The 115343-nt window shown below is 63.0% G+C and carries 102 protein-coding genes and 1 tRNA gene (2 of these 103 cut by a window edge); 48 read left to right on the forward strand and 55 right to left on the reverse strand.

All coding sequences use genetic code 11. The annotated features are described in order from the left end of the window. Positions 1-414 carry the 3' end of an OprD family porin gene (locus D906_RS22015; RefSeq protein ID WP_027609708.1) on the forward strand. The gene continues 924 nt to the left of window position 1, outside the view, so the window shows 414 of its 1338 coding nt (coding positions 925-1338); the start codon falls outside the window, past its left edge; its stop codon occupies positions 412-414. A 46-nt stretch (positions 415-460) separates the two neighbouring features. Here the strand turns inward: D906_RS22015 and D906_RS22020 are convergent, their stop codons facing one another. Both D906_RS22020 and D906_RS22025 read right to left on the reverse strand, forming a co-directional pair. Next, positions 461-784 carry a hypothetical protein gene (locus tag D906_RS22020; RefSeq protein ID WP_016714665.1) on the reverse strand — a complete coding sequence of 108 codons (324 nt, stop codon included), beginning with the start codon at positions 782-784 and terminating at the stop codon, positions 461-463. A gap of 121 nt (positions 785-905) precedes the next feature. Continuing rightward, a complete protein-coding gene (locus D906_RS22025; protein WP_019098425.1) occupies positions 906-1403 on the reverse strand; it encodes a GNAT family N-acetyltransferase in 498 nt (165 codons plus the stop codon). A 135-nt stretch (positions 1404-1538) separates the two neighbouring features. Between D906_RS22025 and D906_RS22030 the strand changes: the two genes are divergently transcribed. From D906_RS22030 to D906_RS22050, 5 genes are all read left to right on the forward strand, one after another. Continuing rightward, positions 1539-2018: a hypothetical protein gene (locus D906_RS22030; RefSeq protein ID WP_016714667.1), complete on the forward strand. Its 480-nt coding sequence runs from the start codon at positions 1539-1541 to the stop codon at positions 2016-2018. A 75-nt stretch (positions 2019-2093) separates the two neighbouring features. Continuing rightward, positions 2094-3665: a sensor domain-containing diguanylate cyclase gene (locus tag D906_RS22035; protein WP_027609709.1), complete on the forward strand. Its 1572-nt coding sequence runs from the start codon at positions 2094-2096 to the stop codon at positions 3663-3665. Positions 3666-3835: 170 nt separating this feature from the next. After that, a complete protein-coding gene (locus tag D906_RS22040) occupies positions 3836-4231 on the forward strand; it encodes a DUF2946 domain-containing protein (RefSeq protein ID WP_019098423.1) in 396 nt (131 codons plus the stop codon). Between the two features lie 82 nt (positions 4232-4313). Further along, positions 4314-6464, forward strand: coding sequence for a TonB-dependent siderophore receptor (locus tag D906_RS22045; RefSeq protein ID WP_027615718.1), 2151 nt, complete (start codon positions 4314-4316; stop codon positions 6462-6464). Positions 6465-6675: 211 nt separating this feature from the next. Continuing rightward, complete coding sequence (locus D906_RS22050; protein WP_019098421.1) at positions 6676-8013, forward strand: MFS transporter; 1338 nt, start codon at positions 6676-6678, stop codon at positions 8011-8013. A gap of 32 nt (positions 8014-8045) precedes the next feature. Here D906_RS22050 and D906_RS22055 read toward each other — a convergent pair whose 3' ends face one another. Genes D906_RS22055 through D906_RS22065 form a run of 3 tightly spaced genes read right to left on the reverse strand, consistent with a single transcriptional unit; the run spans position 8046 to position 13669 of the window. Beyond that, positions 8046-11192, reverse strand: coding sequence for an efflux RND transporter permease subunit (locus D906_RS22055; RefSeq protein WP_027615719.1), 3147 nt, complete (start codon positions 11190-11192; stop codon positions 8046-8048). 16 nt (positions 11193-11208) lie between these two features. Further along, positions 11209-12423, reverse strand: coding sequence for an efflux RND transporter periplasmic adaptor subunit (locus tag D906_RS22060; RefSeq protein ID WP_016714673.1), 1215 nt, complete (start codon positions 12421-12423; stop codon positions 11209-11211). Then, positions 12416-13669, reverse strand: coding sequence for a TolC family protein (locus D906_RS22065; RefSeq protein WP_019098419.1), 1254 nt, complete (start codon positions 13667-13669; stop codon positions 12416-12418). The genes D906_RS22060 and D906_RS22065 overlap by 8 nt, the downstream gene beginning before the upstream one ends. Positions 13670-13874: 205 nt before the next feature. On the opposite strand from D906_RS22065, the gene aroQ reads away from it, so the two are divergent. Both aroQ and D906_RS22075 read left to right on the forward strand, forming a co-directional pair. Continuing rightward, on the forward strand, positions 13875-14324 hold the full coding sequence (gene aroQ, locus D906_RS22070) for a type II 3-dehydroquinate dehydratase (RefSeq protein WP_016714675.1): 450 nt from the start codon (positions 13875-13877) through the stop codon (positions 14322-14324). Continuing rightward, positions 14321-15169 carry a shikimate dehydrogenase gene (locus tag D906_RS22075; protein WP_019098418.1) on the forward strand — a complete coding sequence of 283 codons (849 nt, stop codon included), beginning with the start codon at positions 14321-14323 and terminating at the stop codon, positions 15167-15169. Before aroQ ends, D906_RS22075 begins: the two co-directional genes overlap by 4 nt. A 56-nt stretch (positions 15170-15225) precedes the next feature. Here D906_RS22075 and D906_RS22080 read toward each other — a convergent pair whose 3' ends face one another. Both D906_RS22080 and D906_RS22085 read right to left on the reverse strand, forming a co-directional pair. Then, positions 15226-15741, reverse strand: a complete 516-nt coding sequence (locus tag D906_RS22080; protein ID WP_025754372.1) for a thioredoxin family protein — start codon at positions 15739-15741, stop codon at positions 15226-15228. A gap of 10 nt (positions 15742-15751) precedes the next feature. Continuing rightward, positions 15752-16027: a DUF2790 domain-containing protein gene (locus tag D906_RS22085; RefSeq protein ID WP_019098416.1), complete on the reverse strand. Its 276-nt coding sequence runs from the start codon at positions 16025-16027 to the stop codon at positions 15752-15754. A 221-nt stretch (positions 16028-16248) separates the two neighbouring features. Between D906_RS22085 and D906_RS22090 the strand changes: the two genes are divergently transcribed. The 4 genes from D906_RS22090 (at position 16249) to D906_RS22105 (ending at position 19540) form a co-directional block, all read left to right on the forward strand. Continuing rightward, positions 16249-16989 (forward strand): response regulator, encoded by a 741-nt coding sequence (locus D906_RS22090; RefSeq protein ID WP_003250463.1) that lies wholly within the window; start codon positions 16249-16251, stop codon positions 16987-16989. Continuing rightward, positions 16986-18272 (forward strand): HAMP domain-containing sensor histidine kinase, encoded by a 1287-nt coding sequence (locus D906_RS22095; protein ID WP_027615721.1) that lies wholly within the window; start codon positions 16986-16988, stop codon positions 18270-18272. Before D906_RS22090 ends, D906_RS22095 begins: the two co-directional genes overlap by 4 nt. Positions 18273-18405: 133 nt before the next feature. After that, complete coding sequence (locus D906_RS22100) at positions 18406-19023, forward strand: ferric reductase-like transmembrane domain-containing protein (RefSeq protein ID WP_027615722.1); 618 nt, start codon at positions 18406-18408, stop codon at positions 19021-19023. A gap of 28 nt (positions 19024-19051) precedes the next feature. Further along, on the forward strand, positions 19052-19540 hold the full coding sequence (locus D906_RS22105) for a DoxX family protein (RefSeq protein WP_019098413.1): 489 nt from the start codon (positions 19052-19054) through the stop codon (positions 19538-19540). An 87-nt stretch (positions 19541-19627) separates the two neighbouring features. On the opposite strand, the gene D906_RS22110 is transcribed toward D906_RS22105, so the two are convergent. The 7 genes from D906_RS22110 to D906_RS22140 all read right to left on the reverse strand — a co-directional run bounded on the left by D906_RS22110 (position 19628) and on the right by D906_RS22140 (position 30833). Next, positions 19628-20326, reverse strand: a complete 699-nt coding sequence (locus tag D906_RS22110; protein ID WP_019098412.1) for a DUF2063 domain-containing protein — start codon at positions 20324-20326, stop codon at positions 19628-19630. Beyond that, on the reverse strand, positions 20319-21152 hold the full coding sequence (locus D906_RS22115) for a DUF692 domain-containing protein (RefSeq protein WP_025754374.1): 834 nt from the start codon (positions 21150-21152) through the stop codon (positions 20319-20321). Before D906_RS22115 ends, D906_RS22110 begins: the two co-directional genes overlap by 8 nt. 74 nt (positions 21153-21226) lie before the next feature. Next, positions 21227-21718, reverse strand: a complete 492-nt coding sequence (locus D906_RS22120; RefSeq protein ID WP_019098410.1) for a hypothetical protein — start codon at positions 21716-21718, stop codon at positions 21227-21229. A gap of 174 nt (positions 21719-21892) precedes the next feature. After that, positions 21893-22444: a DUF4174 domain-containing protein gene (locus tag D906_RS22125; RefSeq protein WP_019098409.1), complete on the reverse strand. Its 552-nt coding sequence runs from the start codon at positions 22442-22444 to the stop codon at positions 21893-21895. Positions 22445-22671: 227 nt separating this feature from the next. Further along, positions 22672-27168: an NEL-type E3 ubiquitin ligase domain-containing protein gene (locus D906_RS22130; protein ID WP_027615723.1), complete on the reverse strand. Its 4497-nt coding sequence runs from the start codon at positions 27166-27168 to the stop codon at positions 22672-22674. Positions 27169-27247: 79 nt separating this feature from the next. Next, complete coding sequence (locus D906_RS22135) at positions 27248-29608, reverse strand: DNA polymerase II (RefSeq protein WP_027615724.1); 2361 nt, start codon at positions 29606-29608, stop codon at positions 27248-27250. A gap of 34 nt (positions 29609-29642) precedes the next feature. After that, positions 29643-30833, reverse strand: coding sequence for an MFS transporter (locus D906_RS22140; protein WP_025754377.1), 1191 nt, complete (start codon positions 30831-30833; stop codon positions 29643-29645). 117 nt (positions 30834-30950) lie between these two features. On the opposite strand from D906_RS22140, the gene D906_RS22145 reads away from it, so the two are divergent. Beyond that, positions 30951-31847, forward strand: coding sequence for a LysR family transcriptional regulator (locus D906_RS22145; protein WP_027615725.1), 897 nt, complete (start codon positions 30951-30953; stop codon positions 31845-31847). On the opposite strand, the gene D906_RS22150 is transcribed toward D906_RS22145, so the two are convergent. Further along, a complete protein-coding gene (locus tag D906_RS22150) occupies positions 31828-32748 on the reverse strand; it encodes a LysR substrate-binding domain-containing protein (protein WP_025754379.1) in 921 nt (306 codons plus the stop codon). The two genes, D906_RS22145 and D906_RS22150, sit on opposite strands and share 20 nt — an antisense overlap. Positions 32749-32907: 159 nt before the next feature. Between D906_RS22150 and D906_RS22155 the strand changes: the two genes are divergently transcribed. From D906_RS22155 to D906_RS22185, 7 genes are all read left to right on the forward strand, one after another. After that, positions 32908-33696, forward strand: a complete 789-nt coding sequence (locus D906_RS22155; protein ID WP_025754380.1) for a YqcI/YcgG family protein — start codon at positions 32908-32910, stop codon at positions 33694-33696. Positions 33697-33698: 2 nt separating this feature from the next. Continuing rightward, entirely contained in the window at positions 33699-34325 is a 627-nt protein-coding gene (locus D906_RS22160) for a LysE family translocator (RefSeq protein WP_019099674.1), read from the forward strand. A gap of 39 nt (positions 34326-34364) precedes the next feature. Then, positions 34365-35447 carry a hypothetical protein gene (locus D906_RS22165; RefSeq protein WP_019099675.1) on the forward strand — a complete coding sequence of 361 codons (1083 nt, stop codon included), beginning with the start codon at positions 34365-34367 and terminating at the stop codon, positions 35445-35447. A gap of 137 nt (positions 35448-35584) precedes the next feature. Further along, entirely contained in the window at positions 35585-36280 is a 696-nt protein-coding gene (locus D906_RS22170; RefSeq protein ID WP_019099676.1) for a sel1 repeat family protein, read from the forward strand. 100 nt (positions 36281-36380) lie between these two features. Further along, entirely contained in the window at positions 36381-37073 is a 693-nt protein-coding gene (locus tag D906_RS22175; RefSeq protein ID WP_025754381.1) for an AzlC family ABC transporter permease, read from the forward strand. Next, positions 37070-37384 carry an AzlD domain-containing protein gene (locus D906_RS22180; protein WP_016714697.1) on the forward strand — a complete coding sequence of 105 codons (315 nt, stop codon included), beginning with the start codon at positions 37070-37072 and terminating at the stop codon, positions 37382-37384. The genes D906_RS22175 and D906_RS22180 overlap by 4 nt, the downstream gene beginning before the upstream one ends. Next, the gene (locus D906_RS22185) at positions 37381-38226 is read left to right on the forward strand and encodes an AraC family transcriptional regulator (protein WP_019099677.1); all 846 of its coding nucleotides are present in this window, start codon (positions 37381-37383) and stop codon (positions 38224-38226) included. Before D906_RS22180 ends, D906_RS22185 begins: the two co-directional genes overlap by 4 nt. A gap of 54 nt (positions 38227-38280) precedes the next feature. Here D906_RS22185 and D906_RS22190 read toward each other — a convergent pair whose 3' ends face one another. After that, entirely contained in the window at positions 38281-39498 is a 1218-nt protein-coding gene (locus tag D906_RS22190; protein WP_025754382.1) for an MFS transporter, read from the reverse strand. Between the two features lie 402 nt (positions 39499-39900). Here D906_RS22190 and D906_RS22195 point away from each other — a divergent pair, with 402 nt between their 5' ends. Next, positions 39901-40128, forward strand: a complete 228-nt coding sequence (locus D906_RS22195; RefSeq protein ID WP_003250422.1) for a hypothetical protein — start codon at positions 39901-39903, stop codon at positions 40126-40128. Between the two features lie 49 nt (positions 40129-40177). On the opposite strand, the gene D906_RS22200 is transcribed toward D906_RS22195, so the two are convergent. From D906_RS22200 to D906_RS22220, 5 genes are all read right to left on the reverse strand, one after another. After that, entirely contained in the window at positions 40178-40660 is a 483-nt protein-coding gene (locus D906_RS22200) for a copper chaperone PCu(A)C (protein WP_027615726.1), read from the reverse strand. Beyond that, positions 40661-41269: an SCO family protein gene (locus tag D906_RS22205; protein ID WP_016714700.1), complete on the reverse strand. Its 609-nt coding sequence runs from the start codon at positions 41267-41269 to the stop codon at positions 40661-40663. It lies immediately after the preceding gene. Positions 41270-41464: 195 nt separating this feature from the next. Continuing rightward, the gene (gene nfuA / locus D906_RS22210) at positions 41465-42049 is read right to left on the reverse strand and encodes a Fe-S biogenesis protein NfuA (RefSeq protein ID WP_016714701.1); all 585 of its coding nucleotides are present in this window, start codon (positions 42047-42049) and stop codon (positions 41465-41467) included. A 58-nt stretch (positions 42050-42107) separates the two neighbouring features. Beyond that, the gene (locus D906_RS22215; protein WP_019099680.1) at positions 42108-43142 is read right to left on the reverse strand and encodes an acyltransferase; all 1035 of its coding nucleotides are present in this window, start codon (positions 43140-43142) and stop codon (positions 42108-42110) included. 108 nt (positions 43143-43250) lie between these two features. Beyond that, on the reverse strand, positions 43251-45551 hold the full coding sequence (locus D906_RS22220; protein ID WP_027615727.1) for a fatty acid cis/trans isomerase: 2301 nt from the start codon (positions 45549-45551) through the stop codon (positions 43251-43253). A gap of 175 nt (positions 45552-45726) precedes the next feature. Between D906_RS22220 and metH the strand changes: the two genes are divergently transcribed. Continuing rightward, positions 45727-49434: a methionine synthase gene (gene metH / locus D906_RS22225; protein ID WP_028614376.1), complete on the forward strand. Its 3708-nt coding sequence runs from the start codon at positions 45727-45729 to the stop codon at positions 49432-49434. A 108-nt stretch (positions 49435-49542) separates the two neighbouring features. Then, the gene (locus D906_RS22230; protein ID WP_027609720.1) at positions 49543-49761 is read left to right on the forward strand and encodes a DUF2970 domain-containing protein; all 219 of its coding nucleotides are present in this window, start codon (positions 49543-49545) and stop codon (positions 49759-49761) included. Positions 49762-50070: 309 nt separating this feature from the next. Here the strand turns inward: D906_RS22230 and D906_RS22235 are convergent, their stop codons facing one another. From D906_RS22235 to D906_RS22245, 3 genes are all read right to left on the reverse strand, one after another. After that, positions 50071-50271, reverse strand: coding sequence for a hypothetical protein (locus D906_RS22235; RefSeq protein ID WP_019099684.1), 201 nt, complete (start codon positions 50269-50271; stop codon positions 50071-50073). Between the two features lie 10 nt (positions 50272-50281). Continuing rightward, a complete protein-coding gene (locus D906_RS22240; protein ID WP_027615729.1) occupies positions 50282-51235 on the reverse strand; it encodes a hypothetical protein in 954 nt (317 codons plus the stop codon). A 96-nt stretch (positions 51236-51331) separates the two neighbouring features. Beyond that, on the reverse strand, positions 51332-52405 hold the full coding sequence (locus D906_RS22245) for an ABC transporter substrate-binding protein (protein ID WP_019099686.1): 1074 nt from the start codon (positions 52403-52405) through the stop codon (positions 51332-51334). Positions 52406-52618: 213 nt separating this feature from the next. Here D906_RS22245 and D906_RS22250 point away from each other — a divergent pair, with 213 nt between their 5' ends. Continuing rightward, positions 52619-54271 (forward strand): nitrite/sulfite reductase, encoded by a 1653-nt coding sequence (locus tag D906_RS22250; protein WP_016714707.1) that lies wholly within the window; start codon positions 52619-52621, stop codon positions 54269-54271. Further along, positions 54255-54749: a DUF934 domain-containing protein gene (locus tag D906_RS22255; RefSeq protein WP_016714708.1), complete on the forward strand. Its 495-nt coding sequence runs from the start codon at positions 54255-54257 to the stop codon at positions 54747-54749. Before D906_RS22250 ends, D906_RS22255 begins: the two co-directional genes overlap by 17 nt. A 42-nt stretch (positions 54750-54791) precedes the next feature. Here the strand turns inward: D906_RS22255 and D906_RS22260 are convergent, their stop codons facing one another. Further along, complete coding sequence (locus tag D906_RS22260) at positions 54792-60275, reverse strand: dermonecrotic toxin domain-containing protein (RefSeq protein ID WP_371257971.1); 5484 nt, start codon at positions 60273-60275, stop codon at positions 54792-54794. A 201-nt stretch (positions 60276-60476) separates the two neighbouring features. On the opposite strand from D906_RS22260, the gene dkgB reads away from it, so the two are divergent. Then, a complete protein-coding gene (gene dkgB / locus D906_RS22265) occupies positions 60477-61280 on the forward strand; it encodes a 2,5-didehydrogluconate reductase DkgB (protein WP_027609722.1) in 804 nt (267 codons plus the stop codon). Between the two features lie 163 nt (positions 61281-61443). Continuing rightward, on the forward strand, positions 61444-61908 hold the full coding sequence (locus D906_RS22270; protein ID WP_027615731.1) for a nuclear transport factor 2 family protein: 465 nt from the start codon (positions 61444-61446) through the stop codon (positions 61906-61908). Here D906_RS22270 and D906_RS22275 read toward each other — a convergent pair whose 3' ends face one another. Together D906_RS22275 and D906_RS22280 are read right to left on the reverse strand one after the other, a co-directional pair. Next, on the reverse strand, positions 61909-63264 hold the full coding sequence (locus tag D906_RS22275) for an ATP-binding protein (RefSeq protein WP_027609723.1): 1356 nt from the start codon (positions 63262-63264) through the stop codon (positions 61909-61911). After that, positions 63261-63977: a response regulator gene (locus D906_RS22280; RefSeq protein ID WP_016714713.1), complete on the reverse strand. Its 717-nt coding sequence runs from the start codon at positions 63975-63977 to the stop codon at positions 63261-63263. Before D906_RS22280 ends, D906_RS22275 begins: the two co-directional genes overlap by 4 nt. 167 nt (positions 63978-64144) lie before the next feature. Here D906_RS22280 and D906_RS22285 point away from each other — a divergent pair, with 167 nt between their 5' ends. From D906_RS22285 to D906_RS22305, 5 genes are all read left to right on the forward strand, one after another. Continuing rightward, the gene (locus tag D906_RS22285) at positions 64145-64927 is read left to right on the forward strand and encodes a VacJ family lipoprotein (RefSeq protein WP_027609724.1); all 783 of its coding nucleotides are present in this window, start codon (positions 64145-64147) and stop codon (positions 64925-64927) included. Further along, positions 64920-65150 carry a hypothetical protein gene (locus D906_RS22290; RefSeq protein WP_019099692.1) on the forward strand — a complete coding sequence of 77 codons (231 nt, stop codon included), beginning with the start codon at positions 64920-64922 and terminating at the stop codon, positions 65148-65150. The genes D906_RS22285 and D906_RS22290 overlap by 8 nt, the downstream gene beginning before the upstream one ends. A gap of 129 nt (positions 65151-65279) precedes the next feature. Beyond that, positions 65280-66512, forward strand: a complete 1233-nt coding sequence (locus tag D906_RS22295; protein WP_019099693.1) for an MFS transporter — start codon at positions 65280-65282, stop codon at positions 66510-66512. Positions 66513-66548: 36 nt separating this feature from the next. Then, on the forward strand, positions 66549-67322 hold the full coding sequence (locus tag D906_RS22300; RefSeq protein ID WP_019099694.1) for a helix-turn-helix domain-containing protein: 774 nt from the start codon (positions 66549-66551) through the stop codon (positions 67320-67322). Positions 67323-67407: 85 nt separating this feature from the next. Further along, the gene (locus D906_RS22305; protein ID WP_027615732.1) at positions 67408-68556 is read left to right on the forward strand and encodes a M14-type cytosolic carboxypeptidase; all 1149 of its coding nucleotides are present in this window, start codon (positions 67408-67410) and stop codon (positions 68554-68556) included. Between the two features lie 124 nt (positions 68557-68680). Here D906_RS22305 and D906_RS22310 read toward each other — a convergent pair whose 3' ends face one another. From D906_RS22310 to D906_RS22340, 7 genes are all read right to left on the reverse strand, one after another. Beyond that, the gene (locus D906_RS22310) at positions 68681-69652 is read right to left on the reverse strand and encodes a spore coat U domain-containing protein (protein WP_019098007.1); all 972 of its coding nucleotides are present in this window, start codon (positions 69650-69652) and stop codon (positions 68681-68683) included. Then, positions 69649-71946, reverse strand: a complete 2298-nt coding sequence (locus D906_RS22315) for a fimbria/pilus outer membrane usher protein (RefSeq protein ID WP_027615733.1) — start codon at positions 71944-71946, stop codon at positions 69649-69651. Before D906_RS22315 ends, D906_RS22310 begins: the two co-directional genes overlap by 4 nt. A gap of 108 nt (positions 71947-72054) precedes the next feature. Continuing rightward, positions 72055-72831: a molecular chaperone gene (locus D906_RS22320; protein ID WP_025754391.1), complete on the reverse strand. Its 777-nt coding sequence runs from the start codon at positions 72829-72831 to the stop codon at positions 72055-72057. Between the two features lie 40 nt (positions 72832-72871). After that, the gene (locus D906_RS22325) at positions 72872-73375 is read right to left on the reverse strand and encodes a spore coat U domain-containing protein (RefSeq protein ID WP_027615734.1); all 504 of its coding nucleotides are present in this window, start codon (positions 73373-73375) and stop codon (positions 72872-72874) included. Positions 73376-73378: 3 nt separating this feature from the next. After that, on the reverse strand, positions 73379-73912 hold the full coding sequence (locus D906_RS22330) for a spore coat U domain-containing protein (RefSeq protein WP_019098004.1): 534 nt from the start codon (positions 73910-73912) through the stop codon (positions 73379-73381). 18 nt (positions 73913-73930) lie between these two features. Further along, positions 73931-74467 carry a spore coat U domain-containing protein gene (locus D906_RS22335; RefSeq protein WP_019098003.1) on the reverse strand — a complete coding sequence of 179 codons (537 nt, stop codon included), beginning with the start codon at positions 74465-74467 and terminating at the stop codon, positions 73931-73933. A 30-nt stretch (positions 74468-74497) separates the two neighbouring features. After that, positions 74498-75025, reverse strand: coding sequence for a spore coat U domain-containing protein (locus tag D906_RS22340; protein WP_019098002.1), 528 nt, complete (start codon positions 75023-75025; stop codon positions 74498-74500). Positions 75026-75278: 253 nt separating this feature from the next. Here D906_RS22340 and D906_RS22345 point away from each other — a divergent pair, with 253 nt between their 5' ends. From D906_RS22345 to D906_RS22355, 3 genes are read left to right on the forward strand one after another with little or no spacing between them, the layout of a single operon-like run. Next, positions 75279-77528 (forward strand): ATP-binding protein, encoded by a 2250-nt coding sequence (locus tag D906_RS22345; protein ID WP_019098001.1) that lies wholly within the window; start codon positions 75279-75281, stop codon positions 77526-77528. A gap of 15 nt (positions 77529-77543) precedes the next feature. Continuing rightward, a complete protein-coding gene (locus D906_RS22350; RefSeq protein ID WP_019098000.1) occupies positions 77544-78005 on the forward strand; it encodes a response regulator in 462 nt (153 codons plus the stop codon). Between the two features lie 13 nt (positions 78006-78018). After that, on the forward strand, positions 78019-80406 hold the full coding sequence (locus D906_RS22355; RefSeq protein ID WP_019097999.1) for a response regulator: 2388 nt from the start codon (positions 78019-78021) through the stop codon (positions 80404-80406). A 111-nt stretch (positions 80407-80517) separates the two neighbouring features. On the opposite strand, the gene D906_RS22360 is transcribed toward D906_RS22355, so the two are convergent. Next, positions 80518-80592 (reverse strand) — tRNA-Gln (locus D906_RS22360). A 275-nt stretch (positions 80593-80867) separates the two neighbouring features. Between D906_RS22360 and zapE the strand changes: the two genes are divergently transcribed. Continuing rightward, positions 80868-81938: a cell division protein ZapE gene (gene zapE, locus D906_RS22365; protein WP_027615735.1), complete on the forward strand. Its 1071-nt coding sequence runs from the start codon at positions 80868-80870 to the stop codon at positions 81936-81938. A 65-nt stretch (positions 81939-82003) separates the two neighbouring features. Here zapE and D906_RS22370 read toward each other — a convergent pair whose 3' ends face one another. Then, positions 82004-83893, reverse strand: coding sequence for a propionyl-CoA synthetase (locus D906_RS22370; protein ID WP_019097997.1), 1890 nt, complete (start codon positions 83891-83893; stop codon positions 82004-82006). A gap of 179 nt (positions 83894-84072) precedes the next feature. On the opposite strand from D906_RS22370, the gene D906_RS22375 reads away from it, so the two are divergent. Further along, positions 84073-84939, forward strand: a complete 867-nt coding sequence (locus D906_RS22375; RefSeq protein ID WP_025754393.1) for a LysR family transcriptional regulator — start codon at positions 84073-84075, stop codon at positions 84937-84939. On the opposite strand, the gene D906_RS22380 is transcribed toward D906_RS22375, so the two are convergent. From D906_RS22380 to D906_RS22400, 5 genes are all read right to left on the reverse strand, one after another. Continuing rightward, on the reverse strand, positions 84913-86067 hold the full coding sequence (locus tag D906_RS22380; RefSeq protein WP_019097602.1) for an HPP family protein: 1155 nt from the start codon (positions 86065-86067) through the stop codon (positions 84913-84915). The genes D906_RS22375 and D906_RS22380 overlap by 27 nt on opposite strands. A gap of 243 nt (positions 86068-86310) precedes the next feature. Then, positions 86311-87630 carry a sensor histidine kinase gene (locus tag D906_RS22385; RefSeq protein WP_019097601.1) on the reverse strand — a complete coding sequence of 440 codons (1320 nt, stop codon included), beginning with the start codon at positions 87628-87630 and terminating at the stop codon, positions 86311-86313. Beyond that, complete coding sequence (locus tag D906_RS22390) at positions 87627-88295, reverse strand: response regulator transcription factor (protein WP_019097600.1); 669 nt, start codon at positions 88293-88295, stop codon at positions 87627-87629. The genes D906_RS22385 and D906_RS22390 overlap by 4 nt, the downstream gene beginning before the upstream one ends. Then, the gene (locus tag D906_RS22395; RefSeq protein WP_019097599.1) at positions 88296-88610 is read right to left on the reverse strand and encodes a PepSY domain-containing protein; all 315 of its coding nucleotides are present in this window, start codon (positions 88608-88610) and stop codon (positions 88296-88298) included. Beyond that, positions 88610-88918 (reverse strand): PepSY domain-containing protein, encoded by a 309-nt coding sequence (locus D906_RS22400; protein ID WP_019097598.1) that lies wholly within the window; start codon positions 88916-88918, stop codon positions 88610-88612. Before D906_RS22400 ends, D906_RS22395 begins: the two co-directional genes overlap by 1 nt. 203 nt (positions 88919-89121) lie before the next feature. Between D906_RS22400 and queD the strand changes: the two genes are divergently transcribed. Then, positions 89122-89478, forward strand: coding sequence for a 6-carboxytetrahydropterin synthase QueD (gene queD, locus D906_RS22405; RefSeq protein WP_019097597.1), 357 nt, complete (start codon positions 89122-89124; stop codon positions 89476-89478). 10 nt (positions 89479-89488) lie between these two features. Here the strand turns inward: queD and D906_RS22410 are convergent, their stop codons facing one another. Then, positions 89489-89971 (reverse strand): DUF1289 domain-containing protein, encoded by a 483-nt coding sequence (locus tag D906_RS22410; protein ID WP_161751678.1) that lies wholly within the window; start codon positions 89969-89971, stop codon positions 89489-89491. A 405-nt stretch (positions 89972-90376) separates the two neighbouring features. On the opposite strand from D906_RS22410, the gene acnB reads away from it, so the two are divergent. After that, the gene (gene acnB, locus D906_RS22415) at positions 90377-92986 is read left to right on the forward strand and encodes a bifunctional aconitate hydratase 2/2-methylisocitrate dehydratase (RefSeq protein ID WP_019097595.1); all 2610 of its coding nucleotides are present in this window, start codon (positions 90377-90379) and stop codon (positions 92984-92986) included. Between the two features lie 72 nt (positions 92987-93058). On the opposite strand, the gene prpD is transcribed toward acnB, so the two are convergent. From prpD to D906_RS22445, 6 genes are all read right to left on the reverse strand, one after another. Continuing rightward, the gene (gene prpD, locus D906_RS22420) at positions 93059-94543 is read right to left on the reverse strand and encodes a 2-methylcitrate dehydratase (protein WP_019097594.1); all 1485 of its coding nucleotides are present in this window, start codon (positions 94541-94543) and stop codon (positions 93059-93061) included. Positions 94544-94615: 72 nt separating this feature from the next. Further along, a complete protein-coding gene (gene prpF / locus D906_RS22425) occupies positions 94616-95806 on the reverse strand; it encodes a 2-methylaconitate cis-trans isomerase PrpF (protein WP_016714740.1) in 1191 nt (396 codons plus the stop codon). A gap of 13 nt (positions 95807-95819) precedes the next feature. After that, positions 95820-98408: a Fe/S-dependent 2-methylisocitrate dehydratase AcnD gene (acnD, locus tag D906_RS22430; RefSeq protein ID WP_025754396.1), complete on the reverse strand. Its 2589-nt coding sequence runs from the start codon at positions 98406-98408 to the stop codon at positions 95820-95822. A 163-nt stretch (positions 98409-98571) separates the two neighbouring features. Continuing rightward, positions 98572-99699 carry a 2-methylcitrate synthase gene (gene prpC / locus D906_RS22435; protein WP_016714742.1) on the reverse strand — a complete coding sequence of 376 codons (1128 nt, stop codon included), beginning with the start codon at positions 99697-99699 and terminating at the stop codon, positions 98572-98574. Between the two features lie 58 nt (positions 99700-99757). Beyond that, positions 99758-100648, reverse strand: a complete 891-nt coding sequence (prpB, locus tag D906_RS22440; protein WP_016714743.1) for a methylisocitrate lyase — start codon at positions 100646-100648, stop codon at positions 99758-99760. Continuing rightward, positions 100645-101361 carry a GntR family transcriptional regulator gene (locus tag D906_RS22445; RefSeq protein WP_016714744.1) on the reverse strand — a complete coding sequence of 239 codons (717 nt, stop codon included), beginning with the start codon at positions 101359-101361 and terminating at the stop codon, positions 100645-100647. The genes prpB and D906_RS22445 overlap by 4 nt, the downstream gene beginning before the upstream one ends. A 305-nt stretch (positions 101362-101666) precedes the next feature. Here D906_RS22445 and D906_RS22450 point away from each other — a divergent pair, with 305 nt between their 5' ends. The 5 genes from D906_RS22450 to D906_RS22470 all read left to right on the forward strand — a co-directional run bounded on the left by D906_RS22450 (position 101667) and on the right by D906_RS22470 (position 107006). Further along, entirely contained in the window at positions 101667-102203 is a 537-nt protein-coding gene (locus D906_RS22450; protein WP_016485910.1) for an ATP-dependent zinc protease, read from the forward strand. Positions 102204-102208: 5 nt separating this feature from the next. Continuing rightward, on the forward strand, positions 102209-103744 hold the full coding sequence (locus D906_RS22455; protein ID WP_016714745.1) for an inactive transglutaminase family protein: 1536 nt from the start codon (positions 102209-102211) through the stop codon (positions 103742-103744). Next, positions 103744-104724 (forward strand): alpha-L-glutamate ligase-like protein, encoded by a 981-nt coding sequence (locus tag D906_RS22460; protein ID WP_016714746.1) that lies wholly within the window; start codon positions 103744-103746, stop codon positions 104722-104724. The genes D906_RS22455 and D906_RS22460 overlap by 1 nt, the downstream gene beginning before the upstream one ends. A gap of 124 nt (positions 104725-104848) precedes the next feature. Next, positions 104849-106192: an aminodeoxychorismate synthase component I gene (gene pabB / locus D906_RS22465; RefSeq protein WP_019097592.1), complete on the forward strand. Its 1344-nt coding sequence runs from the start codon at positions 104849-104851 to the stop codon at positions 106190-106192. Between the two features lie 79 nt (positions 106193-106271). Next, the gene (locus D906_RS22470; protein WP_019097591.1) at positions 106272-107006 is read left to right on the forward strand and encodes a phosphoadenylyl-sulfate reductase; all 735 of its coding nucleotides are present in this window, start codon (positions 106272-106274) and stop codon (positions 107004-107006) included. Positions 107007-107044: 38 nt separating this feature from the next. Here the strand turns inward: D906_RS22470 and cysB are convergent, their stop codons facing one another. The 3 genes from cysB to D906_RS22485 all read right to left on the reverse strand — a co-directional run bounded on the left by cysB (position 107045) and on the right by D906_RS22485 (position 109717). Then, positions 107045-108019 (reverse strand): HTH-type transcriptional regulator CysB, encoded by a 975-nt coding sequence (gene cysB, locus D906_RS22475; protein WP_010953293.1) that lies wholly within the window; start codon positions 108017-108019, stop codon positions 107045-107047. Between the two features lie 128 nt (positions 108020-108147). Then, positions 108148-108645, reverse strand: coding sequence for a universal stress protein (locus tag D906_RS22480; RefSeq protein ID WP_016714749.1), 498 nt, complete (start codon positions 108643-108645; stop codon positions 108148-108150). 124 nt (positions 108646-108769) lie between these two features. Further along, the gene (locus D906_RS22485) at positions 108770-109717 is read right to left on the reverse strand and encodes a putative 2-dehydropantoate 2-reductase (protein ID WP_019097590.1); all 948 of its coding nucleotides are present in this window, start codon (positions 109715-109717) and stop codon (positions 108770-108772) included. 232 nt (positions 109718-109949) lie between these two features. On the opposite strand from D906_RS22485, the gene D906_RS22490 reads away from it, so the two are divergent. After that, positions 109950-111026 (forward strand): 3-deoxy-7-phosphoheptulonate synthase, encoded by a 1077-nt coding sequence (locus D906_RS22490; RefSeq protein WP_019097589.1) that lies wholly within the window; start codon positions 109950-109952, stop codon positions 111024-111026. Between the two features lie 64 nt (positions 111027-111090). Here the strand turns inward: D906_RS22490 and D906_RS22495 are convergent, their stop codons facing one another. Beyond that, positions 111091-111372 carry a GNAT family N-acetyltransferase gene (locus tag D906_RS22495; RefSeq protein WP_016714752.1) on the reverse strand — a complete coding sequence of 94 codons (282 nt, stop codon included), beginning with the start codon at positions 111370-111372 and terminating at the stop codon, positions 111091-111093. A gap of 508 nt (positions 111373-111880) precedes the next feature. On the opposite strand from D906_RS22495, the gene oprI reads away from it, so the two are divergent. After that, the gene (gene oprI / locus D906_RS22500) at positions 111881-112132 is read left to right on the forward strand and encodes an outer membrane lipoprotei OprI (RefSeq protein WP_003259780.1); all 252 of its coding nucleotides are present in this window, start codon (positions 111881-111883) and stop codon (positions 112130-112132) included. Between the two features lie 132 nt (positions 112133-112264). Here the strand turns inward: oprI and D906_RS22505 are convergent, their stop codons facing one another. The 3 genes from D906_RS22505 to D906_RS22515 form a co-directional block, all read right to left on the reverse strand. After that, complete coding sequence (locus D906_RS22505; protein WP_016714753.1) at positions 112265-113242, reverse strand: L,D-transpeptidase family protein; 978 nt, start codon at positions 113240-113242, stop codon at positions 112265-112267. Between the two features lie 114 nt (positions 113243-113356). Next, positions 113357-113647 (reverse strand): hypothetical protein, encoded by a 291-nt coding sequence (locus D906_RS22510; protein WP_016714754.1) that lies wholly within the window; start codon positions 113645-113647, stop codon positions 113357-113359. 58 nt (positions 113648-113705) lie between these two features. Beyond that, on the reverse strand, positions 113706-114311 hold the full coding sequence (locus tag D906_RS22515) for an arylesterase (RefSeq protein WP_019097588.1): 606 nt from the start codon (positions 114309-114311) through the stop codon (positions 113706-113708). A 10-nt stretch (positions 114312-114321) separates the two neighbouring features. Between D906_RS22515 and D906_RS22520 the strand changes: the two genes are divergently transcribed. Together D906_RS22520 and D906_RS22525 are read left to right on the forward strand one after the other, a co-directional pair. Further along, positions 114322-115005 (forward strand): ABC transporter ATP-binding protein, encoded by a 684-nt coding sequence (locus tag D906_RS22520; RefSeq protein WP_025754398.1) that lies wholly within the window; start codon positions 114322-114324, stop codon positions 115003-115005. Beyond that, positions 115005-115343 carry the beginning of an ABC transporter permease gene (locus D906_RS22525; RefSeq protein WP_027615736.1) on the forward strand. The gene runs 2169 nt beyond the window's last position, so only the first 339 of its 2508 coding nucleotides appear in the window; the start codon lies at positions 115005-115007; its stop codon lies beyond the right edge, outside the window. Before D906_RS22520 ends, D906_RS22525 begins: the two co-directional genes overlap by 1 nt.

Below are 115343 nucleotides of genomic sequence, written 5' to 3' on the forward strand. Positions count from 1 at the left end.
GACGGAAATACGCCCTTCGACTACGTCACGCGGGGTGCGATCTTCATTGCCAACGCGGTGCAGATGTCGGACTTCAACGCACCGAACGAGAAGTCATGGCAGGCACGCTATGACCTGAACTTGGGGGCCTATGGGGTGCCAGGGCTGAACCTGACGGCGCTGTACGTGCGCGGGTTCGATATCGACGGCACGCATGTCGACCCGACTGGCGGGTATGCGTACCTGGGATATGGCAAGGGTGGCAAACATTGGGAACGCGACCTGGAGGCGCGGTATGTGGTGCAGAGTGGCAAGGCCAAGGGCACCACGTTCTCGCTGCGACATAACGTGCACCGGGGGAACACGGCGCAGGCCGAGCTGGATGGTGACCAGATACGCCTCGCGGTGGAGTGGCCGTTGTCGGGTGGGTTCTGATGGCTGCATTGCCTGAATCGGGGCTGCCGGGCAGCCCCAGGTTCTGTCAGGCAACCGTGCCGGCAGCAGGCAGCAAGCCCCACTCCGCCCGTTCTTGCACACTCATCGTCGCCAATACCTCGGCAAACGTCTGCTCAAGCTCCGAACTGACATTGCCAAATACCCGGTAATTGGTCAGCAGGTAGCGCTTCACCGTCCTCGGCCAGCGCCGTTCCTTGTGCGCCGCATTGATGATGCCTTTGGCATCATGCCGCGTCGCGCCACGCCACAAGTCCATCAACCTGTTCTCGAAATCGCCGAAGGTCCACAAGTCGCTGCGGTCCTCGAACTCGTCCAGCAGTTTAAGTTTGTACAGGGCCATGTGTGGCATCGTGAGTCTCCCTCAGTGCAGTGAAAAAGCCTTGCATGAGGGAAGGTAAGCAAGCCGGGCAGCCCTGAAAATGAACGCGTCGATCACGCCGAAAAGGCCGTTGTAGGCGCTTTCCCACAAATCAGCGCAGCCGCAGCTGCATGTGCGTGGTCTGCCAGACCGGGTCTTGCTCCACGTCCACCACCGCAAACCCATGCCGCTCCCAGAACGCAATCGCCCCCGGGAGAAACGGATGCGTATGCAGGTACAGGCAGTCGATACCTGCCTGCACCGCCTGCTCGCGCAATGCACTGAACAACGCGCCCGCCAGACCCTGCCTGCGATAGGCCGGCAGCACGAACAGGCGCACCACCTCCACTACTCGCTCAGCGTGATAGTCAAGCTGGGCAAAACGATGGTCATAGGGCACATAGCCGATCACGGCGACCAGCCGACCGTCATCGCGGGCTTCAAGAAAGCAGCCCGCGCCGTCCAGGTAGGTTTCGGCAAAGTGCGCAAGGTCGTGCGGCAAGGGTGCCGCGACAAGCATCGGGAACAGCTCGCGGCGAGCGCTTTCGACAAACGCCACGACTTCGGCAATGGCGACGCGCGCGACAGGTTGCAGGGTCCGGTTTGGCATGGGGCTGCTGGCAATGGTTGGAGGGCTGGGTTCTACACCAGCGTGCCGATCAAGGCAAATAACGGGGCTCGTCGCGGCTATGCGGACATCGGTATAATCGGCAGTCTTCACTGCCAGACCAGACCAGGCCATGCCATGCCTCGCTTCCAGAAGTTGCTGTTGCCCCTGCTGCTGACTGCCGCCCTTACCGCCTGCGACCAGAAGCCAACCCGTGAAGAACAGATCCTCGCCCAGCTACCGCTGCAGGATGCCTACACGCACAATATCGAGCGCATGGCCACGCTGCTCGGTCGCACTCACCCGCAGCTGTCGCAAGCCACTATCCAGGGTGTACTGCGCAAGTACCTCACCGTCGAGGACCAGCACCAGGACCTGTTCCGCCTCTACAGCGAGAAGAATTTCAGCGATGCCGAGTTCGCCACCATCGTCGAAGCCACCCAGGACCCGGCCAAGGCCCGCGCGCTGGAAGACACCGAAGCCGGCAGGCGTCTGAGCGAAAAGCTCACTGCCCTGATGCGCGAAACCGCCCGCGATGTGAAGGTGCAGGCGCTGGTGGAGCGACGCATGCAACAGGTGGAAGACGAGCTGAATGCGCTGGACAGGGCAGGTTCCTGAATGCAACACCCGTCCACCCGCTAGCGCGTAAGGCTGTTTCCATTTCTTAGCTATTTTCAAAGCCCGAGGTCAGGATTGCCACACGCCAAGCACGGATTGCGCCTGGATCTACGAACACTCATTCTGGTGCTCTGCGCCCTTACAGCCCTGGTCATGCTGTGCGCCAGCTATTTCGCCAGCTACCGGGTGCAGCGCCAGCTGCTGATCGACCACGCCCTGGAAGCCAACCGGGTGTATGCGACGAAACTGGCAACCATCACCGAGACCTTCATCGGCAACGCCTTGCAGCAGCTTTCATTCAGCGCCGGCGTGCAGGGCCACCAGTTGAGCGACGCGGCAGCACTGCAGGTGGAGACCGACCGTGTACTGGGCCAGAGCATGGCCTTCAACTCCACGTTCGTGATCGATGCCAACGGCGTGCTGCTGGCGATTTCTCCAGCCTCGCTACGCCACTTTGTCGGCACCCGCATGCAATCGCCGGGTGCTCAGGAAGCACTGCACGAACGCCGCCCTCTGGTTTCCACGCCCTACCTGTCGGCGGCCAACAACCTAGTGGTGGTGTTGTCGCACCCCATTTTCGACGACAACGGCCGTTACCTCGGGTACGTGGGGGGCAGCCTGTACCTGCGAGAACGCAACATCCTCAACAGCCTGCTGGGCGAACACTTCTACAAGGACGGCTCGTACCTGTATGTGGTCGACCGCAACCGCCGACTGCTGTATCACCCCAACAGCCAACGAGTAGGCACCGTGGTGGAAGGCAACGCGCTGGTCGACCAACTGGCGACACTGGACAGCGGTACTCGGCAACTGACCAACAGCCAGGGCGTGGAAATGCTGGCCGGGTACGCCACCGTGCCCAGCGCCGGCTGGGGCGTGGTGGCGCAGCAGCCGTTGGCACAGACCGTAACGCCGCTGAGCCACCTGATTCTCAACGTGATCGGCACCTCCGCGCCCTTCGCGCTGGTGGGCAGCGTGCTGCTGTGGTGGCTGGCCCTGACCATTGCCCGGCCACTCTGGCAACTGGCCGCCGGCGCCCGTTCGATGGACCGCGCCGGTACAGCCGAACGCTTGCACCGGGTGCCCGCCTGGTACTTCGAGGCGGCCGAGCTCAAGCGCGCACTGTTATTCGGGCTGAACCTGCTGCACGAGCGCATCGGCAGGCTTGACCGTGATGCCCAGACCGACCCGCTGACCGGCCTGGGCAACCGCCGCAGCCTGGAACTCAGCCTGTCGTTGCTGGAAGCCGAAGGACGGGCATTTGCGGCCATCGTGCTGGACATCGACCATTTCAAGCGGGTCAATGACAGCCATGGGCACGAGGTCGGCGACCAGGCGCTGCGCCAGCTGGCCGAGCTGATGCGCCGTTGTTGCCGTGAAGGGGACCTGCTCTGCCGCACCGGCGGCGAAGAGTTCCTGATGATGCTGCCGGGGGCCAGCCTGGAGGTGGCCGCGGTGGTGGCTGAACGGTTGCGGGTTACAGTACAGGATACGCCGCTGGAACCTGTGGGGGCGGTGACAATTTCACTGGGGGTAGCGCGCTGGGATGGCGAGGCAGGCAGTGAGCCTGTGGAAACACTGAGCGAGGCTGACCGCGCGCTTTACCGGGCCAAGCAGGAGGGGCGCAATCGGGTAGTCATCGCCTGACCTGTGGGGCGGTAACCTGGCGCCACGGCATAAACTGGCGCTGGCGTTTGTCGATTTGCTGGATGTGCTGGAGCGGGCAGCCTGACAGTTTTTGGGGGCGCAAAGCAGCCCCGTGAATCTTGCAGCAAAAGAGCTACCCGACCGTTCATCCGGATGGTAGATTCGCCGCCATGAAAACCACCCGGCACACTCGCACGCTGACTGCCTGGACGCTCTACGCCAGCGTCCTGTTCAGCCTGTTGCTGTGCGGCCTGCACCATGGCCAGATGGGCGGGCTGCGCCTGGCCGGGCTGGAGGGCGGCTTCTGCTCGGTGAACAGCGAACACGGCGTGGCCATCGACCTGGACGGCGCCGGCGGTGACCAGCACATGGCCCAGCTGGACTGCCCGGTGTGCTCTTCGTTCGGCCTGGCCGTACCGCTCAGCAGCGGCGGCTGGTCGTTCACCCCGGCGCAAGCCGTGGCCACCTCGCCCATCGTCGTACGCAGCTGGGCACAACCGCCACCGCGCTATCAACGCCCCGCCCTCAACCCCCGCGCCTCCCCCACCGCCTTCCCCGTCGTGTAATGCCTTTCGCCTGACGTCAGCCGGGCACGCCTGCGTGCGCGCTCGCCGTCAGCCATGACCTTTGCGTGGAAGACACACCAACATGCTTCGTAACACCTCCCTGGTGCTCCTGATGGGCACCTGCAGCTTCGCCTGCGCCGAAATCGCTCCCGTTGAACTGGGCGCCACCACCATCGACGGCGAACGCGATGCCGCCAGCGGTGTGCAACTGGACGAACCGATCCGCACCGGCTCGCGCCTGGGCCTCACGGCGCGGGAAACACCCGCCTCGGTCAGCGTCTCGGACCGCCGCCTGATCGAAGAACGCGGCGCCAAGGACAGCCAGGACGTGATCAACGCCATGACCGGCGTGAACGCCTCGGCCAACCCAGGCTTTGGCGGCTTCGTTGCCTACCGTGGCTTTACCCAGAACCAGGTCACCCAGTTGTACAACGGCATCAACCTGGGCTACAGCAGCGCCACCCGGCCAGTGGATGCCTGGGTGCTCGACCGCGTCGAGCTGATTGGCGGGCCGTCTTCGTTCCTGCATGGTGCCGGTGCCGTGGGCGGTTCGATCAACTACATCACCAAACTCGCCAGCCGCGACCAGCAGACCATTGACGGGCGTATCCGCTATGGCAGTTTCGACGACAGCGAGGTGGCGTTCGGAATCAACCAGGCGCTGGCCAGCAACCCCGCTGACGCCCGCCATTTCATGCGCCTGGACTTCAGCCGCGTGCAGGGCAACGGTTACGTCGACCGCAACGAACGGCACACCGACAGCCTGGCCTTTTCGCTGCTCAGCGACCTGGCCCCCAACCTCACCCACACCCTGGCGCTGGAGTATCAGGAAGACCGCGAAGACAGCCCCTACTGGGGCTCGCCGATCCTGCCCGGGCGCAGCACGATGAAGATCGACAACAGCCGCCGCTTCGAAAACTACAACGTTGCTGACGGTCGCTATGAGCAGCGCGTACGCTGGCTGCGCTCGATACTCGACTACCAGGTCAGCGACAGCACCAGCGTGCAAAACACGCTGTACCATTACAACGCCCAACGCGACTACCGCAACCTTGAACGCTACGCCTACACCCCGACTGGCCAGGTGCAACGCAGCAGCCCTTACCTGCAGCGCCACGACCAGAACCTGCTGGGCGACCGCATCGAGCTGCGCCACGACAACCAGCTGTTCGGCCTGGCCAGCCAGTGGTCATTGGGGCTGGAATACTCACGCATGCGCCAGACCCTCTACCCCTCCTCGGGCAGCTGGAGCGACGTGGTCGATGCCGAGCACTTCAACCCTGGCAGTTTCGATGACATCCCCGGGGTGAATGCCGGCCTGACCAAACAACGTCGCCACGAGGTGATCAACCGTGCGGTGTTTGCCGAAAACCGCCTGCAACTCACCGAGCGCCTGGCCCTGCTGACCGCCTTGCGCTACGACTACCTGGACATGGAAGTCACCAACTACGGCGCCGTGACGCCCACCTCGCCGGCCTATTTCGAACGGCGCTGGGAGCCGCTGTCCGGGCGTATCGGCCTGACCTATGCACTGACACCTTCGGCCAGCCTGTATGCGCAATACAGCACCTCGGCCGACCTGCCCGCCGGCTCGCTGGCAGCCGCGACCTACTCCAATGTGGGGTTGTTCGACCTGTCCAAGGGTGAGCAATGGGAAGTGGGCAGCAAGTTCGACTTCCTCGACGGGCGCGGTGCGGCCACCCTGGCGCTGTATCAGATCGTGCGCAAGGACTTTGCCGTGCGCGACTCGAACGACGCCAACCTCACGGTCCAGGCGGGGCAGCAGACTTCACGCGGCGTGGAGCTGTCCGGGCGCCTGCAGGTAACGCCAAAACTGCTGGCCGAAGCCAACTATGCCTACGTCGATGCGCAGTACGACGAATTCAACGAGGCCGTCAACGGGGTATCGGTCTCGCGTAAGGGCAATGCACCGACCAACGTACCGGCCAATGTCGCCAACCTGTGGCTGACCTACAGCCTGTCGTCGGTGTGGTCGGTGGGCGCGGACGGGCGCTACGTGGGTTCGGTGTATGCCGACAACGCCAACAGCCTCAAGGCCCCCGCCTACACGCTGTTTGGCGCGTTCGCCCGCTACCGGCTGGACGAGCACACCACGCTGACCGGGCGGGTGCGCAACCTGACCGACGAGGTGTATGCCAAGCAGGCCTACAACAGCCAGTACTACATGGGGCCGCCGCGCACCTTCGAGCTGGCGCTGGACATGCGTTTCTGAGCCAATGGCCTGTCTTGCATGAACATCCCGGCCTGAATTGGCTCTTGTGTGCGGCCTTGCGAACAACTCGCGGTTGATTCAGGTATCCCGAGGTCGCCCTCGACAAAGCACGCTCCAGCGCCCGGCGATCTACTGGCAAGCATAACAATGATGGCGCGGCCCGACTGCGCCACGTTCATCATGCCTGCCAATGGAACCGGAGAGCACTCGCATGTCCGCACCTCATGAGGTATCCCCCGCCACCCTGCGCAGGGTGATCGCCGCCTCGGCCATCGGCAATTTCGTCGAGTGGTTCGACTTCGCCGTCTATGGCTTTCTCGCCACCTTGATCGCCAGCCAGTTCTTTGCCAGCGAAGACGCCAGCGTGGCCTTGCTCAAGACCTTTGCAGTATTTGCCGTGGCCTTTGCCCTGCGCCCGCTGGGCGGGATCGTGTTCGGCGCGCTGGGCGACCGCCTTGGGCGCAAGCGCATCCTGTCGCTGACCATTCTGCTGATGGCAGGCTCCACCACCCTGATCGGCCTGCTGCCGACCTACGCCAGCATCGGCTTGGCCGCACCTGCGTTGCTGACCTTGGCGCGCTGCCTGCAGGGTTTTTCGGCCGGCGGCGAATATGCCGGGGCCTGCGCCTACCTGATGGAGCACGCGCCCAATGACAAGCGCGCCTTCTATGGCAGCTTCGTGCCGGTCTCGACCTTTTCTGCCTTTGCCTGTGCAGCGGTCATTGCCTATGGCCTGGAGGCCAGCCTATCGAGCGAAGCGATGAATGCCTGGGGCTGGCGCATTCCGTTCCTGATCGCTGCACCGCTGGGGCTGGTCGGCCTGTACCTGCGCTGGCGCATGGAAGAAACCCCGGCATTCCGTGAAGCCATCGCGCAGGGCAAAGAGCACGAGCATTCGCCGCTCAAGGAAACTCTGCGCAATCATGGCCGGGCCATTCGCAACCTGGGGGCGTTCATTTCGTTGACCGCACTGTCGTTCTACATGTTCACCACCTACTTTGCCACCTACCTGCAACTGGTGGGCAACCTGACCCGCGCGCAATCGCTGCTGGTGACCACCGTGGCGTTGCTGTTCGCCGCCATCGGCTGCCCACTGGCCGGGGCGTTCTCGGACCGGGTGGGGCGGCGCAAGACCATCGCTTTTACCTGCCTGTGGGTGATGCTGTGCGTGTTCCCGGCGTACTGGCTGGCCAGCTCGGGCTCGATGTCCGGCGCGCTGATCGGCGTGATTTTGCTGGCGGTGGGGGCGTTGTGCAGTGGTGTAGTTACCGCAGCGTTGCTGTCGGAAAGCTTCCCTACCCGCACCCGCTATACCGCTTCGGCGATTACCTACAATGTGGCCTATACGCTGTTTGGCGGCACCGCGCCGTTGGTGGCGACCTGGCTGATCGGGCAGACCGGCAGCAGCCTGGCACCGGCGTTTTACCTGGTGGTGATTGCGCTGGTGGCATTGGTGGGGGGGTTGGCGTTGCCGGAGACTTCGCGGATTTCGTTGCATGATGAAGTTGGGGTAGACGGCGTGCGGCCGGGGGTTCGTAGTACCGTCTGAGATTTTTGGGGCTGCTTTGCAGCCCCAGGGTCTCAGCCCTCCTGCACCTCTTCGCGCCGATACGCCCACTGATACAACGCCGGCAACACCAGCAACGTCAGCGCCGTAGACGACAGAATCCCGCCAATCACCACCGTCGCCAGCGGCCGCTGAACCTCCGCCCCGGTACCCGTTGCCAAGGCCATCGGAATGAACCCCAGCGACGCCACCAGCGCGGTCATCAGGACTGGCCGCAAGCGCGTCAGCGCGCCCTCTTCCACGGCCGCTCGCAGGGTGCGCCCTTCTTCGCGCAACCCACGGATGAAGGCAATCATCACCAACCCGTTGAGCACCGCCACGCCTGACAGCGCAATGAACCCCACGCCCGCCGAGATGGACAGCGGAATGTCCCGCAACCACAGCGCCAGCACTCCACCGGTCAAGGCAAACGGGATGCCGGTGAACACCAGCAGGCCATCCCGGAGGTTGTTGAACATCATCAGCAACAATGCCATGACCAGCAGCAATGCCACCGGCACCACCACCTGCAAGCGCTCGGCCGCCGACTGCAGCTGCTCGAACTGGCCACCCCAGCGCGTCCAGTAGCCCGGCGGGATCTGAACCTGGCCAATGAGCGTCTGTTCAGCCTCTTCGACAAACGAGCCCAGGTCACGCCCACGCACGTTGGCACTGACCACCACCACGCGCTTGCCATCCTCGCGGCTGACCTGGTTCGGCCCCAGCTGCAGGTTCAGCGTGGCCACCTGCGACAGCGGAATAAAGCCGATCTGCGCAGCGCCGGCTGTGGCACTGGCCGGCACCGGAATCAGCAGGCTGCCCAACCCGTCCACATCGGTACGCAAGGTTTCGGGCAGGCGCACCACCATGTCGAAGCGGCGGTCACCTTCATACAGCGTGCCTGCCGTGCGCCCCCCTACGGCGATGGCGATGGCGTCCTGCACGTCACCCACGTTCAGGCCATGGCGGGCAGCCTTGTCACGGTCGATGTCGATGGTCAGCACGGGCAGCCCGGTGGTCTGCTCAACCTTCACCTCAGACGCACCCGGCACGCGCTGCAGGCTGCTGGCGATTTGCGCGGCGGTGCGGTTGAGCACGTCCATGTCGTCCCCGAACAGCTTTACCGCCACATCGCTGCGCACCCCGGAAATCAGCTCGTTGAAGCGCAACTGGATCGGCTGCGACAGCTCGTAGTTGCTGCCCGGTACGCTGGCCGCCGCACGTTGTACTTCGGCAATCAGCTCGTTACGCGGCTTGCCCGGGTCTGCCCATTGCTCGCGTGGGCGCAACATCACGTAGGCGTCGGAAATGTTCGGCGGCATCGGATCGGAGGCGATCTCGGCGGTGCCGGTGCGGGCGAATACCCGCTCCACTTCCGGCACCTGGGCGATGATCGCCTGCTCCAGGCGCTGTTGCATGTCCACCGACTGCGACAGGCTGGTGCCCGGCACGCGCAGGGCCTGCAAGGCAAAGTCGCCCTCGCTGAGGCTGGGGATGAACTCGCTGCCCATGCGGCTGGCCATTACGCCGGAAAGCAGCACCAAAGTGCCAGCCGCCGCGAACGCCAGCTTGCGCCGGCCCAGCACCCAGGCCAGCACCGGGGCATAGCGCTGGCGCGCCGTGCGCATCAGCAGGCCTTCCTCCTCCTTGACCTTGCCGGTGACGAACAGGGCAATGGCTGCCGGCACGAAGGTAACCGAGAGGATCATCGCACCCAGCAGGGCCATGACCACGGTAAACGCCATGGGGTGGAACATCTTGCCCTCGACCCCGGTCAGGGCAAAGATCGGCAAGTAAACCACCATGATGATCAGTTGCCCGTAAATCAGCGGCCGGCGCGCTTCGCGGGCGGCGGCAAACACCTCATGGAAGCGCTCGCTGCGGGTCAGCATGCGGCCATGGCGTTGCTGGGCGTGGGCCAGGCGGCGGATGGCGTTTTCCACGATCACCACGGCGCCATCGACGATGATGCCGAAATCCAGCGCGCCCAGGCTCATCAGGTTGGCGCTGACCTTGTTGCTGAACATGCCGGTGAAGGTGAACAGCATCGACAGCGGGATGACCATGGCGGTGATCAGCGCAGCGCGGATATTGCCCAGGAACAGGAACAGCACGGCGATGACCAGAATGGCGCCTTCAATCAGGTTTTTCTTCACCGTGGCGATGGCTTTTTCGACCAGGTTGGTGCGGTCGTACACTGTTACCGCCACCACGCCCTTGGGCAGGTTGCGGTTGATCTCGACCAGTTTGGCGGCCACCGCCTGAGACACCGTGCGGCTGTTTTCGCCGATCAACATGAACACCGTGCCCAACACCACTTCACGGCCGTTCTCGGTGGCGGCGCCCGAACGCAGCTCTTCACCCAGGCCAACCTCGGCCACATGGCTGACGCGGATCGGCGTGCCGTCCACGCTGGATATGACGATGTTGGCGATGTCTTCGGCCGAGGCCACCTGGCCCGGCGCCCGGATCAGCAGCTGCTCGCCATTGCGCTCGATGTAACCGGCACCCACGTTGGCGTTGTTGCGTTCCAGCGCGCCGATCAGGTCGTTGAGGGTGAGCTTGTAGGCCGCCAGCCGCTTGGGTTCCGGTGCAATCAGGTACTGCTTGGCATGGCCGCCGATGCTGTTCACTTCGGCCACCCCCGGCACATTGCGCAGCTGCGGCTTGATGATCCAGTCCTGGATCACCCGCAGGTCGGTGGGTGTGTAGGGCGTGCCATCCTCCTTCAGGGCGCCCTGTTCGGCTTCCACGGTCCACAGGAAAATCTCGCCCAGGCCGGTGGAAATCGGCCCCATGCCCGCCTCGATACCCTCGGGCAACTGCTCGCGGGCCACTTGCAGGCGCTCGTTGACCAGCTGGCGGGCGAAGAACAGGTCGGTACCGTCATCGAAAATCACCGTGACCTGCGACAGGCCCGAGCGCGACAGCGAGCGGGTCTGTTTCAGCCCTGGCAGGCCAGCCATGGCCGTCTCGATGGCAAAGGTAATGCGCTGCTCGGTTTCCAGCGGGGAGTAGCCGGGGGCGGCGGTGTTGATCTGCACCTGGACGTTGGTGATGTCCGGTACAGCGTCGATCGGCAGTTTCTGGTAGCTGTGGATACCCACCGCGGCCATCAGGACCACGGCCAGCATCACCACCAGGCGCTGCTCGATGGCGAATTGGATCAGGCGTTCGAACATGCAGGCGTCCCCGTGATCAGTGGCTGTGCTCGGCCGAGCCTTTGCCCAGTTCCGACTTGAGGACAAAGCTGCCGGCGGCGGCCACCTGGGTACCGGCGGCAAGACCGTCAGTGATTTCTACCTGGCCAGCGTCGCGGCGGCCGGTTTTCACCGGGCGAGCCTCGAAACCTTCTTCAGTGCGGGCAAACACGACGGTTTGCTCTTCCCAGGTTTGCAGGGCGTTTTCCGGCACCGCGACAGCGGCATTGAAGCGCTCGACGCTGACAGCCACATTGACGAACAGCCCGGGGCGCCAGGCGCCGTTGGGGTTGGCCAGGGTGGCACGCACGGTGGCGGCACGGTTCTGCTCGCCAAGCAGGCTGCCAACGTAGTTGACCTTGCCCTCGACCTGGGCACCCAGGTCCGGTGCGCTGACCGTGACATCACGGCCGGTCATCACCTTGTCCAGGTCACGCGGGGCCACGGCGAAGGTTGCCCACACCCGGCTCAGGTCAGACAACGTGAACGCATTGCTGGTCTCGTCGACCACTTCGCCCACGGTCAGGTGCTTTTCCACCACCACCGCATCGAACGGGGCGCGCAGCTCATAGCGGTTGCCAGCGCCAGCCGGGCCCACGGCGGCGACCTTCTGCCGGGCATTGGCCAAGGCGATCTCGGCCTCCTGCAACGCCTGGCGTGCCTGCAGGTAATCCTGTTCGGCACTGATACGTTCCTGCCACAGCTGCTGTTCGCGCTGGAAGGTCAGGCGCGCCAGTTCCAGCCGGCGCTGGGCGGCCTGCTGCTCGCTGCGCAGGTCTGAAATCTGCTGGCTGGCAATCACCGCCAATACCTGGCCGCGCTTGACCGCCTGGCCCAGCTCGGCTTGCACCGCCTCGACCACGCCGGGTACACGCGGCACCACGTGAGCCGTACGGTCTTCGTCGAAGCGGATTTCCCCCGGAAAACCGATAGCGGTACCCAGTGCCCGAGGGCCGGCGGTAGCCAACTGCACACCGGCGGCCTCGATCTGGGCGATGGACAGGTGCAACTGGCCCTCTTCTTCGCCGTGGCCCTCCTCTTCGTGGCCTTCGGCGGCTTTCTCGGTGCCATGGCCGTGGCCGTCTTCGCCGTGGTCATCGTGCCGGGCTTCTGTTTTCGACGCCGGGCCGAGGTTGCCGGTCCAGGCCAGGCCACCCAGGCCGAGCGCGGCCATGGCGGCAACCAGAAGGGCTATCTTGCGTGGGTTAGTCATTGTTGCTCCTGCTGTTCAAGGGGGTGCTAAGGCCATCGAGGTCGCCATAGATCCGCTCGACCTGCGCCCGTGCATCGGTCGCCGAGGCCAGCGCTTCGAGGTACAGCCCGCGTGCCTCGATCAGCGTGCGCTGGGCGTCAAGCACATCGAGGAAGGCGAACTTGCCCATCTCGAAGCCACGGGTGGCGGTGTCCACGGCCTGCTGCGCAGCCGGCAGAATGGTGCGGTCGTAGGCGTCCACCTCCTGCATCGCCGTGTGCCACTGGCTGACAGCGCTGCGGGTGTCACTGCGCAGGCGCAGCTCCACGGCGTTACGCATGTCACGCGCCTGGTCGGCACGGCGCGCGGCTGACATCACGTTGCCCTGGTTGCGGTCGAACAATGGCAAGGGCATCGACAGACCGACCACGTTGACGCGTTCGCGGTCCTCGCGGCTGTACTGGCTGCCTAGGCTGACGGTGAGGTTGGGAATGCGCTGGGCCTTTTCCGATCCCAAGGAGGCTTCACCACGCTCGACCTGGGCGGCGGCCAGGCGCCATTCGACCGTTTGCTCGACCCGGTCGAGCAAGGTGTCTGCCCTGGGCGCAACGCCAGGTGAAAGGTTGGCGGCCTGCAAGTGGTCGAAACCTGCCAGCGGGCTGCCGATCAGGCGTGCCAAGGCTTGGTAGGCCACGCCGCGCTGGGTTTGCGCACGCCGCACTTCGGCCTGGGCCTGGGCCAGTTGCACCTGGGCACGGGTGACCTCTACGGGTGATGACTGGCCAGCGGTGACCCGCCCCTGTACCACCCGCAGCCCGCGCTCGGTCAATGCCTGTGACTGCTGCGCCAGTTCCAGCGCGGTCTGCGCCCGCAAGGCTGCATGGAAGGCCTGCACCACATCAGCCCGCAGGCCATTGCGCTGGCGCTCCAGGTCGAGTTGGGCAATGGCCTGGCCGGCACCGGCCACTGCGATACGTGCGCCGCGTTTGCCGCCCAGTTCCAGCGGCTGGCTGAGGGTGACGGTGGTGGTGCTGGTGTCGCGGCGAGTGTCCTCGACCTCCCAGGACAACTCAGGGTTGGGGATCAACCCTGCCTGGCGCCGCTCGCCGTCGGCAATACCGACTTCGCGGCCGGCGGCGGCCAGTTCCGGGTTCTGGGCAAAGGCGGCGGCAAGCGCCTGGGGCAGGCTCAGGCTCTGGCTGGCCTGGGCGCTGGTGGCGCTGGCCAGCAACAGGCAGAGCAAGGCGATCTTGCGGGGGTTGGGCACGAACAAGTCCTCGTCGACGCGTGTAGGCGAGGGACTGTAAAAAGCCGTGCTTATCGGGGCGGTGTCGGGAGCATTACAATTTTGTAAGGTTTGGCTGCGTTCGATAATCGCCCACTTTCCCGGTGCGGCGGCCTCGTCCAATTGACGGAACTAACCAGTCAGTACAAAACTACGCGGATCCAACAACAACAAAGCGATGCCCGTCATGAAGCCCCTTATTCTTGTGCTCAACGGCCCTAACCTGAACATGCTGGGCACCCGCGAGCCTGCCCAATATGGCCACGAAACCCTTGCGGACCTGGCGCAAAGCTGTGCCGATACTGCCCATGCCCACGGCCTGGAACTCGAATTCCGGCAAACCAACCACGAAGGCGAACTGATCGACTGGATTCACGCCGCCCGCAACCGCTGCGCCGGTATCGTGATCAACCCCGGCGCCTGGACCCACACCTCGGTGGCCATCCGCGACGCCCTGGTGGCCAGCGAACTGCCGGTCATCGAAGTGCACTTGTCCAACGTGCACAAGCGCGAGCCGTTCCGTCACCTGTCGTTCGTATCGTCCATCGCCGTCGGTGTCATCTGCGGCCTGGGCAGCCATGGCTACCGCATGGCCCTCAGCCACTTCGCCGAACTGTTCCAGGAGCGCACGGCATGAGCCAGCACGCCATCCTCGCCGGCCTGATCGGCCGTGGCATCCAGCTGTCGCGTACCCCTGCCCTGCACGAACACGAAGGGGATGCCCAGGCTTTACGCTATTTGTACCGGCTGATCGACGCCGACCAGCTGCAGCTGGACGACAGTGCCCTGCCCGGCCTGCTCGACGCCGCGCAGCACACCGGCTTCACCGGGCTCAACATCACCTACCCGTTCAAACAGGCGATTCTGCCACTGCTCGACGAGCTGTCGGACGAAGCCCGTGGTATCGGCGCGGTGAATACCGTGGTGCTCAAGGACGGCAAACGGGTCGGCCATAACACCGACTGCCTGGGCTTTGCCGAAGGTTTGCGCCGTGGCCTGCCCGACGTGGCACGCCGCCAAGTGGTGCAGATGGGTGCCGGCGGCGCCGGTTCGGCGGTAGCCCATGCCCTGCTGGGTGAAGGGGTCGAGCGGCTGGTGCTGTTCGAAGTGGACGCGGCCCGTGCGCAGGCATTGGTGGACAACCTGAATGCCCATTTCGGCGAAGGGCGCGCCGTGGTTGGCAGCGACCTGGCCACGGCTTTGGCCGAGGCAGACGGACTGGTCAATACCACGCCAGTGGGCATGGCCAAACTGCCGGGTACACCACTGCCGGTCGAGCTGCTGCATGCACGCTTGTGGGTGGCGGAGATCATCTACTTCCCGCTGGAGACCGAACTGCTGCGCGCGGCCCGGGCGCTGGGTTGCCGCACGCTGGATGGCAGCAACATGGCGGTGTTCCAGGCGGTGAAGGCGTTCGAGCTGTTCAGCGGGCGCCAGGCGGATGCGGCACGGATGCAGGCGCACTTTGCCAGTTTTTCCTGACTGACCGGTGTTGGCTGCTTCGCGGGCAAGCCCGCGAAGAGGCCGGCACAGGCCAGTCACCCTTTCTCATCCAGCAAAGCCTGTATCACCTGTTCCTGCCCCCCATAATCCCCTTCGCCAAAGTGCACATGCCGCACCTGCCCCTTGCGGTCGACAAAGTAATGCGCCGGCCAGAACTGGTTGCCCCAGGCATTCCACACCTTGTAATCGTTGTCCACCGCCACCGGGTAACCGATCCCCAGCCCGGCCACCTTGTCCCGCAAGGTGCCCACATCATGCTCGTAGTCGTACTCCGGCGTATGCACCCCCACCACCACCAGCCCCTGGTCGGCATACCGCCGCGCCCAGTCGTTCACATGCGGCAGGCTGCGCTGGCAGTTGATGCAGTCCCAGGTCCAGAAGTCCACCAGCACCACCTTGCCCTTGAGCGCCGGGCCATCCAGCGGTGTCGAGTTGATCCACTGGCTGGCCCCCGCCAGCGACGGCATCGCGCCGTAGCTGTCGCGGGCCATCAGGTGCCCCGCCAGGCCAAGCCCCGTCAGTGCCAGGGCAATCCCCCCCACCTTCAGCATCAGGCGGCGATCAATTCTCATGGCAACCGCCGGTGGCGTAGGTGCGGTACTGCACGCTTTGCTGCTGGCCCTGGGAGTCGAGGTAGTCCATGCGGGTGTTCACCAGGCCGCAGGCGTTGCTCTGGTCATCCTGCACCGACAGCACTTTCTTCACATCCAGGTGGTCACCGTAGCGGTACTGCATGACACCGGCATCGCCCATGGGCGCGGTGCCGGCCTGGGCGGCGATAGCGCCGAAGCTGAGCACGGCGAACAGGCTGGCGCTGGCGAAGGTTTTGACGTTCATGGCATCTCTCCTGAGTAACACTTTGGGTATGGGAAGTTGTGCTTCCCGGTCGAGAGCCATTTCACGCCTGCCAGGTATCCCGTATGTGTCGCCCGAGGCTGTGATGTGCTTCCTGCTGTATCTCTACCAGTGCCAGATACACTGCAATACAAAACCCGGCAGGCAAGCGCGAACGCGCTCGGTACACTGCGCCCATCCCCCTTTACACAGGAACGCTGAGCATGGAACACGTCGATCACATCCTGATCGTCGACGACGACCGCGAGATCCGCGAACTGGTCGGCAACTATCTGAAGAAGAACGGCCTGCGCACCAGCATCGTTGCCGACGGCCGGCAGATGCGCGCTTTTCTGGAAGCCAACAGCGTCGACCTGATCGTGCTCGACATCATGATGCCCGGCGACGACGGGCTGCTGCTGTGCCGCGAGTTGCGCGCCGGCAAGCACCGCAACACCCCGGTATTGATGCTCACCGCACGCAACGACGAAACCGACCGCATCATCGGCCTGGAAATGGGCGCCGACGACTACCTGACCAAACCGTTCTCCGCCCGCGAACTGCTCGCCCGCATCAACGCCGTGCTGCGCCGCACACGCATGCTGCCGCCCAACCTCACCATCAGCGAAAGCAGCCGCCTGCTGGGTTTCGGCCAGTGGCGCCTGGACACCACCGCGCGCCACCTGCTCGACAGCGAAGGCACCCTGGTGGCCCTTAGCGGCGCCGAGTACCGCCTGCTGCGGGTGTTTCTCGACCACCCACAGCGGGTACTCAGCCGCGAACAGCTGCTCAACCTGACCCAAGGCCGCGAGGCCGACATCTTCGACCGCTCCATCGACCTGCTGGTCAGCCGCCTGCGCCAGCGCCTGGGCGACGACGCCCGCGAGCCCAGCTGCATCAAGACCGTGCGCAGCGAGGGCTATGTGTTCTCGTTGCCCGTGCAACTGCTCGAGTCGCCGTCATGAAGTGGCCACGCACCCTGGCATCGCGCCTGGCGCTGATCTTCTTCACCGGCCTGGTGCTGGCGTACAGCCTGTCGTTTGGCTTGCAGGCCTACGAGCGCTACATCAGCAGCCGCTCGATGATGCTCAGCACCCTGGAACAGGATGTGGCGACGTCGGTCGCCATCCTCGACCGCCTGCCCGCAGCCGAACGTGCCGCCTGGCTGCCACGTCTGGAGCGGCGTACCTACCGCTACCGCCTGGACCACGGCCTGACAGGCGAGGCGATGCCCAGCAGCGACCCGCCCATGGCCGCCGAGTCGATCGTGAAGGCCATTGGCAGCGACTACCGCCTGACCTTCCAGGAAATACCCGGGCCGAATGCACACTTCCAGGCGCACCTGAGCCTGGCCGACGGTGCGCCCCTGACCATCGACGTGACCCCATCGCCGATCCCGGTGGCCCGCTGGTTGCCGGTGGTATTGCTGATTCAGCTGGCCGTGCTGCTGCTTTGCACCTGGCTGGCAGTGCGCCTGGCCATCGGCCCCCTCACCCGGCTGTCCCACGCCGTGGACAACCTCGACCCGGACAAGCCTGGTGTGCAACTGGATGAAAGCGGCCCGCGCGAGGTGAAGTACGCCGCCGTGGCCTTCAACGCCTTGCAGGCACGCATCGCCGCGCACCTCAAGGAGCGCATGCAATTGCTGGCAGCCATTTCTCACGACCTGCAAACGCCGATCACACGTATGAAACTACGCGTTGAAGTGATGGACGATGGGGTCGAGAAAGACAAGCTGTGGAGCGATCTGGGTGAAATGGAGCACCTGGTGCGCGAAGGCGTGGCCTATGCCCGCAGCATGGACACCAGCACCGAAGCACCCTGCCGGGTCAACCTCGATGCCTTTCTTGATAGCCTGGTGTTCGACTACCAAGACAGCGGCGCCCAGGTCGAGCGCCACGGCAGCACTGGAAGCCTGCTGGAAACCCGCCCGCATGCACTGCGCCGGGTGTTGGTGAACCTGGTGGACAACGCCCTCAAGTTTGCCGGCGCCGCCGAACTGGAAGTGTGCCGCGAGGGCGGCACGACCGTAATCCGTGTGCTCGACAACGGGCCGGGGATTCCCGGCGGCGAACTGGACGAAGTGCTCAAGCCGTTCTACCGGGTAGAGGGTTCACGCAATCGCAGCACGGGTGGTACCGGGCTGGGGTTGGCCATTGCCCACCAGTTGATCCAGGCCATGGGGGGCCGGTTGACCTTGAGCAACCGCGAAAGCGGCGGGCTGTGCGCCCAGATAGAACTGACCTGACAGGCCTTCGTGAGAGCGGGGTAGCCTGATACATCCATACAAACCGATACACAACCCCATCGCCCCCGACACACTGCAGATACCCTACCCCCACACACTCCCGGTGACACAATCACACACCGGGAGCCCCTTGATGAAAGCCCTCACCCTGCCCTCCGGCTGGAAGCTGTTCGCCGCACTCGCCGGCCTGACTCTGGCGATGACCACCGTAGTCCTGGCCAGCCAGCCTGACCCTGATGGCCTGCGCAGCGCCATCCGCGCTACCGCACGCAGTTCCTTCGCGCTGTTTCTGCTGGCCTTCCTGGCTTCCTCACTCGTCACCTTGCTACCCGGCGCTGTCAGCCGCCGCGTGCTGCAGGAACGGCGCTACCTGGGACTGGCCTTCGCTTTCTCCCACACCGTGCACGGCCTGTTGATTTACCGCTACGCCCAACAATTCCCCGAACTGTTCTGGGCCGGCCGCACGCTCACCTCCAGCTTGCCCGGCAGCGTCGGGTACCTGTTCCTGCTGCTGCTCACCGCCACCTCGTTCAAGGCCCCCATGCGGCTATTGGGCGGCCGCGCCTGGCAAGCCCTGCACAGCACCGGCATGTGGGTACTGGCAGCCGTGTTCTGCCTGTCGTTCTACAAACGCATCCCCATGGGCGGCTGGTACCCGCTGGCGTTCGCCCTGATGTTCAGTGCCATCGCCGTCAAGCTCACCGCCAGGCTGGCGCGCCAACAGCGCGGCAGCGCCCGCGCCCTTTCCTGACTAAACCTGCCTTGGAGTACACACTGACATGACCACTTCGATCCGCACACTGACCACCTTCGACCGCGTCGGCACCTGGACCGCCGACCTGCCGCTGCGGCTGTTCCTGGCCTGGGAATTTTTTGAATCCGGCCTTGAGAAGTTCAATGGCAGCAACTGGTTCGCCGACCTGCAAGGCAGCTTTCCGTTTCCCTTCAACCAGCTGCCCGCCGAGCTGAACTGGCAGTTGTCGATGTGGGCGGAACTGGTGCTGCCGATACTGCTGATACTGGGTTTGGGAACCCGGCTGGCCTCACTGGGCCTGATGGTGGTGACCGTGGTGGCGATAGCCGCGGTGCACTGGCCGGCACACTGGTCGAGCCTGGCTGAACTGGGGCAAGGATATGCGATCACCGACCAGGGCTTTGGCAACTTCAAGTTGCCGCTGATCTACCTGGTGGCGTTGTTGCCACTGCTGCTTAAAGGGGCTGGGCGATTGAGCATTGATCATTGGCTGAGGATGCGGTTCAGCAGGTAATGCCAATGGGGCTGCTTTGCAGCCCTTCGCGGCACAAGGCCGCTCCTACAGGGATATGCAATCCCCTGTAGGAGCGGCCTTGTGCCCTCAAACTGTACCAACAATGACACCCTGTTCACGCAACCCCTCCAACAATGCCAGCCCCTGCTGCACATCCCCTCCCAACACCTCCATCCGTGCCCGCCCGGTACCCTGCTCCAGCGCCAGCAACTGATACGCCATCGGCGCCAGGCGCGCAAAGCGCACCGTCAACGCAGCATCGCGATACACCAGCAGCAACGTCGGGGCCTCGGGCGCAACCGTTGGCTGATAATCCACCCCGATGCGCTCCACCGGCCACTCATAAGCCAGCACCCGCGCCACGCAGGACAACAGCGGCGCCCCCTCCAGCAAATCGCCCGCCGGGTCATGGGACGGGTCCTCGGCATCGCTCAAATACAACTGCGCCTCGACCCACTCATAATGCGCCAGTTCCAACTGCCAGGGCGCATCCAGCTCGACGCCTTGCAGATAATCGACAAACGCTTCGGCAATCTCGGTAAACAAGGGCGTCTGACTACGGTAATTGGCATAGAAGTCACGCACTCGCGCATGCCAACGCTGTTCGCCCAAGGCCTGACGCATCACCGGAAAACTGCCTGCCAGCAAGCCCTCGATAGCGCCATAGAACAACTCGCGGTAAACCTTCAGGCGCCGACCCTCTATGCCCGGTGGCGGTGCATTGCGCTGCGGGTCACGCAAGTGACGGGCCAAGGTGTATTGCTGCTCGCGCAACGTCTCATTCATCACGCGGCCCTCCCGAAGCCAGTTGCACGCTGCGGATACGCGCCGTCTCGGCCAACAGTTCGGCCAGCGGGGGATAGTTGAAATCACGTTCGAGCACGGTCGGCTGCACGCCAAAGCGCGCACAAGCGAGGGTGTACAGCGCCCACACATCTTCCTTCACCGGCGCCCCATGAGTGTCGACCTTGAGGTCCGGTGCTTCATCGTAATGGCCGGCTATGTGCATGCCGGTCACCCGGGCCTGGGGCAAGCCTTCAAGAAAGGCCCGGGCTTCGTAGCCGTGGTTGCAGGCATTGACGAAAACGTTGTTGACGTCCAGCAGCAAATCGCAATCGGCTTCATCGAGTACCGCACGGATAAAATCGAGCTCGCTCATCGCCTGATAAGGCGCGGCGTAGTAGCTGATGTTTTCCACGGCAATACGCCGGCCCAATTGCTCCTGCGCCTGGCGAATGCGCGCGGCCACATGGTGCACGGCTTCGTCGGTGAACGGTATGGGCATCAGGTCGTACAGGTGCCCGTCGTCACTGCAATAGCTCAAGTGCTCACTGTACAGGCGCACCTGGTGGCGATCGAGAAAATGGCGGGTCTGGTCGAGAAAATGAAGGTCGAGTGGCTCACTGCCGCCCAGCGACAACGACAACCCGTGGCAAGTCATGGGAAAACGCTCGGCCAACTGGGCCAGGCCCTTGCCGTAGGCACCGCCAACCGCTATCCAGTTTTCCGGCGCGCATTCAAGGAAGTCTACTGCACCAGCGTCCATCGCCAGCAGTTCCGGCAGCAGGCCACGGCGCAAGCCAAGCCCGGTATTCAACGTCGCAGCACGCATAAAAAAGTCTCCAACAGGCACAACGCCCCGCCTGACCAGCAGGAGGGGCGTTGCGTCAGTTCAAAGGGTAAGGGTCAGGATTTGCCAGCCAGGTGGCTGAACAGCCCCTCGGGCATGGCCTTGCCATTGGCCTGATAGATCGCCTTCAGGTGGTCCGCCGCTTCTTGCTCGGAGATGAAACCGTCATGGTTGGTGTCGATCTTGTCGAAGTCGCCGGCACGGTCCTTGGCCACCGCCAGAAACTCATCCCGCGAGACCTTGCCATCGTGGTTGCTGTCGGTTTTGGCGAACGAGGCATCGCCGCACTTCCCTTCGCCGCATTTGCCTTCGGCCCCGGCCTTGGCGCTGGCACCACACTTGCCCTCACCGCATTTGCCTTCGCCCTGGGTGGCTTTGCCGCTGCCGCCGCACTTGCCTTCGCCACATTTGCCCTCGCCGGCCACCTTGGCCGAAGCCAGTTGGTAACCTTGTGCCAGCGGTTCCACGGCAAACGCACTGCTGGTCAATGCCATACTGCCGATCAGGGCGGCGCCGAGCAGGCCGAGGGTGTTTTTTGCATGAGTCATGATGTAGCTCCACTGTGGTTGGAAAGTGGAGCCATTAGGCCGTTGCGGTTTGTCGTGAGTGTATCGGGCAAGGCGCGCTTTTGTATGGGAATGGGTCTGCAGCGCGGTCAGATACAGTGGGATACACAACACCCGGTAACGGGCCCCAAGCTACCTTGGGGCCATGACGCGTGTTCAGTCTTCCAGCGGCTTGGGCGGGGCCGCCGGTTTGGCTGGCTTGGCCGGTTTGCTGTCCTTGGCCTTGGCCTCCGGCGCTGCGGCCACCGGTTCGGGTGCGGTCACCGCCTTTTCGCTGGCGGGCAATTCATCGACCGCCTTGAAAATCGCCTGCGGGTCGATAGGTTCACCGCTTTCGTCATCCTTGAGCATGTGCCGCTCGCCGTCCTTGCCCACCAGGATCACCTTGGTGCCCTTGCTCGCGCCCAGCTTGAGCTCACGGATCAGGGCCATGGTGGTCTGCTGTTCGAGGTTCTTGTCTTCGCGCTTGCCCATCATGTTGGCGACGCTGTAAAGCACCAGGTTGCGCTCCTTGAAGGCGGCCTGGGTAGCCGGGTCTTCCAGGGCCTTGTTCAGCCCGCGCAGGGTCGGGTCGGCAGTGCTCGGAGCAATCACCACCAATGGCCTGGCCTTGCCCAGTTCCTTGGCTAAAGGCGCATCACTGTCTGCGGCAAACAGGGGGCCGGCAACAGCTAGCAAGGTAGCGAGGGTCAGTGACCGGACGAGCATGCGTATCTCCTTATTGTCTCGATATACCAATGACTACAGATCACGGAGAAAAATCCGACAAGGAGCCTAAACCACTTCACTCAGTAACGGGCCGTGGAAAAGTAACTGTCGATTTCCAAGCTTTCTGAAGCCAAGGCGACAGCGCGGGCAAAGCCACTGTCACCTTGACTGAGCATAGCCCAAAGCCGCTTCGCACAGGGGCAGGCAACCCCTGCATTAAGCCGCCATCAGCGCACATGAATGCCTGGGTCTTCTGGCCCCACTTCCATGGCACGAATCGTCAAGTCCAGCATCAGCCCCCTGCGTGCAGCACGTTGGGCGTCACGAATGGCATCTGCCTGCTCGAGCATCTCACCCTCAGGGAGCGCTTCATCGTCAAGGACCGTTTCAAGCTGCCGCCTGAACGGCCGGTCAACTTCGGCGAACCGGTCAGGATGAGTACGCTCCAGGTGCGCCTGCCAAAATTCACGGTCAACCATCGAGCGGGCGAGCTCATCCCTGGTTTCGGCATCTCGCACTGCCGCTTGCGCCGCCGCCAGGTCCGCCTGGAGAACCCCTGAAATAGCATGGAAGCTCATATCACCCACCTGCAGGGGCAAGTCGAGCGGCTCCCTCAGCCCGACCCTGAAGGCCAACCCGACTTCACTTCCCTCTTGCTCCCTGCCATGTTCGAGTGCCCATCGGGTAGCGAACCTGTCGACCGCATCCTGGCGCCATAAACGTCTTCCCAGGCGAAGCAGAGCGCGTTCGTCTTTTCCTTGAGCGGCATGTTGAACCTGCCACACCAGCAAGTTCAGTTCTATATTGCTCAAGCACCAGGTTGCACCATCCTGGCACCCCCATTCATCATTGGCCACGGACAACAGGTTCTCCCGCAATTCCGGCGTGATGGCCATCGCTTGCAACACCGCCATCACCCGATTACCCATCGCCCGCGCATTGACGCGAAAATCCTCGGACAGCAACAGTTGCCTGAGAACGCGGAAAAACCGCTCGGAGCCCGGCCCTGCATCCAGGGAATCCCAGGCTGCGAGCATCAAGCCACGATGCTCAGGGGCCACCGCATCCCCCCATACTTCCCGCGCGTGCTCCAGCCGCAGCAGCGCTTGCTCCTCGTCGACGACAGGATGCTCGCTCCTCAACGAAGCCTGCAAACGTTGTGTCTGTGCTTCGCCCAAGGGGTTGCCGCTCAGGCGGATCCTTCGCCGGCGCCATACGGGTAACTGGTAGTAATGCTCCGGAACCTGCCGGATCCGGTTTTCCCTCAAGTCAACAGCCACCAACTGATCGCGGTCGAAAATGCCCGGGGGAAGCTGCGTAATTTGTGTGTCGCGCAGGCTCAGCCAGCGCAGTTCGGTCAAACCGGCCAACGTGAACCCCCGCCGCAGTGGATTGTGGGACAGGTCGAGGGATTCCAGGCCAGTGCAACAGGCCAGTGTGGCGGTTTGCTGCAGGTTCAGGCCAATGCGGTTGTTGGTAAGGCTCAGGTGCCGTAGCTGCGTGAACTGCAGCAACGGTTGCGGCAGCCGCGTCAGCAGGTTGCCACCCAAGTCAAGGGTTCTGAGGTTAGGGAAGGCCAACAAGAAACTGTCGGGTACTTCCACGAGGTCAAGGTGCAGCAACGACAGGCTGCTCACACCTCTGAAGCTGACCTGCGCCGGCAGGCTGGGCAAACCGCCCGACCTGAAATTGCAAAACATGACATGGAGGTTTTCTTGTGCGTCGATGCGCAGATTGCCGACCTCTACCGACCGTCTCCAGCAATTGAACAGCGTCTGGCGCAAGGCGTCCCGGTCCTCCCGAACATCGCCCTGTTCCTGTGCCACCCAGGTATCCAGCGTGTTGCGAAGCACCCTGAACTCAGTGCTCAGGTCCCTCAGTAGCCCTCTGAGCTGACGCCCTGAACGTCTCACGTCATCGGCCAAGGTGTCAATCTGCTCGTCACTCAACCAAGGGAAGATATCTCGCAATTCCGCCCTCAAGGCATTGCCTCTTGACGCGAAACCGCTCACGCCTGCACCACCCAGCGGGTAACCCAAACGCCCGTCGGCCAAGCGCATCGGCGCTCGAACAGCCCGCGGGCGTACCACGCCTAGCAGACGACTGATCTGGTCACGACGTCGCACCGCCTCGCGCGCAAGCATCACCCGAAGGTTGTGCGAGAACGGATCACCGCCCCCCATCATTTCACGCTGCGCCTCGGTATAAGCTGGCGCGATGACTTCGAACAACTCGCCTGCCTCACCGATGGCCCCACCCTGATCATCAAACAGCTGGAACCCGCCGTTCAGGTGCACCAGGTCAAATGCCTGCCCGCCTTGATCGCACTGCGCCAGCATCGGCCCGCCCAGATAGCCCTCATACAAGCGCCAGCGCACACCTTGTTCGCCCCCAGGCAGCTCCTGCAACAGGCCCAAGGCCACCCGTGCCAGGTCCGCATGCTGCGGCGTGTCCAGGTACAAGGCTTCCAGAACCCGCGTCTGGCGGATACCCGACAGGCTGGCCCTGGCCGCTTCGGCCAGATCGAGTGCGACCCTGCCGCTGGTCAACAAGCGCCTGCGATCAACGCCGCTGGCGGCCGTTACCAACGCTTGCGCGGTGCGAGCATCCAGCCCGGGGAAGACCCGGCGCAGCGCTGCGCTCCCGGGGCTGTCGGTGGGTTGCAACGCATCGTACAGGTACTGCAGCAATGTTCGGCGTTGCGTCCACGCCAGCTCAGCCAGTGCCTGATCCGGCAGGCCATTCGCACCTGGCAACCGCCGTGCGTGATCAAGCACGGTCGTATCTTCTACCGGCTCACCGCTGCGCAAGCGGCCAATCATGCCGCGAATGCGCTGGTCGAGCCTGACCCGCTGCACGCTGTCGAGCATGCCCGGGCTGGGCGCCTGGGCATGCACATGCAAGCCTCGCACGTCATCGCCATCGAGCCCATGGAACAGCAGGACCTGATCGATCTCTTCGTCACCCAGCCTGTTGAAGGGCTCGCCCAGGCGACGGAACATGCGATGTCTATCCCTCCACAGGGCCGGTTGTTCATTCCATAACCGCCAGGCGCCAGCGCCATTGTGACGCAGCATGGGTCCATGGCCGGCAACGGGGCACAGTTGCCATTGACCGTCGCCAGCCGATTCGGTCACGCGATAATGATGAGCGTCCATCTCGATCCAGGCCTGCCCGTCCAGACGCCGGATGCCCAAGGCATCCCGGCTTGCGGCAGCATCGGGGGCCTGGCATTGAAACGGGGTCAGATCTTGTTGCCAGAGTTTGACGGTGCCATCCTCCAGCCGAGCCGGAAACATGGCATCGACCTGCGTGGAGCGCGCCCAAAGCCGTCGGGCCACACCAACCCCCGCCGCTGTGGCCGCAAGCACGGCAAGGTCGGTGGCAACATGGGTCAAATGGTCGAGTGCCTCTCGGCGATCTCCCTCATGCCAGGCTTCAAAACCATGATAAACCTCGCCCAACAGCTCCCAGGCCGTCACAGCAAGAAGCGGCAGGCCAAGGCCCGGCACAAAGAAACTGGCCAGATTGAGCAGCGCCCACCCCTCGGCGGCCAGGCGCTGGTCATGCTGGCGCTGCACCTCACGGTCCAGCCTGGCCACAGGCACCGCGATCATCGCCGCATCCTCCTTGATCTGGCGAATACGTGCCTGTGCCAGACCGTTGAACAACGGTTGCGAATAACCCTGCAAATGCGGTTCGAGATCGCGAAACGCCCAGTCCGCCAGGTCATCGAACAGCGCCGAAACCTGGGCAAAGAAAGCCTGGCTGTCACGTCGTAGCACGAAGCGGCTGAAAAAACGCTGGTAGGCTTTGTCTCGCAGGCGACGACCCAACTCGCGGTTCAGCTTGTCGATGCTCTCGAATGCGCGCCAAGGCGACACAGGGTCACCTGGCACGTAGAGCAACACACGGCGCGAGGTGTTGAAAAGGACACCCTGGTCAATCACCTCGAGCACGATCACCTGCTCAATCCGGCAACCCAGCAACTTCAGTTGCCTGGCCTCCACAAGGTCACCCGCCAGGCGCAGCAGCTTGCCATCCTCGCACATAGCCACCACCAACTTGAGCTCGCTGTCATCCAGCGTTCCTTCCTGCCTGGCTTTGTAGGCGTCTACCAACATGGCGTGGCGGCTGGCATCTACAAGGCAGGACTCCACGCGCCTTGCATCACCTGCGGGCTTTAGAATGGAATCCAGATGACGTTGATAACCCTCACCCAAATCCAGCTCACGGCAAAGCGCGGCAAGCTCGATGCACGTGGGCGGTGCAAGCCTGCCCTGGCGCGGAACCAGCAGCCGATTACCGCGCGGCTGGCCACCGGCCTGGGCCTGCTCGGCAGTGAAGTTGCGCAGTGCCACCTCAAGCAGCGGCTTTTCTTCATAGACCACCTCGGTGAGGTGCGCGCCTACCGGCTGGCTGTTGATCACAGGCTCGCGACGGCCTTCCAGAAACTTGAACGAGCGAGCATTGCCGCCAAGCCCGTAACGTTCGTCAAGGGCCTTGTCCAGGCCCGTCGCAACAAAGCTGTCGATACCTTCGATACCCCGCAGCAGCGCATTGACTTGCTCACGGCTGCGAAGGCTGTTCGCCAATGCCTTGCGGACCTCAGGCAGTTGCCCTGGGGGTATCTGACGCAACCAGAGCGGCAGGCGCTTGCTGATGATGCTGTCCTGGAACGCATCGATGGCTGCCTGTGCGCTTGATGGCGGAGTAGTGTCCATTGCTCGAGGCCTCTTCATAAAAAGAGGCCAGACTAGGGAGCAGGCTCGGCACCGGGTACTAGATAGCTAACGCCTGCGCTCAGAACAGCTGTAACTGGCGGCCAGTCAGCGTGGCGAAATCATCGCCAACGAACGGCAAAATGGCATCGGCTACCGGCTGCAACTGCCGGCTGAGGTAGTGCTCGTAATCGATCGGCGATTGAAGGTTTTCCATCGGCTCGGGACCGGCGGTAGTGATGACGTAACTGATCCAGCCGCCGCGCTGGTACTGGCGAGGGCGACCGAGCCGGCTGTTGTATTCATCGGCCTGGCGCGCAGCACGTACATGGGGTGGCACGTTGCGCTGGTAATCGGCCAACGGCCGACGCAGGCGCTTGCGGTACACCAGCAGGTTGTCGAGCTCGCCCGCCAAGGTCTGCTGCACATAGTGGCGCACATAGTCGCGATACGGCTGGCCGCGAAAGATCCGCCCGTACAGTTCCTGCTGAAACTGCTGCGCCAGTGGTGACCAGTCGGTGCGCACCGACTCCAGGCCCTTGTAAACCACATCCTCGCTGCCGTCGGCGCGCTGCACCATCCCGGCATAACGCTTCTTGCTACCCTCGTCGGTCCCACGGATGGTCGGCATCAGAAAACGCCGGTAATGCACTTCGAACTGCAATTCCAGTGCGCTTTCCAGGTTCATCTGCTGGCGCAGGTGCTCGCGCCACCACTGATTGACGTGGGCGACCAGTTCTCGGCCGATCTGCGCCGCACCCGCTTCACCATGGGCACCCTTGAGCCAGACGAAGGTAGAGTCGGTATCACCATAGATGACCTCATAGCCCTTGGCCTCGATCAACGCCCGGGTCTGGCGCATGATCTGGTGACCGCGCAGGGTGATCGACGAGGCCAGGCGCGGGTCGAAGAAACGGCAACCGCTAGAGCCCAGCACGCCGTAAAAGGCATTCATGATGATCTTCAGCGCCTGCGACAGCGGTGCGTTGCCTTCACGCTTGGCCGCCTCCCGCCCTTGCCAGACGCGCTCGACGATGGCCGGCAAGCAATGCTGGCTGCGCGAGAAACGCCCACCCCGGAAGCCTTCTACCGAGTGCTCATCATCGGGCAAGCGCAGGCCCTCGACCAGCCCTACCGGGTCGATCAGGAAGGTCCGGATGATCGACGGGTAGAGGCTCTTGTAGTCCAGCACCAGCACCGAGTCGTAAAGGCCTGGGCGCGAATCCATCACGAAACCGCCGGGGCTGGCTTCCTCAGGGCGGCTTCCCAGGCTGGGGGCGACGAAGCCCAGGCGGTGCATCTGCGGGATATACAGGTGGCAGAAGGCGGCCACCGAACCCCCACTGCGGTCTACCGCCAACCCAGTGACAGAAGCGCGCTCCAGCAGGAACTCGAGCAGGCGGGTATGGGCGAAGATGCGCGTGACCAGCTCGCAATCCTTGAGGTTGTAGCGTGCCAGTGCGGGTTTGTCTTCGGCGAAACGGCGGTTGATTTCGTCCATGCGCTGGTAGGGGGTGTCGATGGCCTTGCCTTCACCGAGCAAGGTCTGCGCGACATTCTCCAGGCTGAACGACGTAAAGCTCCAGGTTGCCGAGCGCAGCGCCTCGATGCCGTCGATCAACAGCCGCCCCGGCGCGTCGGCGAAGACATGGCCGCCACTGGCGTGGCTGCGCAAGGTCATGGGGGCGCCGTTGCGGCCCAGGGCCAGCGGCACCTGCATCAGCTTGGCGTGCTCGTGCAAAAGGCGTAGGTCGAACTGGATCAGGTTCCAGCCGATGATTGCATCCGGGTCGTGCTCCGCCATCCACTGGTTGAGGCACACGAGCAACCCGGCACGGTCATCGCAATAGTGCAGGTCGAAGTCGAGGCCCTCAGGGTCGCCGTTGGCCGGGCCAAGCATGTAGACCTGACGCTGGCCGCAGCCTTCCAGGGCAATGCTGTACAGCTCGCCACGTTCACTGGTTTCGATATCCAGCGACACCAGGCGCAGCGGTGGGCGATAGCCCGGCAGGGGCTTGAGCTGGGCATCGCAAATCACGCCCTGGTCATCGGGTTGCCCGGTGAACTGCACCGGCGCGGTGACGAAGCGCTCCATCAGGTAGCGTTCGGGTGGGCGGATATCCGCTTCGAACACCTCGATGCCTGCCGTGCGCAGCCGTTGCTCCAGCTGCATCAGTTGCCGGTGCTGCCGGCAATAAAGGCCCATGACCGGGCGCTGGTCGAAATCCTTTAACTGCAAGGGCCGCAGTTCGGCGCCCGGCTCGTTCGCCAGCAACACCTGCGCGTGCGCCGCTTGCGCTTGCGGGATGAACGCCACCGAAACCTGGGGTGCCAGACGTAGCAGCCGTGGCCCCTGATCGGTGGCCAGCCAAAGTTCCACGCAGGTGCCTTCTGGCGTGTCATGCCAATGCCGGGTCAGGACAAAGCCCTGCTGCAACTCCACTGCCTCACCCTCTGCCGAAAAGGATGATTCTACGCTAGCGTGCCCCCGCCACGAAGCCGCTTCTGCGCGCGGCCCAGGCCAACAACCAGGCCACCGCGATCAGCGCGAGCACCACACCACCAAACCCCTCCACCCCTGCCCCGGCCAGTAACAACCCGCCAATGATGCCGCCCAGGGCAATGGCGCTGTTCCACACCGTCACCAGCATCGATTGCGCCACGTCGCCCCCTTCGCCCGCCGCGTCTGCACAGGCCGTCTGCAGCAAGGTCGGCGCGCCGCCGTAGGTCACCCCCCACAAGGCGATACTCAGGTACATCAGCCAGGACGACGCTTGCCCCAAGGCCAGCGTAGCCAGGGCAAAGCCCGCCAGGCTCAAGAGCACCAGCGTGCGCAGATGCCGGTCGACCAGCAGGCCCACCAAACCAATCCCGGCCAGGGCCGACAGGCCGAACACCATCAGCACAGGGCCAATGTCCGCTGCCATGCCGGCCGCCGCCAGCAGTGGCACGATATAGGTGTAGAGAATGTTGTGGCCAAGGATCCAGCTGAGGATCACCAGCAGCACAAGCAACACCCCCGGCGTGCGCAGCACCTGCATGGCGGCCGGGCGCTTGCCAGCGGCCTGTCCGGGGTAGTCCGGCACTGAACGCACCACCCACACCACCAGCAGCAATGCCACTAGGGTGACCACCATGAACGTAGCACGCCAGCCCAACCCCGCACCCAGCCAGGTCGCGATCGGCAAGCCGAGCGATAGGGCAATCGGCTGGCCGAGCATGGCCAGTGCCATGGCCCGCCCCTGCTGCGCCACCGGCACCATGCGCCGGGCGTGGCCGGCTATCAGCCCCCAGGCCAGGCCGGCGGCCGCGCCGGTGAAAAAGCGCAGTACCAGGGTCAGGCTGTTGGAGTCCGACAGGGCCGTCAGCCCGTTGAACAACACAAAACCGACGATGGCCAGCAACAGCGCCCGGCGCCGATACCAGCCCTGAGTCAGGGTTACCAGCGGGATGGCGGTGAGTAATGAGCCCAAGGCATACGCCGTGACCCATTGCCCGGCCATGGCTTGGCTGATGTGCATGCCGTCGGCGATCTGGTCGAGCAAACCGGCCGGCAGGGTTTCACTGAGGATGGCGATGAAGCCGGTCATGGCCAGCGCCAACAGCCCGCTGAGCGGCAAGCGTTCGCTGCTGGCGGACAGCAACGGTGCGGAGGATGTCTGGGACATTGCAGAAGCCTTGAGTAGGAAACGAGGCGAACAGTCTGCAAGGCAAGGCCATTACGGAAAAAGACGGTTACAATGCCGTTCACCCCGGACATCCACGTCCGCAATCAGGAACGCAGCATGGATAGCCTCAGCGGTTTCGTGGTCTTCAATCGGGTGGCCGAAACCCGCAGCTTCGTCGCCGCGGGCCAGTCTTTGGGGATCAGTGCCTCGGCTGTGGGCAAGCGCGTAGCGCGCCTGGAAAGCCGCCTGGGCGTACGCCTGTTCCACCGCAACACCCGCAGCATCACCCTCACCGCCGAGGGCACGCTGTTCCTCGAGCGTAGCCGGCGCATCCTCGCCGAAATAGAGGCCACCGAGCAGGAACTGTCGCAAGCCAGCGAAACCCCACGCGGGCGCCTGCGGGTGAGCATGCCGCAGGTCACCGGGCTGGTAATGCCGGCGCTGGCCGAGTTCATGGCGCTGTACCCGCAAGTGGAGCTGGACCTGGACTTTTCCGACCGCATGGTAGATATCATCGGCGAAGGTTTCGATGTGGTGATGCGCGGTGGGCAGCCGGTGGATTCACGGCTCAATGCCAAGTTCCTGGGGTATTTCCAGCACCGGCTGGTGGCTTCGCCCGGCTACCTGCGCGAACGCGGCACGCCCGTGCACCCGCGCGACCTGGCGGCGCACACCTGCCTGCATTACCGCTTCCCCAGCAACGGCAAGCTGGAAACCTGGCCGCTGCGCCAGGAGCACCCCGAACACGCCTATGACATCCCCATCTCGATGGTGTGCAACCACGTCGAGACACGCGTCTGCTTCGCTTTGAACCACCGCGGCATCACTTGCCTGCCGGACTTCACAGTGGGCCGTGAGCTGGGCAATGGCTCACTGGTGAGCGTGCTCGACGACTTCATGGAGCGGCGCGGCAGCTTCTACCTGCTGTGGCCGTCCGGGCGGCAGATGCCGCCGAAATTGCGGGTGTTCATCGACTTCATGCTCGAACGGGTGTTCAACCGTACAGGTAGTTGATGTCCTTGTAGGCCAGCGGTGGCACCTGGCCGAGCAGGAAGTCACGCAGCTTGTGCATTTGCCGCGCCTTGGGGCTGGCCTTGAGCCAGGTCATGTAGTAGCCGTCGCCGGTGGCCACGGCGTGCTTGAACGGTGTGACCAGGCGCCCGGCCGCCAGGTCGGCGCTGGCCAGCACCAGGTCGACCACCGAAATACCCAGGCCTTGCTGGGCGGCCGAAATGCCCTGGTCGAGGGTATCGAACACTTGCCCCTGATCGATGCTGATATCCAGCGCGTCCATGCGCGCCAGCCAGCGCCGCCAGTCACGGCGGTCCGGGGACGGGTGCAGGAATTCGCATTGGGTCAGGTCGGCCAGGGCCGGCTGCGCTTGCGCCATGTAATCCGGGTGGCACACCGGGATCAACCATTCATCGAACAGCTTGAAGCTCTCGATATCGGCGGGGAAACGCCCGTTGGCCAGGAGAATGGCACAGTCGTAGGGCTCGGAATAGAAGTCCACGCTGTCGATGTCCATCCACACGCTGGACAACTGCACGCTGCAGTTGTCCTCGTGCTTCTTGAAGGCATCCAGTGCCCGCAGCAGCCAGCGCACCGTGAGCGTGGACGGGGCCTTCAGGCGCAAGCCATAGCGGTCCTGGCGCAGCAATGCGCAGGCATTTTCGATGATCTTGAAGCCCACTTTCAGCTCTTGCGCCAGCAGGCGACCGTGCTCGGTCAGGCTGAGCTTGGGGCCACGGCGTTCGAACAGGTCGCAGCCGAACATGGCCTCCAGGGTCTTGATGTGATGGCTGACCGCGCCTTGGGTCAAGGCGAGCTCTTCCGCAGCGCGGGTAAAGGAGCCATAGCGAGAGGCCACCTCGAAGGCACGCAGGGCGTGCAAGGCCTGAATCCGTTCCGACATGGCGACGTCCCGAGCATGAGTAAGACTAATAGTAGGTCATAGTTCCACGCGTTTTACAACGTCAAGAGCGTCTCGGAAAATGCAGGTAAATAATAAACATAACCAAGATCCTGCCTGCATGTGGCTTGAACGCTCACTAAATTTACGCCTGGGGAAATCATGTTTACAGGATATGGAAATTGCTATCGCCTGGATGCGCTAGAGCTAGCCGATGAACATGTCTGGAACACGCAGCACTGGACTTACAAGACCATAGAGCATTTTCGCAGTATTCTCGCCAACCCCAACTTCCCCTGCCTGTTCGGCCGCAAGGCGGTCAACGGCGAAACCTGCCATATTCTTTTCGCGCGCGCCGAGCAGCTCGCCGATGACATCGCCCAAGGCCTGGCCGACTACGTACGCACCGTCACACCGATCAAACCCAAACAGCGCATCGGCAGCCCCCTGGTGGTGTTTCTCGAAACGGCAGCGGGCAGCACCCTGGCCGAACAGCAGGCGCTGGCCTGGAAAGTGTTGCGTGGCGTACATGCGCGCGACCCACACCCGTGGCCGCAAGGCATTCCCACCGACCCCGACGACACCGCCTGGTCGTTCTGCTATGCCGGTATGCCCCTGTTCATCAACATGAATTTCCCCGGCCACCAGCAAATGAAAAGCCGCAACCTGGGGCTGCACATCACCTTCGTCATTAACCCCCGGGAAAACTTCGACGAAGTGGCCAACGCCAATACCGAGAGCGGCAAGAAAATCCGCGAGCGCATTCGCGAGCGCGTGCACCACTACAACGACGGTGTCGTACCTGACACCCTCGGCTTCTTCGGCGATGCCGACAACTACGAGTGGAAGCAGTACCAACTTCAGGAGGCGGGGTCGCTCAACCCGTCGCGCTGCCCGTTCCACGTCCATGCCGCACACCCGGCGGCAACCGACATACTGATCGAGAACTGACCGTGAATACCGCACTTACCGCCACCTATGCCCTCACTGTCCTGCTGCTGATCGCTACCCCCGGCCCGGTGGTGGCACTGATCGTCAACACTGCGGCCGCTTCCGGTTCGCGCAAGGCCATATTTACCGCCGTCGGCACCAACTGGGCGTCACTGGTGCTGATCGGTGCAGCGGCCTGGATCATTCTCACCAGCGCCGCCATCGACAAGGCCTGGCTCAGCACCATGAGCCTGCTGGGCTGCCTTTTCATCGGCTACATCGCGGTGGGCACGTTGAGGGAAGCCCTGAATGCGCCTGCGCCGGAAACGGCGAGCGAAGCCCCCAAGGCCGGGCGTGGCGGGCTGCTGCAAGGGTTCATGGTGGGTATTTCCAACCCGAAAGACATCATTTTCTTCATCGCCTTCTTCCCGCAGTTCATCCAGATCACCGAATCGTTCGGCAAAAGCATGGTGGTCCTGTCGCTGCTGTGGGTGGCCATCGATTTTGCCGTGCTCAGCCTGTACATCTTCGCCATCGGCAAGATCGCCTCGCAGCGGAGCAACCGCATGATAAGCCTGGCTTCCGGGGTGGCCCTGCTGCTGATCGCCGCCGGTGGCCTGCTGTACAACCTCAAGGAACTGGCGGCCTGAACGTGAAGCGCAACACTCGGCGCAACCGAAGGAGCGACCATGACCGCGACTGACATGCGCGCATCTCCTTCGCCGTTGCAGCAGGACTACCAACGCTTTCTGCTGCTGGGCAGCCGGCGTGCCCCGCTCACCGTGCATGTGCACGAAAGTGGCTACCGGTCTGGCACCATCAATACCGATGCGCTCGGCCTGCGCTACAGCCATTGCGCCGGCAAGCGCTTTTCCGCAGCCGAGCGCGGTGGTGCTTCGCGTATCAACCTGCTGGTCGGCGGCTCCACCGCCCTGGGTATCGGCGCCAGCTCCGACGAGCACACGGTGGCCTCACACCTGTCGATGCTCACCGGCGAAGTCTGGCTGAGCCTGGCCGGCTGCGGCCTCAACGCCAGCCAGGAGCTGCTGATGTTCCTGACCCACCAGCACCGCCTTGGCCAGCTCGGCCACGTGGTGGTGCTCAGCGGCCTCAACAGCCTGGCCCACGAAGCCCTCAGTGAAGTCCTCGCCACCCTCAACGGCCCGCAGCACGCCAAGGCCTACCAGGACTTTCTCAACAGTTTCAGCGAAGGCATGCAGCCCGCCGCACCACCCCGTCGGCAGTCGTTGTGGCGGCGTATCCGCCAGGCGTTGGCCACCCCTGCGGTCGCCGCCCCGGTCAGCTGGCCGCTGTCGCCCCCGGAAAAGCGCCTGGCCCGTGCTGCCGATAATATTGGCCGTACCTTGCGCCAGTGGGACCGGCTGCTGGCAGACAGCCACGCCACCCTCACCTTCATTCTGCAGCCGTTGCTGCCCTGGTGCCGGGATACCCTGCCTGCCGGCGAACAGGCCATGCTGACCGCCCTGCAGCAAAAACCGGCGAACTTCGACCGGCTGCTGGAGGGTGCATTCGACAGCCAGTTGCATTCGGCGTTTTTCCGCCGCATCAAGAGCCAGGCCGACCCTGTGCCTTGCTACGACATGAACTGCATGCTCAACAGCTCACCTGTGTTCGGTGCCGACCTGTTCATCGACCGCCTGCACCTGAACGATCTGGGCAACAATGCCCTGGCCAAGGTGATCACCGCCAAACTCGGTCTGGCCCAGGAAAAACACGCCCTGCGCAAGGTCACGCCGATCAAGCTCCTCTGACAGTTGCCGGGTGGTCTTCCGGCCGCTCGCCTGGGTGGCTAGAATACATCGTCGTTCCGATTTGCCCGAGGCGCACGCTTGACCGCCATGAACATCGAAGCCGTCCATCCTTGCCAGGCCGCCCATGGGGCTGGCCTATGAACCGCATGCGACGCCTGCCCCCGCTGTTGATCGCCCTGATGCCACTGGCTGCGCACGCGCTGGAGGTGCGCATCGACCCTCATGCCGACCTGCTCTACCGCCAGGCCCTGCCGTTGCTGGAGCAGGCCGACAACCAGGGCGACGATGCCAATACACTGCGCACAGCCGTTGGCGGCGACCCCGAGCTCAGCCGTCAGGGTCAGGCCCTGGCCCATACCTTGCCGACAGCGGTTGCCCTGCTGAAAAAATCGGTCGAGCTGGGCCACCCGGTCGCGCAGTACCGCCTGGCGCTGTACTACATGACGTATCTGCCCGTCGCGCAAATTCCGGATGCTGCCTGCCCGTTACTCGTGGCCAGCCTCCAGCAGGGTTTCGCCGCACCCGCGCCGGCCATCGCCACCTGGTGCCGGCCCTATAACGTCAGCAACGAGTATCGCGCAGCGCTGGAAGCCATTCCCAGCATGGCCACCGTGTACGCCCCCTACTACCCGCAACCGGCCACCCGCCTGATCTGCAACCGCAGCCGGCCACAAGGCCTGGACATGCTGTGGGGGCGCCAGCGTGACTACCAGGCCGAAGTGTACCGCCTGCTCGGCGACCTCGACCCGCAGCACCGCCTGACCCTGCTGCAGAAGGCCGTGGACATCAATGGCTGCGTGACGGCGCAGCAGCATCTGACCCGCCATCCGTAGTCCCCACCCACAAGGACTCACGTCGACCAGCAAGATCGTTCAAGCCATGCCCCTCCCCCTTCTGGCATGCTGGCCTACCACGTAAAGCATTGCAGCCATCATGCCCCACACCGCCCGCCAAGCCTTTCTCCACGGCGCCATCGCCATTCTCCCCCTGTCCCTGGCCGTCGCCCCCTGGGGGCTGCTGGCCGGTTCCATGGCCATCGAAGCCAACCTCACTGCCTGGGAAGGGCAAGGGCTGTCGGCCATCGTCTTCGCCGGCGCCGCGCAACTGGTGGCCATCGGCATGCTCAAAGGCGGCGCCAACCTGGCGTCGATTCTGCTCACCACCCTGCTGCTGACCTCGCAGCATCTGCTGTACGGCCTGTCGATGCGCCCGGTACTGTCCAGCCAGCCGCTGCGCTGGCGGCTGGGCCTGGGCTTTCTGCTGACCGACGAATTCTTCGCCCTGACCAGCCAGTACGACCAGCAGCAGTTCAACCGCTGGTACGCTCTGGGGGTGGGCCTGACCTTCTACGTGGCCTGGAACCTGTTTACCCTGGCCGGCATCCTGCTGGGCCAGAACATTCCACACCTGGACCAATTGGGTCTGGACTTCTCCATCGTCGCCACCTTCGTCGCCCTGATCGCACCGCTGGTGCGCAACCTGCCCACGGTGGTATGCGTAGCTGTGTCGTTGTTCTGCTCGGTATTGTTCAGCCACTGGCACTGGGAAACCGCCCTGGTGGCCGCAGGCCTGCTGGGCATGAGCGCCGGTTTCATCTGTCAGAAATTTGCCGGAGCCCGAGCATGACCTGGATCCTGATTTTTGCCATGGGCGCCATCGTGTTCCTCAACCGCTATGCGTTCCTGGAGCCACGCCTGCCCTTGCGCCTGAGCTCCAATGCCCGGCAGTTCCTCGGCTTTGCGGTGCCGGGCATGCTCACCGCCATCTGCGGCCCGATCATCTTCATGCCCGATCACCAGCTCAACCTGAGCCTGCTCAACCCCTACCTGCTGGGCTCTCTGGTGGCCATCGCCCTGGTGCTGTTGACCCGCAGCGTATTGCTGAGCATGCTGGTGAGCATGTTGATCTTCTTCTTCCTGCGCAGCTGGCTGGCATGAGCACGCCCCTGCGCGAGCAGACACACCTCTGGCAGGCGCCGGCCCTGGGCGACGTCGAGATGCTGCACGCGCGCTACTTCCAGCAGCGCTTCGCCCCGCATGTGCACGAAGGCTACGTCTTCACCGTGATCGAATCCGGCGCCCAGCGCTTCTGGCACCGCGGCAGCGAGCACCTGGCGCCGGTCGGCAGCATGGTGCTGATCAACCCTGACGAGCTGCATACCGGTGCCACAGCCCATGAAGCGGGCTGGCGTTATCGCGGCTTCTACCCCGAGCACGAGCGGGTAACCGGCGTGCTCGACGAGCTGGAACTGGGCCGTCACGGCATGCCCCGTTTCAAGGACAGCGTCATCCAGGACCCTGCCCTGGCCATCGCCTTCAGCCAGCTGCATCAGCTGTCCGAAAACGGCGCCAGCGCCCTGCAGCAACAGACCGCCTGGCGCCAGGCGGTGCTGGCCCTGGTGCAACGCCACGGGCAATGCGCCGAACCCTCGGCCCCCGGCCACGAACCACTGGCCGTGGCCCGCGCCCGCGAACTGCTGGAAAGCCAACTGGCGGACCCGCCCTCGCTCGAAGCGCTGGCGGCGGCCGTCAACCTGTCGCCATTCCACTTCGCCCGGGTATTCCGCCAGGCCACCGGCCTGCCGCCACATGCCTGGCTGAAACAGCGGCGCCTGGCCCGCGCCCGGGAAATGCTGAAGAGCGGCCTGGTTGCTTCGGAGGTGGCGTTTGACCTGGGGTTTGCTGACCAGAGCCATTTGAGCCGGCAGTTCAAGCAGGCGTATGGGGTGACGCCGGGGGCGTATCGGCAGGCTTGTGCTCAATCTGCAATAACCGCCTGAGGCGCCGCAATACCAGTTCAAGCCTACCTCCAGGTACCAATACCGAGCGGCACATTACGCACTATCGTCGGTATCAAGGGCGCGTCCTTTCAGGTTCCAGCGTACCGGTGCGATGAACAGCATGAGCGTCATCCAGATGAAGGTTGCTGGCCCCGCAAGCACGAAGACCAGGCTGGCAACCAGCCCTGAAACGGCATCCCCAATGACGGCCGTGAAGTAATAAAGGGAAAAGTTCCTGCCAACTTCATGCTCGTTCGACAAGCACTGGATGTTTGTCACGATTGCGATATCGACAAATGCGCCAATGAAGCCAACCAGGAAGAGGATCAGCAGAAACAACCAGGTATTGAACTGCAGCGCCACTGCGGCAGCAAAAAACAGTGCGCCGTAAATTATCCAATAGCGCAGTACCAACCGTGCAGTGGTACGCGGGTTGAAGCGGGTGTAGAGCACGCCACCCAGCACGGTGCCTGCCGCCAGCAGTGAGAATACGTAACCCACCGCTGCCTCAGAGGTAAAGTGCTCCAACACCGAAGCCGGGAGAATGAAGCGAATCACCGACGTGGCGAACATCGCACAAAGCGTGGTACAGCCAATAACGGCAAACAACGGGACATTGCTGCCCTTGAGCTGGTTCACGCTGCGCACCGCATCGCGGACTATGGCTCGCCCATCGAATGCCTGCCGCACGCCTTGCCTTGCTGGCCCCAAGGTAGCAATGGAAATGGCAGACAACACCAGGCATATTGCAAAGAACAAGAAGGTTGCGTCGCGAGATAGCAGCAACACACAGGCCGAAAACACCAACGGTCCAATAATAGAGGCCGTATCTTCGATCACCTGGATACCGCTGTTGACTGAAGCCAGTTGGTCCTTTTCCACGATATCCGGAAAGTATGCGCGAAACGTGGGTACATACAGACATTCAAGCGCGGTCATAACCATCGCGAAGGCCACCAACACGGGCAGTACCGGCGTAAACCAACTGAACAAGGCAAAGAAGGCAAGCGACAGAATGCATTTGGCCAACTCGACCGCAAACAGTGTTCTTTTCTTGTCGGCGTTATCTGCCAGCCAACCACCCAAGGGAGAAAACACCATGCTCGGCAAGTAGCGGAAGAAATAAGCGATGCCAATCAACAACAAATCCGCCTCGACCATGAGTACGATGGTCACGGCAAATGCCGCTTCGAAGGCAAATTCACCGCACTTGGAAAAGCAATAGCCCAATGTAAGTGAGCGCGTTCCGGAGTTAAGACTCAACGCCTGCATAATCGTTGCTTTCCTCAGCCAGCGGTACAGAGCGACTGAATCTAGAGCTCATCCTCGGCTGGACTCAACATGAAAGTTGTAACAACACCCGCACTGTCAGCGCAGCCAACATTGAGACTCCGAATGTTCCTACGTTCAGTAACTATTGGCGAAGTCAGACCAGCCGCCGCCAAACTGTGTGACAGAACGGCTCAGCACATCTCGTCCGCTTGCAAAGGTTCATGCCACCGGCGAGGTAGCGGCATCCACTTTAAACACGATGTTTATTCCTATAGATAAGTAACTCGGTGTTACTCAAGCGACGGAGTACTCCTTTTTGCATCCTCAACACCTCCTGCAAAGCCATCAGGAGCCCCGCCAACCCTCTGCTACACTGACAAGGCTGAATTGGAGGATCCTGCCATGTCCGAAAGAGAGCTCACCACCCTTCTGTCGCTGATGAACCAGCGCCAGGCCTGCCTGAGCAGTGCCTGCAAGGAGATTGCCGACTGGATCGACCGGCAGGGCGATGTGCCCGCCGCTGGCAAGATCCGCGCAAGCCTCAAGGCGCTGGAGGCCGACGAAGCCCAGGTCCGCAAGACGCTGACCTCGCTGACCCTCGACAGGCCGCTGCCGCGCTTTCGTAGCTGAAGGGTACGGCTGAAAAGAAAAGGGCCGCTAAACGCGGCCCTTTGATCGGTCAGTGCTTCATGTGCATGTGGTCATGCCCACCGCCGGCCTCGGCGTTGAGCGCACGCACTTCAGCCTGCACGTCCACGGTTTCCTTGCTGCCCTTGGCATCTTCGATGGTCAGGGTCAGTGGCACTTTCTCGCCTTCCTTCACCTGATCGTTCAGGCCCATCAGCATCACGTGCAGGCCATTCGGGTCCAGGGTCACGGCCTTGCCGGCCGGCAACTCGACGGCCTTGACCTCACGCATGCCCATCACGTCGCCGTTCATGGTCATCTCGTGCACCTGCACGGTCTTGGCCACGGGCGACGCCACGCTTACCAGCTTGCTGTCGCTGCTGGCGGTCAGGGTCATGAAGGCACCGGTGGACTGCTGGTGCGGCACGCTGGCACGGACCCAGGCATCGCTCACAGTGGTCTGGGCCAGGGCCGGCAGGGCCAGGCCCATCAGTGCCAGGGCAGCCAGGCCGCGTTTGATCGGTTGCATCGACATTCAGCAGATCTCCATCAGGGTGACCAGGTCTTCGGCACATTCCTTGGCATTCAGGGAATGGCCCAGGCTCAGGCGCAGGGTGCCACGCGTATCGTAGACGTAGCTGGTGGACGAGTGAGAAATGGTATAGGTGTCACCGGCCGGGACCTTTTCGTAGAACACCTTGAATTCCTTGGCCACTGCGGCAATTTCCTCGGGGGTGCCGGTGAGTGCGGTGAACGTCGGGTCGAAGGCCTTGACGTAGGCATCAAGCACCTCGGGGGTGTCGCGCTCCGGGTCCAGCGTGATGAACACCACCTGGAACAGGTCACGGTCACGGCCCCTCAGCAGCTTGCGGATTTGCGCCGCACGCGCCAGGGTGGTCGGGCAAACGGCCGGGCACTGGGTGAAGCCGAAGAAGACCATCGGCATGCTGCCGTAGAAGCTCGACAGGGTGCGCACGTTACCTTGTGGGTCTTTGAGGCTGAACTTGCGCCCGAGGATTTCGTTGCTCATGTTCTTGCCGTACTTGAACTCGAGCCCCCGGGCCGGGCTGCAGCCTGCCAGCAGGCCGAGCCCGAGAACGCCCATCCCGGCGACAACTGCGCGCCGGGTATACAGATCATTCATGAAACCATCCTTTACAGGGAAGGTGCCGGCCCTCGGGACGGGCCGGCTGAAAAACCGGGGCATTCTGGCATGACACCCCAAGGGGTTCTACCCGACCAAGGCGGGGAAGGCCTGCAACCCTTTGAATACGGGCTGCGGCCTGTTGTCGCAGGGGTTGAAACCGTAACACTTTGTTGCTAGAGAGCCGACCTTGGCTTAGTAGTAGGCGTTCTCTTTCTGGCTGTGGTCGGTCACGTCACGCACGCCCTTCAATTCCGGAACACGCTCGAGCAGGGTGCGCTCGATACCTTCCTTCAGGGTGACATCGGCCTGGCCGCAGCCTTGGCAACCGCCACCGAATTGCAGCACGGCGATGCCGTCGTCGACCACGTCCACCAGGCTGACCTGGCCGCCGTGGCTAGCCAGACCCGGGTTGATCTCGGTCTGCAGGTAGTAGTTGATGCGCTCGTTGATCGGGCTGTCTTCGTTGACCATCGGCACCTTGGCGTTAGGCGCCTTGATGGTCAGCTGGCCACCCATGCGGTCGGTGGCGTAGTCAACCAGTGCGTCTTCCAAGAACGGCACGCTGACCGCATCCAGGTAAGCGGTGAAGCTCTTCAGACCCACGGCGGTGTCGTCAGGCTTCTCTTCGCCCGGCTTGCAGTAGGCAATGCACGTCTCTGCGTACTGGGTGCCCGGCTGGGTGATGAAAATGCGAATGCCGATGCCAGGCGTATTCTGCTTGGAGAGCAGATCGGCCAGGTAGTCATGGGCGGCGTCGGTAATGGTTATAGCGCTCATGTAGGTTCCTCACAGACTTGCCGCCAAGTGTACGCCAACCCGCTCATTGAACAAAGTCCTAGTATTTGACTCGGGAAAGCGCATATTCAGGGGCCGCCCCCCGTGGCGCCGCCAGCCAGGCCTGCATGCGCCGGTACAGCCCGCGCTCCAGCCACTGGTAACTGAACCACGACATTAGTCCAATGGACGGCACGCACAGGGCAAACACCAGATACGGGTTCAACTGCAGGCGCTGGCTGGCGAACCAGCCGGCGTACAGCACCAGCACATGGACCAGGTACACCGAATACGAGCAGTCCCCCAAGGCCTTGAGCAGCCGGTTGCCTTGAAAAAGCGGTTCCAGCGCGATGAAGGCCATCACGATCATGGCGCTCGGCAGGCCCCAATGCAGCAGGCGCTGGGACGCATCCAGGTGATAGATGGCCAGACCCGCCACAACCAGCACGCCCAGCGGCAACCACCGCCCTTGGCGGATCAGCCCACGCCGATACAGCACGCCCAGGCCGATGCCGAGCAAGAACTCGTAGATGATGTCGTTGTTGTAGAAGCGGCTTAGCACACCCAGCCGGCCCAGCACCTCGCTGGCCAGCAACAAGGCCGCGGTAACCAGCAACAGGTGATGACGCCGGCGCACCAGGAAGGCCAGGCCGAACAGCAGGTAGAAGAACATCTCGAAGTTCAGCGTCCAGCCCACGTTCAAGGTCGGGTACAGGCCATAGCCTCCGGGGTTTTCTGCCGGGATGAACAGCATCGACAAGAACAGATGGTGCCAGGTGAACACCTGATGTGGCATCCATTGGCTAAAAGCCAGCAGCAACAGAGCCATCAACACTGTGTAGAACCAGTAGGCCGGCACAATACGCAGTACCCGATTGAGCAGGAACTGGCGCGGTTCGATGGTTTTATCGCGGGTCGACAGGTAGATGACCAGCCCGCTGATGACGAAGAAGATGTCGACGCCTACGGCGCCACGGTCGGTAAGCAGTTGGCCAATGGGGCCGGTGGCGTGGAAGTCGAAGAAGATCTGCATGAAATGGTGGCAGACCACCACCCAGGCGGCGAACGCCCGCAGTGCCTGAAGCGAATACAGCATGAAGTACCCTGCGCTTGCCGGTGCGTTGAGGCCTTGGGAGCCTATGACAGCTCCCAGACCACCCAACCTGTCCGACCGCAGGGTACCCGGAAAGGTCAGCTCACCCGATCAGAGGTTTTCATAGCGGTTCATGTCCAGCACCCCCGCCTCCACCGGCTGGGTCTCCTTGATGAAGCTGTTCAAGTCATGGAAGTAGCGCCAGAACTCAGGGTGACTACGGCGCACGCCCCAGCGCATGACGATGCGCTCGAACTTCACCGGGTCATCTTTGGCATACTCCATGTCCTCGACGAACTCCGCCACATCCTTGGTCGGGATGTTGAAGATGAAGTTCGGGTAGCTGCTGAGCACACCCGGTGCCAACGTCAAGGTATCCAGCCCCGGCTGATAGCGGTACGCCTCACCCAGCAGGAACGCCACGTTGCTGTGCGCACGGTTGCGCAGCAGGCTGTACACCTGGCGCTGGCCGCCCTGCCCTTCGACACGCAGCATGGTTGCCTCGGGCAACTGGTTGATCACCTTCAGCCCCGCAGCCGGGCGCGACACCAGGCGGCTGAGCGACTGCTCGGCATTGCGGAACTCTTCGCTCATCTGCGGCCGTGAGCAGAACGCGCCCTGGCAGCGGTTGATCGGGTCGGGCGTGGCATTCAGGCTGCCGGTGCGCTGCAACAGCTTCAGGCCAAAGTCGCGCTTGGGGTTGCGCGGGTCAAGCTGGATACCACTCGGGGTGTCGGTGTCGATGTCCTCATAGTCCATCCACATCTTCACCTTGCCGCTGTTCTGGTACCAGTCACCCAGGATCGCCTTGCGCTGGTCGGCCGGCATCAGGCGCAAGAAGTTGATCTCGGCACCGTTGCGAATCAGGTCGAAATACAGGCGCGTCTGCAATTGGTGCGAAACATTGCCGAACACGTCAAAGTTGACCGCCAACTGGTAATAGGTGCGCTCGAACAACGGGTAGTCGAACAACCACACGGTCAACGGCACGTCACCGATCAGGCCCTTGCTTACCGACGCGCTGTCGAAATGGCGGAAGATGCTCAGCAACGCGTTGTCGTTACCGGCCCACAAGGTCGACCAGCCCGGTGCCGGCATGTCAGCATAGGCGTCACGGCGCAGCTTTTCGTACTCGTTGCGCTTGTCGCGGTAGGCGTGCCACAGGCTCAGCACACTGCCTACGTCATCGATCTGGCCCGGCATGGCCAGCAACGGCGTGGCCTCGCCACGGTATTTGGCGTCGGTGATGTAACGGTCGAAGGCCGGCTCCTGGAACAGCGCCCAGAAGTTATCGCGGATCACGTCAGTGGCGATCTGCCCACGGCACACAGGGCCCCGGATGAAAGTGCGCACGAAGTATTCGGCGTTATCCAGCATGAACTGATAACGCGCCACTGCCGGGATCGCCTCGAAGGTTTCGAACGGGTTGGCCCGGTGACGCGGGCCGTAGCCCGGCAGTGCGGTGGCGTGCCAGTCGCCGGCATAGAACAGCTGCTTGACCCGTTTAAGTTTCTGCGGCCCCATCGGGTAGGTGATGTGCGTCTTGTGCACGATCACACCCTGCACCGGGATCAACCGATAGTAGAAGTCAGTGCCGGGCGGGTCGTTGGGGCGGCGCGTGGCAATGATATCGACCGGCTTGCCGCTCGGCGTGCGCGAACGCACCCACTGGAAGAAGTGCCCCTGCTCCCCCCCAACGAAGTAGATATGCGCCAGGAACAGGTGTTCGTACAGCCAGCGGCCTACCAGCGCCTCGGTGGAGCCCGGACGGTTGAGCAGCTCTTCCCACTCGGTGATCTGCCGGGCTTCGGCTGCGCTTGGCTTGATCGGCTGGTATTCCACCGGCGCACCCGCTGCCAGCCAGCGGCGCAGGGTGTCGTATTCCTTGTCGGTCAGCCCGGTCACCGCCAACGGCATACCCTCTTTGGGGTGGGCGCCGGCATAGGCGTCGAATTCATGGGGCAGCGGGCACATGTTGTTGCGGTTCAGGCCCAGGACAATGTCCTCGGGCAACTTGGCGTTGGGCGTGAGTGGGGTCTTGTGCCCCAGTTCCAGCATCCGCGCCATCAGTGCGGCCTGGCTGCCCTGGTTGTCGAGCACCGAATAGAAGCCCTTCTTGCGCCATTCCTCTTCGCTGTGAGCGTCGTAGAACAGCCGCGTGGTAGGCACCGCCTTGCTACGCTCGCCCTGGTACACCGGGACCTTGCTGGCCCCGCGCACCGCGCCTTCCGGGCTTTCCAGCTTGAGTTGGCAGGCAGCGTCGTTGCAGGCGTGGCAGGCCACGCACTTCTCGGTGAAGATCGGTTGAATGTCCCGGGTGTAGGAAATAGCCGGGCTCGACTGGGGGGCTTGCCCGAACACCGCGCCGCTGATGAGCAGGGCGAAGGCGCCGGCAAGGATACGATGCACCATGTGCGAAAAGTCCTGGTTCTTGAAAGCCATCACGATTGTGCCTGGTCGTCCTTGGGTGCTGGTAATCGCGCCAACAACATGAGCAGTTTTCATGCAAATGGGCGATGTGCGTAAAAACCGCGCAGCTTTGTTATGATTCCGCACCTTCTGATTTTTGCCCGACCAGGTAGTTCCTATGTCCGACCGCAGCGCTCGTCTCCAAGCACTCCAGAACGCACTCAAAGAGCGCATCCTGATCCTCGACGGCGGCATGGGTACTATGATCCAAAGCTACCGTCTCGAGGAACACGACTATCGTGGCACGCGTTTCGCCGATTGGCCAAGCGATGTCAAAGGCAACAACGACCTGTTGCTGCTCAGCCGCCCGGACGTGATCGCCGCCATCGAGAAAGCCTACCTGGATGCCGGCGCCGATATTCTCGAAACCAACACCTTCAACGCCACGCAGATTTCCCAGGCCGACTACGGCATGGAGTCGCTGGTCTACGAACTGAACGTCGAAGGCGCGCGCATCGCCCGCCAGGTAGCGGATGCCAAGACCCTGGAAACCCCCGACAAACCACGCTTTGTCGCCGGCGTGCTCGGCCCTACCAGCCGCACCTGCTCGATTTCCCCGGACGTCAACGACCCTGGCTACCGCAACGTCACCTTCGATGAGCTGGTCGAAAACTACATCGAGGCCACCCGCGGCCTGATCGAGGGCGGCGCCGACCTGATCCTAATCGAAACCATCTTCGACACCCTCAACGCCAAGGCGGCGATCTTTGCCGTGCAGCAAGTGTTCGAGGAAGACAACGTCGAACTGCCGATCATGATCTCCGGCACCATCACCGACGCCTCCGGCCGTACCCTGTCCGGCCAGACCACCGAAGCGTTCTGGAACTCGGTGCGCCACGCCAAGCCGATTTCCGTGGGCCTGAACTGCGCCCTCGGCGCCAAGGACCTGCGCCCATACCTGGAAGAGCTGGCGACCAAAGCCGACACCCATGTTTCGGCCCACCCCAACGCCGGCCTGCCGAACGCCTTCGGTGAATACGACGAGACTCCGGCGGAAATGGCTGCGGTGGTCGAGGAATTCGCCGCCAGCGGCTTCCTGAACATCATCGGCGGCTGCTGTGGTACCACCCCAGGCCACATCCAGGCCATTGCCGAAGCCGTGGCCAAGTACAAGCCGCGTGAGATCCCGGAAATCGCCAAGGCCTGCCGCCTGTCGGGCCTGGAGCCGTTCACCATCGACCGCCAGTCGCTGTTCGTCAACGTCGGCGAGCGCACCAACATCACCGGCTCCGCCAAGTTCGCCCGGCTGATCCGTGAAGAGAACTATACCGAAGCCCTGGAAGTCGCCCTGCAGCAGGTCGAGGCCGGCGCCCAGGTGATCGACATCAACATGGACGAAGGGATGCTCGACTCCCAGGCCGCCATGGTCCGCTTCCTCAACCTGATCGCCGGTGAGCCGGACATTTCCCGCGTGCCGATCATGATCGACTCCTCCAAGTGGGACGTGATCGAGGCGGGCCTCAAGTGCATCCAGGGCAAGGGCATCGTCAACTCCATTTCCATGAAGGAAGGCGTCGAGCAGTTCAAGCATCACGCCCGCCTGTGCAAGCGCTACGGCGCTGCCGTGGTGGTGATGGCCTTCGACGAGGTCGGCCAGGCCGACACCGCCGCGCGCAAGAAGGAAATCTGCCAGCGCAGCTATGACATTCTGGTCAATGAAGTGGGCTTCCCACCGGAAGACATCATCTTCGACCCGAACATCTTTGCCGTCGCCACCGGTATCGAAGAGCACAACAACTACGCCGTCGATTTCATCGAGGCCTGTGCCTACATCCGCGATCACCTGCCCCATGCGCTGAGTTCGGGCGGTGTGTCCAACGTGTCGTTCTCGTTCCGTGGTAACAACCCGGTGCGTGAAGCGATCCACTCGGTGTTCCTGTACCACGCGATCCAGAACGGCCTGACCATGGGTATCGTCAACGCCGGCCAGCTGGAAATCTACGACGAGATCCCGGCGGCACTGCGCGAAAAAGTCGAGGACGTGGTACTCAACCGCACCCCGCACGGCACCGACGCACTGCTGGCGATCGCTGACGACTACCGGGGCGGCGGCGCCACCAAGGAAGTGGAAAACGAAGAGTGGCGCTCGCTGCCGGTGGAAAAACGCCTGGAGCACGCGCTGGTCAAGGGCATCACCGCGTTCATCGTTGAAGACACCGAAGAATGCCGTCAGCAGTGCGCACGCCCGATCGAAGTGATCGAAGGCCCGCTGATGAACGGCATGAACGTGGTCGGCGACCTGTTCGGCGCGGGCAAGATGTTCCTGCCCCAGGTGGTCAAGTCGGCCCGCGTGATGAAGCAGGCGGTGGCGCACCTGATCCCGTTCATCGAGGCCGAAAAAGGCGACAAGCCGGAAGCCAAGGGCAAGATCCTGATGGCCACGGTCAAAGGCGATGTGCATGACATCGGCAAGAATATCGTCGGCGTGGTACTGGGCTGTAACGGCTACGACATCGTCGACCTCGGCGTGATGGTGCCGGCCGAAAAAATTCTGCAAACCGCCCGCGAACAGAAGTGCGACATCATCGGCCTGTCCGGCCTGATTACCCCGTCGCTGGACGAGATGGTCCACGTTGCCCGCGAAATGCAGCGCCAGGGCTTCGAGCTGCCACTGATGATCGGTGGTGCCACCACCTCCAAGGCGCACACTGCGGTCAAGATCGAGCCCAAGTACAGCAACGATGCCGTGGTCTATGTCACCGACGCCTCCCGCGCGGTGGGCGTGGCGACCCAACTGCTGTCCAAGGAACTCAAGCCGGGCTTCGTCGAGAAAACCCGCCAGGAATACGTGGAAGTCCGCGAGCGCACCGCCAACCGCAGCGCCCGCACCGAGCGCCTGAGCTACAGCCAGGCCATCGCCGCCAAGCCGCAGTACGACTGGGCCGGCTACCAGCCAGCGGTGCCCTCCTTCACCGGCGTCAAGGTGCTGGAAGACATCGACCTGCGCACCCTGGCCGAATACATCGACTGGACCCCGTTCTTCATCTCCTGGGACCTGGCCGGCAAGTTCCCGCGGATCCTCACCGACGAAGTGGTCGGCGAGGCGGCCACGGCGCTGTACAAAGATGCCCGCGAGATGCTCGACAAGCTGATCGACGAGAAGCTGATCAGCGCCCGCGCGGTGTTCGGGTTCTGGCCAGCCAACCAGGTGGCCGATGACGACATCGAGGTGTACGGCGAGGACGGCCAGCCGTTGGCCACCCTGCACCACCTGCGCCAGCAAACCATCAAACCGGATGGCAAGCCCAACTGGTCGCTGGCCGACTTCGTCGCGCCAAAAACCAGCGGCGTCACAGACTATGTGGGCGGGTTCATCACCACCGCCGGCATCGGTGCCGAGGAAGTGGCCAAGGCTTACCAGGACAAAGGCGACGACTACAGCTCGATCATGGTCAAGGCCCTGGCCGACCGCCTGGCCGAAGCCTGCGCCGAGTGGCTGCACGAGCAGGTGCGTAAAGAGCACTGGGGCTATGCCCGCGACGAGCACCTGGACAACGAGGCGCTGATCAAGGAGCAGTACAGCGGTATTCGCCCGGCCCCGGGCTACCCGGCCTGCCCCGACCACACCGAGAAGGAAACCCTGTTCCGCCTACTCGATGGCACCGCCATCGGCGAAACCGGGCCGAGCGGCGTGTTCCTGACCGAGCACTTCGCGATGTTCCCGGCGGCGGCGGTCAGCGGCTGGTACTTTGCCCACCCGCAGGCGCAATACTTTGCCGTGGGCAAGGTGGACAAGGACCAGATCGAAAGTTACAGCGCGCGTAAAGGCCAGGAGGTGAGCGTGAGCGAGCGCTGGCTGGCGCCTAACCTTGGGTACGACAGCTAAAACTGCGCTGGCTTCTTCGCGGGCAAGCCCGCGAAGAGGCCGACACAGACAACCTCATAGCCATTGCCTACACTTTCCCTGATTGCCTCTGATTTCTCAGGAGCCACCATGGACGATTCCAGCCAGGGCAAACCGCCTACCTTCTGGCAGATGCTGCACAGCATTCTCGCCGCCGCCTTCGGCGTGCAAAGCGGCAAGAACCGCGCTCGCGACTTCACCCACGGCAAAGCCAGCCATTTCATCGCATTGGGGACGCTGTTCACCCTGGTGTTCATTGCCGTCTTGATCGGCCTGGTGCAACTGGCCCTGCACCTTAGCGCCCGCTAGAAATGAAAACGCCTGCGGGATTCCCTCCCGCAGGCGCTCTGACGGCTTCATGGTCTTGAGAACAAGTCTACTGGTGGCTGACCCAGTACACGGCAGTGACCACCACCAACACGATCAGGCAGAGGATCGCCCAGGCATCGACGCTGCTGTCAGCTTTGCGGACCTTGGTTGAGTTTCCCATTGCATTGCCTCTTGTAGTGGTTATGGGAATGCACTTCACCACCAGCAGTTAAGACGAGCAATGCCCTTTCCTCAAGCAGGGTCTTTTGCCTGGCGACGGGTGACGCGCCCACCGCCAAGCCAGGCCGTTCAAGCATTGGCAAGGCCCGCATCCCTGGCCACTGCATCATTCATCACCAGCAGAAAACCACTGGCCCTGTTCTCCAGAACGAATACCCGCAACCCCAGTTCGAGGAAAGCGCGCTCCTTGTAAGGGGAATAAGCGTTGGTAATGATGACCCGTCCCCGATTGCGGACAAAGGGCATGACATGGTCCTCGACGTGTTTCATGAATTGCACTTCATGTAGCCCAGAGGTCGCCTCGGAACGCACGGGCAAATACCTGCATCGCCGTTAACCCTTGCGCAGCATCTGCTACGAAAAGCCGCCCCTCGGGCGATGTACCCGCATAAATGTACGTGCCGCTGGCGGTGCTCAATGCGAACACGGGCAGCTCATGCCCTTCCACCCTCAGCATGAAGTTGCCCTTGTGCAGGGCCTGGCCCACTGGGGGCAAGCCATAACTCAAAACCCTCGGCAGGGCGAGGCTGCCACTCGCTTGCAGTTGCAGGTGCTGCGCCGCCGTGATGTCCCCCACCTTCAAGGCATTGAGCAGTGAAATCTCGAAGTTGGCATTCGACTCACGCCTGATCGTCGAGGCTACCTGCTCCTGTGCCAGCCAGGCATCGCACCGGATGGCAATCGATTCACCGATGTCCAGTTCACGCCCCATGCTGACGATCTCATCGACCGTTACCTGGCTGCCATCCTGTTTGCCGAACACAGCGCCATTGAGCGTGAGCCAACTGTTGTCGACAAAATCGTTCGCATCCCTGGTCAGGCGGGGTTGCGCAAGTTGGACAGGGGTACCACGGGAGAGCCAGGCCCAGAGCGGTTCGCTGACCGCAGGTTTTTCCGGTCGGGCGGTGTGAATGCGCACAGCATCCACCTGCACTTCATGCCCACAGCACGCCGTGAGGTGGGCACTGACCTGCGCCTTGACACCCTGAACGATCTTCATGAGTGCATCGGCACCCACCCGGGGCGTGCCATACAAAGCGTCCAGCCTAGCGCGCTGCGCTTTGTTCAACGTCCCGTAGAACGTCTTTGTTACAGCCAGTGCCTTGGCCACCAGATCAGCCGCATTACGTTCCTCCGCGGTCAGCAGAATGGGTTCATGACCAGAGGGGTATAAGGTGATGCCTGGCTCTACCTCAGCCGTGGCTGCATTGCTGGCGACAGACAAATCGGACAAGACAGGCTCCTTGGATTGGAAGCTGCCATCAGATCAAAGCGCCAGTGGCCGGCAGTGGTACTTAACTATGCCCGCGCCCGCAAAACTTCACTTCGCTCAATAGTCCATGGGCGACGTCAGAAACGGGTATTGGTAGTCGGTCGGGCGCCCTTGAGCACTGTAACGCTGAAAATCGACGCCGTAGTCAGCCCGCTCCAGCAGTTTCAGCCAACGTTGCGCTTTGGCCCGGTCGATCGGCTGCAGCACCGGCACGCTGTGCTCGCGCAGGCCATCGCGGTTCAGCTTCAGCCCCAGTGCGTCATCGTGCAGCATCACCATGGCCCAACCACCCAGGGTAAAGTGCCCGCCCATCAACACACTCAGGCGCCCGTCGATCCGCGCGCGCAAGGCCTCGGGCGAACTGTTGACCGCGCTGAACAGCACATCGCGCCCCGGCTTGCGGCCGGCGGCTTCGAACGCCTGCATGGCGCCAAAGGCCATTTCGTCATTGGCCGACCACACCAGACGCGTGGCCGGGTAGCGCTCCAGCAACTGCTGCGCCTGCTCGTAGGCGCGCTGGCGGCTCCAGCCGCCATACACCACCTGGCGCAGGCGCACCTGAGGGAAATCAGCCAGCGCACGGCGCATGCCCTCCTCGCGCAGCTGCGAGGCCGGGGTGGTCTTGACCCCGGCAAAAGCCACGAGGTCTACCGCCCCGACGTCGTGCGGCAGTTGTGCGACCATCTGGTGCAACATCTGGAAGCCCGCCTGCTCGTCGTTGCTCATCAAGGTGCCCAGCGGCTCGGCATACTTGTCGGGCTGGGCCTGAATGCTGCGAACCTGGCTGGCCGTGAGGCCGTTGTTGACCAACAGCAGCTTCACCCCCGTGCCACGCGACAGGCGCAGCACTTCGGGCGCGACGTACTGCTCGTTGACCAGCACCAGGTAATCCGGCCGCTGCGCCCCACTCAGGATCGCCCGGGCCTGGGTCAGCGCCAAGTCGGCGCGGCGCTCACTGTATTCCACCCTGAGGTTCATGCCCAGCTCATCCGCGGCGGCCTGCATGAAGCGGGTGTAGCTGGTCCAGAACGTCTCGGTGGACAGCCCTGGGTTGATGAAAACCACCGATGGCTGCGCACTCGCCGCCAGCGGCAGGGCTAGACACAAGCTTTGGCACAGGGCCTTGAGCATAGGGTCACATCTCTGCGAAGCAAACACCGGATTATAAACGCCCTGCCTCGCCCAAGGCACAAATGGCAGTCAGTCTCACATAGTCCATTTGGTTCTTTTCATATGCTAAAACATCACTTTAGCGCATAACCGCAACCTGATATCGTTCCCCGGCTCCGTACCGGAGTGCGCGGCCGTGCGCGCGAATAGCTGCATGCCTGAGACAGGACTTATATGTACGTATACGACGAGTACGATCAGCGGATCATCGAGGACCGCGTCAAGCAGTTCCGTGATCAGACCCGCCGCTACCTGGCCGGTGAGCTGAGCGAAGAAGAATTCCGCCCTCTGCGCCTGCAGAACGGCCTTTACATCCAACGTTTCGCGCCGATGCTGCGTGTCGCCGTGCCGTACGGCCAGCTGAACGCCACCCAGGTCCGCACCCTGGCCAAGATCGCTCGCGACTACGACAAGGGCTATGCCCACATTTCCACCCGCCAGAACGTGCAGTTCAACTGGCCGGCGCTGGAAGACATCCCGGACATCCTCGCCGAGCTGGCCACCGTGCAAATGCACGCGATCCAGACCAGCGGCAACTGCCTGCGCAACACCACCACCGACCAGTTCGCCGGTGTGGCCGCAGACGAAATCATCGACCCGCGCCCGTGGTGCGAGATCGTCCGTCAGTGGACCACCTTCCACCCGGAATTCGCTTACCTGCCGCGCAAGTTCAAAATCGCCATCAACGGCTCGCAAGAAGACCGCGCCGCCATCGAAGTACACGACATCGGCCTGGAGCCGGTGCGCAACGCTGCCGGCGAGCTGGGCTTCCGTGTGCTGGTCGGCGGTGGCCTGGGCCGTACCCCGGTGGTCGGCTCGTTCATCAACGAATTCCTGCCGTGGCAAGACCTGATCAGCTACCTGGACGCCATCCTGCGCGTGTACAACCGTTACGGTCGCCGTGACAACAAGTACAAGGCGCGGATCAAGATCCTGGTCAAGGCCCTGACCCCGGAAGTGTTCGCCGAGAAGGTCGAGGCCGAAATGGTCCACCTGCGTGGCGGCAGCACCACCCTGACCGAAGCTGAAGTGCAGCGCGTGTCGCGCCATTTCGTCGACCCGGATTACCTGGCCCTCGAGAATTTCGACTACGCCAACCAGGACGCTGAATACCCAGGTTTCGCCCGCTGGCGCTCGCGCAACACCCGCGCCCACAAGCGCCCTGGCTACGTGGCCGTGACCCTGTCGCTCAAGCCGACCGGCGTTGCCCCGGGCGACCTGACCGACAAGCAGTTGGACGCCGTGGCCGACCTGGCCGAGCGCTACAGCTTCGGCTTCTTGCGCACCTCGCACGAGCAGAACATCATCCTCGCCGACGTCGAGCAGCGCCAGCTGCACGCGCTCTGGCTGGAACTGCGCGAAGGCGGCTTCGCCACGCCGAACATCGGCCTGCTGACCGACATCATCTGCTGCCCGGGCGGTGACTACTGCTCGCTGGCCAACGCCAAGTCGATCCCGATTGCCGAATCCATCCAGCGCCGTTTCGACGACCTGGACTACCTGTTCGACATCGGTGAAATCGACCTCAACATTTCTGGCTGCATGAACGCCTGCGGCCACCACCACGTGGGCCACATCGGCATCCTCGGCGTGGACAAGAAGGGTGAGGAGTTCTACCAGGTGTCGCTGGGCGGCAACGCCGCGCGTGGCGCGAGCCTGGGCAAGATCCTCGGCCCGTCCTTCGCCCAGGATGACATGGCCGATGTGATCGAGAAGCTGATCGCCGTGTATGTCGAGCAACGCACCGAGGAAGAGCGTTTCATCGACACCTACCAGCGTATCGGCATCGACCCCTTCAAGGAACGCGTCTATGCAGCGAATCATTAAGAACAACCAGATCGTCGACGAAACCTGGCACCTGTTGCCCAAGGAAACGTCCTTTGACGAGCTGACCAACTGCGACGACTACATCGTCCCGCTGCAGATGTGGCGCGACCATGCCCATGTGCTCAAAGCCCGCGACGGCGGCCTGGGTGTGTGGCTGGACAGCGACCAGGAGGCAGAAGAAATCGGCGAAGACGTGCAGCACTTCCAGGTCATCGCGCTGAACTTCCCGGCCTTCACCGACGGGCGCAGCTACTCAAATGCGCGCCTGCTGCGTGACCGCTACAAGTTCAAGGGCGAACTGCGCGCCATCGGTGACGTGCTGCGTGACCAGCTGTTCTTCATGGCCCGCTGCGGTTTCGATGCATTCGCCATCCGTGCCGACAAGAACCCGGAAGACGCGCTGCAAAGCCTGAAGGACTTCTCGGTGACCTACCAGGCCGCCACCGACGAGCCGCTGCCGCTGTTCCGCCGCCGCTGATGCACCGCAAGCCATGGCCCACCCAGGCCATGGCTTGGCTCATTACCCTCTGCGTGAGGGTGGTTTTCTGATTGCGGTCACCTCCCCCTCTTCTTCTTCCCTGGCCCATTGCAATTGCAAGCGCGCCAAGGCATCGCGTACACGAGCCATGACCTGCTCGCTCAAGTGATTGTCTTCGAGATTGACGGTATGGGGGTTGGCCTCCACCCAACGCAGGGCATCCTCGTCCAAGGCAGTGATGCGATTGCCTCGCAAGTCCACGCTCAAGTCTGGGTGACCTTGCATTAACTGAAGCGGGAACGCCCTCAGGCCGGTAGCACGCAACGACAAATAACGCAGGTGGACGTTGTAGCGCAGCAGTGGCGCACTGACGAGTGGATTGCCCTCAAGGTTGAGCACCTCCAGCCTGGAAAACCACTCCAGTCGCGACTCGCTGACGGCATCAAGAACAATGGTGTTATCGTGCAAGTACAACTGAGTGAGCCTTGCCAGACCATTCAGGTTTTCCGGCACTACGCTCAATTGGTTGCCACCGAGATTGAGAATGTTCAGCCGCGCCAGGTTGCCTATAGTGCGTGGCAAGCCTGTCAACAAGTTACCGCTCAACTGCAAGTTCTCGAGCGCTGGCAGCGCACCCAGCTGTTCCGGCAGCTCACTCAACTGGTTGAAGGCCAGGTCCAGGCTCGTCAGATTCGTCAAACGCTCAATGCCAGCGGGCAATACCTCCAGCCTGCAGCCGCTGAGGTCCAACTCGACCAACTGCCCCAGGTTTTCCAGGCCTGTCACCGTATCAAGCAGGTTACCCCCCAGGTTCAAGCTGCGCAGTTGAGGCAAATGCTCAAGCCCTTCCAGGCGTGAAATTCTGCTACCCGACAGGTTCAACACCTCCAGATTGGGAAAGCGCCGCAAAAAATCACCTGCAATGGCCGTGACCTGCTGGTTGCGTAGCGACAACGTACGCAGCCTGTCAAAACGAATGCCCACCGGCAGCTCCGGCAACGTGCTGACCGACAACCCGTCGATGGTGGGATTGAAGCCTGGGCCTTCAGCGCGAAAGCCCGAATACCAAGCCTGGCGCAGTGTTTGCGCCACGGCAGAGCGAGCATGATATTCGGCATCGGTCGGCAGACCTCGCCAAGTATCCAGGCTTTGCTCCAACTGCCTCGACAGCCGGGTAAACGCTCGAAGGCCAGGCCCATGAGGGAGCTCAAAGCGGAACCACGCCCAGGCATTGCCACGCGCCAGTTTCAGCGTCAGCGCCCTCTCCGATGCCTGACGTTGGGCGACGATCCGATTCACAGCATCCATGGGGGCATGCGCCTCACCGGGTTCAGGCTCCAACGCACCTAACTGCGGAGCGTACTCGTGGCGTATTTCGGCAAATTCATCGGCGTACGCGACACGCACATAGTCCTGCCAGAAGGATTGCCGCGACAGGAACTGGCTCAGCGCTTCAGCCGTTTCGGCCTCGTGCACCGCTGCTTCGGCTTCCGATAGCAGCTCAGGTGTGACGCTGGTTACATGCTGGAGGTTCAGGTAGGTGGGTTGCCCATAAATACCCAAAGCATCTGCCAGGCCCACTCTGAAGGCGAGGTAAACGTCATTTATACGGGCTTCGCCGGGCGGCAGACGCAGACGCTCGATATGCTGCGCGGCAAAACGATTGACTTGCTCCAGCCGGAACAGCTCCCGCGACAGGTCTCGCAACGCGCGCTCCACCCGTCTCCCTCTCACGCCTTCGGTACGCAGCTCGACCTGCAGCCTCACCAACAGTACATCGAGGTCGGCACGCCCGCGCGGCATTGCCGCCTGACGGAACACAGCACTGCGGACAACCGAATTGTGCCACATGGTTTCAAGCAACTCGCCCACACGCCGGCGGGCCTCTGCCGGTTGGCGCGTGAACTGCTCAGCCGCCCGCACCGCTTCCAGATAGGCAAAAAAGTCTTCACTGCCCCGTTCGGCACGCAACGCTTGCCATGCCTCCCTGCGCCGGGCCGCTTCCTGCCCGCTCAAGCCGGCCAGCCAAGGGTCCGACTCATGAGGAGCAGGTTGTGCGGGCAATGGCCGTGAAGGGGGGAGCCACACTCGCTCGTCCACGCGTTCCAGTATGACAGGAGGCAGCGGGTTGCCCTGCAGACGCACCCTGTCGGGATGTGCGTTCAAGAGGGCTAGCTGAGCTTCATCGATGACACCGATACGGTTGCCCCGCAAGTCGATCTGCTCCAGCGCGCCCTGTTGCAGCAGCTGCAAGGGGACAGCTCGCAGCCGATTGCCACGCAAATGCAAGCGTCGAAGCGCAGTCGAAAAGTTCACCCTTGGCTCAACCTCAAGCGCGTTGAAATCAAGGTCCAGCGTGGTCAGATGGTTCAAACCAGCCAGCTGCCGATTGCCCGGCTCGGTTATCACGATCCGGTTATGCGCCAGTCGTAACGTCTCCAGCCAAGGCGTGTGTTCCAGTGTTGGCAGTTCGGTCAACCGGTTCCCCGTCAGGTCAAGCCTGGTCACGCTGGGGAAACGGGACAGAAAGCGCTCATCGACGTTGGCCAGCTCCAGGTTTGTCAGCGTGAGCGTGGTCACATGGTCAAAACTGACGGTATCTGGCAAATCCGGCAATGAGCCCAGCCGTGAGTTTTCCAGAATCAACGCGAAGTTGCCGGCCTCGTCGCGAATACTGCGCCGCCAGGCATTTCGTATTCGCCGTGCCATGCGGGCCCGCCTGAGCAGTTGCACAGGGCCGGATGACTGACGTCGCCATCGGCTCAAAGCCAGGTCAAGTGCACGCAGCTGCCCACTGAGGCGCAGATGATAGTTCCAGGCCGTCAACCCAAGGCTTCGCGCCCTGTCGATGAGGTCGTCAAATGCGTGATCATCCAGTTCCGGAAACAGCCGCTGCATACCCCGGCGCAATGCACGAAGGCTGCTCTCCCCCCGTCCGCTCAACGGGTATCCCACGCGCCCGTCTCCCAGCCTGACTGGAGGCCTGAAACCAGGGGTGATTGGCGCCATACCAAGCACATCGGCCACCCGCTCACGCCGCTGGCTTGCCCAGAGTGACAACGCATCCACCAACGCCTGCGGGCTGTCGGCGGCCTCGCCCAACTGCTTGCGCTGCCAAGGGTCCAGCAGCTGTATCAGCGCTTCGAACAGGCTGCATGGCGACGAAGGGGGCGACAAAGGGTCGCCGGCGCGCGCTATTACTTCATAGCCGTCGGCGGTACGCACCAGCGTACGGAGCTCGTCGGAGGTTTCAGCGCCGACACAGGCCATTCTTTCGCCTTGCGCCGATGCAAGCCGCACTTCAACCCGGGTGCCTCGCCAAGGCGCCTCATCGCCGACCAGGCTCAACGCCAGCTGCTCGGTATCGCGGTTGATGGCTGCGGCCTGGCGCAGCCCGGCACAGGCACGATCCAGTCGCGCATCGTGCAGTTGCCAACGCGCCTGTTCGGCCAAGGCAAGGGGAACACGCTGGTGTATCAGCAATTGCTCGACCTGGTCCTCGCTGGCATGCTCGACGATTTCACGCGCCTCCCTGATTGAAAGCCCAGGGAAGTCTCTTCGCAACACGGCCTGCTCTGGGGTAGCGACGCCTTGTTGGGCCTGCAGATGCTCCTCGAAGCCATCGCCGCGTAGCCATGGCACTTGCGTGTGCATACGATGCCGCTCAGCTGCATCGAGCAGCCGTGCCGGTGGCGGCGCATGATCGAGGTGCAAACGCCTCAGATGGTCTTCATTCAGGCCGGTGGCGAGCAGCACATCGTTGGCCGCTTCAGCATCCAGCTGCGACAGATCGCTGGCGAGGTCTTGCAGCAAATGCACGCGCCCCTGCCACTCATGAGGGCTTTCGAGCTCGTGGCGCCAACCGCCGGCGCCGTTGTTTTCAAGCATTGGCGCATAGGCACTGGTACGCTGCGGATGACGGATTCGCCGTTGTTGCGATTGCGCCTCCAGGTAGGTTTCAAAGCTGCCGACCGGCGTGCGCACCCGCTCACCCGGCCCGCCCAAAGGTCGTGCTCCCGTGCTGCCCACTGGGTCAATCGCATAGCCGGGCAACGCCGGGTCGCATAATTTCAAACTGTGCTCATCGTACTGGACCGGCACCAGCTCATCGACCTGCACTGCCCTGGCCAGCCGCTGCGCTGCCAGCCCGGCGCCAACATTGGCGCCCGTCATGATTACCGTTTCAGCAACCGAATAAAGGTGTTCCAGCGCCGCCTGTCGATCACCCAGTCGCCAATCGGCATAGCCCTCGTATACCTCGCCGGCCACCTGCAACGCGGTGATGCCCAACAATGGCAGCGCCAACGCGGGAAGCCCGAAGCTCGCCAGGCCCAGTAGGTCCAGCGCACTTTCGAGATAGAAGTGCAAGCGCCGGTCACGCACCTGTGCATCCACATCGGCGGTAGGCACCGCCAGGACCCTGGCATTGTCCAACAAGGTATCGATCTGTTGCTTGCGCAGGTACTCGAACAATGGCTGCTCGATCACTTCGTGACGCCCATCGAGACGGACCGGCACATTTTCATCACCTTGCTTCAACGCCTCACCCAGCGCACGGCTATACGCTTCACGATCCCGTTCGCAGATGAAACGCTGGAAGAAATCGACATACCCAGGCAAGCGAAACTGCTTGCCCATCGTCAGGAACAGTTGGTCCCAGGTGGAGTACCAGGTAAGTGCACCATGAGGATCGTCAGGCACCCAGCACAGAAGGCCCTTCTGCGAACTGTCGGATGCTGCAACGTCGAATACCACCACCCCGCGTGCGAGCTTGCCGAATACACGCAGCACATGAGGCTGCAAACCTGTACCTGTCGAGGGTTTGCCAGCTACCTGCGAGGCCAGCGGGATGCACTGATCAAAGCCATGCCTGGAAATTTCGCCGTTGTACAGTGAGAGACGCAGTGCCGCCTCCAGAGCAGCCCGATAGCCCTCCTGCAAAAGGGCCTCCAGCTGCCTCCCAGGCTCTCCGCCTGGCATCAACCGGGTATTCAGATAAGCCTGGTACTGCCCACCCAGGTCGAGGGTTCGGCACAACGTGTAAAATGCCTTTGGCGAAAGACTTGCGTCCTGGCCATTCGAGTCCTGCACGACAGTGCCTTGCAAAATAGCACTGGCAAATGTTTCCCCCTCGGTAAAATTATGCAGCGCAGCAGCCAGCAGGCTCTGCTGATGGACATGCTCTTTCACCCCATCTGGAAGGGTCGCAATGTGTGATGGGAAACGCTGCAATGTACGTCGGCGCAGCATCGCCTTGCGAACATCCAACGTCAAACCATGCCGGGTGTACAACGCCTGCTGCAACAATGGGGCGGCAAATGCATCCAGAGGCAGGATACTTGCCAACCACTCATGCAACTGGTGTTGAACGTGCTGCTGCCATTGCTGGCTCGCATGCAGTGAGTACAAGGTATTCAGCGATGCCCCGGTCAGCCAGGACGGTAAACGGCTGGCAATCAGGGCATCGGTCGAGCCATCGGTAAAGGGTGGCGGGTGCATCGCGGTCTCCGGGCAAGAAAACCGCATTGCATCAGGCCCGACGTGGCCACGGTGGTATCTATGGCAATCCCTTGGCGCCCTGAACATAAGTACCGGGGCGACTGTTGACTTCAAAGCAAAAGATCTTGCCGCCACACTGCATTAATCGTTACACGCAAAACCTGCACACTGGCTTCACTGACGCAGGCCCCCGCCTGGGTCCACCCTGATCTGCCAAGGAGCATTTTCATGAGCATCCCATCTTTTGGTCTAGGCACCTTCCGCCTCACCGGGCAAGCCGTTATCGACTCGGTCAAGTCGGCCCTGGCGCTGGGCTACCGGGTGATCGACACCGCGCAAATCTACAAGAACGAAGCTGACGTCGGCCAGGCGATCGCCGAAAGCGGCGTGCCGCGCAGCGAGCTGTTCGTCACCACCAAGATCTGGGTGGACAACTACGCCGCCGACAAGCTCATCCCCAGCCTGCGCGACAGCCTGAGCAAACTGCGTACCGACTATGTCGACCTGCTGCTGATCCACTGGCCAGCGCCGGGCAACGGGGTGGAACTGCGCGAATACATGACCGCGCTGGCCGAAGCGAAAAAACTGGGCCTGACGCGCCAGATCGGTGTATCCAATTTCAACATCGAGCTGACCCGCCAGGCCATCGACGTCGTCGGCAAAGGCGAAATCGCGACCAACCAGATCGAACTCAGCCCTTACCTGCAAAACGGCAAGCTGACCGCGTTCCTGAAGGAACAGGGCATCACCGTCACCTCCTATATGACCCTGGCCTACGGCAAGGTGCTGAAGGACCCGGTACTCGCCGAGATTGCCGCGAAGCACAAGGCTACTGTCGCCCAGGTTGCCCTGGCCTGGGCCTTGCAGTTGGGCTATGCGGTCATCCCGTCGTCGACCAAGCGTGAAAACCTGGCCAGCAACCTGCTTGCCCGTGACCTGAAGCTGGACGCAGACGACATGGCACGCATCGCCACGCTCGAACGCAATGGCCGCGAAGTCAGCCCGCACGGCCTGGCACCGGCCTGGGACTGACAGGGGTACGCCCTTGTGCAGGGGTGACACAAGGGCCGCACCTGGGCACGATACCTCAGCACTATTCCACGCACCGCAATTATGAAGTGCCCGGCACATCCATTCTCTGTCCAGGCAGCGGCAGCTAACCTGCTACAAGCCAAACGACCCGAGGAGTACACCGATGTCCCGCCCACCCCTTCCTCCCTTCACCCGCGAAAGTGCCATCGAAAAAGTCCGGCTGGCCGAAGATGGCTGGAACGGCCGTGACCCTGCCAAGGTTGCGCTCGCCTACACCCCGGACACGGTCTGGCGCAACCGCGTCGAGTTCCCCCGTGGCCGTGCCGAGGTCGAAGCGTTTCTGACCCGTAAATGGCACCACGAACTGGAATACCGCCTGATCAAGGAACTGTGGGCCTTCACCGGCAACCGCATTGCCGTGCGCTACGCCTACGAATACCACGACGACAGCGGCCAGTGGTTCCGCGCCTACGGCAACGAGAACTGGGAGTTTGCCGACGACGGACGGATGCAGAACCGTCATTCGAGCATCAACGAACACCCAATCAGCGAGGCCGAGCGCAAGTTCCACTGGCCGCTGGGCCGGCGCCCGGACGATCACCCCGGGCTCAGCGAACTGGGGCTTTGATCAACCCACTGGCAGCGTGACTTTGGCTTGCAAACCGCCGTCGAGGCGGTTGCTCAATGTCAAGCTGCCACCTTGTTCCAGCACGATGGCCCGTGCGGCGGGCAGGCCCAGCCCCACACCGCCAGTGTCGCGGTTACGTGAGCCTTCAATACGGTAAAACGGCACGAATACTTGCTCCTGCAGTTCCGGCGCGATACCCGGCCCGCGATCCTGCACGGTAATTTCTATCTGCCTGGCAGTTACCACCAACACCACCGTTGGTTCGCAACCGTACTTCGCGGCATTGTCGATCAGGTTGACCAACACCCGCTTGATGCCCACGGGCCGCCCGGTGTAAACACAGCGGCGCGGCCCGCTGAGGCCAACCTCCACGCCCGCATCCTTGAAGTCGTCCACCACGGTCAGCAGCAGCTCGCCCAGGTCGAACACGGTGGTGGGTTCAAGCCGCGCGTCATCACGGAAAAACGCCAGCGCGGCATCGACCATCGCCTGCATCTCGTCAACGTCCTGAAACAACTTGGCCTGCAACTGGGCATCGTCGATGAACTCAGCGCGCAAGCGCATGCGCGTCAGTGGTGCGCGCAGGTCGTGGGAGATGGCCGCGAGCATCTGCGTGCGGTCGTTCAGGTAATGCTTGAGCTGAGCCTGGGTGGCATTGAAGGCCAGGATGGCCTGGCGCAGGTCGTGCGGGCCGACCACCGGGATGGGGGGCGCGTTGAAGTCCTTGCCAAAGCGCCGCGCACCTTCGGCAAAGCGCTCCAGGGGCTTGGCCAGGTAGCGTGTGGCCAACAACGCGACAGCAAGGCTGGAAGCCAGCATCAAGGCGAGGATGATCAGGTTACGCGGCAGTTCATCCAGGCCCCAGCTACGGCTGGTAGCGCGAAACAGCACCCAGGACTTGTCGCTCAGCTCGATCATCAGGGCATAGCCGCGTTCAGGGGCGTATTCCGGCATGTCGGAAGGCTCGAATGCCTCGACCCTGGCATCCGGGCGCTTGAGCAAGGCACGCAGGATAGGCGTGCCCTGGCGGTACTCGGCATCGACCAGCATGGGCACACCGGCTTCGTCATGGCGCTGCAACCAGCGTACCGAATAGGTGCCGTCACCCGCCGCGCCCGCAATGTTGCTGCGTTGCAACACAGGCGCCGCATCGAGGATGCGGGTCACCGCTGCCACTTTCTCGATCACCCCGCTTTCCAGCAGCGGTGGTTGCGCCCACACACTCAACAGCAGGCTGAACAGCCCCTTGAGCAGCAACAGGAACAGCATCGCCGTCAAAGTGGTCAGCGCAATCCAGCGGGCAATGGTGATTCTTGGCTGCGGCAGGGCCTGTCGCAGCCGGGTGAACAGCTTCATCGCCTGGCGACCGTGGGCGTGAACAGGTAGCCGGCATTACGCAGGGTGCGAATCAACGGCTCACTGCCATTGTCGGCTTCAAGCTTGCGGCGCAACCTGCTCACCTGTACATCAACGCTGCGGTCGTAGGCATCGTAGGCTTCACCACGGGCCAGGTCCAGCAACTGCTGGCGGCTAAGCACCCGACGTGGATGCTCGGCAAACACCAGCAACAGCTCGAATTCACCATTGGACAACGGGATCATGACGTTATCCGGCGAGCGCAACTCGCGCCGCACCACGTCCAGCTGCCAGCCGGCGAACTCAAGCACCGAGGGGTGGCTCGTAGCGACAACAGCGCCAGCAGCCCCCTCACCGGCCCTGCGCAACACGGCCCTGACCCGCGCCAGCAGTTCACGGGCAGCGAACGGCTTGGTCAGGTAGTCGTCTGCCCCCAGCTCCAGGCCCACCACACGGTCGCTCAGCTCGCCCATGGCGGTCAGCATGATCACTGCCACCTTGTGTTCGGCCAACAGGCGCTGGCACAGCACCAGGCCACTGTCACCGGGCAGCATCACGTCGAGGATGACCAGGTCTGGCACGCGCCGCTCGATCGCCTGCCAGAGCGCTTTGCCATCGCAGGCGACGTCTACCTCGTAGCCATGCTGGCGAAGAAACTTCTGTAACAGGTCGAGCACCTCGACATCATCGTCGACGATCAGCAAATGGCTCACGAAAAAGCACCACGAACAAGGTAACCAAGCGGTACTTTAAGGCCATCACCCTGCGGCCGTCATATATTTCAACCCGGTAACAAAGTGTCCGGGCCGAGACAATCCAGACATTACCAGGCAAAAAAAGCCGGGCAGCATCGCCGCCAGTTCTTGCCAGGAATGTGCCTATGTCCCGCTCATCATCCGTCTCCCGTTCGGCGCGCTCTGCTGCGCTGGCACTGTCGCTGCTTGCAGCCGGAGGCTGCAGCCAGCGCGCACCTGCCGCCTCGTCCTGCGGCCCTGTGGCCTATCAAGTCAGCGATCCGGCGGAACCCGCCAACCGCGCAGTATTTGCCTTCAACCGCACGGTCGATGACTACCTGCTGACCCCCATCGCCCGCGGCTACACCGCGCTGCCTGGTTTTGCCCGGCAGGGCGTGCACAACTTTGCCAACAACTTCGGCGAGCCCAAGGTGTTCGTCAACGACCTGCTGCAGGGCAACGGCGAACGGGCCATGACCAGCCTTTCACGCTTCATCTTCAACACCACCCTGGGTGTGGCGGGCCTGGTCGATGTGTCCGGGAAGATGGGGCTGAGCCAACACCGCTCAGACTTTGGCCAGACTTTCGGCGTCTGGGGCATCGCCAATGGCCCCATCGTCGAGCTGCCATTACTGGGTACGCACAACGTGCGCGACGCTACCGGGAAGGTATTGAGCATGGCCGTGGACCCGTTCGGCGATAACAGCGACACGGTTGCCACCCTCACGACCGTGGCCACTGCCGGGCACATCGTGGATGGGCGCGCCGCCACCCTGCCGTTGACCGATCTGCTGCACACCTGGCCCGATTACTACCTGGCAATGCGCGACTACACCGCCCAGCAGCGCAGCAACCGGGTGGCAGAAGGCAAGGCAGGCAGACCTGGAACGTGGCAAGCCCATTGCCCGGAGGCAACCGGCCATGAATGATGCCCAGGCGGCCATGCTGCTGTTCAGGCGCCTGGAAGGTGCCGCCCGGCAACCCCTGTTGCTGCATGAACTGGAGGCGCGGCTATCGGCTGATGGCCGTAGCCTGGTCATTAGCCGGTATCGAGAGCGCTTCAGCGCCGAAGGTAAGCCCTACCGACACGAGGCTCACCGCAGCATACCGATTGCGGCATTGCTGCGCTGGATGGCCAGGCACGAACGCTAAAAGGGCTTTGCGGGCACGGATGCCCGAAACGCGGCAGTGGCTGCCTGTTCGGCGTGAGACAGGCAACCCGGGCACTGGCTACCCTGCTGCGGCAATGCCTTGCTCCCTTGCCACAGAAGAACCTTGCCCATGACAACCTCCGCTGCCTCCGTAGCCTCGACCACGCCTGCCGACCAGCCTCAGGGCTTTGTGGTCCGCATCGTCGGTGCTGCTGCATTCGCCCACCTGCTCAACGACCTGATCCAGGCGGTGCTGCCATCGATCTACCCCATGCTGAAAAGCGATTTTGCGCTGAGCTTTGCCCAGATCGGCTGGATCGCCCTGGTCTACCAAGTGACCGCCTCCCTGCTGCAGCCCTGGGTCGGCCTGTTCACCGACAAATATCCACAACCTTTCCTGCTGCCCGCCGGCATGCTGGTGACGCTGGTGGGCATCGCCCTGCTCGCCTTTGCCGGCAGCTATGAAATGCTGTTGTTGGCCGCCGCAGTGGTTGGCGTGGGTTCGGCGACCTTCCACCCCGAAGCCTCGCGGGTGGCCAGGATGGCCTCCGGCGGGCGCTTCGGCACCGCGCAATCCACCTTCCAGGTTGGCGGCAATACCGGCTCGGCCCTCGGCCCGCTGCTCACCGCCGCGATCGTCATTCCGCACGGCCAGCCGGCCATTGCCTGGTTCATGCTGGCGGCTGCACTGGCAGTATGGGTGCTGTTGCGGGTAACAGGCTGGAGCGTGCGCCACGGCCAGGCCCGGCTCAAGACCTTCGCCGGTCAGCAGGCGCCCGGGTTGTCGCGGGGTGCCATGTGGCGCGCAGTGGCCGTGGTAGCCGTGCTGATGTTCGCCAAGTTCGTTTACATCGCCTCGTTCACCAACTACTTCACCTTCTACCTGATCGAGCATTTCGGCCTGAGCGTGCAACACAGCCAGCTGTACCTGTTCGTGTTCCTCGCAGCCGTGGCGCTGGGGACCTTTGCCGGCGGCCCGGTGGGTGACCGCATCGGGCGCAAGGCGGTGATCTGGGTCTCGTTCCTTGGCGTTGCCCCCTTCGCCCTGGCCCTGCCCCATGCCAACCTGGCCTGGACAGCCGTACTGGCCGTGGCCATTGGCCTGGTGATGTCCTCGGCCTTCGCGGCCCTGGTGGTGTATGCTCAAGAGGCGGTGCCAGGGCGGGTCGGCATGGTCTCCGGGGTGATGTTCGGGCTGATGTTCGGCATCAGCGGCATCGGCGCCGCCGGCCTGGGCGAACTCGCCGACCGGCATGGCATCGAGTGGGTGTACCAGGCCATCGCGTTCCTGCCGCTGCTCGGGCTGGCCACCGCGCTGCTGCCGGCCACCCGCTCGCAGGCCCGGCCGAACCGTTGCTGCTAAAGTGGCGCTGCCTGGCTGCATCTACACGAGGTCACGATGGTAAAGCCGCAGCGCGAATTGCTGGTGGAGGTCGATGAATGGACCTGGGAAGTGGGGAGCCGCGCGACCGACTACCCTACGGACTGGTTCATCGAACCCCACCGGCATGCCAAGCATCAACTGATCTACGCCATCAAAGGCTTGATGATCGTCGAGTCCGGTAACGAATGCTGGACCGTGCCGCCCAGCCGCGGTGTGTGGATGCCCTGCGGCCAGGTGCACGCCATCCGCTGTGTTGGCGACGTGAAGATGCGCAGTGTGTTCGTGCGCACCGACGCAGCCGCGGGCCTGCCCCTGCAGAGCAAGGCCATCAGCATCTCGCCGCTGCTCAGCGAACTGATCAAAGCGTCGGTGAGCTTTACCGCCCCCTTTGCCGAGGACTCGCGTGAGGCCCGGGTAATGCGCTTGATCCTCGACGAAATCTGCGTACTGCCAACCTTGCCGCTGAAGCTGTCGCAACCCAGCGACAGCCGCTTGAAGGCCATCTGCTCGGCCTTGCACGAAAGGCCTGATGACAACGCCACCGTGGCTGACTGGGCCTTGCAACTGGGCGTAGATGAAAAGACCATCCAGCGCCTGTTCCGCAAGGAAACCGGCATGACTTTTGGCCAGTGGCGCCAGCAGGCGCGGCTGATGCAGGCACTTGAGCGGATCGCACAGGGCGAGCGGATCATCGATGTGGCGGGGGCGCTGGGGTATGACAGCCCCAGTGCCTTCGCCAGCATGTTCAAGCGCCAGTTCGGCACCACACCGAGCCAGTTCTTCAAATAACCTTCATGCCGGTGCGATTTTGGCGTCGACCGGGCCAAGCCGTGTACAGTACCCCTACAACAACGCCCGATAAGGAGCCCGGCCCATGACCGTGACGCTGTCCCCCGTGCAGATCGACTGCGCTTTCGATTCCGGCAACATTCAGGTGCTGGACGCCAGCAACCCGGCCCAGGTGCACCTGGCCATCCGCCCCGACACCCACAGCGGCCACTACCAGTGGTTCCACTTCAAGGTCAGTGGGCTGACCCCGGGCCAGGTCCATCGCTTCAGCCTCGACAACGCATCGGGCTCCTCGTACAAAAATGCCTGGAGCGGCTACAACGCAGTGGCCAGCTACGACCAGAACACCTGGTTCCGCGTACCCAGTCAGTTCGACGGCACGGCGCTGTCGTTCGAAGTGAAAGCAGAGCACCAGCAGATCTGGTTCGCCTACTTCGAGCCCTACCCGCGCGCCCGTCACAACCAGCTGATCGAACGTGCTCGCCAGTTGCCAGGGATCGAGTTGCTGGCCAGCGGCAGAAGCGTACAGGGCCGCGACATCCCGCTGCTGCGCGCCGGTGATGGCGCCACTGGCAAGCGCAAGCTGTGGCTGATTGCCCAACAGCACCCGGGCGAGCATATGGCCGAATGGTTCATGGAAGGGGTAATCGATCGCCTGCAGGCCAACGATACGGTAATCCAGCAGTTGCTGGCCAAGGCCGACCTCTACCTGATCCCCAACATGAACCCGGACGGCGCCTTCCTCGGCCACCTGCGTACCAATTTCAAGGGCAAGGACCTCAACCGCGCCTGGCAGGACGCCAGCGTCGAGCTGACCCCGGAGGTGTTCTTTGCCCAAGCGCAGATGAAGCAGTACGGGGTGGACGCCTTTGTCGATGTACACGGCGATGAAGAGATCCCCCACGTATTCACCGCCGCCTGTGAGGGCAACCCGGGCTACACGCCACGCCTGGCAACGCTCGAGGAGCAGTTCCGCAGCACCTTGTGCACCCTGACCCGGGACTTCCAGACCGTGCATGGCTACACCCGTGACGAGCCGGGGCAGGCCAATACCACGCTGGCCTGCAACGCGGTGGGCATGGCGCATGACTGCCTGTCACTGACCCTGGAGATGCCGTTCAAGGACCATGACGACGCGCCCGATGCGGTTACCGGGTGGTCGGGGGCGCGGTCGAAGGCACTGGCCGGGGCGGTCCTGGAGACATTGGCGAAAATGGTTGACGATTTGCGTTGACCATCATGGCCTCATCTCCGGCAAGCCGGCTCCCACCTCGACCGCGCTATACCTGAGCCATGTGCAGTACCGTGGGAGCTGGCTCGCCGGCGATGAGGCCGGTAAGCCCTACAGAGGTCTGGGCTCAGAACTGCACATCCAGTATCACACTGTCGGAATAGGTCGCCGCTGGCGGCGTAGCCTGGTCCGTGTAGACCTTGGCGTTATAGTTGAACACCTGGCTGCCGATACCGGTACCCGCCCCGGGGTTGACGTCTGCATCGGTACTGGCACGTCGTGCCGCCCCCGATGAGCCCCAGCGCACCGTCCCGGCACTCTTGAAAATGTCGTAGGCCAGGTAGTTGTTGGCCGATGACTTCATTCGCCGCCGGCCACCGGAGACGTTCTGCCCGTCGTCCAGCCCCACGGTGTAGTTGCTGCCCTTGGTGCACGACACGTTAAGGCTCTGGCTCACCGTACCGAACCCTGCGACCACCGGCGCGCTGCTGAAGCTGATGTCGGGGGTGGTAATCTGGCAATCGTTGGTCACGGTCAGGCTCACGTTCAAGGTCTTGGTGCCCGAACCAACGTCACGCCCCAGGCATATTCCAAGCGCGCCAATCCCCGAACAGTAATCCCAGCTCCAGGCCACGGTCAGGTTTTCCTGATACAACCCTGCTGCAACGTTGCTACCGATCTGCGTGCGCATGTAGATCGGCACTGCCTTGGGTGTAGTGCCCCCGAGCAACCCCAACAGGTCGATAATACCGTTGCGGGCAAAGTCGTAGGCCACCCCCCGGGTGATCGGGTAACTGGTCGTGTTGTTCGCGTACAGGGTATAAGGAATGACATCGCCTGTAGGGCCGACCAACCCGCCCGAGGCAGGCGTTATCGTCGCGTAGAAATGATCACTGCTGCTGAGCAAGGTCAGTAATGAACCTGTGCACTGCAAACCGGAGTTCAGGGTCGACGCAGTCTGCACCGTGGTGCGAACCTGCGTTGAATTCAGACTGCCAAACGCTGCTGGCAACGTTGCTACCGACGAGCAAAGGGCCCAGGAGGTACCCGCTGGCAACAGCAGCACGCTCGCCCACAGGACACGCAGCCAGCCACTCATCGGCACACCAACGGGCCAATCAAGGGTATCGAGCCTTGTGCTTCGGGCAGGTCGAAGGCCACCTGGCACTGCCCGCCCCCTTCGATCTGCACCTGCAGGCGGTTGTGCTCCGACAGGTTCTCCAGGTATACCAATCCGTCCCAACCCACCACGGCCTGGCTGCCACTTTGCTCGTGGGTGACCCGGCTGCCCAGCTTGAGCACCTGCTGGTTGCCGTCCACCAGCTCGACGCTGGCCGCCATCACACGCTTGAGCGGGAACTCCAGCAAATAACCGCTGCCCCGGCGCACCGCCACGCGCTGTTCAACCTCAGCAGCAAGCACGTCCGGTGGCAGGTCCATGGGGTCGATTTCGTACTTGCCGCGGTAGTACCCGCTGCTGTATGGCACAAGCAAATGACCTTTGGAATCGGTACGGCCGATTTCCTGGTTCTCGTAGCGTACCGGTACATCGGCATAACCTGTAGTACTCACTACCACAAACGCATCGTCAATGCGGTTGGCGGCGAAAACGCCCGCATCCATCCACACCAGCGAGCCACTGGCGTCGGCCCAGCGGGTCATCTCGCCGCTGCTGCCATACACCCCGGCCTGCAACTGCACCGATTGCAGCCGCCAGGTAACGTCAGCCTGGCGGTAGGCATCGCGGTCACTGCCTGCGGCGTAACCGAGGTTATAGCCAACGCCGACGCCGGCCGGTACCGCATGGCTGTAGTTGACCCGTTGCAGGCGCTCGCCTTCCTTGCTCTGCTCCATACTCAACGCCAGGGTGCCGTGCAGGTCGAACGGGATCACCAGCTGCGCCTGCACCGCCCACTGGCTATCACCCACTTCGCGGTTAGCCGACAGGTACACGCTGCTGCTGCCCCACAACGGTTTGCTGTAACTCAGGTTGATCAGACGGGTTCGCGTGCCGTCACCGGCGCGCACATCGAAATAGCCGGCACCTATGCTGCCGTACTCGTTCAGGTTGAGGCTCAGGGTGACCTGCTCGCTGCTTTTGCTCAGTTGCATGTCCGGGGAATCGACCCGCGTCAGGTCGGCATAATCGCCATGGCGTTGCAGGCGCTGGTAGCTGAAGCCGATGCGCTGGCTGTTGTACTGGTAACCCAAGGCGACCTGGTGGCCCTTCTCGCCGTCGAAGCGGCTTTGCGCCAAGGCAGCGTTGAGCACCCCGTAGTTGCCCAGCCGCATGTTGCCGCCCAGGCCGCCCAGCATCAGCGATTCGGAGGTTTCGGCATGGGTTTCCAAAGTGAAGGTGTCGCTGAGCCCGTAGCGCAGGCTGCCCGAAGCCACGCCTGGGCCATAAGCAAAATCGCGCACGGCGTAATCACGTCGCAAGCTACCTGCCGCCATCGAATAGTCCGACAGCCCTTTTTGCAGCAGGCTACTGGTGACGTAAAACGGCAAAGTGGTCGACACCTGCCGTCCCAAAGAATCAGTAGTGACCACCACCGCTTCCCCCGCGCCATTGATGAAGGGGACATTGGTCAAGGTGTATGGACCCGGTTGCAACTCGGTGGTGCTGGACTTGTAGCCATTGATGAACAGGTCCAGCGACGTCGGAACCGCCGCTTCACCCGCGAATGCCGGTAACGGGTACGTCACCAGGTCGGGGCGTGCACCGAAATCACGCGACAACTGAAGCCCCCCTACCCGTACCGAACTGCTCCAGGGCAAGGCACCGGTAACAAAATCACCCATTTCATACGTGAGCAGGCGCTGCTCGTCGGTAAGGCGCCAAGTGGTGTCGTAACGCATGAACCCCTGGCGTGTTGCATCCGCCTGTGCGCCATTGAACGACTGGCGCCACTGCCCGGTGCTGGAAAACGTGCCCCAACTGTCGAACAGGCGCAGCTCGTTCCAGGCGGCCAGGTAGGTACCGCCATCATCGGTGTCGTTCAGGTACAGGTCGTAGTTGAACAAGGCGCCGAAGCTGCTGCGGGCATCACTGGCCGGGTACAGGTTGTGGTCGCCGACCTGTTGATCGGGCAGCCAGGCCGGCGGCACCTGCAGCAGCAAGCGCTGGTTCTGGCTGTCGTAGTCGGTGTGCAACCCTGCGATGCCTTCCAGTGCCACTTCGCCCTGGGGGTTGCCCGGCAGCGAAATACCGGCCGCGCGCAACACCTCGCTGTCCAGGTACAACTGCCCGGCCCGCTGCTGCACCGGCACCAGTTCAGCCCTGGGCATCTGGTTTACCAGCAGGTCGAGGTACAGCGTGGCATCGGCGGTGGCGGACATCTCCGTAGGCGGCGGGGGCAGGTCGTCGGCCAGCGCCAGGCAGGGGCCAGCCATGGCCAGCCCCAGGCACCAGCGGCGCGTCGTCGCCGTCAGCCATTTCACACACGGTTTCCAACCATTGCCGGGTCCTCCCTGGCCCCTGCACTGCATTCGGTTGCTGGCTCATTGGCCTTGGCGGATGGCGTCCGCCGAGCCTTGGCCGTTGACCCGGCCCTTGAGCACGCTGGTGCTGCCGGGCGCCACGGGTGCCGGCCAACGCATGCTGGCACCCGGCAGCACATAGCCCAGCAAGCCCTCGGCCAACGGTTTGCTCTGGCTGCCTTGCTGCACCACCACATCGGTCAGGCGCGCATGCACCGGGCCTGTGTTGCGCAGCTCAACGTAGGGCTTGCCCTGCACGGTCACCGGGCGCCAGGTGAGTTGCGGCTTGCCAACGCCCTCGGCATTGCGCCTGCCCTCGGTGTCGGCCTTGCCCCACAGGCCTTCGCCGTAGACGAACAGAGGCACCGAATAGCGCATCTGCAGGCGAATTGCCGCAGTGGCGCCTGGCTCGGCCTTGTCCACAGCAATGGCGGGCGGGATTTCGTCGATGATGATGCGGTAGGCCTGCTCCTGACCGGCCGGTGACGGGCCGGTGCGGGTAAGGCGGATGAGCTGCTTTTGCCCAGGGGCGATGTTGGCCACCGGCGGGCTGCCGATGATTTCACGCTGCGCCTGGAACTGTTCCTGATAATCGCCCTGGCGCCAGGCGAATACCCGTACCTGCAGGTTGGCCGGCGCCGTGCCGCGGTTTTCAAGCCACAGGGCACCGGCCTTCTGATCAGCCTCCAACACCGGGTCGATCGGCCAGATCAGCACCGAAGTCGCCGCTCCGGCTGGCAGGCTCGCCAGCCACGATAACCCGATCAATCCATGCGCCCACTTCGCGCCTTGCCGCATGCAACTCTCCTTAGACACGTGTCGTTGGTGGCGCTGGCACTCACCAGGTCACCGTCACTTGCACCACATCGGTGTAGGTCCCCGCTGGCAGCGTGCCGCTCAGCTGAACCCGCCCGTAAACCGGCAGTTTGATCGCTGTCGGGTCGGAATAGCTCACGGCCACACTCGTGCCGATGCCCAACGTCTGGCTGTAGGCCGCGTCCCGGTAAAGCTGGTAGGCCAGCAGCTGCGGGCCGCTCGTGCGCTTGAGGTTGCGCGTGCCACTCGCACTGTTCTGCCCACCATCCACGCTCATGTTCATGGCAACGCCGGGGGTGCACTGGAACGTGACCGTGGTGCCACCCAGCGAGGTGCTCAGGGTGCTGGTGGACAACGCAGACTGCGTACCATAGTCCAGCGTTCCATAACTGGTGACGCCCCCCACCACCAGGCAACCGGCAACAATCTGTGCCGTCACGGTGAAGGTGCTGGTAGTCACCGCGCTCAACGGTGTAGCCAGGAGCAAACCGGTGCCCGTAAGGCCCCACGTCAACCAGCGGCGCATGGTTCAGAACGACAGCTCAACCGAAATCGTGTCGCTGTACACCCCAGCTGGCAAACCCGCCTTGCCCACGGCCTTGCCGTACAGGTTGACGGTCTGGGCCACACCCGTACTGGTGGGCAGGGTGATGGTGCCGTCGATTGCCAGCAACGTTGTACGCCCCGAGTCGGTATACAGGTCGTAAGGTACAAAGTTGCCAGCGCCGTCAGCGAGGGCACGCGTGCCACCGCTCGACTGGCCGTCGTGCAGGCCCGCACGTACCTTGACCACCGGCACCGTACCGGCCGAGCACAGAATGCTCATGGCGCCGCCCCCGCCCCCCAGTACCTGGGCATTTGCGGTAGTGAACAGGGCATCCTGGGTGCCAAAGTTCAAGGCACCGAAGTTAAGCCCCGATGTACCCGAACTACCGTTGACCTGGCACGCGGCAATCAAGGTCAGCGTCGAGGTGATATTCCCGGTTACCGTCGCCGCCTGGGCCTGGGAGGCCAGCGCGAGGCAAAGGCCTGCAAGCATGCAGCGTGAGAGGTTCGTTCGCATCGGAGTCTCCTTGCGTAGTTACCAGTCCAGGGTCACTCTGAGGGTGTCGCGGTACAGCCCGGCCGGCAGCGCGCGACGTTGCGCCACTACCACTCCGTAGATGGGAATCGGGATCTGCCGGGTGCTGTTGATGGTGAAGGCGCGTGCCTGGCCGATGGCGTAGCGGCTGTTGCCACCCGGGTCGACCGCCAGTTGATAAGGAATCAGTTCACGGCCGTTGCTCAGTCGGCGAATGCCGTCGTCGCCATTCAGGCCACCGTTGATCCGCACGTTGAACGCCCGTACCTCAGGCGTGCAACTGATCTGCAGGCTGCCCTCGCCGCTTGCTTCGTCAACCCGGCTGCGCAGCGGCTGGTCCCAGTTCGGGCCACGTTCACCGAAATCCAGCAGACCCGGGTTACCCAGTACGGCCGGTTGAGTGTCGTTGCTGCTGATCTGGCAGGCCGCGCTGATCACCAGCCGCGCCTGGATGAAACCGGTGGTGCTGCCGTGCGCCGCACCGCCAGTTACCAGCAATGGCCCAAGGGTGAGTAACAGGATGGAAGTACGGTTCATGGCATGGCGTCCTTGTGCATGGCGGCGTCCCTACCAGGTGACCGTGACTTTGAGCAGGTCGGCATACGCGCCTGCGCTCGGTACCCAGGCCAGCTTGTCGATGCGCGCGTACAACGGCAGTTCGGCCGAACCACTACTGGGCACCCTCGCCGATTGAGCCACGCCGACTACCAGCGGCTCGCGCCAAGCCGCGTCGCGGTAAACGCGGTAGGGAATGGGCCGGGCCGAACGGTCGCTGCTGGCGAGGTAGCGCAACTCGCCAACGCCGCCATGCTGGCCGCCATCGACGCGTATCTGGTAAGGGGTGTCGGGGTTGCACTCCAGGCGCGGCGGGCGCTGGCTCAGCAATACGCCACTGAGCGGTGCGTCCGGGCCGTCCAGGCGCGCTGTTACCCCTAGGTCTATTCGCCCCAGGGCCTGGGCTCCCGCATCGCGTGCCTGGGTAACCAGCATGCAGCCACGCTGCACCAGCACCCGCACTTCCACGAGAAAATCCGCTGCCACGGTACTGCCGCTGAACAACAGGCCCAACAGCACGGCCACCAAGCGCTCCGTCACCTTGTTATCCTTGTCGTTACGTCCTGAATTGAGCGTAGCAGCGAGGCAGCGCGACCGTGGTGGCATCAAGCCATTTTTTTGTATTAGCGATAAAGCGATACCGCCCCGTCAAAAAAAACCAGCCCCGCGTAGAACCCCTCGCTACCCAATGCCTCCAATGGCCAGAGGCCGGTAAAACTGCTGATATTCTGTTAGGGTGTCACACCTTATCCTGTGCCATACAGGGACGGACAAGACAGGAGCGTTTTCACTGATGACTGCAGACAACACGCTGGAAGAAGCCATGGAACGCTGTGCCCGGGAACCGATCCACGTGCCGAGCAGCATCCAGCCCCACGGTTTCTTGCTGGTGCTGGATGCCACCGACCTGTGCGTGCTGCAGGCCAGTGAAAATGTCGAACAGTGGCTGGGTTTGCCGGCCCGGGAACTGATCGGTTGCCAATTCACCCACCTGGTCGGCGACGGTTTTGACCTACGCGCGCAGCTCGCGCGCATACCCGACGATGAAATCTTCCCTTTTCACATAGGCGACGTGCGCTTGCGCCAAGGCGCGCCGTTCAGCACCCCGTTGCACCTGCTGGTGCACTGTCACGACGACGTGCTGGTGGCCGAGCTCGAACCCCCACGCCTGCCACCGGACCTGGTCGGGCAAGGCGACTACTACCCACTGGTGCGCAGCTTCGTTGGCAGCCTTCAGCTGGCCAGCAGCCTTGAAGACCTGCTGCAGCAAACGGTGCTGCAACTCAAGCGCATCACCGGTTTTGGCCGGGTCAAGGCGTACCGTTTCGATGCCGATGGCAACGGCCAGGTGCTGGCCGAGGTGGCCGACCCGGGCTACCCCCGTTACCTGGGCCTATGCTTCCCGGCTGCAGACATCCCGCGCCAGGCGCGCGAGCTGTACCGGATGAACCGCATACGCGTGATCGAAGATGCCAACTACCAACCCTCGCCCCTGCACCCGGCCACCAACCCGCGTACCGGCAAGGCACTGGACATGAGTTTTGCCACGCTGCGCAGCGTGTCACCGGTGCACCTGCAATACATGCGCAACATGGGCACGCTGGCGTCGATGTCGTTGTCGATCGTGGTCGACGGTGAACTGTGGGGGCTGGTGTCCTGCCACCATGAGCAGCCGCGCGCAGTGGACCTGCGTACCCGCACGGCCAGCGAGCTGCTGGCCAGCGTGCTGTCGCTGCAGATCGAGTCCCGCGAGGCGCATGCCAGCACACGCAAGCTGCTGGCGCTGCGCCAACACATCGTGCGCATGATCTCGTCCATGGCCGACCATGACAGCGTCAGCGACGGCCTGCGCGACCTGCCCCATGTGCTACTGGCCTTTGCCGATGCGCAGGGTGCCGCCGTGATCTCGGCCGAACGCTGCGACCTGATCGGCAAGACCCCGCCCGAAGCCCAGGTGACCGCGCTGGTACACTGGCTTGGCCAGCGCGGTGCAGACACCGTGTTCCACAGTGACAACCTGCGCCGTGACATCACCGACCTGCCCGAGCTGGCCGCCCATGCGGGCGGTGTGCTGGCGGTGGCCATCTCGCAGATCCACTCGCACTACCTGCTGTGGTTTCGCCCCGAGCAGGTGCGCACGGTGAACTGGGCTGGCCAGCCGACCAAGCAGGCCGGGCCGCAGGGCAACCTCGACCCGCGGCACAGTTTCGAACGCTGGCAGGAAGAACTGCGCGACTACTGCGAGCCCTGGGACCCGCTGGTGATCGAGGGCGTGATGGAGTTGCGCAGCGCGGTGCTGGGCATTGTGTTGCGCAAGGCCGAAGAGCTGGCGCAACTGGCAGGCGAGCTGCGCCGTTCGAACAAAGAGCTTGAAGCATTTTCATACAGCGTGTCCCACGACCTGCGCGCCCCCTTGCGGCACATTGCCGGCTACACCGAACTGCTCGGCGAAATCGAAGGCCAGGGTCTGAGCGAACGCGGCAAGCGCTACCTTCAGCATATCGGAGAAGCAGCGCACTTCGCCGGCAGCCTGGTGGACAACCTGCTCAACTTCTCGCAAATGGGCCGCTCGGCCTTGCGCCTGTCCGACGTCGACCTTAACACGCTGGTCGATGCGATTCGCAGCGAGCTGGCGCCGGATTACGAAGGCCGCGCAATCGTTTGGGACATTGCTGAACTGCCCAAGGTGATCGGCGATCCGGCATTCATCAACATGGCCTTGCACAACCTGATCGCCAATGCCATCAAGTACACGCGTGGCCGTAACCCCGCGCACATTGGCATCCGCGCGGTACAGCACCCTGACGAAACCGAAATCATCATCGTCGATAATGGCGTAGGCTTCGACATGGCCTACGCCAACAAGCTGTTCGGGGTGTTCCAGCGCCTGCACCGCATGGAGGACTTCGAAGGCACCGGGATTGGCCTGGCCAGCGTACGTCGTATCATCGAGCGCCATGACGGCCGGGTCTGGGCCACTGGCCAGATCGACCAGGGTGCCAGCTTCCACTTCACCCTGCCACACCACCCCGCATCCACCTGAGGCACCACTATCACCATGCTCAAACCCATCCTGCTGGTCGAAGACAACCCAAGGGACCTGGAGCTGACGCTGCTGGCCCTGGAGCGTAGCCAGTTGGCCAACGAAGTCATCGTGCTGCGCGACGGCGCCGATGCCCTGGACTACCTGCTGCGCCGCAATGTCTATGCCGATCGCGACGACGGCAACCCTGCCGTGCTGCTACTGGACCTGAAACTGCCCAAGGTCGATGGCCTTGAAGTGCTCAAGGCAGTTCGTACCACACCTGAACTGCGCAGCATCCCCACGGTCATGCTGACCTCCTCGCGGGAGGAGCCCGACCTGCTGCGCGCCTACGAGTTGGGGGTGAACGCGTATGTGGTCAAACCGGTGGAATTCAAGGAATTCGTCGCCGCCATCTCCGACCTCGGGGTATTCTGGGCAGTGCTCAACGAACCGCCACCCGGCTCACTGCGGCTGAACCGTCGCGGTAGCAACTGAGGCCGCCGCAACGATGCAGCAAACGCCGTTGAAAATACTGATGGTCGAGGACAGCTCGATGGACGCCGAGCTGACCCTGATGCGCCTGGAGCGCAGCGGGCTGAATGTGCAGCACCGGCTGGTGTTCGACCATTGGGGTGTCGAACATGCCCTGCGTGAGGCCCACTATGACCTGATCCTGTGCGACTGCGTGCTGCCAGGCTCGTCCGGCACCGAGGTGCTGGCCATCGCCCAACGCCTGGCGCCAGCCGTACCGTTCATTTTCCTGTCCGGCATCTATGGCGAAGAGCACGCGGTGGAAATGATCCGCCTCGGCGCCACCGACTATGTGCTGAAGAAAAACTTGCCGCTGCTGCCCAAGGCCGTGCGCCGGGCCCTGACCGAGGTGCAGGAACGCCAGCGCCGGCGCCGCGCCGAAGAGGCACTGGCAGATGTCGAAGCCCGTGCCCGCATCGCCATCGACGCCGCCGGCATGGGCACCTGGGACCTGCGCCCGCAAGAAGGCCTGCTGCTGTGGGACGACCGCTGCAAGACGCTGTTCGGCCTGCCCACCAGCACCGAAATGAGCCTTGACGTGTTCTACGCCGGCATCTACCCCGACGACCTGCCACTGGTGCGCGAGGCGGTGGAGCACGCCATGCGCCCGGAAAGCGGGGGCCACTACCGGGTCGAGTTCCGTATTGCCCAACCCAACGGGCTGGAGCCACGCTGGTTGCTTAGCAGCGGCCAGTGCCAGTTCGTCAACGACCAGTGCGTGCGTTTTTCCGGCGTACTGCAGGACATCCACACCCAGCGCCTGGCCACCCAGGCGCTGCGCCAGCTCAACGAGATGCTGGGCGAGCGGGTGGAACGCCGCACCCGTGAACGCGACCGCGCCTGGGAGCTGTCGCAGGACCTGCTGGCCGTGCTCAACAAGGACCTGACCCCAGTCGCACTCAACCCCGCCTGGGAAGCCAGCCTGGGCTTCTCCCGCGAGCGCCTGAGCCAGTCCTCCTTGCTGCACCTGCTGCCCGAGCACGACCAGGAACTGTTGCTTACCGAGCTGGCCGCCCTCGCCCACGGCCGCACCAGTGCCCGCTTCGTCGGGCGCATCCAGCACGCCGGTGGGCAGCAGCGCTGGCTGTCGTGGGTGGTGGTGCCCGAGGACACCTTGCTGTACGTGGTGGCGCGTGACATTACCAGCGAGCGCGAAGCCGCCCTTGGCCTGGCAGAAGCCAACACGCGCCTGCGCGAGCAGATCAACGAGCGCGAACGCATCGAGGCGGCGCTGCAGCAGATGCAACGGCTGGAAGCGGTCGGCCAGCTGACCGCAGGCGTGGCCCACGACTTCAACAACCTGCTGACGGTAATCCTCACCGGCGCCAGCTTTCTCGAGCGCGACCTGGCCAAGGCCAACCTGGACAAAGCCCGCACGCGCCTCACGCACATCCGCGAAGCCGGCGAGCGTGGCGCCAAGCTGACTTCACAGCTGCTGGCGTTTTCCCGCCGTCAGCGCCTGGATCCCGTGCCGCTGAACCTCAATCGCACCCTGACCGGCCTGGAAGAACTGCTAAGCCGCACCTTGGGCGGTAACATCTCGGTACGCCTGGACCTGGATCCGGCCCTGTGGCAGGCCCTGACCGACCCTACCCAGACCGAAATGATCATCCTCAACCTGGCGATCAATGCCCGCGATGCCATGCCCGATGGCGGCCAGCTGACCCTGACCACTCACAATACCTGCATCGATACCCGCCCACAGCGCCCCGAAGACCCGGAGCCTGGGGAATACGTGATGCTGAGCATCCGCGATACCGGCTGCGGCATGAGCGAAGACGTGCTGGCCAAGGTGTTCGAGCCGTTCTTTACCACCAAGGACATCGGCAAGGGCTCCGGCCTTGGCCTGGCCCAGGTGTTCGGCTTTGCCAAACAGTCCGGGGGCGGCGTGCGCATCGACACCGTACCTGGCCGTGGCACGCAAGTGGCGGTGTATCTGCCGGCGGTCAAGGAGCAGGCCATGAGCGAACCGGCCGTACCGCTGCTCAGGCAGCCGGTCAGCGACAGTGGCCGCAACCGTACGGTGCTGCTGGTGGATGATGACCACCTGGTGCGCGACATGCTGGGCGACGTGTTGCGCCAGTACGGCTACCAGGTGCGCCAGGCGCACAGCGGCGAACAGGCCCTGGTCCTGCTGGATGGGGAAATCGACCTGCTGCTTACCGATTTCGCCATGCCCGAGTTCAACGGCGCGCAGTTGGCGCTGGCGGCCCGTGACCGCTACCCGCACCTGCCGGTGGTGTTTCTTACCGGTTATGCGGAGTTGCAGGGCCTGGAATTACCGCGCAGCGTGGTCATCCAGAAGCCCGTGCAGGCGGATGAGCTGGCCAGGGTGCTGAATGAAATGCTGGGGATTGCAGGTTAGTTGAGAGCGGCACAAGGCCGCTCTACAGACATCGCGCAAAAACGACAAAAACGACAAAACCCAGCGCTCATCTTTCCAGGCACCGGGTGATATACGTTTGAATCTGAAAAATGGCAGGGGCGGCTGGATTCGAACCAACGCATGGCAGGATCAAAACCTGCTGCCTTACCGCTTGGCGACGCCCCTGTATCGGATGCAGCGCTTGCTGCTCTGACAATTCCAACTGAGTGACAACTGGGTTGTTGTCTTGGAATGCGCGGCACTTTAACAACAAAGTTTTGATCTGTGAAGCCCCCTGATGAAAAAAATTGCCAGAAAACAGCGAGTTAGTCATTTTCGCCCGCGCTGATGCCAGACCTATCGCATGAAGCGATCATTGCCGGCCACTTTCCGTATTAGTCAAAATGGCCGCCCTCGGGCAAGCTGCACGCTGCCCCGCCATCACCCAAGGAGCTGTGCATTTGTCTGCCTGGATCCCCGCCCCACTTCGCCAGCTTGGCCAACGCCTGCGTGGCGCCGAAGCCAACAACAGTGAACTGCTCGACTGGTTCGAGGAAAAAGCCCGCAGCCGGGGTTACCAGCTGAGTGATGGCCAGCGACGGGTGATCCAGTGCATGGCCACACAACTGGCACAGCTCGAACAAGGGCAAGCACGCAGCCTTTACCTGTACGGCTCGGTGGGACGCGGCAAGAGCTGGCTGCTCGATGGCTTTTTCCAGGCGGTGCCGGTAGAAGCCAAACTGCGCCTGCACTTTCATGACTTCTTTGCCCGCTTGCACCAGGGCATGCACCACCACCGGGCATTGGACGATGCACTGGGCGCCACACTCGATGAGCTGGTGGGCAATTGCCGGGTGCTGTGCTTCGATGAGTTCCATGTGCATGACATTGGCGATGCCATGCTGCTCACCCGGTTGTTCAACGCCTTGTTCGCCCGTGGCGTGTTCCTGCTGGTGACCTCCAATTACGCCCCTGAGGGCTTGCTGCCCAACCCGCTGTACCACGAGCGTTTCCTGCCCGTGATCCGCCTGATCAACAGCGCTATGCAAGTGCTGGAGGTAGGCGGCGATACGGATTTTCGCAGCCTGCCGGCCAACCGCGAGCACCAGCGTTTCACCCAGGGCCATTATGTGTGGCCAGGCGATGCCGCGCAGCGCCAGGCGCTGAACGTGCCGCGCGAACAGCCGGTGATGCTGGAGGTGAACAAGCGCCCACTACGCGCACTGGCCATCGACGGCCGGCGGGTGGTGCTCGGGTTTGACGACTTGTGCGAAAAGGCCACGGCGGTGATCGACTACCTGGTGCTGGCGCAGCAGTATGATGAGTGGATCATTGATGGGCTGGATGACTTGGCGGAGTGTTCGCTGGCAGCCCAGCAGCGCTTCGTCAACCTGGTGGATGTGCTGTATGACCAGGACCGCCAAGTGACGGTGATTGGCAAGCGACCGCTGGAAGAGAGCCTGGGCGGGCCGCTTGCCGACCTGATGCGAACCCGCAGCCGGTTGGGGCAACTGCATCAGATAGCCCCTTAGATCTCCATTGCCTGATACGGCCTTTTCGCGGGTAACCCCGCGAAGAGGCCAGAAGAGTCAGCGCATCAACCCGCCCTGGGCAAATCCGCCAGCACCCCCTCGATCTCCCCCAGCACCGCCGGGTCATCCAGGGTCGAAGGCGGCACGTAGTCCTGCCCGTCGGCAATCTTGCGCAGCACCGCCCGCAAGATCTTCCCCGACCGCGTTTTAGGCAAACGCTTCACCAGCCGAACCCGGTTGAAACAGGCCAGCGGGCCGATTGCCTCGCGCACGCTGCCCACCAGGTCCACCAGCAACTGCGCCTCGCTGATGCCCTCGCCGTCCTTGAGCACAACGAGCGCCAGCGGCACCTGCCCCTTGATCTCGTCGTGCACACCAATCACCGCGCACTCGGCCACCGCCGGGTGACAGGCCACCAGGTCTTCCATTTCGCCGGTGGACAGGCGGTGCCCGGACACGTTGATCACGTCATCCGTGCGCCCCATGATGTAGACAAAGCCATCATCGTCCAGGTAGCCGCCATCGCCTGTGTGGTAGTAACCCGGATAGGTGCGCAGGTAGGCCTGCAAATAACGCTCGTGGTCGCCCCATAGCGTCTGGCTGCACCCGGGCGGCAACGGCAGGGCAATGACAATCGAGCCTTGGTGATTAGGCCCCAGCAAGTGGCCTTCGTCATCCACGACACGCACATGGTAGCCCGGTACCGCCCGGTTGCTTGAGCCCGGCTTGGCCGCGCTGCCCTCCAGCCCGACGCAGGGCGCAGTGACCGGCCAGCCGGTTTCGGTCTGCCACCAATGGTCGTGCACCGGTTTGCCACTGACCCGCTCCAGCCATTCATGGGTGCTTGAGTCGAGCTTCTCACCCGCCAGGAACAGCTGGCGCAGCGAGCTGAGATCGTGCTTGCGGATCAGCTCGCCCTCCGGGTCTTCCTTGCGGATGGCACGCATGGCGGTGGGCGCACAGAACAGCGCATTGACTTTGTATTGCTCCACCACCCGCCAGTAGGCCGAGGCGTCCGGGGTGCGGATCGGCTTGCCTTCGTAGAACACCGTGGTGCAGCCGCTCATCAACGGCCCGTAGACGATCAGCGAATGGCCGACCACCCAGCCCACGTCGGAAATGCCCCACCATACATCGCCGGCCTGCATGCCATAGATATGGCGCATGGCATAGCACAGCGCCACAGCATTACCGCCGTTTTCCCGGACGATACCCTTGGGTTTGCCGGTGGTGCCCGAGGTGTACATGATGTACAGCGGGTCACCGGCATCCAGTTCGACCGGGGCGACCGGCGTGGCGCCGGCCAAGGCCGCCTGCCAGTCCAGGTCGCGGCCTGGTTGCAGTTCAGCTTGTGCCTGCGGCCGTTGCAGCACCAGCACATTGCGCGGCTGGTGCCGGGCCAGTTGCAGGGCACGGTCGACCAGCGGCTTGTAGGCAATTACCCGGTCGAACTCCAGCCCGCAGGATGCCGTGAGCAACAGCGCCGGCCGGGCGTCATCGATACGCAGCGCCAGCTCGTTGGCGGCAAAGCCACCGAACACCACCGAGTGCACCGCTCCAATGCGCGCGCAGGCCAGCATGGCCATGGCCGCCTGCGGCACCATGGGCATGTAGATGATCACACCATCGCCCTTGTTTACCCCTAGCTGGCGCAGCAAGCCGGCCAGGCGCGCCACTTCGTCGCGCAACTGGTTGTAGGTATAGGCCTGCTGCACGCCCGTCACCGGCGAGTCGTAAATCAGTGCCAGCTGCTCGCCACGGCCCTGCTCGATCTGGTGATCGAGGGCCAGGTAGCAACTGTTCAGGCGGCCATCGGCGAACCAGCGGTGGGTACCGTCGGCGTTGTCTTGAAGGATAAGGGCAGGCTTGCGGTGCCAGGCCAGGTGCGCGGCCTGTTCCGCCCAGAATGCGGCAGGGTCGGAAATGGAATGGGCGTAGCTGTGCTGATAGCTCATAGTGAAAGGAACCCGGTACTTGTTGTTATTGAAGGGCGAACCTTGAGTATGGACCGCTACAACGGCGCCGCCATGGGACTAAAGTCACAACCGACCTGCAAATTTGCAGACAACGCTAAAGCGCCCCATAACGGTGCAAAGCCTCTAGAATAGGCCACCCTTCAGCCACCGAGCAGCCCATGGACATCGAACAGGCCCGAACCTTTCTGGAAATCGTGCGTTGCGGCAGCCTGGTCGCCGCCGCCGAACGCCTGTTCGTGTCACAGACGGCCATTACCGCCCGGGTGCAGCGCCTGGAGCAGCAATTGGGCTGCCAGCTGTTCGTGCGCAGCCGCAACGGTGCCAGCCTGACGAGCGACGGCGAGGCCTTTGTCAGTTATGCCAACCAGCTGGTGCAAACCTGGGAAGCAGCGCGGCGCGACCTGCCGCTGCCTGAAGGCTGCCAGCAAGTGCTGCATGTGGGGGCAGAAGTCAGCCTGGGCAACCCGATGTTGCTTGACTGGGTCACTGCCCTGCACCGTGAACTGCCCAGCCACGCCATACGCAGCGAAGTGAGCGACGGCGAGTCGCTGCTGCGCAAGGTCGAGATGGGCCTGCTGGACGCTGCGCTGGTGTACCAGCCGACCTACGGGCCGGGCTTGCAGGTGGAACAGTTGATGGAAGAGAAACTGATCCGCGTGCGCCGCGTCGACCAACCCGAACCGTATATCTACATCGACTGGGGCGAGGCCTTCCGCCGTCGGCACGATGCCGCCCTGCCCGATTGCGCGCGCCCGGCGTTAAGCTTCAACCTCGGCCCGTTGGCTTTGCAGTTCATTCTCGACCAGGGTGGCAGCGGTTACTTCCGCACGCGGGTGGTGCAGGCATACCTGGACAGCGGTGTGTTCGAGCGGGTACCGCAGGCCCCGGAGTTCACTTACCCAACCTTCCTGGTGTATCCACGCGAACGCGACAGCGAAGCCCTTCAACAGGCCTTCGCCATCTTGCGCCGGCTGGTGGCTGCAGGCGCCAGCGACTGGTCACAGCGCTGGGACCCGGTTATCTGACGCCTCGGCTTTGCTGAGCAACTGGCGCTTGAGGCCGGCGATCAGGTCAGTCTGGGTAATCACCCCCACCAGCTGGTCGGCGTCGAGCACCGGCAGGCAGTGCAAGCCTTGTTCGCACAACAGCGGCAGCAGGCGCTCCAACGGGTGCTGGCTGCAGACACTCACCACTCGCCGGCTCATCACCTGCTCCATGCGCACCGCCTTGCGGCCAAACAGCCCGCGCCAGCTGAAACGGCCGCGCTGCATGGCCGGGCCAACCAGGTCGCTGAGGCTGACGATGCCCACCAGTTTACCGTGCTGTAATACCGGCAGGGTTTTCAGGTGGTGGCTGGCGAGCATTTTCCAGGCCTGCTCAAGGGTGGTATCGGGCGTGGCGAACTGCACGTCGCGGGACATCACCGAGGCCGCCGTAATACCGCCGAGACTGCGCTGCAAGGCATGCTGCTCGGTGGCGAGAATGATGCGCTCCAGCTCGTCACGGGTGACGTCGACGAACTCGCCCAGCTCTTCCAGGGCCTGGTCCAGGTCTTCGCTGCGGATGCCAACCCGCTCGCCGGGCAGCGGGTCATGGGTGTGGTGCAGGTCTTTGCGCGGCACCGCGCCTTTCGGGTAGCGCACGCCCGTCAGGCGGTTGTAGACAATCGCCACTGTCACCAGGATCAACGCATTGAGCAGCACCGGCTCCAGCAAGTGGTCGCCCATGGCCGTCAGCCCTGAGTCAGCCAGCACTGCACTCACCGCCACCCCGCCACCCGGCGGGTGCAGGCAGCGCAGCAGGCACATCACCAGCAGCGAGATGCCCAGGGCGGCTGCGGCTACCCACAGCTCGGGGCCGAAGCCTTCGCGCATGGCCAGGCCGACCGCGCCCGCTAGGGCATAGCTGCCCAGCACCGGCCAGGGTTGGGCCAGTGGGCCGGAATGCACGGCGAACACCAGCACAGCCGAGGCGGCCAGCGGGCCAAGCAGATGCAGGGCGATACCGGGGCCATAGGCGATGCTGGTCAGCCAGCCGGCGAGGAACAGGCCGAGCAACGCACCGATAGCGGCACGCAGCCATTCTTTTGGGGGAATATTCAGGGGCGCCGGCAACAGCCGCTGCAGACGACTTTCGGAACGCGAGGCAGGCATTTGAGTAGTCGGAATCTTTGGTTTTTCTGATTAAAAAGAAAGCCCAGCCGAGGTGGCCTGGGCCTCGTATTGCGCGTGCAATACCACAAGGGGCTCCGTCCGTGGAGAGATGGAAACCGCAGGGTTTCGTGAATGGGATTTTGCCGGGCGGGGGGAGATTGGGCTAATTCAAAAAAATGCGGCTGTACTGCAATTTTTTTGCAGTACTGACAGGGCCTGGAGGGGCGCACAGCGGCCCCGGCATTATCGGGCCTTGCGCGGCAGGTCGATATTGACGCGAAGCCCACCCAGCGGGCTCTCCAGCAAGGCCAGCCGCCCGCCCCAGGCCTCGACGATATCGCGTACGATGCCCAACCCCAGACCGTGCCCGTGCACCTGCTCATCCAGCCGCGAACCACGCTCCAGCACCTGCTGCCGCTGGCCCTCGGGAATCCCCGGGCCGTCATCATCGACCCATACCTGATAGCCCTCGGCATTCGACCCAATGCCGAGGCGCACTTCGCTGTCTGCCCACTTGCAGGCGTTGTCCAGCAGGTTGCCCAACAACTCCAGGAAGTCCTCACGGTCCCATGGCAACAGCAACCCGGGGGGCACATCACTGGCCAGCAGCAACCCTTCCCCATGGATCATGCCCAACGTGCTCAGCAACCCCGGCAGTTCGGCATCGCAATCGAATTGCGCACCGGGCAAGGCATCACCCGCCAACCGCGCGCGATTCAGTTCGCGCGCCAACCGCTGCTGAATCTGCTCCAGCTGCTCACGCATCTGCGCCCGCACTTCGGGCAAGTCCTTCAGGCGCTCACTCGACGCCAGGCTCAGCAGCACCGCCAACGGTGTCTTCAGTGCATGCCCCAGGTTACCCAAGGCATTGCGCGAACGGCGCAGGCTGTCTTCGGTATGGCTAAGCAAGTGGTTGATCTGCCCCACCAACGGGGCCAGCTCGCTGGGCACCTCGGCATCCAGTTGTGACCGTTGGCCCTGCTGCAGTTGGGCGATCTGCTGGCGCGCCCGCTCCAACGGCCGCAGCGAGCGCGTTACGGTCATGCGCTGCAGCACCAACACCAGAATCAGTGCCACCAGGCCCATGCCAAGGCCGATCTGCTGCATGCGCCGAAAGCCCTCACGCACCGGCGAGTAATCCTGTGCGACGCTGATCGAGATGTCTTGGCCCAGGCGCCGGTAGTCAGCGCGCAGGGCAAGCAGTTGCTGCCCTTCCGGACCGAGCTCATGGCTGTCGGAAAGGCCTGGCGCAGCAGGCTTGGGCATGTCCAGGTCCCACAGCGAGCGTGAGCGCCAGGTGCCTTTGTCGAAATCGATTCGGAAGTAATAACCGGAAAAAGGCCGCTGATACGCCGCCGAGATGCGCCGCTCATCCAGCTGCAGGCCGGATGGCCCGCGCACCAGTGCCACCAGCAGGTTCTCGCTTTCCTTGCGCAGGCCGTTTTCCAGGTAACGCTGCAGGCCGGCTTCGAACAACCACAAGGTCAGTTGCGCCAGGACCACCCCGACCACCACCAGCACCGCGACCAGGCCAAGGCTCAAACGCGCCTGGATCGACTTCACCCGGTGCTCCCCGCGTAGATATAGCCTTGCCCGCGTCGGGTCTCGATCACGCTGCGACCCAGCTTGCGGCGCAAGTGGTTGACATGTACTTCCAGCACGTTCGAATCCCGCTCGGTCTCACCGTCGTAGAGGTGCTCGGCCAGGTGGCTCTTGGACAGGATCTGCTGCGGGTGCAGCATGAAGTAGCGCAGCAGGCGGAACTCGGCGGCGGTCAGTTGCACATCCACGCCATCACGGCTCACGCACTGGCGGCTTTCATCCAGGTGCAGGCCGGCAGCTTCCAGGGTTGGCTGATTGGCCAGGCCGCGCGCACGGCGCAGCAGCGACTGGATGCGCAGTTGCAACTCTTCCGGGTGGAACGGTTTGCTCAGGTAGTCATCAGCCCCGGCTTTCAGCCCCTCGATACGCTCGGCCCACGAGCCACGGGCGGTAAGGATCAATACCGGAGTGGCCAGGCCAGCGGCACGCCACTGGGCGAGCACGTCCAGGCCCGGCAAGCCCGGCAGGCCAAGGTCGAGAATGATCAGGTCGTAGGGCTCGCTCTGGCCCTGGTACACCGCATCACGGCCGTCAGCCAGCCAGTCCACGGCATAACCCTGGCGCTGCAGGCCGGTGGTCAGCTCGTCGGCCAGCGGTACATTGTCCTCGACAAGCAACAGGCGCATTCAGTCGTCTTCCTCGTCTTTGAGCAAGGCGCCGGTGCTGGCATCGAGCTTGATCTCGCGCACCACACCGTCCGCCGTCAGCAGTTCGACTTCATATTCGTAGCGATCGTCGTCCTCTTCCAGCTCGGCCTCCAGCAAACGCGCCCCGGGGTAACGCCCCAGGGCGGTTTCCAGCAATTGTTCGAGCGGCAGGATGACGCCCTTCTGGCGCAGCTTCAGGGCTTCGTCCTGGTCAAGGTCGCGGGCAGCGGCCAGCGAACACACGGCCAGCAGCGCCAGCGCGAGGTAGCGCGCTGGCCGCGGTAAGTGAATCATCAGTTGTCCCGCTCGTCCTTCAGCACTTCACCGGTCTTGGCGTCCAGCGCCACGTCCCATTCTACGTTCTGCGTGTCACGCAGTTCGACCTTGTAGATGTAGCGGCCGTACTCGTCTTCCAGCTCCGAATCGGTGACGGTGGCGCCCGGGTGCTTGGCCACGGCGGCGGCTTTCAGCTCGTCAAGCGACTTGATGGTCTTGGCGTTGACCAGTTTAACCACTTCGTCAGGCTGTACGTCCTTGGCGAAGGCGGCATTGGCGCCCAGGGCAAGGGCGGCGGCGGTGAACAGGGCAGTCAAGGTTTTCATCGTGCTTCTCTCCTGAGAACTGTGCAAGTTGTCTACGGGGTTAAGATTAACCACCGGTCCTTAATTCAACCTGAAAACAGCTGGCGCCATGATAGCGCAGGTCAAGACCACACCACCGGGCGGTTGCATGAACACCTGCAAGCCTTGTAGCGGGCATGCTGGTAGACTGCGCGCATTATTGATTCACACAGAGTTATGACAGCGTGGAAATTTTTAAAGAGTTCACTTTTGAGTCGGCCCACCGCCTGCCCCACGTTCCCGAAGGGCACAAATGCGGCCGCCTGCATGGCCATTCGTTCAAGGTCGGCCTGCACCTGACCGGCCCGCTGGACCCGCACACCGGCTGGATTCGCGACTTCGCCGAGGTCAAGGCGATCTTCAAGCCAATCTATGACCAGCTGGACCACAACTACCTGAACGACATCCCGGGCCTTGAAAACCCCACCAGCGAAGTGATCGCCAAGTGGATCTGGGAGCAGGTCAAGCCGCTGATGCCAGAGCTGTCGAAGGTGCGCATCCACGAAACCTGCACCAGCGGGTGTGAATACACCGGCGACTGATTCGCCCGGCTCACTGCCCCTGCGTGCTGCCCATGGCATCGCGCAGGAAGCTGGGGGCGATGTAGCGCTGGTAATGCGCCTCTGAAAGCAGGAAGAATTCGCGGTCGATGGCATCGCGCAGTTGCGGCAGTTCCCAGTCGCGGAACTCCGGCAGCAAGGCCATGCCGTAGGCCTCAAGGTCCCGGATCATCCGCGCCCCACGGGCAATCAGCTGGTACGCCCAGCAATACGCCGACTGCTGCTCGACAAACCGGATGGAGCGCTGTTCCAGCTGCTGGCGCAGCAAGCCTTTGTCGAACACCTCCAGCTTGGCCATCATCACCTGCACCAGCAACTGCTCAAGGCGCAGCCATACCGCGCGCTTCTGCGCGTCGTCGTAGCCGTTCCAGTTGATCACTTCGTGGTGGAAGCGCTTGCAGCCACGGCACACCGTGTCTCCGTACACCGTGGAGCACAGGCCGACGCAAGGGGTCTTGATGGACTTGTTGGACATGAAAAACAACAGCTTGGCGGTGGAACACGGCCCCATGTTAGCCCTTTGTCTAACCAGGGTCACTCGTTAAAGTCATCTTCTGCGCCTTACCTTCGGGCTTTTTTTGCCGTAGAATCATCCCGCCTTTTCAAAGGCAACAATGTCCGTTGGAAGCTGTTTTCAAAGCGTCACGAGCACAGTTAATCCGGTAGAACGGCGTTGGCCCGGGCCATGCACCCTCGCATGGCCGCGCCAGCCCTCATCAGCTCCCCGTTCTGCAGGCGTAAAACTTTGAAAGCAGCTTCTGTAAGGATTCTTTGCGACCCTGGCTGGGCGGCCCACAAAGCCGTAGCAGCGCATGGGTGCATGGAATGCTGGATGAGCGTCCCGGACCCCCTTTAGGGACCACTGATGAGGGAAATAACTGTGCTTGAAGCCTACCGCAAACACATCGAAGAGCGTGCCGCCCTGGGTATCGTGCCCCAGCCGCTGAACGCCGAACAAACTGCAGGCCTGGTCGAGCTGCTGAAAAACCCGCCGGCCGGCGAAGAAGCCTTCCTCGTAGACCTGATCACCAACCGCGTACCGCCAGGGGTCGACGAAGCTGCCTACGTCAAGGCTGCTTTCCTCTCCGCCGTCGCCAAGGGCGAAGCCAAGTCGCCACTGATCGACCGCAAGCACGCCACCGAACTGCTGGGCACCATGCAGGGCGGCTACAACATCGAAACGCTGGTCGCACTGCTGGATGACGCCGAACTGGGCGCCGTCGCGGCCGAACAGCTCAAGCACACCCTGCTGATGTTCGATGCCTTCCACGACGTGGCCGAAAAAGCCAAGGCGGGCAACGTCCACGCCAAGGCCGTGCTGGAGTCCTGGGCTGCCGGCGAGTGGTTCACCTCGCGCCCGGCCATCGCCGACAAGTACACCCTGACCGTGTTCAAGGTGCCTGGCGAGACCAACACCGACGACCTGTCCCCTGCCCCGGACGCCTGGTCGCGCCCTGACATCCCGTTGCACGCCCTGGCCATGCTGAAAATGGCCCGTGACGGCATCGAGCCGTCGCAGCCAGGTTCGGTCGGCCCGCTGGCCCAGATCGAAGCCGTCAAGGCCAAAGGCTTCCCGGTTGCCTACGTCGGTGACGTGGTCGGCACCGGTTCGTCGCGTAAATCCGCCACCAACTCGGTGCTGTGGTTCTTCGGTGACGACATCCCATACGTGCCGAACAAGCGCGCCGGTGGCTTCTGCTTCGGCACCAAGATCGCCCCGATCTTCTACAACACCATGGAAGACGCCGGCGCCCTGCCGATCGAATTCGACTGCAGCAACCTGGCCATGGGCGACGTCATCGACGTGTACCCGTTCAAAGGCGAAGTGCGCCGTCACGGCAGCGACGAGCTGGTTACCGAATTCGCGCTGAAAACCGAAGTATTGCTGGATGAAGTCCGCGCTGGCGGCCGTATCCCGCTGATCGTCGGCCGTGGCCTGACCGAAAAAGCCCGCGCCGAGCTGGGCCAGGGCCCATCGGACCTGTTCAAGAAGCCAGAGCAGCCAGCCGACACCGGCAAGGGCTTCACCCTGGCGCAGAAGATGGTCGGCCGTGCCTGTGGCCTGCCAGAAGGCCAGGGCGTGCGCCCAGGTGCCTACTGCGAGCCTAAGATGACCACCGTCGGCTCCCAGGACACCACTGGCCCGATGACCCGTGACGAGCTGAAAGACCTGGCCTGCCTGGGCTTCTCCGCTGACCTGGTCATGCAGTCGTTCTGCCACACCGCGGCTTATCCGAAGCCGATCGACGTCACCACCCACCACACCCTGCCAGACTTCATCCGCACCCGTGGCGGCGTGTCGCTGCGCCCGGGCGACGGTATCATCCACAGCTGGCTGAACCGCATGCTCATGCCTGACACCGTGGGTACCGGTGGCGACTCGCACACCCGCTTCCCGATCGGCATTTCGTTCCCGGCCGGTTCCGGCCTGGTAGCCTTCGCCGCTGCCACCGGCGTCATGCCGCTGGACATGCCAGAATCGATCCTGGTGCGCTTCAAGGGCAAACTGCAACCTGGCATCACCCTGCGTGACCTGGTGCATGCGATCCCTTACTACGCCATCCAGAAGGGCCTGCTGACCGTCGAGAAGAAAGGCAAGAAAAACGCCTTCTCCGGCCGCATCCTGGAAATCGAAGGTCTGGACGAACTGACCGTCGAGCAAGCCTTCGAGCTGTCCGACGCCTCGGCTGAGCGTTCTGCTGCCGGTTGCACCATCAAGCTGCCAGAGAAGGCCATCGCCGAGTACCTGCAGTCCAACATCACCCTGCTGCGCTGGATGATCGGCGAAGGCTACGGCGATGCCCGCACCCTGGAGCGCCGCGCCCAGGCCATGGAAGCCTGGCTGGCCAAGCCTGAGCTGCTGTCGGCCGACGCCGATGCCGAATACGCCGAAATCATCGAAATCGACCTGGCCGACGTGAAAGAGCCTGTGCTCTGCGCGCCGAACGACCCGGACGATGCCCGCCTGCTGTCTTCGGTACAGGGCGAGAAGATCGACGAAGTGTTCATCGGTTCGTGCATGACCAACATCGGTCACTTCCGCGCTGCCGGCAAGCTGCTGGAAAAGGTCAAGGGCGGTATTCCGACCCGTCTGTGGCTGGCCCCGCCAACCAAGATGGATGCCCACCAGCTGACCGAAGAAGGCTACTACGGCATCTACGGCAAGGCCGGTGCGCGCATGGAAATGCCAGGCTGCTCGCTGTGCATGGGTAACCAGGCACGTGTGCAGACCGGCTCGACCGTGGTCTCCACCTCGACCCGTAACTTCCCGAACCGTCTGGGCGACGCCACCAACGTGTACCTGGCATCGGCCGAGCTGGCTGCTGTCGCTTCGATCATCGGCAAGCTGCCGACCGTCGAAGAGTACATGCAGTACGCGAAAGACATCGACAGCATGGCTGCCGACGTCTACCGCTACCTGAGCTTCGACCAGATCGCCGAGTTCCGCGAAGCGGCAGCCAACGCCAAGATCCCGGTGGTTCAGGCGTAAGCTGAGTTACACGCTGTAAAAGAAAGCCCCGGCAGCGATGCCGGGGCTTTTCATTTGCCTGCTCTCACCCGCTCAGATCACGAACAAATCCACAAACCGGTGCACCGCCATCCCTTCCAGCGTTTGCTGGTCCTTGCACACCTCCAGTACCTCCCCACACCGCTGGCGCGCAAATCGCGTTGCCAGGTTGGCCCTGAACTTGGCCTCCAGCAGGGGTATGCCCTCCCCTCGCCGCCGCCGGTGCCCGATAGGGTATTCCACCACCACCTGCTCTGTACTGCTGCCATCCTTGAAGAACACCTGCAGCGCATTGGCGATGGAGCGCTTGTCCGGCTCCAGGTACTCGCGGCTGAAGCGCGGGTCTTCCACTACTTCCATCTTCTCGCGCAGGCGGTCGATGCTGGGGTGGTTGGCATGGAAGGTGTCTTCATAGTGCTCCGCCACCAGATGCCCGAAGATCAACGGCACTGCCACCATGTACTGCAGACAGTGGTCACGGTCAGCGGCATTGGCCAGCGGGCCGCTCTTGGAAATGATGCGGATTGCCGACTCCTGGGTGGTGATGACGATGCGGTCGATTTCATGCAGGCGGTTACGTACCCGAGGGTGCAGGGTAACTGCCGCTTCGCAGGCAGTCTGGGCGTGAAATTCGGCAGGGAAGCTGACCTTGAACAGCACGTTTTCCATCACGTAGCTGCCCAAGGCCTGAGGCAGACGCAGTTCGTACTGCCCGGCGGGCTTGAGCGCCAGGTCCTTGTTGGTATGGCTGAACGATACGTCGTAGAAGCCCCATTGTGGCGCCGTGAGCACACCCGGTACGCCCATCTCACCGCGCAGGGCGATATCGGCCAGGCGCACGCCACGGCTGGACGCATCACCTGCGGCCCAGGACTTGCGTGAGCCAGCATTGGGCGCGTGCCGATAGGTACGCAGGGCCTGGCCATCGACGAAGGCATGGGACAACGCCGAGAGCATCTGTTCGCGGTTGGCGCCCATCAACCTGGCGCACACGGCAGTCGAGGCCACTTTCACTAAAATGACGTGATCGAGACCGACTCGGTTGAACGAGTTTTCCAGTGCCAGCACGCCCTGGATCTCATGGGCCATGACCATGGCTTCGAGCACATCACGCATCAGCAGCGGTTTTTCACCAGCGGCCACGCGCTTCTGCGACAGGTGATCGGCAACGGCCAGAATACCGCCCAGGTTGTCCGAGGGGTGAGCCCATTCGGCCGCCAGCCAGGTGTCGTTGTAATCCAGCCAGCGCACGGTGCAGCCGATGTCCCAGGCCGCCTTGACCGGGTCGAGCCGGTAGGCGGTACCGGGGACGCGGGCACCATTGGGCACCAGCGTGCCCTCCACCTGAGGGCCGAGCAGTTTGGTACATTCGGGAAAGCGCAGGGCCAGCAGGCCGCAGCCCAGGGTGTCCATCAGGCAGTTGCGTGCGGTATCGAGGGCTTCGGCGGAATCGACCCGGTAGCCGAGGGCGTAGTCGGCCAGGGTTTGCAGCACCAGGTCGTAGTCCGGGCGGTCGTTCAGGTCAACGTTGGCGCTCATATCCAGCTCCCTTCAGAATTGCCGGGGCTGCTATGCAGCCCCAACTAACTAAAGCCGAGCGCCAGTGGTGCGTTAGAAGCTATCGCCAGGCACGCGAACCCAGCCCTCCATCAGCACGCGAGCACTGCGGCTCATGATTGCCTTGGTCACTGTCCACTCACCATTCACCTGACGCGCCTCGGCCCCGACCCGCAAGGTGCCCGAGGGGTGGCCGAAACGCACGGCGCTACGCTCACCCCCGCCAGCCGCGAGGTTGACCAGCGTGCCCGGAATGGCCGCCGCAGTGCCAATCGCCACCGCAGCCGTCCCCATCATCGCATGGTGCAGTTTACCCATGGACAAGGCGCGCACCAGCAGGTCGATATCACCCGCTTGCACCGCCTTGCCACTGGACGCAGTGTAGGTGCTCGGCGGCGCAACGAACGCCACTTTTGGCGTGTGCTGACGTCCGGCTGCCTGGTCGACGTTTTCAATCAGGCCCATGCGCACGGCACCGTATGCACGAATGGTCTCGAAACGCAGCAGCGCCTGAGGGTCCCCGTTGATGGCGTCCTGCAGTTCTGCGCCGGTATAACCGATATCGGCCGCATTGACGAAGATGGTCGGAATGCCGGCATTGATCAGGGTGGCCTTGAACGTACCCACGCCCGGCACCTCCAGCTCATCGATCAGGTTACCGGTCGGGAACATCGAACCGCCGTCACCGTCTTCGTCGGCTGCCGGGTCGAGAAACTCCAGCTGCACCTCGGCCGCCGGGAAGGTCACCCCATCCAGCTCGAAATCGCCGGTTTCCTGCACTTCACCTTCGGTGATCGGCACATGGGCGATGATGGTCTTGCCGATGTTGGCCTGCCAGATGCGCACCGTGGCGATGCCGTTGCGTGGAATGCGCGCCGCGTCCACCAGGCCACTGCTGATGGCGAACGAACCGACCGCCGCAGACAGGTTGCCGCAGTTGCCGCTCCAGTCGACAAACGCCTTGTCGATACTGACCTGGCCGAACAGGTAGTCCACATCATGCCCGGGCTTGATGCTTTGCGACAGGATCACGGTCTTGCTGGTGCTGGAGGTGGCACCGCCCATGCCGTCGATCTGCTTGCCGTAAGGGTCGGGGCTACCGATTACCCGCAACAGCAGCGCATCGCGGGCCGGCCCCGGGATTTGCGCCTGCTCGGGCAAGTCTTGCAGGCGGAAGAACACACCCTTGCTGGTGCCGCCACGGATGTAGGTGGCGGGGATTTTCACTTGCGGTACATGTGCCATGTTCAAGTCCTGTTCAAGCGGTTGCTTCGAGGAAGTCCTGGGCAAAACGCTGCAGCACGCCACCCGCCTCGTAGATCGACACTTCCTCGGCGGTGTCCAGGCGGCAGGTCACCGGCACTTCCAGGCGCTCGCCATTGGCGCGGGTAACCACCAACGTCAGGGTCGCCCGGGGCGTACGCGCGCCCAGCACGTCATACGTCTCGCTACCGTCCAGGCCCAGGGTCTTGCGGTCGGTGCCCGGCTTGAACTCCAGCGGCAGCACGCCCATGCCCACCAGGTTGGTGCGGTGAATGCGCTCGAAGCCTTCGGCCACGATCGCCTCGACACCCGCCAACCGCACACCCTTGGCCGCCCAGTCACGGGACGAACCCTGGCCGTAGTCGGCGCCGGCCACGATGATCAGCGGCTGCTTGCGCTGCATGTAGGTTTCGATGGCCTCCCACATGCGGGTGACCTTGCCTTCCGGTTCGATACGCGCCAGCGAACCCTGCTTCACGCTGCCGTCTTCCTTGCGCACCATTTCGTTGAACAGCTTGGGGTTGGCGAAGGTGGCACGCTGGGCGGTCAGGTGGTCGCCACGGTGGGTGGCGTAGGAGTTGAAGTCTTCTTCCGGCAGGCCCATTTTCGCCAGGTACTCACCGGCCGCGCTGTCGAGCATGATGGCGTTGGACGGCGACAGGTGGTCGGTGGTGATGTTGTCCGGCAACACCGCCAGCGGGCGCATGCCGCGCAGGGTGCGCTCACCGGCCAGGGCACCTTCCCAATAGGGGGGGCGGCGGATGTAGGTGCTCATCGGGCGCCAGTCGTACAGCGGCGCCACCTTCGGCCCACGGTCTTCCTCGATGGCGAACATCGGGATGTACACCTTGCGGAACTGCTCTGGCTTCACCGCAGCACGCACCACGGCGTCGATCTCTTCATCGCTCGGCCAGATGTCCTTGAGGCGGATTTCCTTGCCATCGACCACACCCAGCACATCCTTCTCGATGTCGAAGCGGATGGTGCCGGCAATGGCATAGGCCACCACCAGTGGCGGGGACGCCAGGAAGGCCTGCTTGGCATACGGGTGGATACGCCCGTCGAAGTTGCGGTTACCCGACAGCACGGCGGTGGCGTACAGGTCGCGGTCGATGATTTCTTGCTGGATTACCGGGTCCAGAGCGCCGGACATGCCGTTGCAGGTGGTGCAGGCGAAGGCGACGATACCAAAGCCCAGTTGCTCCAGCTCCTTCTCCAGCCCCGCCTCTTCCAGATACAGCTGCACGGCCTTGGAGCCCGGTGCCAGCGACGACTTGACCCAAGGTTTGCGGGCCAGGCCCAGCTTGTTGGCATTGCGCGCCAGCAGGCCTGCGGCAATCACGTTGCGCGGGTTGCTGGTGTTGGTGCAGCTGGTTATGGCGGCGATGATCACCGCGCCGTCAGGCATTTGCCCTGGCACGTCTTCCCAACTGCCGGCAATGCCCTTGGCAGCCAGGTCACGGGTGGCCACGCGGGCGTGTGGGTTGGACGGCCCGGCCATGTTGCGCACCACGCTCGACAGGTCGAAGCTCAGGGTGCGCTCGTAGACGGCGCCGCCCAGGCTGTCGGCCCACAGGCCGGCGGCCTTGGCGTAGGTCTCGACCAGCTTGACCTGCTGCTCTTCGCGGCCGGTCAGGCGCAGGTAGTCGATGGTCTGCTGGTCGATGGCGAACATGGCTGCGGTGGCACCGTATTCCGGGGCCATGTTGGAAATGGTGGCGCGGTCGCCCAAGGTCAGGGCGCGGGCACCCTCACCGTGGAACTCCAGATACGCGCCGACCACTTTCTGCTTGCGCAGGAATTCGGTCAGGGCCAACACCAGGTCGGTGGCGGTGATGTTCGGTGCCAGCTTGCCAGTCAGCTCGACGCCGACGATTTCCGGCAGGCGCATCCACGAGGCGCGGCCGAGCATCACGTTCTCCGCTTCCAGGCCGCCCACGCCGATGGCGATCACGCCCAGGGCATCGACATGCGGGGTGTGGCTGTCGGTGCCGACGCAGGTGTCCGGGTAGGCCACGCCACGGTCGTTGTGAATCACGGGCGACATCTTCTCCAGGTTGATCTGGTGCATGATGCCGTTGCCCGGCTGGATCACGTCGACGTTCTTGAACGCCTTCTTGGTCCAGTTGATGAAGTGGAAGCGGTCTTCGTTGCGGCGGTCTTCGATGGCACGGTTCTTTTCGAACGCCTGCGGGTCGAAACCACCGCACTCGACGGCCAGCGAGTGGTCGACGATCAACTGCACCGGCACCACGGGGTTGACCGCGGCCGGGTCACCGCCTTTGTCGGCAATGGCGTCACGCAGGCCGGCAAGGTCGACCAGCGCGGTCTGGCCGAGAATGTCGTGGCACACCACGCGGGCCGGGAACCACGGGAAGTCGAGGTCGCGCTTGCGCTCGATCAGCTGGCTCAGCGACGCATCGAGGGTGGCCGGGTCGCAGCGGCGCACCAGGTTTTCGGCGAGCACGCGGGAGGTGTATGGCAGGCCGTCGTAGGCGCCGGGCTTGATCGCCTCGACCGCCGCACGGGCATCGAAGTAGTCCAGGTCGGTACCTGGCAGGTGCTTGCGGAATGCAGTGTTCATATCGTTATCAGGCTCGGTCACGGTATTCGGTTTGCAGGTCTGGCCACGGGGGTGCTTTGCACCCCTTTTCCCGGCACAAGGCCGCTCCTACAGGTATTGCGCCGTCCTGTAGGAGCGGCCTTGTGCCGCGAAAGGGTTGCAAAGCAACCCCTGCGACGTCAGCTCAGCGTTGTTCGATCGGCACGAACTGGCGCTGCTCGACGCCGACATACTCGGCACTCGGGCGGATGATGCGGTTGTTGGCGCGCTGCTCGAAGACGTGCGCCGCCCAGCCGGTCAGGCGCGAGCAGACGAAGATCGGGGTGAACAGCTTGGTCGGGATGCCCATGAAGTGGTACGCCGAGGCATGGTAGAAGTCGGCATTGGGGAACAGGCGTTTCTGCTCCCACATGGTCTTGTCGATGGCTTCGGAAACCGGGTACAGCACCTTGTCACCCACTTCGTCGGCCAACTGCTTCGACCAGCCCTTGATCACCTCGTTGCGCGGGTCGGACTCTTTGTAGATCGCGTGGCCAAAGCCCATGATCTTGTCCTTGCGCTCCAGCATGCGCAGCAGCTCGGCGGTGGCGTCCTGCGGGCTCTGGAAACGCTCGATCAGCTCCATCGCCGCCTCGTTGGCACCGCCGTGCAGTGGGCCGCGCAGCGAGCCGATGGCAGCGGTGACGCAGGAGTAAAGGTCGGACAGGGTCGAGGCACAGACCCGGGCAGTGAAGGTCGAGGCATTGAACTCGTGCTCGGCGTAGAGGATCAGCGACACGTTCATCACCTTGACGTGCAGCTCGCTCGGCTTCTTGCCATGCAGCAGGTGCAGGAAGTGGCCACCGAGGGTGTCTTCGTCGCTGGTGCAATCGATGCGCACACCCTCATGGGTGAAGCGGTACCAGTAGCACATCACGGCCGGGAACAGCGCCAGCAAGCGGTCAGTCTTGTCGCGCTGGGCCTCGAAGGTCAGCTCGGGCTCCAGGGTGCCCAGCACGGAACAACCCGTGCGCATCACGTCCATCGGGTGAGCGTCACGCGGGATGCGCTCCAGCACTTCCTTCAGTGCTTGCGGCAGGTCACGCAGGCCCTTGAGCTTGCGCTTGTAGTCGGTCAGTTCGGCCTGGGTTGGCAGCTCGCCGTACAGCAGCAGGTAGGCGACTTCTTCGAATTCGGCACCGGCCGCCAGGTCACGCACGTCGTAACCCCGGTAGGTCAGCCCGGCACCGGCCTGGCCCACGGTCGACAGTGCGGTCTGACCAGCCACTTGGCCGCGCAGGCCTGCGCCACTGAGTACTTTTGCTTCGGCCATGGTGATTCTCCTTTCTTGAATTTGTTATGGATGCTTTCTGGCTAATTCGGGGTGTTGCTCAGCCCTTCTTCTGGGCAAACAGCGCATCGAGGCTCTGCTCGAAGGCGTGGTAACCAATGGCATCGTAGAGCTCCATGCGGGTCTGCATGGTGTCGATCACGTTCTTCTGCGTGCCGTCGCGGCGCAGTGCGGTGTACACGTTCTCGGCTGCCTTGTTCATGGCACGGAACGCCGACAGCGGGTACAGCACCAGCGACACGTCGACCGAGGCCAGCTCTTCGGTGGTGTACAGCGGCGTGGCGCCGAACTCGGTGATGTTGGCCAGGATCGGTGCCTTCACCCGGTCAGCGAACGTCTTGTACATCTGCAGTTCGGTAATGGCTTCCGGGAAGATCATGTCGGCGCCAGCCTCGATACAGGCCTCGGCACGGTCCAGGGCAGCGTTCAGGCCTTCGACGGCCAGGGCATCGGTACGCGCCATGATCACGAAGCTGTCATCAGTGCGGGCATCGACGGCGGCCTTGATGCGGTCGACCATTTCCTGCTGGCTGACGATTTCCTTGTTCGGGCGGTGACCACAGCGCTTGGCGCCCACCTGATCCTCGATATGGATGGCGGCAGCACCGAACTTGCTCATCGAACGCACGGTACGGGCAACGTTGAAAGCCGAGGCCCCGAAGCCGGTGTCGACATCCACCAGCAACGGCAGGTCGCACACGTCGGTGATGCGGCGCACGTCGGTGAGCACGTCGTCCAGGCCACTGATACCCAGGTCCGGCAGGCCCAGGGAGCCGGCGGCCACGCCGCCACCGGACAGGTAGATGGCCTTGAAGCCGGCGCGCTTGGCCAGCAGGGCATGGTTGGCGTTGATGGTGCCAACCACCTGCAGCGGGTGTTCAGCGGCAACGGCGTCGCGGAAACGCTGACCGGGGGTGCTCTTCACAGTCATTTCTCACCTCGTGGGCTGTTGTTGTGGGCGTCCAGGTAGTGACGCTCGATATTGCGCTTGGACGCGCCGATGTGGCGGCGCATCAGGAGTTCGGCCAGTTCGCCGTCACGGTCGGCGATGGCATCGAGAATGCGGTGGTGCTCGGAAAACGCCTGGCGTGGACGGTTGGGCGTGGCCGAGAACTGGATGCGGTACATGCGCACCAGTTGGTACAGCTCGCCACACAGCATCTTGACCAGGGTCTGGTTGCCGCTGCCCTGGATAATCCGGTAATGGAAGTCGTAGTCGCCTTCCTGCTGGTAATAACCCAGGCCGGCCTGGAACGCGGCATCGCGCTCGTGGGTGTCGAGCACCCGGCGCAGCTCGTCGATGTCCGCCTGGCTCATGCGCTCGGCGGCCAGCCGGCAGGCCATGCCTTCGAGCGATTCACGGATTTCGTACAGCTCGATCAGCTCGGCGTGGTTGAGTGACACAACCCGCGCCCCCACATGCGGCACGCGCACCAGCAGACGCTGGCCTTCGAGGCGGTGAATGGCCTCGCGCAGCGGCCCGCGGCTGATGCCATAGGTGCGCGCCAGCTCCGGCTCGGAGATCTTGCTGCCGGGGGCGATTTCACCTTTGACGATGGCCGCCTGGATGCGCCGGAAGACGTTTTCGGAAAGGGTTTCCGTTTCGTCTGCCTGCACCGGGCTGGGGGTGGAAAGGTCCTGCATATTGTCGACACCTTGAAAAACTCTTCGCCAGAAATTAACGAACAGAGCCCTCCAAGTCAAAGACAAAATGAATATTGTCGACAATCGTCTAAGAACGAACTATCACCCTCTCGATGCTGTCAGATCGCGCACCGCTGGCGTCAAGACGTCGGCGTGATAGAATGCCGCGCCTCCGATGGGGTATGGATAGCCTGTCTGTCATCCATTCACGCTTGTTGACAGATTAACGAGGAAGCTTGCGCAGTCGTTGCCAGTCGCCTTGCCCTTAACATAGCCCGAACCTTGCACTGCACCGCGCCAGGATTATGAGACTTACACCCGTTTTATTGCTGCTATGCCTCACCCTGCTACCGGCCCTTGGCCAGGCGGCGGGCAAGACCGTGTATGGTCTCAACGAATACGCCCGCCTGGGCGACCTGGACCTGGAAGTGGCCGCCAAGCTCGATACCGGTGCCAAGACCGCATCGCTCAGCGCCCGCGACATCAAGCGTTTCAAGCGCAACGGCGAAAGCTGGGTGCGCTTCTACCTGGCCATCGATGCGGCGCACTCGCACCCGATCGAACGCCCGCTGGCACGCGTGAGCAAGATCAAGCGCCGGGCCGGCGACTATGATGCCGAATCGGGCAAGGCCTATACCGCCCGCCCGGTCATCGAACTCGAAATCTGCATGGGCCAGGCCATGCGCACCATCGAAGTCAACCTCACCGACCGCAGCGCGTTCCAATTCCCGCTGCTGATCGGCTCCGAGGCGCTCAAGCACTTCGACGCGCTGGTCGACCCAAGCCTTAAATATGCGGCCGGCAAACCTGCCTGTGCCACCGACGCTCCCAAAGCAGAGTAATCCCGATGCGCTCTCTTACCCTCCATCTGAAAGTCCTGATCACCGTGCTGGTGCTGCTGGGCGTGGCGGTCACGGCTTATCAGATCTTCTTCCTCGGCATCCCGGTGACCGAGGATGAAACCGACGACCTGTGGAACATCGACGCCAAGGTCGAGTTCGTGGCCAGCACCAAGGACCCGGTCAAGGTGCAGATGTTCGTGCCACCGCTGAACCGCGACTACGTCAGCCTTAACGAGAGCTTCATCTCCAACAACTACGGGGTCAGCGTCAACCGCGCCGACGGCAACCGCAAGGTTACCTGGTCGGCCCGCCGCGCCAGCGGCAACCAGACCCTGTACTACCGCCTGGTGCTGACCAAGCGCTACAGCAACGAGAAGACCACCGTCAAAGGCCCGACCTTCCGTGACAGCCTGGCGATCGAAGGCCCCGAGAAGATTGCCGCCGAAGCCCTGATGGCGCCGATTCGCCAGCACTCCGCCGACGTCGAGACCTTCGTCAGCGAGACCATCAAGCGGGTCAACAACCTCAACGACGACAACGTCAAGCTGCTGCTGGCCGGCGACACCTCGCCAATGAAAAAGGCCCAGATCATCGACCTGCTGCTGTCGATTGCCCATGTGCCGATGGAGAAGGTGCACACCATCCGCCTGGTGGCCGATACCCCGCAAACCCCGGAGCTGTGGCTGCGCAGTTTCAACGGTAACGACTGGTTGTACTTCAACCCGGACACGGGCGAGCAGGGTCTGCCTAGCGACCGCCTGCTGTGGTGGACCGGTGACGACAACCTGATCACCGTCGATGGCGGCAAGAAAGCCAACGTCACCTTCAGCATGAACAACAGCGAGATGAACGCCATCCGCCTGGCCAAGCTGACCGACGAGAACACCGACGCCGACTTCCTCGAATACTCGCTGTACGGCTTGCCGCTGCAGACCCAGCAAACCTTCATGATCATGGTGATGATCCCGATCGGCGTGCTGGTGATCCTGGTATTGCGCAACCTGATCGGCCTGCAGACCCTGGGCACCTTCACCCCGGTACTGATCGCCCTGGCCTTCCGCGAGACCCAGCTGGGCTTCGGCATCGTGCTGTTCACGGTCATCACGGCCTTGGGCCTGTCGCTACGCTCGTACCTGGAACACCTCAAGCTGCAGATGCTGCCGCGCCTGTCGGTGGTACTCACCTTTGTCGTGGTACTGATCGCCGCCATCAGCCTGTTCAGCCACAAGCTGGGCCTTGAGCGCGGGCTGTCGGTGGCACTGTTCCCGATGGTGATCCTGACCATGACCATCGAACGCCTGTCCATTACCTGGGAAGAACGTGGCGGTGGTCATGCCATGAAAGTGGCCATCGGCACCCTGTTCGCCGCGTCGCTTGCGCACCTGCTGATGATGGTGCCGGAACTGGTGTACTTCGTGTTCACCTTCCCTGCCGTGCTGTTGATCCTGGTGGGCTTCATGCTGGCGATGGGCCGCTACCGCGGTTACCGCCTGACCGAGCTCGTGCGCTTCAAGGCATTCCTGAAGAAGGCTGACGCCTGATGTTTGGCCTGATCAAGACGTGGAAAGCCCTGGAGGCCCGGGGCATCATGGGTATCAACCGGCGTAACGCGGACTACGTGTTGAAGTACAACAAGCGCCACCTGTACCCGATTGTCGACGACAAGATCATCACCAAGGAGCGTGCCCTGGCGGCCGGCATCCATGTGCCGGAAATGTACGGCATCATCGAGACCGAAAAAGAGATCGAAAAGCTCGACCAGATCATTGGCGGGCGCAGCGACTTCGTCATCAAGCCGGCGCAGGGTGCCGGCGGTGATGGCATCCTGGTCATCGCCGACCGCTTCGAGGACCGCTACCGCACAGTGTCGGGCAAGATCATCAGCCATGAGGAAATCGAGCACCAGATCTCGAGCATCCTCACCGGCCTGTACTCGCTGGGCGGCCACCGCGACCGCGCGCTGATCGAGTACCGGGTTACCCCCGACCAGATCTTCAAGAGCATCAGCTACGAAGGCGTGCCGGACATCCGCATCATCGTGCTGATGGGCTACCCGGTCATGGCCATGCTGCGCCTGCCGACCCGCCAGTCTGGCGGCAAGGCCAACCTGCACCAGGGCGCCATCGGCGTGGGTGTTGACCTGGCCACCGGCGTGACCCTGCGCGGCACCTGGCTGAACAACATCATCAGCAAGCACCCGGACACCACCAATGCGGTGGACGGCGTGCAACTGCCGAACTGGGATGGTTTCATGAAGCTGGCGGCCGGCTGCTATGAGCTGTGCGGCCTGGGCTACATTGGCGTGGACATGGTGCTGGACCAGGACAAAGGCCCGCTGATTCTGGAACTCAACGCCCGCCCGGGCCTGAACATCCAGATTGCCAACGACTGCGGCCTGACCCAGCGCACCCATGCCATTGAGGCGCACATTGAAGCGCTGGCAAAAGATGGTATTACTGAAGATGCCGAACAGCGCGTTCGTGTAGCACAGGGGTTGTTCGGGCACGTGCCCAACCGCTGAAATATTGGGGCTGCTTTGCAGCCCCTGCATAAAACACAATGTTGAATGTCGCGCCCAGTGCTAGGCGCTTTTCCTACACAGGTCTACAATCGCCCTCCTCGCTTTTACATCGCCGTCCACACTGATGCCGACCTGTACGCTGCACCCCCTGCCCTACCAGCCCGACCCTGCTGCCTATTTCGCCCGCCTGCGCCAGGCCCCCGGCGCGATCCTGCTCGACAGCGCCCGCCCCGGCGCCGAACGCGGTCGCTTCGACCTGCTCAGCGCCTGGCCGCTGCAACAGTTGCAAGCGCAGCCCGATGAAGACGGCCGCGCCTTCCTCCAGCGCCTGCGTGCCGGCCTGGCGCAACTGGGCCACGCAGGCTTGCCCAAGGGCGTTGAACTGCCCTTTGCCGGTGGCCTGATCGGCTACCTGAGCTACGACTTCGGCCGTCGGCTGGAACACCTGCCAAGCCTGGCTGTGGACGACCTCGGCCTGCCTGACGCGCAACTGGGCCTGTACACCTGGGCCCTGGTCAGCGACCACCTGCAAGGTACCAGCCAGTTGGTGTTCCACCCGAGCCTGGCAAGCGACGAGCGAGAACGCCTGATCGGCCTGTTCGAAGGCAGTCGCTGCACCGAAACCGGTGACTTCCAGTTGCTCGCCCCAATGGCTGGTGACCTGCAGCCGGAACAGTACAAAGCCGCTTTCGACCAGGTACAGCGCTACATCCAGGCCGGTGACTGCTATCAAATCAACCTGACTCAACGCTTCCGCGCCCCCTGCCAGGGTGACCCCTGGCGAGCTTACCAGGCCCTGCGCAAGGTATGCCCCACGCCGTTTTCCGGCTACCAGCAATTGGCTGACGGCAGCGCCTTGCTGAGCTTTTCGCCCGAGCGCTTCATCCGTGTCAGCGAGGGCCAGGTGGAAACCCGGCCAATCAAAGGCACCCGCCCGCGCGCCAGCGACCCAGATGAAGACGCACGCAATGCCGAGGAGCTGCTGCGCAGCCCCAAGGACCGCTCGGAAAATCTGATGATTGTCGACCTGCTGCGCAACGACCTGGGGCGCAGCTGCGAAATCGGCTCGGTGAAAGTACCGGAGCTGTTCAGCCTGGAGAGCTACCCCAACGTCCATCACCTGGTCAGCAGTGTCACCGGCCAGCTTGCCAGCGACAAGGATGCCCTGGACCTGATCGGCGACAGTTTCCCCGGCGGATCGATCACCGGCGCGCCGAAAATTCGCGCCATGCAGATCATCGACGAGCTGGAACCTGCGCGGCGGGCGCTGTACTGCGGCTCGCTGCTGTATGTGGATGTGCGCGGCGAGATGGACAGCTCGATTGCCATTCGCAGCCTGCTGGTCAAAAACGGCCAGGTCAGCTGCTGGGGTGGCGGCGCGGTAGTGGCTGACTCCGAATGGCAGGCCGAATATGAAGAGTCGATCGCCAAAGTGCGGGTGTTGATGCAGACCTTGCAGGGCTTGTGAATCCGTCTAGCCCGCGTTTTTTTGTTACCATCACCTTACTACGAGCGCACAGCGCCACAGCCAAGATGGAAACCGCCTGATGAGCCAACCCTTCGACGTCGCCGCCCTGGCCGCGACCTATGCCAACAAGTCCCCGCAGGACATCCTCAAGCTTGCCTTCGAGCACTTTGGTGATGACCTGTGGATCTCCTTCAGCGGCGCCGAGGACGTGGTGCTGGTCGACATGGCCTGGAAGCTGAACAAGCAGGTCAAGGTGTTCAGCCTCGACACCGGCCGACTGCACCCGGAGACCTACCGGTTCATCGACCAGGTGCGCGAGCAGTACAACCTGCCAATCGAAATCCTCAGCCCGGACCGCGACAGGCTTGACCCGTTCGTGAAAGAAAAGGGCCTGTTCAGCTTCTACAAGGACGGCCACGGCGAGTGCTGCGGCATCCGCAAGATCGAGCCGCTGCGCCGCAAGCTGGCTACCGTGAGCGCCTGGGCCACCGGCCAGCGCCGCGACCAGAGCCCGGGCACCCGCAGCCAGGTAGCGGCACTGGAAATCGACAGCGCCTTCTCCACACCCGAGCGCACGCTTTACAAGTTCAACCCGCTGGCGCAGATGAGCAGCGAGGAAGTGTGGGGTTATATCCGCATGCTTGAGCTGCCGTACAACAGCCTGCATGAGCGCGGCTTCATCAGCATTGGCTGCGAGCCTTGCACCCGGCCGGTGCTGCCGAACCAGCATGAGCGCGAGGGGCGCTGGTGGTGGGAAGAGTCGACACAGAAGGAATGCGGGTTGCACGCGGGCAACCTGATCAGCAAGGCTTGAAATAACCGGGGCTGCTTTGCAGCCCCTGCATTTGCGGATCAGTGCACCGGCAGTTCGACACCTTCGAACAGCTCTTCCAGTTCCTGCTTGTTATGGCATTGAATGGCCTTGGCCATCACTTCGCGGGTCAGGTGCGGGGCGAACTTCTCGATGAAGTCGCACATGAAGCCACGCAGGAAGGTGCCACGGCGGAAGCCGATCTTCGTGATACTGGCCTCGAACAGCTCGCTGGCATCCAGCGCCACCAGGTCGCTGTCGAGCTTGGCATCCACAGCCATGCCCGCCACGATACCCACGCCCAGCCCCAGGCGCACATAGGTCTTGATAACGTCGGCGTCGGCCGCGGTGAACACCACTTTCGGCGTGAGGCCGCGGTGGTTGAACGCTTCGTCCAGCTTCGAGCGCCCGGTAAAACCGAACACATAGGTAACGATCGGGTATTCGGCAACCGCTTCCAGAGTGAGTTTCGGCAGCTTGGCCAGCGGGTGACCCTGCGGCACCACCACGCAACGGTTCCACTTGTAGCACGGCATCATGATCAGGTCGCCGAACAGCTCTAGTGCCTCGGTGGCGATGGCGAAGTCTACCGTGCCGTCTGCTGCCATCTCGGCGATCTGCATGGGCGAACCCTGGTGCATGTGCAGGGACACTTCCGGGTATTGCTTGATGAAGCTACTGATCACCGGCGGCAAGGCATAGCGCGCCTGAGTGTGGGTGGTGGCGATGGACAGCGTACCCTTCTTCTCGTTAGAGAACTCCTGGGCAATCTGCTTGATGCTTTCGACCTTGCGCAGGATTTCGCCGGCGGTATTGATGATGCGCTCGCCGGCCGGCGTGACGCGGGTCAGGTGCTTGCCGCTACGCGCAAAGACTTCAACACCCAGTTCGTCTTCGAGCAGGCGGATCTGCTTGCTGATACCTGGCTGGGAGGTATACAGGCTCTGCGCCGTCGCGGAGACGTTGAGGTCATGGTGCGCCACTTCCCAGATGTAGCGCAGTTGTTGAAGCTTCATAGGTTCCCCTCGGTTCAGCGATGAGTCCGCGGCAGCAGGCAGCGACGATATATAACTATATTAGTGGTTCTGGAAATAAATCTAGAACTATTTTGTTACATGCCCCCGGAAATAGCCTACAGCCATCTTCATGCTTTTCTACGCCCCAAGTGCTGCGCCAACGGCACCATGTACACCGGCACCGGCGACAGCTGCAGCAGCCGAACCGCCGTTCGCCCCAGCGGTACATCCACGCCGGCACCGGCGCTGTGGCTGCCGAAGATCAGCAGGTCGACACTCAACCGCTGTGCCTGGTCAAGGATTACCTGCGCGGGGTCACCTTGGCGTACCCGCACCGCCTTGATCACCGCGAGGTCGGCCTCCTCGCCCAGCTCATCACGAAAGTTTTCCAGCACGCGCTGCTCGATGTTGGCCATCACCGTGTTCACGCCCTGGCTGTGCAACTGGTCAAGCGTCTGCTCATCAAGGTAGCTTTGCAGGAGGGATTCGGCGAACTGCCCCATGGGTTCCACCGCATGGATCACATACAACTCGGCATTGAACGTACGCGCCAGTGCCAGCGCGTGTTGCATCACAAAAGGTGCGTAGACACCGAGGTCGGTGGCGTACAGCATGGAGCGGATCATTCGACCTCCTCGACTGCCGCAGCGGCAGAGCAAGCTTCAGCTTAGCAGCGCGCCGGATGCACGCTTTGCCGTCCGGCGCGCTACTGGTGCGGGCTGAAGCGCCCAGCCGAGGTCAGTGCCGCCCTCAGTGAGGCCGGTGGTTGCTGTCGAGAAAGCTCAGCGCCTGATAGAGCATTTCCATACGCGGCAAGCAGCAACCTGCCGCACGCGCACGTGCCAGCGGCTCGGCATAGATAGCCTGCAATTCCAGTGGGCGTTTGAACGTATGGTCGTGATACATGCTTGGCCAGTAGTCGGGCATGCGCTCTGTAACCTGGAACAAGTGCTCGGCATACCCCTTAGGCAACACGTGGCCACAGGCTGCAGCGCCCTGCACCACCTCGGCCATCAATGCCTGGATGAGATCACGGCTGTGACTGTCTGCCATCAGCGGCATGGTGCTAGCCCCCAGCAGCACCGACAGCCCATTGTAGGGCACGTTCCACACCAGCTTCTGCCAGCGCGCCGCGTCGAGATTTGGCATGGCCTGCGAATCGATGCCCGCGCGTTTGAACAACGCCACCCCTTCATCGACCAGCCCGGTACCGCCGTCACTTGCCGGCCCACTGTGGTAACCCAGGTTGACAGCCCCGAGTGCCTGATGGCGGATCACACCTGGCGCATGACGGTTGACGCAGATGAAGCACAGGCCGCCCAGCAGATGCATGTCGCTACGCAAGGACGGGCGCAATTGCTCCTCCACCCCCAGGCCGTTCTGCAGCAGTACGACCTTGGCGCCGGGTGCGGCGGCCTGCACGACCAGAGGTGCGAGCTGATCATTGCTGGTGGCCTTGGCACCGATCAGCAACCAGTCGCAAGGCGGCATGTCGGCGGCACTGGCATAGGCTTGCACCTGCATCTGCAACGCACCATGCACGTCACTGTCCAGGGTCAGCCCTTGCTCCCTGACGGCCTGGTACTCGCTGCGCAACAGAAAATGCACATCGAAACCGGCCCGGGCCAGCATCAACCCATAAAAGCCGCCGATGGCGCCACTGCCGATGATACCGATGCGAGGGGTGTGTGGATGCATGCCGATCTCCGAGTATGAAGTCAGCCCTCTTTTTACACAGGTTACGCAGCGCTGGGCAGCCCATTCGCGCGCAACGCACTCGAACACGGAAAAACCCCACAATGACTGGGCCAAGCCCATTGTCGCGCCACCTGTAACGCGCTAAGGTTCGGCTCCCCGCTGCGAATATTCTTGCTGCTGGGCCGCACGGGGATAGCTGGCGGCCGGCACCCGTGACCTGACGAGTAACACGATGGCTGATTTACCGATCGATGACTTGAACGTTGCCTCCAACGAGACCCTGATCACCCCCGATCAGCTCAAGAAGGAAATCCCCCTCAGCGCCAAGGCCCTGCAGACCGTGACTGCCGGCCGTGAAGTGGTGCGCAATATTCTCGACGGCAAGGACCATCGCCTGTTCGTCGTGGTCGGCCCTTGCTCCATCCACGACATCAAGGCCGCCCACGAGTACGCCGAGCGCCTGAAGGTGCTGGCCGAAGAAGTGTCCGATACGCTGTACCTGGTCATGCGCGTGTACTTCGAAAAACCACGCACCACCGTGGGCTGGAAAGGCCTGATCAACGACCCGTACCTGGATGACTCGTTCAAGATCCAGGACGGCCTGCACATTGGCCGTCAGCTGCTGCTGGACCTGGCCGAGATGGGCCTGCCGACCGCCACCGAGGCGCTCGACCCGATTTCCCCGCAATACCTGCAAGACCTGATCAGCTGGTCGGCCATCGGCGCCCGCACCACCGAATCGCAAACCCACCGCGAGATGGCCTCGGGCCTGTCTTCGGCGGTCGGCTTCAAGAACGGCACCGACGGCGGCCTGACCGTTGCCATCAACGCCTTGCAGTCGGTCTCCAAGCCACACCGCTTCCTCGGCATCAACCAGGAAGGCGGCGTGTCGATCGTCACCACCAAGGGCAACCCTTACGGCCATGTGGTACTGCGCGGCGGCAACGGCAAGCCGAACTACGACTCGGTCAGCGTCGCCCTGTGCGAGCAGGACCTGGCCAAGGCCAGGATCAAGGCCAACATCATGGTCGATTGCAGCCACGCCAACTCCAACAAGGACCCGGCCCTGCAACCGCTGGTGATGGAGAACGTTGCCAACCAGATCCTCGAAGGCAACCAGTCGATCATCGGCCTGATGGTCGAGAGCCACCTGAACTGGGGCTGCCAGTCGATCCCGAAAAACCTGGAAGAGTTGCAGTATGGCGTCTCGATCACCGATGCCTGCATCGACTGGTCGGCTACCGAGAAAACCCTGCGCAGCATGCGTACCAAGCTCAAGGATGTGCTACCGCAGCGTAAGCGCGGCTGAGCATTGCAATAAACAAAACGCCGGGCATTGCCCGGCGTTTTTGTATCTGATGCCTTTCGGCAGCTCAGGCCTTGCTGGAATGCCGCTGCTGGCGCTCCATGTAGCGTTCCACATACGAGCAGGACGGAATGACCGTGTAACCCATTTGCTCGGCGTACGCCAAGGCCTGCTCGGTCAACGCGGCGGCAATCCCGCGGCCCCGCAAGGCGTTCGGCACGAAGGTGCGATAGATGTCCAGCGTCTGCTTGCCCAGATCCATGTACGTCAGGTAGGCACGATGACCGTCCACGTTGGTCTCGAACTGATGACCGGCCTGGTCATGGTGGATGGTCAGCGCTTCGCTCATCACTACTCCTCGCAGGTCTTCTCGGCAGACCCATACCTTCACCGATGGTGGTTTATCCGGCACAGAATCCTCTATGCCACCTGTTGCCCCTTCGACCTCTGGACGATTGCAATCGTTCGGATTCTCTGGCACTCACAAGATAGTAGGCGCCGCAAACGGGATTGCTCAAGGCGGTAGCGGCTAAAAATGGCGAAAATGCCCGGAATGCGACTCTTCCCTGCACGTTCAACAGCCACCGGATGTTGTAGGGCTTAAGACGTCGAAGGACAGTTAAAGTCACCCTTAGTTCAACAAAAAAGTTCCTGTAGTACAACCGCTTGCGAACCCTGCACGTTTTTTTCACACACGCGTCGCAAATCTTGTCGGCACGGCGTCAAGCAACATTTTTTTTGCAGTTCTTGCGCTCAGTCAGTTTACTTACTACAAGTAATGGGTACTATGTACGCCGGCCAGTTTCTCTTTTCCTGAGAGATGGCTATTTAATAGAAAGTCCTTGAAGGGGAACACGATGAACAACGTTCTGAAATTCTCTGCTCTGGCTCTGGCCGCAGTTCTGGCTACCGGTTGCAGCAGCGTATCCAAAGAAACCGAAGCTCGTCTGACTGCGACTGAAGACGCAGCAGCTCGCGCTCAAGCTCGTGCTGACGAAGCTTACCGTAAGGCTGACGACGCACTGGCAGCCGCTCAGAAGGCTCAGCAGACCGCTGACGAAGCCAACGAGCGCGCTCTGCGTATGCTGGACAAAGCCAGCCGCAAGTAATAGTCCTCACGGATTGTTATGGAGCCGACCCACTTGTGGGTCGGCTTTTTTATTGCCTGTATACAACGCAAACGCGCCCCGCAGATACGAAAAGGCCCGCACTGAGGCGGGCCCGGGTGTGTCGCGAATACCTTACTGCAGTTCGGGCGGTATGCTCGTCACCATCGGCGCATTGCCCTGGTTTTGCACCGGCACGGCAATTTCTACCGGCATGCCATCTTCTGCAGCCACCACGTCACGCACCATGTCCCAGTTCATGCGCAGGTTGTTGGCCAGGTCTTCCCGCTTGAGCAAGGCGTTGATAACCGCAGTGTGTTTGTCGACCACCGACGGGTTACCCTGGTCGTCCAGCGGCGTGTGCGCCTCCAGATAGACCTTGCCGCCACTGATACCGAACTTGTAGGGCTCGTTGATGATGCGTACCGGCGTACCGACCGGCACCATCTTCGACAGTTCCAGCACGTTGTTGTTGAGCATGCGGAAGCAACCGTGACTGGTACGCATGCCGATACCGAACTTCTTGTTCGACCCGTGGATCAGATAGCCCGGCACGCCCAAGGTGAACTTGAACGGCCCCAGCGGGTTATCCGGACCTGCCGGCACCACGGCCGGCAGGATGTCACCGTCTGCCGCGTGTTCTTTACGGATAGAGGCAGGTGGCGTCCAGGTCGGGTTCGGCGTTTTGGCGGTGATCTTGGTGTTGGCGATCGGCGACCCCCACCCCTCACGACCAATACCCAGCGGGAAGGTATGCACTACGTTCTGCCCTTTCGGAAAGTAATACATACGGTACTCGGCAAGGTTGATGACGATACCTTCACGCGGGCCCGGCGGCAGGATGTAGCGGGTCGGCAGGATGATCTCGGTGCCGGCGCCCGGTAGCCACGGATCGACGCCCGGGTTGGCGGCGATCATTTCCAGATAGCCGAGGTCGTTGGCGGTGCCGATGTCGGCGAACGTGTCCTCGTACTTGGCCTTGATCGTATGCACCTGGCCGACGATGTCTTCACCGGGCGGTGGCAGTGGCAATTCCAGCGCAGCAGCGGGGCCCGCTACCAGCAGGGCGGCCAGGGACAGGCTACGGGTGACGACAGGAAAGCGCGGCAACATCCGGTAAATCCTTCGAAAGATAGGTCAAGAGGAACGATTGTACACCCGCCTTGATGCAAGCGGGAGGCATTGGCGCCCATGCAAGCGTTTCAGATGATGAAAGGTGCTTGCCGCTCAGCTGGCCTGCAGTTCTGGCCAGACCGGGCGCATGCCGCGCCGCTGGGCATCGAGGATGGCACGGCACAGGTCACACAGGCGGCTGTCACGGTAGATGGCGCGCGGCACGGCCGACCAGCGCGGCTGCGCAGGCAGCAGGCCGCCGCACAAGGTGCGGTCTACCGGCACGCCCAGCTCAAGCTGGCGAGCCACCAGGTGAACGCGGATTTCCTGGCAGGCGAACAGGTCGAGCTGCTCATCGGGCTCGATCAGTTGGTAGGCATACAGGGACCAGGCAGGGCGCGGCATCGGGGGCACTCGAAACGGGGGGCGCAACATTAGCCGAAAGCCGGCCCCGTTTAAAGCGTCAGAGCAAGGGTTTTATCGCCGGCCAGGCATTTTCCAGCAAGCGCTGCTGGGCACCCTGGGCCGGGTGGATGCCATCGGCCTGCATCAACTCAGGCACACCCCCTATTCCTTCGAGGAAAAACGGCACCAATGGCACCTGTTTATCCGCCGCCAGCTGTTCATACACCTTGGCGAATGCGGTGGTATAGCGCACGCCATAATTGGGCGGCAGGCGCATGCCCAACAGCACGACCTTGGCGCCGGCCTGGCGTGCGCTTTCAATCATCGAGGCAAGATTTTGTTGCAATTGCGCAGGCGGCTGCCCACGCAAGCCATCGTTACCGCCCAGCTCCAGCACCACCAGGCTCGGTTTATGGGCTGCAAGCAGCGCCGGCAGCCGCGCCTGGCCACCTGCACTGGTGTCACCGCTGATCGAGGCGTTGACCACTTTATCGTCGAAACCTTCGTCCTTAAGCCGGGTCTGCAACAAAGAGACCCAACCCTGGCGGCTATCCAGGCCAAAACCGGCGCTGATACTATCGCCAACAATCAGCAGTGTTCCCGCCGCCGCGCTCTGGGCCAGGCAATACAGGGCCAGACCGGCACTCAACCACCACACTCGCATCGGATTCTCCATGGGCCCCAGCATTCTCGTTGCGCAGAACCTTAGCAAAGTGGTCCCCAGCGCGGAAGGTGACCTGACCATCCTTCACGCACTCTCCCTCGACCTGGCCCAAGGCGACAGCCTGGCCATCGTCGGCGCCTCGGGCTCCGGCAAGTCGACCCTGCTCGGTTTGCTTGCCGGCCTCGATCAGCCCAGCGCCGGCAAGGTCATCCTCGCCGGCCATGACCTGGCCCCCCTGGATGAGGACCAGCGCGCCCGGGTGCGCGCCGAACATGTGGGCTTCGTGTTCCAGTCGTTCCAGCTGCTCGACAGCCTCAACGCCCTGGAAAACGTGATGCTGCCATTGGAGCTGGACGGCCGCCGGGATGCCCGCGAACACGCGCGCACACTGCTGGAACGGGTCGGCCTCGGCAAGCGCCTGAGCCACACGCCCCGTCAACTGTCGGGCGGTGAGCAGCAGCGGGTTGCTATCGCCCGCGCCTTCGCGGCACAACCGGCGGTGCTGTTTGCCGACGAGCCCACAGGCAACCTCGACAGCCACACGGGCGAGCGCATCAGCGATTTACTGTTCGAGTTGAACAAGGAGCGCGGTACCACCCTGGTGCTGGTCACCCATGACGAACGCCTGGCCCGGCGCTGCCGCCGCCAGATCCGCCTGGACGCGGGGCGCCTGGTGGCCCCGGTGGAGGCCTGATGACCCACATGCCGTTGTCCCGCCTGTGCGGCCTGGCCCTGCGCCAGCTGCTGCGCGACATTCGCGCCAGCGAAGTGCGCGTGTTGTTCTTTGCCCTGCTGGTGGCCGTGGCGGCCAGCACCGCCATCGGCTATTTCGGCGCCCGCCTCAACGGCGCCATGCAGCTGCGGGCCAGTGAATTCCTGGGCGCCGACCTGGTGCTGCAAGGCAGCGCCCCGGCCCGTGCGCAGCAGATCGATAGCGGCACTGCACTTGGCTTGCGCCATGCACAGGTGGTCGAATTCACCAGCGTGGTAGGCGGCGACAATGGCATCCAGCTGTCCAGCGTCAAGGCCGCC

The sequence above is a fragment of the Pseudomonas sp. LAIL14HWK12:I1 genome (genome assembly GCF_003202095.1).
Taxonomy (GTDB): domain Bacteria; phylum Pseudomonadota; class Gammaproteobacteria; order Pseudomonadales; family Pseudomonadaceae; genus Aquipseudomonas; species Aquipseudomonas monteilii.

Bases quoted from the DNA above. Each gene is read 5' to 3' on its own strand.
- D906_RS22020 (WP_016714665.1), bottom strand. From the start codon at position 784: ATGCCACACATGGCCCTGTACAAACTTAAACTGCTGGACGAGTTCGAG.
- D906_RS22025 (WP_019098425.1), bottom strand. From the start codon at position 1,403: ATGCCAAACCGGACCCTGCAACCTGTCGCGCGCGTCGCCATTGCCGAA.
- D906_RS22030 (WP_016714667.1), top strand. From the start codon at position 1,539: ATGCCTCGCTTCCAGAAGTTGCTGTTGCCCCTGCTGCTGACTGCCGCC.
- D906_RS22040 (WP_019098423.1), top strand. From the start codon at position 3,836: ATGAAAACCACCCGGCACACTCGCACGCTGACTGCCTGGACGCTCTAC.
- D906_RS22045 (WP_027615718.1), top strand. From the start codon at position 4,314: ATGCTTCGTAACACCTCCCTGGTGCTCCTGATGGGCACCTGCAGCTTC.
- D906_RS22050 (WP_019098421.1), top strand. From the start codon at position 6,676: ATGTCCGCACCTCATGAGGTATCCCCCGCCACCCTGCGCAGGGTGATC.
- D906_RS22055 (WP_027615719.1), bottom strand. From the start codon at position 11,192: ATGTTCGAACGCCTGATCCAATTCGCCATCGAGCAGCGCCTGGTGGTG.
- D906_RS22060 (WP_016714673.1), bottom strand. From the start codon at position 12,423: ATGACTAACCCACGCAAGATAGCCCTTCTGGTTGCCGCCATGGCCGCG.
- aroQ (WP_016714675.1), top strand. From the start codon at position 13,875: ATGAAGCCCCTTATTCTTGTGCTCAACGGCCCTAACCTGAACATGCTG.
- D906_RS22075 (WP_019098418.1), top strand. From the start codon at position 14,321: ATGAGCCAGCACGCCATCCTCGCCGGCCTGATCGGCCGTGGCATCCAG.
- D906_RS22080 (WP_025754372.1), bottom strand. From the start codon at position 15,741: ATGCTGAAGGTGGGGGGGATTGCCCTGGCACTGACGGGGCTTGGCCTG.
- D906_RS22085 (WP_019098416.1), bottom strand. From the start codon at position 16,027: ATGAACGTCAAAACCTTCGCCAGCGCCAGCCTGTTCGCCGTGCTCAGC.
- D906_RS22090 (WP_003250463.1), top strand. From the start codon at position 16,249: ATGGAACACGTCGATCACATCCTGATCGTCGACGACGACCGCGAGATC.
- D906_RS22095 (WP_027615721.1), top strand. From the start codon at position 16,986: ATGAAGTGGCCACGCACCCTGGCATCGCGCCTGGCGCTGATCTTCTTC.
- D906_RS22100 (WP_027615722.1), top strand. From the start codon at position 18,406: ATGAAAGCCCTCACCCTGCCCTCCGGCTGGAAGCTGTTCGCCGCACTC.
- D906_RS22105 (WP_019098413.1), top strand. From the start codon at position 19,052: ATGACCACTTCGATCCGCACACTGACCACCTTCGACCGCGTCGGCACC.
- D906_RS22110 (WP_019098412.1), bottom strand. From the start codon at position 20,326: ATGAATGAGACGTTGCGCGAGCAGCAATACACCTTGGCCCGTCACTTG.
- D906_RS22115 (WP_025754374.1), bottom strand. From the start codon at position 21,152: ATGCGTGCTGCGACGTTGAATACCGGGCTTGGCTTGCGCCGTGGCCTG.
- D906_RS22120 (WP_019098410.1), bottom strand. From the start codon at position 21,718: ATGACTCATGCAAAAAACACCCTCGGCCTGCTCGGCGCCGCCCTGATC.
- D906_RS22125 (WP_019098409.1), bottom strand. From the start codon at position 22,444: ATGCTCGTCCGGTCACTGACCCTCGCTACCTTGCTAGCTGTTGCCGGC.
- D906_RS22130 (WP_027615723.1), bottom strand. From the start codon at position 27,168: ATGGACACTACTCCGCCATCAAGCGCACAGGCAGCCATCGATGCGTTC.
- D906_RS22140 (WP_025754377.1), bottom strand. From the start codon at position 30,833: ATGTCCCAGACATCCTCCGCACCGTTGCTGTCCGCCAGCAGCGAACGC.
- D906_RS22145 (WP_027615725.1), top strand. From the start codon at position 30,951: ATGGATAGCCTCAGCGGTTTCGTGGTCTTCAATCGGGTGGCCGAAACC.
- D906_RS22150 (WP_025754379.1), bottom strand. From the start codon at position 32,748: ATGTCGGAACGGATTCAGGCCTTGCACGCCCTGCGTGCCTTCGAGGTG.
- D906_RS22155 (WP_025754380.1), top strand. From the start codon at position 32,908: ATGTTTACAGGATATGGAAATTGCTATCGCCTGGATGCGCTAGAGCTA.
- D906_RS22165 (WP_019099675.1), top strand. From the start codon at position 34,365: ATGACCGCGACTGACATGCGCGCATCTCCTTCGCCGTTGCAGCAGGAC.
- D906_RS22170 (WP_019099676.1), top strand. From the start codon at position 35,585: ATGAACCGCATGCGACGCCTGCCCCCGCTGTTGATCGCCCTGATGCCA.
- D906_RS22175 (WP_025754381.1), top strand. From the start codon at position 36,381: ATGCCCCACACCGCCCGCCAAGCCTTTCTCCACGGCGCCATCGCCATT.
- D906_RS22180 (WP_016714697.1), top strand. From the start codon at position 37,070: ATGACCTGGATCCTGATTTTTGCCATGGGCGCCATCGTGTTCCTCAAC.
- D906_RS22185 (WP_019099677.1), top strand. From the start codon at position 37,381: ATGAGCACGCCCCTGCGCGAGCAGACACACCTCTGGCAGGCGCCGGCC.
- D906_RS22190 (WP_025754382.1), bottom strand. From the start codon at position 39,498: ATGCAGGCGTTGAGTCTTAACTCCGGAACGCGCTCACTTACATTGGGC.
- D906_RS22195 (WP_003250422.1), top strand. From the start codon at position 39,901: ATGTCCGAAAGAGAGCTCACCACCCTTCTGTCGCTGATGAACCAGCGC.
- D906_RS22200 (WP_027615726.1), bottom strand. From the start codon at position 40,660: ATGTCGATGCAACCGATCAAACGCGGCCTGGCTGCCCTGGCACTGATG.
- D906_RS22205 (WP_016714700.1), bottom strand. From the start codon at position 41,269: ATGAATGATCTGTATACCCGGCGCGCAGTTGTCGCCGGGATGGGCGTT.
- nfuA (WP_016714701.1), bottom strand. From the start codon at position 42,049: ATGAGCGCTATAACCATTACCGACGCCGCCCATGACTACCTGGCCGAT.
- D906_RS22215 (WP_019099680.1), bottom strand. From the start codon at position 43,142: ATGCTGTATTCGCTTCAGGCACTGCGGGCGTTCGCCGCCTGGGTGGTG.
- D906_RS22220 (WP_027615727.1), bottom strand. From the start codon at position 45,551: ATGGTGCATCGTATCCTTGCCGGCGCCTTCGCCCTGCTCATCAGCGGC.
- metH (WP_028614376.1), top strand. From the start codon at position 45,727: ATGTCCGACCGCAGCGCTCGTCTCCAAGCACTCCAGAACGCACTCAAA.
- D906_RS22230 (WP_027609720.1), top strand. From the start codon at position 49,543: ATGGACGATTCCAGCCAGGGCAAACCGCCTACCTTCTGGCAGATGCTG.
- D906_RS22235 (WP_019099684.1), bottom strand. From the start codon at position 50,271: ATGAAACACGTCGAGGACCATGTCATGCCCTTTGTCCGCAATCGGGGA.
- D906_RS22245 (WP_019099686.1), bottom strand. From the start codon at position 52,405: ATGCTCAAGGCCCTGTGCCAAAGCTTGTGTCTAGCCCTGCCGCTGGCG.
- D906_RS22250 (WP_016714707.1), top strand. From the start codon at position 52,619: ATGTACGTATACGACGAGTACGATCAGCGGATCATCGAGGACCGCGTC.
- D906_RS22255 (WP_016714708.1), top strand. From the start codon at position 54,255: ATGCAGCGAATCATTAAGAACAACCAGATCGTCGACGAAACCTGGCAC.
- D906_RS22260 (WP_371257971.1), bottom strand. From the start codon at position 60,275: ATGCGGTTTTCTTGCCCGGAGACCGCGATGCACCCGCCACCCTTTACC.
- dkgB (WP_027609722.1), top strand. From the start codon at position 60,477: ATGAGCATCCCATCTTTTGGTCTAGGCACCTTCCGCCTCACCGGGCAA.
- D906_RS22270 (WP_027615731.1), top strand. From the start codon at position 61,444: ATGTCCCGCCCACCCCTTCCTCCCTTCACCCGCGAAAGTGCCATCGAA.
- D906_RS22275 (WP_027609723.1), bottom strand. From the start codon at position 63,264: ATGAAGCTGTTCACCCGGCTGCGACAGGCCCTGCCGCAGCCAAGAATC.
- D906_RS22285 (WP_027609724.1), top strand. From the start codon at position 64,145: ATGTCCCGCTCATCATCCGTCTCCCGTTCGGCGCGCTCTGCTGCGCTG.
- D906_RS22290 (WP_019099692.1), top strand. From the start codon at position 64,920: ATGAATGATGCCCAGGCGGCCATGCTGCTGTTCAGGCGCCTGGAAGGT.
- D906_RS22295 (WP_019099693.1), top strand. From the start codon at position 65,280: ATGACAACCTCCGCTGCCTCCGTAGCCTCGACCACGCCTGCCGACCAG.
- D906_RS22300 (WP_019099694.1), top strand. From the start codon at position 66,549: ATGGTAAAGCCGCAGCGCGAATTGCTGGTGGAGGTCGATGAATGGACC.
- D906_RS22305 (WP_027615732.1), top strand. From the start codon at position 67,408: ATGACCGTGACGCTGTCCCCCGTGCAGATCGACTGCGCTTTCGATTCC.
- D906_RS22310 (WP_019098007.1), bottom strand. From the start codon at position 69,652: ATGAGTGGCTGGCTGCGTGTCCTGTGGGCGAGCGTGCTGCTGTTGCCA.
- D906_RS22315 (WP_027615733.1), bottom strand. From the start codon at position 71,946: ATGGCTGGCCCCTGCCTGGCGCTGGCCGACGACCTGCCCCCGCCGCCT.
- D906_RS22320 (WP_025754391.1), bottom strand. From the start codon at position 72,831: ATGCGGCAAGGCGCGAAGTGGGCGCATGGATTGATCGGGTTATCGTGG.
- D906_RS22325 (WP_027615734.1), bottom strand. From the start codon at position 73,375: ATGCGCCGCTGGTTGACGTGGGGCCTTACGGGCACCGGTTTGCTCCTG.
- D906_RS22330 (WP_019098004.1), bottom strand. From the start codon at position 73,912: ATGCGAACGAACCTCTCACGCTGCATGCTTGCAGGCCTTTGCCTCGCG.
- D906_RS22335 (WP_019098003.1), bottom strand. From the start codon at position 74,467: ATGAACCGTACTTCCATCCTGTTACTCACCCTTGGGCCATTGCTGGTA.
- D906_RS22345 (WP_019098001.1), top strand. From the start codon at position 75,279: ATGACTGCAGACAACACGCTGGAAGAAGCCATGGAACGCTGTGCCCGG.
- D906_RS22350 (WP_019098000.1), top strand. From the start codon at position 77,544: ATGCTCAAACCCATCCTGCTGGTCGAAGACAACCCAAGGGACCTGGAG.
- D906_RS22355 (WP_019097999.1), top strand. From the start codon at position 78,019: ATGCAGCAAACGCCGTTGAAAATACTGATGGTCGAGGACAGCTCGATG.
- D906_RS22370 (WP_019097997.1), bottom strand. From the start codon at position 83,893: ATGAGCTATCAGCACAGCTACGCCCATTCCATTTCCGACCCTGCCGCA.
- D906_RS22375 (WP_025754393.1), top strand. From the start codon at position 84,073: ATGGACATCGAACAGGCCCGAACCTTTCTGGAAATCGTGCGTTGCGGC.
- D906_RS22380 (WP_019097602.1), bottom strand. From the start codon at position 86,067: ATGCCTGCCTCGCGTTCCGAAAGTCGTCTGCAGCGGCTGTTGCCGGCG.
- D906_RS22390 (WP_019097600.1), bottom strand. From the start codon at position 88,295: ATGCGCCTGTTGCTTGTCGAGGACAATGTACCGCTGGCCGACGAGCTG.
- D906_RS22395 (WP_019097599.1), bottom strand. From the start codon at position 88,610: ATGATTCACTTACCGCGGCCAGCGCGCTACCTCGCGCTGGCGCTGCTG.
- D906_RS22400 (WP_019097598.1), bottom strand. From the start codon at position 88,918: ATGAAAACCTTGACTGCCCTGTTCACCGCCGCCGCCCTTGCCCTGGGC.
- D906_RS22410 (WP_161751678.1), bottom strand. From the start codon at position 89,971: ATGTCCAACAAGTCCATCAAGACCCCTTGCGTCGGCCTGTGCTCCACG.
- prpD (WP_019097594.1), bottom strand. From the start codon at position 94,543: ATGAGCGCCAACGTTGACCTGAACGACCGCCCGGACTACGACCTGGTG.
- prpF (WP_016714740.1), bottom strand. From the start codon at position 95,806: ATGGCACATGTACCGCAAGTGAAAATCCCCGCCACCTACATCCGTGGC.
- acnD (WP_025754396.1), bottom strand. From the start codon at position 98,408: ATGAACACTGCATTCCGCAAGCACCTGCCAGGTACCGACCTGGACTAC.
- prpC (WP_016714742.1), bottom strand. From the start codon at position 99,699: ATGGCCGAAGCAAAAGTACTCAGTGGCGCAGGCCTGCGCGGCCAAGTG.
- prpB (WP_016714743.1), bottom strand. From the start codon at position 100,648: ATGACTGTGAAGAGCACCCCCGGTCAGCGTTTCCGCGACGCCGTTGCC.
- D906_RS22445 (WP_016714744.1), bottom strand. From the start codon at position 101,361: ATGCAGGACCTTTCCACCCCCAGCCCGGTGCAGGCAGACGAAACGGAA.
- D906_RS22450 (WP_016485910.1), top strand. From the start codon at position 101,667: ATGAGACTTACACCCGTTTTATTGCTGCTATGCCTCACCCTGCTACCG.
- D906_RS22455 (WP_016714745.1), top strand. From the start codon at position 102,209: ATGCGCTCTCTTACCCTCCATCTGAAAGTCCTGATCACCGTGCTGGTG.
- D906_RS22460 (WP_016714746.1), top strand. From the start codon at position 103,744: ATGTTTGGCCTGATCAAGACGTGGAAAGCCCTGGAGGCCCGGGGCATC.
- pabB (WP_019097592.1), top strand. From the start codon at position 104,849: ATGCCGACCTGTACGCTGCACCCCCTGCCCTACCAGCCCGACCCTGCT.
- D906_RS22470 (WP_019097591.1), top strand. From the start codon at position 106,272: ATGAGCCAACCCTTCGACGTCGCCGCCCTGGCCGCGACCTATGCCAAC.
- cysB (WP_010953293.1), bottom strand. From the start codon at position 108,019: ATGAAGCTTCAACAACTGCGCTACATCTGGGAAGTGGCGCACCATGAC.
- D906_RS22480 (WP_016714749.1), bottom strand. From the start codon at position 108,645: ATGATCCGCTCCATGCTGTACGCCACCGACCTCGGTGTCTACGCACCT.
- D906_RS22485 (WP_019097590.1), bottom strand. From the start codon at position 109,717: ATGCATCCACACACCCCTCGCATCGGTATCATCGGCAGTGGCGCCATC.
- D906_RS22490 (WP_019097589.1), top strand. From the start codon at position 109,950: ATGGCTGATTTACCGATCGATGACTTGAACGTTGCCTCCAACGAGACC.
- D906_RS22495 (WP_016714752.1), bottom strand. From the start codon at position 111,372: ATGAGCGAAGCGCTGACCATCCACCATGACCAGGCCGGTCATCAGTTC.
- oprI (WP_003259780.1), top strand. From the start codon at position 111,881: ATGAACAACGTTCTGAAATTCTCTGCTCTGGCTCTGGCCGCAGTTCTG.
- D906_RS22505 (WP_016714753.1), bottom strand. From the start codon at position 113,242: ATGTTGCCGCGCTTTCCTGTCGTCACCCGTAGCCTGTCCCTGGCCGCC.
- D906_RS22510 (WP_016714754.1), bottom strand. From the start codon at position 113,647: ATGCCGCGCCCTGCCTGGTCCCTGTATGCCTACCAACTGATCGAGCCC.
- D906_RS22515 (WP_019097588.1), bottom strand. From the start codon at position 114,311: ATGCGAGTGTGGTGGTTGAGTGCCGGTCTGGCCCTGTATTGCCTGGCC.
- D906_RS22520 (WP_025754398.1), top strand. From the start codon at position 114,322: ATGGGCCCCAGCATTCTCGTTGCGCAGAACCTTAGCAAAGTGGTCCCC.